Source organism: Halorientalis persicus, assembly GCF_900110215.1.
GTDB classification, from domain to species: Archaea; Halobacteriota; Halobacteria; order Halobacteriales; family Haloarculaceae; genus Halorientalis; species Halorientalis persica.
Window position 1 is genome coordinate 1 of sequence record NZ_FOCX01000012.1, and the last position, 109,968, is coordinate 109,968.

The window sequence follows — 109,968 nt, forward strand, 5'->3', positions numbered from 1 at the left end:
CACTCCCAAATTCTCACTGAGCAGGTCTTTGAGTGTCATAGGCACCACTCACTACGACCTGCTCACTTCTCAAACTCCCTCAACTAGACAGTGCCGTCGTAACGCGTTCCTTCCTCTGCTGATACCACTCGGAGATCGTCGCGGCACCCCGCGACGAGTGTCAGTTCATCTCTCTGCTCTCCAGTCCATCGTGTTCTCCCTCCGTCTGGTGAACCGCCACGATCTAGCCCTTCCCGCAGTGGATCTTACCCCTTGTACCCAGAACACACCTGCTGGGTTTCATCGACTTGTGTCGGGCCACCGACCGTCTGGGAGATACGGTCCCAGACGGTCGGAAAGCCACGAACGAACGCCGATTCGGTCTCTTTGATACAGCCGTGGAGAGTCTTGTAGGTCGGTGAGAGGAGGAAAGCGATCTGGTTGATGCTGAGGTGGGTATCAGCGTAAGAATGAACGCGATGAGGAACTCCCCGGGAGCGAGTTCCGAATCGTAGAACGGTGTCCCGCGTGTGTACGTCGTTTTCCAGTCACATCGTCCGCACCAGATCCGCTCGGAGTCCTCGAGTGCTTGGAGGCGTTCTCACCGCAGTTCGGGCACGATCGCGCCGCCTATATGGCCTTGAGTCGCCGCTCGACGATGCCGTCGAGCGCCTTGGGCCGAAACTCTATTGTCCCAGTTCCACAAGATCCATAAGCATCTCGCCGAGAGCGGCGCGATTGTTAGTCACAACCGTCCCTCTTTCGGCGAGATATCATAATCTTACGAACCGTGGCTCAGTTCCGCTACGCTACAGAAGAGCGAGCAGAAATGACACCTGCCTGGCTACGATTCTGGCAGGTTTTCGGGGCCGGTGATGATTTTCGGGTCGTCGTTTGCGTGAAGCTCTCGACGGTGTTCTTCGACCGCCCGCATCTCTTCGGGGGGTCGTGTTAGTACGCCATTGCGTGGTAGACTTCCGAGACGGTGAGGTCAAAACAAGATAACCAGAATCCTACCCCTCACTCGGCCCACTGAGCGTCCGAACCCCGACCTCAGTCAGACAGGGCCGATGGGTCCGCCCCGTCGGGATCAGCATCGACCCCAGCCGCGCGGTCACGACCGCCTCCCACACGCCAAGCGTCGGCTCGACCCCGGCGAAACAACTGCGACAGTACACCCGAGGCAGTTCCCAGACGCCACCATCCACACACCGCTGTGCATACACCACGAGATCCGCGCCATCCTGAAACTGCCTCTCACAGACGGTACACTGCACCGGCGCTGTCGTGCTACCGGGCAAGAGCCCCGTCAATACCTGTTCGACTGACCGTTCACAACAGTTCGCTGCTGGACGTTCTGACATAGTCCACTCTCCTCGCAGTACCCCAACTCCAGCACAGCCCACCGACTATCCCACCAAGCATGCCCACACCAGCACTCCATCCGTTGGACCGCCTTTGATGCGATCCACCGACCCCCACAAGATTATAGCGTCCACACACAGACACCACGTACATGCCCACCGACCCGGATCCGCTCGAAACAGCGGTGCTGACGCCGGGCACGACGACATCGGCGATCATTGCGTTGCTGTATCGCCATCCTGAACACCAGTACAGCCGCCAGGAGATCCGAACCGAACTCGAAATCTCAGCCACGACAGCGCTGGCCGCGATAGACCGACTCCACACTACCGACCACATCCAGACGACGCCTGACGGGACCTACCGGGCTCATCCCGACCGTACGGCGCTGTTCCGATACACTGCCGCACTTGACGGTCTTGACCGTCTGTTCAGAACCGACGAACACCCCGAGACCACCGACGCCACAGACGCCGATCTAGAGTCTGCAGACCTGTCGACCCAAGCGATCGAGAATGCAGTCGATTTGGTCGAGACGACCGAGACGCAAGGTCAGTGACCGAATCAGAGTTTAATCGCTTTTCAGGGACCGAATTGCAACCTGGCTACCCCTCCTGCTGGCACTGATAGTGGTGGTATTCTCGGACATAGGCCTCCCAGTTTGCCAGAAGGTGGGCCACGGCATCATCGAACGTATCGAGACTCGGGAGATAGATCTTTTTCGGCACGCTCGGCGGTGTGTACTCCCGGTCCAGATGTGGACCGTCGTGGTACTCGACATCGTCGATGTGGACGATATCGGTATTTGTCGGGTCGTCGATGGCTCCCGGTTCGTAGATGCCCGTAGCCCAGCCTTCGGGGTCCTTGAACAGGTAGTAGGACTTCCCCTCGATGGTGCCGAGAAAGAGACCTGGCGCTGTGTTGGACTCGTCGGGGTCGTGAACCGCGGCGAGTGCCGCCAGGTGGTCATCGAACTCGCCGGCAGTCACGCGGTCTCACCTGCTGAGTGTGTGTTTCGTGTCATCGTTGTAGTTGTCCGTCGGTTCCTCTGCTGGGGCTCGGTGTGGCCTGCGAGCAACGGAGCGACTCGGAGGAAAGAGACGAGCCAGATCGCCAGCAGATACTTCCTGTCTGTGTTTTGTGTCTGATAGAACTTAAAGTTTTTGGTGCTGACAACTCGTCTCGCAGAGACAGGCTTCTGTGGCTATAACTACTTTATTGTTTGATCATACAACGCTCTATAGCGCTGCTGATACCAAGACTTATACCTTTGTATGGCCATACAACTATACACGGAATGGGTCCACACCGGGCCCGGGAGATCTATGCACAACGAATCACACCACACTGACGACGAGTCCGAAACGCCACCTGCAGTCGGCACACCGGATGATCTGCCCTCAGGTGTTACCCTCGACCCAGAAGCTGCTGATATTGCGCCACAGCTGCGCTTGCGAAACGAGCTTTCGGAGAGTCTGACCGACAGCGAGTTCGGCGATGCGGTGATCTTGCCACTCGAGGCCGCCCAGGAGCTGACGAAAGACCACCTTCACGAGATCATCACGCATCTTCGGACACATGAGGTCCAATCCGTGTCCCAGCTGGCCGACGATCTCGATGTCAACCGCGGAAACATGAGCCGGTACCTGGAGACGCTGCTCGAGTACGATGTGATCGATCTCACACAGTCGGGGAAGGCCAAACGGCCCCAGCTCAAGTACGACCACATCCTCTTCGAACCGCTCTATTGAGCGGGCGCGTCGGCTGTGGGAGCCCCTGCTGTGATACAACCTCTGAAGCGCTCTACCAAACGTATCACCACTCTTCAGGACTGGACTGTTTCAGATAGGCGATGAGCAGCGTCTGGCTGATGGTCCACTCGCGTCTAGAATACAACTGAAACTGGCGAGCGGCAGCCTGCAGGAAGGTGAGATCGAACTCTTCCTCGTCAGTGACATCACGAAGGATTGCCCGAATCACCATCGGTGGCCCTGAATTGCCACCCTGGTCACCCCACGACAGCCGTCCCGAGGACGTATCTGGTGGCGACCACTCCTCGCCGTTTTTATACAGTAGATATTCGTTCGTCCCTGATCCATACGCGCCAGCATACGTATTGCCGGTCTCGGTTTCGTTGACGATTCGCTTACCACGCAGATACTGCCTCCCCAAATCGGTAATTCGGTAATAGCCATCCTCGACACGGGTTACAAGACCATGGTCCAATAGGACGCCAAGCCGTTGTGATACCCGGCCTGCAGTGACAAAATCACCGTTTAGCTCAATCACACGCGGGGTTATTGAAAGCCCCCTTCCAAGCATTTCCAGAATTTCATCGTCTGTCTCGTGGACCATCCAGTCTGGCCCCCGACGCTCGGCCCGCGAGACTAGGCTGTCGCTATCGATCATTGTTGTGTCTGATCATGGTAATTTTGGTTGCAGGGGCATACGACAGTATATTAATCCAATTCTAATCATATCCCTATGCCTTTAAGTGGCATGGGGTTATAATACACAGTGTAGCTAATCGAGTCAGTCAAACCAAACATCCGGAGCGACCCTCGTTGCATCGGTACGCTGCGTTCTAGCGAGCACCCGCAAAGAGATTTCGACAAATGAAGAGCGACGATCCACGATGGCCACATCGCAACAAGGTGTCGTCCAACTGGTCCCGCTCTCAAGGGTCCTGATAGCCCCCAAATCGACGGAGTTGGTCAGCAGTGCCAACTCTCATGGGCGCAGAGATAGCGCTGTCGAGACTCTGCTAGCGTGGGGACCGGCGACGAGACGGAGCCAACAACAGCCGTGTTTGCTGGCACAGACGATCTCGTCTGATCGGTCCTCCTGCCGCTCCAAGCAGAACGCAGTCCCAACGCCAACCGTCGTCTCAGACCCCTCAATCTCAACGTATGGCAACAAATAAGTCAAATACAGACGAACCAACCGACTCCACAACGTCTGGTACCGATACCGATCGAACCCTCCAGCCCAGAACCAATCCCTATATCCGGAAAGTAGGACTTTGGATCGTCCCACCGGATGACGATATAGCCACCAACCGGGCCCTCCGACAGGGCCTGGTCGCGGCGATCGTGGCACTCTACAACTCGAGGGTCGATTTCGATGTCGTCGAGTTTCTCTCCTTCCCGGATATCCACGGCGAGCAGACCTACGTTCTGTCTTTCGAGCTGCCAACCCTGCCCAAACAGCCCAGCCACGTCACCGATTCATCACAACTCAATCTGACCGATTCGATCAGCAACGGTGCCACACCTGATAAGGGGACGCTGGGGTATGCCCTCACGATCGCACAACGGAAACTCAAGACACAACTCCCGGAGGGGACTACACTGAACCCGGTCCGCGTTTCGTTTGCACCACTGGGTGCCTCTGCCGTCACAACTGCACGACTGGTGAACCGCCGCAACCGGCGTGTCACCGCGGCCTCGAATATCCACCAGGCGGCAAATGGCTTCGAACAGATCCTCACAGAACTCCGTGACGAACCCCATCTCTACCAGGTGCTAATCCAGAATCAGGATGCGACCAGCTTCACTGTCAGCAGCCGCATCGCCCTGTTTGGCCCCAGACACCAGGCCACAACTGACACCGAAATCTCTCGGCTGGTCAATGAAGGACACTCTCGGACACCCAGTTCCGGTGTTGCAAACTTGGATCTAAGCTCGAATCTCGTCGCCCTTCGAGAATATCTGTATGCAGCTGATGGCTCGAAACCGGCGGTTCCTGGCTATCACGATATCAAGGTCGACGAGCAACAGACACTGCTAGAGTTGTTCATTGGCCACCTGGAGTATCAGGACCTGTTGCGCGGACGTATCGGGGCCAGTCCGATCTACTCGAAACTCGATTATTTCCCGAAATTCATCGTCTCAGAACGCGATCTCACGCAACTGATCGGGCTGCCGTCCCTGGCCCATGACAGCCCGTGGGATGTGGTGCCCGGTCGGGACCCACCGGAACTGGAGCTAATCTCACCTGATGAATTCTCGAAACCCATGGCAGCCACGGCACGCTCACAACGAGCAAACATCGCCGAGGCTGTCGATACCCGTACCGTCCAGGATGGGAGTGACGAGCATCTTCAGGCAATCCTCGATATCATCCAGATTCTTCGCGAACGTGGCTGGATGGCCGTCAAAGTCGAGCAGGAGAATGACTCAGTTCCCGATATCTGGGCGCTCACGCCGGATGGTGAACTGGTAATCGTCGAAGTCGAGTGTCAGAACGGGCCCGCAGGGCTCCTCACGAATATCGCTCGAGCTGTCCACTGGAACATCGATGTCCTCATCGTCTGGGCACCCACTGCCGATGATACAGCCTATGCGAACGCGGATCGCTCGATCGATACCGTTGACAAGCCGTTCCGGGCGATCGACGACGACCGGACTCGCCTCTACAATCTCAATGACGAACTGACACGGACTGACGAACCGACACCACTGTTGCCCCCGAACATTCCGGAGTGTGAGTGGTGGCTGACACCCGAGGGCGAGCTTGAACTCGTCGCCGACGGCACAGTTGTCGCCTCGGGGCCGGCGACCGACTCGATCGCCACCTTCGAGTATGACCTGCCGGCCTACCGGACAGACGGTGACGGCTACATCATTGAAAACGCCGACGGCAACGCCGTCAAAGAGTGTGCGGAACTGCCGGAGGGATGGAGCAAGATTTACCCGCCCTTCGTGCCGACGCGATTGACGTATCTCCCGTATCCGACCTTCCGCTATCTCGAAGACATGGAACTCAAACCATACGTCCCACAGGGCGACTGGGACCGAGAAGGCCACATGAATCGGTACAAAGGTGCTCTGAGGGAATACTTCGGCGCCTTCACCGTCAAACAGGAGGATGAACACATTTTGTTCGATGTCATCCGGCCCCATGCCCGGCAGTGGTATCGACAGCTCACCGACCGCAAAGAACCGGCGGACGGCCCCTTTGGCACAGTGACCGAACACTTCGAAAAGGCTGGCAATCCGGACCCGGACGAGTCGGGTCGGAATCGCCGGTATCAAAACCGCACCTGGCGGTACCCGCGCAAGCTTACGTCGCCGGATCTCCCCGAATTTGGCGAGTGTCCCGCTCTTCCTGAGGAGTTAGCCGAGGAGATGACGCATGATCTCCCGCGGGATGAACACGATATCATAGCGAGTACGGATCCACTGGCTGCCACGGGCAGCGCCGACGAATCGACGCCAGACGACGAGCAGGCTGCTGACCCGGACAGCGAGACGAGTACGGATGAAACCGACACGACCACCGACGAGAGTGATGCTGACGAGGATGCGACCGACGAGACTGCCACGACCGCCGAGGACGAAACGACAGCCAACGAGACCGCCGACACAACGGAAACCGACGCAACTGCCGAGTCAACCGATGACGACCGAGACTGACTAGCGGGTGTCATAGAATAGTTCATACCGGCGCTTCGCTCCATTGGTTCGATCAGTACAGACGATGCATCGACCGAATCTGATGGGCACACAAATTGAGACTTGGAGTTACAGCGGTAGCGAGGCGAAAGCCATCGGCTTTACAGTAGTTGCTGATTCGGCAGCTATCGCTTTTGACGAGCGACCTCTGAGAACCCGAGATTTCCGTGCACTCGGTGCACGGCACTCAGAACCAGTAAGAGCCGGAGCAGAAAATATCAATAACCCTACTTCAGCAACTACTGTTTAGCCGTGTGGAGGATGTCACTCACCGGCCGCGTTCAGCGCACTGTTCAGCTCGAACAGCTCCTGCACAACATCGCTCTTGGCGACTCGATACCGGCGCGGTGATGAGTTCGCTACTTCCTCAACGATCTCGGTTTCTACCAGGAGATCGATGTATTTGCTCACTGTCTGCCGGGTCACACCAGCGTGATCCGCCAGTTCTGTCTTGGTGAACTCCCGCCCCGGCGGAAGGGTGAGGATGGCATCGATGAGGATCGGGACGCTCTCGTGCTGCAAAAGATGGAGGACGCCGCTCGGGTTCTCTAAGCGGGCCGCCTTAGTATCCGTCTCCGCTGCCGGGTGTGTCTGCGATGACTCGCTCATACTTTTGGTTTACCGGTGGAAGCATATAACTATTCTCACGGACGTAACTGCGCGTTAACGTACTCTTATCAGGAAGGGGTAGGAACCGAGGGATATGCGTAAGCCGTCGGTGAAATGTGCTCTCCTCGCCGCGATGATAGCTGAGCATCGGTGGGGGTCACCCATCGTTGAAGAGAATCTTCTCTCGATTGCTGCTATCGAGCCAAGTGACTACCCCACTGCTAGCGACATCTTCGACGATCTGCGGTCCAAACCCTACATCACGAACCGAGGGACCCGAGGGATTGAACTCGACAACAGCGAGTTCAGTCAGATGGCCGATGTCCTCTACCACGAGTGCGACTGGGACCCGTTTGAGATCAAGAGCCGACTGAAGCACTACGAGGGCTGGGAAAACCACGACTGGGCTTGACTTCTTCCCCGCGCTGAAGCGCGAGGATTCCTCCGTGGGTAATCCAGTCAGTTGGTTACTAGCCCCTCGTTCTGGAGACTGGGGCTTGTCGGTGGACACCCACTCAGTCTCGGCACACTCGCCGGATGGTGAGCGTGTCCCCGATACCACGGTGTCACCAGGGACTGTGGGGTGACTTGTCTCGGTGGCAGTCAGACCATTACACGCAACCTGCGACCGCTCACTTGCAGGGGCCGTCGGTGGGACGATGGAGTACGTTCGTGATGTTGGCCAGACATGGCTGTATCGGCCCGGACACGCCCCAGTCACGGCCCCGACAGCCGGGTGAGGGGGGCGGTGAGGGGGACAGTAATACGGCCACGTTGTCCCCGTATTCCGGTGAGGCGGGCACGCGCAAAAACCGCTAGCCGGCAGGCGGTGAGGGGGACACACACCGACTAATTAGAAGAACAAGTGGGGAAAACTGTGCGGTGTGGTGGCACGGTCGCAGTGACACGATGTGGGGCGGAGGCCAGTCTAGGTCGTGGCCAGTAGGCCGGGGTGGCTGGGCGTGGGTGCCAGGGAACCCACAGCCCGCCGGGTGTGCCGGTGGCCGAAAAATAGAGGCAGGAAGCAACTCTAGGCCGCGGTGACCACTGCCTGGTGCTGTCGACGGTGACGGTGGAGAGCCACGGCGGCCCAAATATATAATTCAACTGTTGGTTATGGGGGTGTCATAGACCCGGTCGCAGACCTGTCGCTGGGACTAGCCGATAGCAGCCAGAGCAGGGGGAGAACAACGTACCCTTACCACCCCAGCTGTCGAATGAAACACGGGCGTTTCGGGACGGTAGAGACGCTCTCCCCGTATCCAGAAACACACTCGACGCGTGGTTCCTTGAATGGCAGCCACAGTTACCTATCAGTCAGGTCACCGCATACAGGTAACTAATACCGTCGGAGGTGGTCTACGACACCCTCGTCCATTAAGTGAACAGCTGTCAGCCCCTTGAGCGACCGTGTCGGTATCCCGGGAGTCGGTGTGCTTCAGCCATTTCTTGGCTTGGTGGATCTGCGTATGCTCTGCGTGGCACGGGTCAATCATGATCGTAGTCAGGTAGCACTCACCGGGTGTGGCCCTTCGAGGGCAGCGACGGCCGGTCGGACAGGTCAGTTGGTCGGCTCCGACCGGACTGCTGTCGCGCCCGTCGCCTCGGGACACGGTGGATCGGTGTGTGCTGGCCGACAGTCGCCACACTGTGGGTCACGGGGCCGCGCACGCGATTCGGGTTCAGTCGTCGGTTGCTGGCGTCTGCAGCAGCTACCGGGAGCGTGCCGCTCACAGGCTGTTCCTGGCCGGCGTGCTGCTTTGAATGTGGTACTGCCTGTTCAGTGTGAAATCGCCTGTAGCGCCGTCTGCTGGTGCTCAGTCGACAGCCCACATGGACGGTCGATCGGTGCCGGTTGGGTGTCTGCAGCGATCGCTGGTCCAGTAGATTAGTTACGTGTGTGACTATCCTGTGTTCGTGGCGTGGTGTCTGGTGGCTCCCGCAGGTGTCTTACGTATTGTCTCCATCCCTGGTAGGTACGTGCGGTGGCCAAGCCCTGTCGGCGTTTGCTGGTCACCCACAGTGGCTTTCCTGTGGCTTCTTCCTGCTGTCTATGTACGATTGTTTACTGGTGTGTCGTGGTTTCCGCATTATTTCTGCTCTCGGTTCTGCTTCTTCTTATTATTAGTCGCTAACTATCCCCCTCACCGGCTGCCGGCTAGCGGTTTTCAGATATACGCCCATCATTAGTATACCAGCATAAATTCATCCCCCTCACCGTCCCCGTAACCATTGCAAGCGCGATCTCACGGGAGATACAACCGTATTATGACATCAGTTTGGATCTCAACTATCTTCTTACTATCGAGATTGTGACATTCGACACGGTGGCAACCCCATCTACGAGACTCCTCTGTTGAAAAAACTAAACAGTACAAAACATCATATTTGTTTGAGGTCCATCAAAACGGCCCACACCTGCCGGACGACAATCTTTAGATCCATCCAGAACGACTGTCGGCGGATGTACTCGATGTCGTACCGGAGTTTCTCTTGTGGTTCGTGCCCGGTCATATCGTTAATCTGTGCGAGTCCGGTCAACCCGGGTTTCACAAACCAGCGCCGTCGCCAGTCTTCGACCCCAGACTCCATGTCCGTATCCAACTCTGGCCGCTCGGGCCGCGGACCCACGACACTCATATCGCCCACAAGAATCGACCACAGTTGTGGAATCTCATCCAGATGCGTCTTCCGAAGGACACGCCCGACCGGTGTCACACGCGGATCGACATCGCCTCTGTCTTCCTCCGATAGCTTCGCACCAGTTCCGGCCTCGGCATCAGTAACCATACTCCGAAACTTGTACACTGTAAACGTATCACCGAACTCGGCGGTCCGCTCTTGACTGTACAACACGGGACCGGAACTATCCAGTTTGATCGCCACGGCGATGACCAGAATCACCGGCGACAATACGACCAACCCACAGGCAGCGAAACACACGTCGAACACCCGCTTGACCACGTAATCCTGCCAGTCCCAGGGATCGAGATCTACCTCGACCAACTCACCACCGGCCACACCAGCTGTCAACACGTCCTCGGCGTGGTCGCGGTGAACCATCGCTGTCACGCCGTGGTCGAAACAGGTGTCCAGCGTGCCGAAGAACTCCGCACGATCGGTATCCGCAAACGCCAGCAGCGCCGTATCGATCTCGTATTTCACCAACACCTCATCCAGCCGCGACAACCCACCGAGATTCGAGAGTTCGTCCAGCCGCGTCGTGACAGCACCACCATCTGAGACCTCCGGCTTTCCGACCACGGCTTCTTCCGTGGCCTCGTAGGACGATGGCGGCGAGACGTACCCGATCACGGGAAGATCGGTTTCCTCCAAGATAGCTTCCATCGCAGTCGGATCGTCACCGACGATGATCGCTCTGGACTGCTCGCTCGGCCGCCGTCGGATCGCGACCATCCAGGCGGGCAACCAGAGCAACAGGAAAGCCGTCCCGAGCATCAGCGTCGCGCGCGGCATCCGATAGTTATAGTCGAAATACCCCAGCGCAGCCAGGCCGACCATTGCGAGAAACACCCGTTTCTGCGTGAGCAAGATCGTATCAAGCACACGCCGCGGCCGAGGCTTGAACAGCGGCCACATCGCACCGAGAACCACGACGAGCGCCGTCAAGATTACGAAGACAAGCGCGCCGTTCGACAGCACGGCAGGCGCTGGCCGGCCGACGAACGGCACCTGACTGAACGTGTCCTGAATCAACGGGTAGTTGACGAACCAGACGGCAAACGCGGTGAGACTGGCAGTCCCGAGAACGCTCGCGACCCGATACCGCCAGCCCGTTGCCATTGAAACTTTTCACTCGACCGCCGGACATAAGACCTACGACAGCCGTCACGCGAGCGTCTGACCACCGTCGAACGCCCGTTTCGACGTGTCGACTCGGGGACAACCTCTTATTGTCGCCCCGCAGAGACAGGTACGTGACACGGCTGTCGGAAATCGTGCAGATCGGCTCACAGGAATTCACCGAGATTGCCGACCGATGGCGGCGACGACTCGGACGCGCCCTCTTCGGCGACCGCTACGGCGCCGTCCTCTTTCTCGGTACGCTCGCCGTCCTCGCGACCTACTGGCGGGTCGGCGTGTTCCTCACCGACAGCTACGCCATCGCCAACGGACTCGTCAACGTCGCCGACGGCCACCTCGCGATCACGAAAATAACCTACTCGCTCACGGTGGGCTCCCAACCCGGCCTCTGGTACGCCGACGGAGCGGTCTACGCCCGCAACTACGCCCATATCTTCCTCTCGCTCCCAGCCCTCTGGCTCCTCGACGCTCTCGCGGTCCTCTTCGACCTCCGACTCGTCCTCGCCGCGGCGTGGTCTGGCCTCCTCATGCTCCTGTTCGACCGTCTCGGACGCCTCCTCGGTCGATACCGCCCGGTCGCTACCACGGGCGCGGCTCTCGGACTGCTGACGTTCCTCGGGAGCGCACTCATCGCCGCGCCCCTCCCCGACCGCTGGACCGCCTTCCTCGCACTCCAGATAACGGGCATGCTTGCCGTCGCGTTCGCTGGGGTCGTCCTCTACCGCGTCCTCGCCCACGCCCACAGCCGACGGGTCGGCCTGCTCTTCGGAGCAGCGGCCGCGATCGCCTCGCCCGTCGGCTTCTGGGCGTCGATCCCGAAACGCCACGCGCTCTCGACGCTGGCCGTCGTCGCCGTCCTCGGCGCGTTCTACTTCAGCCGCACCGCAGACTCCCGACGACGAGCCCTCGGTCTCCGCGCACTCGCGTACGCTGTCATCGCCCTCTGGGCGTGGCTGCACGCACTCGAAGCCCTCGTGGTCTTTGCCGTCTTCGTCCCGCTGGACCTCGCGACCGGGCGCTCGAACCACCCGAAACACCTCGCCGTCGTCGGCGTCGTCTTCCTGGTCGCGCTCACCCCGTTCCTCGCGACCAACGCGGCGATCAACGGCGACCCCTTCCAGCCGCCCCGGTCGCTGGACTCGTTCTCCGGTCAGGTCGACCCGCTCGCGACCGGCGGTCAGGACGGTGGCGACAGTCAAAACGGTGGCGGGGGATCGACGCCCACGCCGACACCCACCGAATCACAACCGACGACAGATACGTCGAGGACAACCGACGGAACCGGGCCACCGACGACGGCCGAAAGCGAACCGACGACCAACGACACGACGACAGAGGGCGGGGCAAGCGGCCCGAGAGAACCGGAATCACCGGATTCCGAGTCGCCGGCCGACCCCAGCTCAGGCCCGATCGCGACGCTCCTGTCCGCACTCATGGCCATACTCGGCGTTGCCATCGAGGGAAGTACCTGGGCATTCGGAAAGGGCTGGTCCTACGTCGACACCGGAATCACGCTCGCACAGGACGAACCGGAGCGACTCTACCACACCTTCCTCAGGAGCGGCCGGATCCCCGAGTACGTGAACTACCGGATGACCGATCAGGAAGCGATCGACCTCGCGTTGCTCGAAGTCGCGCCATTGCTGGCTGGCCTCCTCGGCGTTCTCGGTGCCGGCCTCCGACGCCTTCGGACCACTTCGCTCCACGCATTCCGAACTGCACTCGGCCGGCCGACGCGCCAGACCGACCTGCTGGCGGTCGCAATGACGGTCGCACTCGTGCTGATGAACGTCGAACGGCTGCCCCTGCACACCCAGATCACCGTCCGGTATCTCGTCCCCATCGTTCCCCTCGGACTGTACGGTGTCGCTCGCCTGGGCTGTGTCCAGCGCGCCGTCAGCGCCGACCTGCGCTGGCTCACCGGGGCGTACGTCGGGACGTTCCTGCTCGGTGCCATTGCTTTCCTACTCGCCCACTTGTGGCTCGACCTCGCGCTGGGGGAGGCAATGCAACTGCACGCGCTGGTGAATCTGGCAGGTGCCGGCTTGCTCGCGATCTGGGCTGTCGTCGCCGGCCTCGGATTCGACTTCGACGAGCGCGTTGGTGTCGTTGCGCTCGCGATCCCCGCGGCCCTGTCGACGCTGTTCCTGCTGTTTACCGGCCTCGTCTACTTCCAGTACGCCGATTACGCGCTGCCGCTCGTGGAGACGCTCGTCGAGCTGTTGCCGATCGCTATTTGAGCGAAGCGTATCGGCGTAACACCTACACTCTGTGAATACGTTGTATTCGACATGAGCAGTTCCATTCGGATCTCGGACGAGACGAAGCAAAAGCTCGAGGCGAGAAAACGGGAGGGGGAGTCGTTTGATGACTTGCTGGACCGGTTGGCACGGACCGAGAAGGATGTCGAGAAGATGGGTGGGTGGCTAGACGAGGACGAGGCTGAAGGCCTTGAAGACCACGTTGCGGAGAAACGTGAGGAGTTGAACGAGTCGTTCGAGGATCGAAAGGCACGCGTCGATGATCGTTCTTGACACGGACGTTCTCGTAGAGTACGCGCGGCCGAACAGCGACCCCCAAGTGACTTCGTATCTCACCCAGCGAACAGACGAGCAGTGGATCGTGCCATCCGTGGGGCTGTACGAGTATCTCTCGTTCTACGGGTCGCAGTCACGGCGGCGGACGGAGCGGAAACAGGTAGAAAGTAGGGTCGACGCAGTCCTCCCGTTGGACGCCGACGCCGCCCTGGAAGCCTCGGACATAGAGAATCTGCTCAGTTCGTCGGGAACTTCACTCGATCCTGGTGACCTGCTGATCGCGGCGATCGCTCGATCCCGGAACGCGACGCTCGCGACCAGGAACAAGAACGACTTCGACAAGCAACCGATCCAGCAGCTGATGGACGTCGACATCGTTCGGTAACGGGGATCCGCAACTACTGTTCAGCCGTGGGAGGAGATCAACGCTGTGAGAGTGAGGACGATGTAGGACAAAGAAATCGCCGGCAGCTACTCCGTAGCTGTCTCCGCACTCTCTTCGGACGCAGCATCGGCGCTCGCCTCACCCGTCTCCTGTAGTCGCCGCTCGGCTTCCTCTCTGTCCTCGGGATACCCCACGTCGATCCGCCAGCCGTCCATCCGGATGGCGTCGATGGTCCGTCCTGACTGGAGCAACAGGTCGATGGCCTCACTGATCTCGTACTCGCCCCGATCCGACGGCTGGACGAGATGACAGGCGTGGAAGATGGCCGGCGTGAAGGTGTAGAAACCGGTCATCACCAGATTCGACGGCGGCTCGTCGGGCTTCTCGACGACTTCGACGATCTCGCCGTAATCGTTGGTGTCACAGACGCCGTACCGGCTGGCCTCCTCCCAGGGCACTTCCTCGACGAGGAACGCCGCATCGGCACGACTCTCGCGCTGGCGGTTGACCACGTCCGCGAGGTTTGCCTGGAAGACATTGTCGCCCAGCATCAGCATGAAGTCGTCGTCGATATGCTCTTCTACCGTCAGCAGGGCGTGGGCCAGCCCCTGCTGTTCGCGCTGGTGGGTGTACGTGATCGGGACGCCATCGAACTCGTCGCCGTAGTGGTCGATGATCACCTCTTTCATGTAGCCGACGACGACGACCAGTTCGTCTGCGCCGAGATCGACCAGTTGCTCGAAACAGTGGGTGAGGATCGGTTTGTCGTCGACCTCGACCATTCCCTTGGGCTTGTCCTCGGTGAGGGGCCGTAGCCGCGTTCCCTCGCCGGCGGCCAACACGACGGCTTTCATGTCCGCTTACTCGACGGGTCAACTGCAAAACTCTTGTCCTCGCCTTCGCCTCGATACGGTCTCGTCTCAGGAAGTTCGCTGAGATGGGTTTGCCCGAGATCTGGTATCGGTAGCAAGATAATTTTCCATAGTAATTGCGGGACAAGACTAATACTCTTAGATGCTATAGCGATAACCAGCGATGATGGAGTACGTCGACGGGACTGCGGCAAAGATCATGTTGGCGATCCGTCCTGGTGATTCGATTCGGCGGATCGCCCAGAAGATCGACGGCTCCTACTCGTGGGTCTACGACTGGGTCGACCGGTTGGAAGAGGTGGGCTTCATCCGGCGGGATGACGGCCTTTACGTCGAGAGTTACGATGTCAGAGACAGCTACTACGATATCGTCGCAGCAATATCCAGATCAGCTCCACTCTCGATCGACGAGGGATACGTCATTCCGCATTTCGCAGGTATGCCGTTCGCGTACACGAAAATCGACGGAGTCTACGTCTGGACGCACGGGGGCTATCAGATCGCTCGCGGTCACGACGACTATCCGATCTTTATTCAGGTCGCTGACCGGGATATCGACCGATGGGCCGCCTTCTTCGACGAGTTCGGGATTCCGAACACGATCGAGGAGCGCCTGGATGCAACCGAGTATGAGGGGACAGTCTCGTACGTGTTATTCCCGACGAGTGAGGATATCACTCGCGAGTGGGTCGACGGCAACCCGGTCGTTCCGTTAGACGAAACGGTCGACCACATGCTGGACTACCGCGTGAACTACGAACCGGCGTTGGAGATGATCGCTGACGAGTACGACCGTGACATCGACGCGTCCCATGCAGATCCACACCTGAACGCATGAGTCTTGGCGAACGCGAAGACGAGTTGCTAGATACGCTGGAGACGGTGATCGACGCCGATCTTCCGTACGTGCTTGTCGGTGGCTGGGCGATTGCGGCCTTCAACCAGCGATTTACGACAGATGTTGACGTCGTGATTCCGGGACAGGCTCTTGACGACTACACTGCGCTCCTCACTGGTCGTGGCTACGAGAAAACCGCTGATGTCGAGCGAAACGAATTGTACGAGGGTCGTACTGTCAGGTTCGAGAAAGACGTCGGAAACCCAGTTCAGTTCGATGTGATGGTCGATGCATTGGGGTGTCGACAAACAGAAGCCGAGTGGTCGTATCGCTACCTCTCCGAACACTCCGTCACCGAAGAATTAGGCACTTCCCGTCCAATTTCGGCCCGGATTCCGGAACCGGAGTTGCTGTTTGCGATAAAACTCCACAGTGGCCGAAAAGCCGATACCCGCGACCTCGTGGTACTTGGAAGCGACGCCGATCTCGAACGAATCACGGTGCATCTCAACCGTGGAGACGCAGAGAAACTTGCACGTCGTATCGGAGTCGTCTTGGATCGACTAACGTCACCCGGTTTTGCGGATTCGTTCAAAGGTGTCTTCGAACAGCAGACAGTACCCGAGCAAGATATCGACGCTGTCGAGGAATTCCTTCTCAACCAGCGTGATCGTCTCGATACCGAACAGTGATGTAAAAGAACGATTAGCTGTCAGATACGCAACCCCTCCTCCGCGATACGATCTATCACGTCTCGATGGTGGCGGCGGATGTCATCTCGCTCGTCTTCGAAAGCCTCCGTGATTTCCCTCTTGAACTCCCCGAATGCTCGCTTATCACCATAGAGGAATTCTCCGTTGACGGCGTCTTGAGCGACTTCGATAGGGAGCATCTCGATGTCCGAAACGTCGACGAACGGAGCGTTTTCACGCTGGAGTGCCCCGGACAGGAAACACCGCTTCTGGAACCGTTCGTGCGATGAGAGGTCGTCGGTGAACTTAACGGCAAGGTCCAGGCCGGACGCAGCATGAGTCCCGTCCGTGATATGGGGACCGAAGGCCACTGCAAACACGATGTCGGCGTCTGCGCGGAGTGACTCTGCGAGGTCGGTCAGCACTGCCGAATGATCGTTACCCCCTGTCATATGGAGCACAACACCGTATCTCTCCAAAAGAATTGTCCTCCGTTGAGTATGACTCACGGGAGACTCGCTCTTCAAAACTATCTTTCCCGGCATTCTCGAACCTTTGTCAGTGAGCCGTCGGTACGCGTCGGTCGTCCTCGCGCTGTGTACGCTGGCGTTTTTCGCCACGATGGTTGCGCGGCTGGTGATCAGCCCGGTCGTCCCGAACCTCACGCTCGCGTTCGGGGTCAGCAACGGCACTATCGGATTGGCGCTGTCGGGAATGTGGGTCGCCTACGCGACGACGCAGTTCCCCAGCGGCGTCCTCGGTGATCGCTTCGGCGAGCGCAAGATCATTCTGACGGCCGTCGGCGGAACGGCCGTCACGAGCCTCCTGTTGACGACCGCCCCGAACTTCCCGCTCTTCTTTCTCGGAACGGTGCTTCTGGGCGCGGTCGCCGGCCTCCACTACAGCGTCGCGACGACGTTGCTGGCCCGCTACTTCGACGACATCGGGTGGGCGATCGGCGTCCACGTCGCCGGGGGACCGCTCGCGGGTTTGCTCGCGCCCATCGCAGCGGCCGTCGTCGCGACGCAGTACGGCTGGCGACCGGCCATCGGGATCGGTGCGGCCGTCGCGGTTCCGGTGTTCGTCGCGTTTGCGCTCGCCGTCGAGTCCACCGAACCGCGCCGGCCGGACCAGCCGATGCGGGAACGGTTCGAAATCGGCGCGGTGCGGGAACTGCTCTCCCGGCCCCAAATCCGATACACCACCGCACTCTCCGTCCTCGGAGCCTTCTCCTGGCAGGCGACGGCCTCGTTTCTGCCGACCTTTCTGTCGGCCCACCACGACCTCTCGACGACGACGGCGGGGGCGCTGTTCTCGGTGTACTTCGTGATCCACGGCCTGACACAGCCGCTGCTCGGGTCGCTCTCGGACCGACTCTCTCGGGACGGTGTCGTCGCGGGCGCGCTCGCGATGGCCGCCGTCGGGTACGCGGTGCTCGTCCTGACCGAACAGTTCGCCGTCGTGATCGCCGGGTGCGTCCTCGTCGGCGTCGGGATGAGCTGGGGCGCGCCGCTGCAGTCGCGGTTCATGGACATCCTGAGCGACGCCGAGCGCGGGGCCGGGTTCGGGCTCGTCCGAAGTGTCTACATGACGATCGGCGCATCGGGCAGTGTCGTCGTCGGCGTCCTCTCGGACACTGTCGGCTGGACTGTCGCGTTCGGGTTGCTGGCCGTGCTGGTGAGCGCGGCCGTCGTCGCGATTGTCGTGAATCGAATGCTGGGGCTTGGGCTCTGAGAACAACTTTATTTGAAATATATCGAAAATCTGATCATCGTGGATCAACCCAGATTTTAAATATTGCTATTGTATAGTAGCAACCGACGAGGTGCAAGGTATGTCTGCTATTCAGGATCTTCCGACATACGATATTACCGACCGCAATGACTATCCACCGATTATTCATCCACGGGATGGTCGTGATCTGGCGGACTCCGAAGAACCGGAGCCAACATTCATCTACATCGGTGAGTATGCCGGTAAAGCCGCGTACTTCAACCCGCTTCGTCAGTCAATCATGCTCGGCGAAGTTCACGGAGCTGCGTTCACTGAAGATGCATACCTTGAGGCACCCAAAGCGGAGTCTCTCGAAGACCACATTCGAAACCTTATCGATACAGCACAGGAGGAGAACGTCGAATTTGCGCTCTCAAAGCAGGCGCTTGGGCTCCTGTACGGAGATCTGCTAGCGAGAGGTGAGTGGCTTCCAGAGAAACAAGCAAAGGTCTATCTACTTCGGAGAGTGTTCGATATCGAGCGGCAACGAACGGCTACTGTGTTAGGAATCTCGCCTAGCACTGTCGATTCACACCTTCGATCTGTAACGCCGAAAGTGGAAGCCGCGAGAAACCTGACTGAAGCGCTTCACGATTTAGAAGATTTAGTGAAGGATTGACAACTTCCTGAATCACTCCAATCTCTAAACACGATGCCATCTAGAAGCGATCAATTATACTCTACTGATAGATTTGAGCCAAAGCCGATCGAGACACTTGATAGTGGGTTTGAAAGGGTAGGTGCAAGGAATACACCGTTCACGATACGAGACCCACCGACTGGTCCTGTACCGGAGATAAAACGGCAAGCTCTCGAACTTCACAACGAAAGACCCTGCGAAAGCCGTCGCCGTGATGAACTCAGACACGAGCAGATAACACTGGATATCGATACCTGGCGGGAAGACATGAGTACTTTCGATTTTCCTGGCGTCGATACGATTCCAGAAGTGGTCCGACTGCAACGAGCAGGCGCTGCGGCTGAAATCGCACAGGAATTATTCGGTATCGGGACTGTCAACCGAGGTATTCAATTCGAAGATCCTGCAGTCCGAGGACGATATTTCAGAGGTGGCGGCCCAATCGAAGTAAGCGATTCAAACAGTGATTTCCCGGGATGGCAAAAAGGAGTGACCCTGGCACACGAAGTTGGACATGGTATTGACGATCATATCGATGTGAAAACTGGATATGCATCGTCACGAGGTGAGGTCTTCGAGGACGAGGAACAGCTTACAGAGGCAACGGCCCTCTCTGAGCGACTTCGAGGACCGATGGTTCAGAGCGATATCCCTGGCGCAACTGACTACCGGAGACACCCAACTGAGAAAGCAGCCGATACATTTGCGGCGATGATCATCGAACCAGAGCGATCTCGTGAACTTGCGCCAGGTGTTACGGCGCGTTTTGAGGCGTTTTTCGGTGAATTCTTCGGCCGATACGATGATCGAGTACAGGAACTCAACGAAAGCTGGGTAGAACGAGATAACGACACGGTCTAGTTCACTTCTGCTTCAAACTAGGTAGCAAGGCGGATTCCCCACCCCACCGTGGGCGGGGAGGAAGCCGACACCCGCTGCCACAAACCACGAGCTATTAAGTACCTCTCCCACCTATTGAATCTCGTGGCAGACGACTACCTGAGGCGCACCGCAATCACCCGGCCTACCCTCACCGACGAGCAGAAGCAACTGCTCGATACCACCATCAACGAGTGGCAAACTGCCTGCAACATCAGCAGCCAGATCGGATGGGAACACGGTGAAACGCGGAAAACGTACCTCCAAGACCTCGCCTATGACGAGATACAGGAGGAGACGCGTCTCAGGAGTCAGCACGCGGTCCTCGCCACCCACCAAGCCGCAGCCGCCCTCTCTGGCGTCGAAGAACTGGACGAGGAGTACAAGACTTCACGGCCGGAGTTCACCGCCGAGACGGTGAAATACGACACCCGGACGCTGACCCTATTCGACGACGGCACGGTCTCACTCGCAACAGTCGATGACCGTATTCGGTGTGACCTCGCGTTACCGGACGACAAAGACGGCTATCAATACCAGTACCTCAACGATGAGGACTGGGAACTCACTGAATCCACGCTCACCCGACGCGATGGAGAGTACTACCTGCACCTTGGGTTCCGCAAACCGAAGCCCGAGAAACAGGTCGAACAACAGGGCGACGACGAGGACAGGACAGTTCTCGGCGTCGATCTCGGCATCGTCAACATCGCCACCACCTCAACGGCGTACTTCGCGTCCGGCAGAGAACTCAGACATCGACACCGGGAGTTCGAGCGGATTCGCAGCAGTCTCCAACAGACCGGTACGCAGTCCGCCCACCGTACCATCCAGCAGATGAGTGGCAGGGAATCCCGATACGTTCGAGATGTCCTACATCGGGTGGCCAACGACATCATCGAGGAAGCGGTGGCACACGACTGCGAGTACATCGCGTTCGAGAACCTGAAACACATCAGGGAACGTGCGCCCCCAGTGAAGGAGTTCCACCAGTGGGCGCACCGCCAGCTCGTTGACCTCGTGGAGTACAAGGCGGAAGAGGAGGGCATTTGTACGGAGTACGTCGATCCGGAGAACACGAGTCGGCGGTGTCCCGAGTGTGGGCACACGAGCGAAGGGAACCGCGTCAGGCAGGCGAAGTTTGAGTGCGGGAAGTGTGGTGCGGCGGCGAACGCGGACTACGTTGGAGCGAAGAACGTTGGGTGGCGGTACGTCCGTCGCGGCCTCCAGTCGTCGCGGCGGACGGGCGACAGTCAACTCGCCCTGAAGTCAGGAACGGTGACGCCGAACCGGGGGTTTGTCCCGTCCGACTAACCACGGTCGGCAGAGGCCGAGTTCACTGACAAGCCCCGCGCCACCGTGCGCGGGGCAGTTGACGAAAGGACACATATTCGCCTAACATCTCCCGAATCACTATTAACCCGAGAGTCGATTCCCGGATCACAGCTCAACCTCGTAGGTCGCCGCAGCGACAGTTCGACCATTCGTCTTACCGGTGGTTCTCTACAGAATCTTCGCCCGAGTGCTCGTCGTCGGTCGGTTCGATGACGATGCGAGTCGTCTCGTCGTATTGCACTTCGACGGGTCCGTCATCAGGTGTATGTGGCTCGTCCTCGCTCGCGTCTCGAATCGACTCGAAGTACGGATCGACCGTTTGCATCTCCTCGATTACCCCTTCGAGTGCGACCATGACCGTCATTCCGACGACCGCTGGCAGACCGAGTTCTCGGGCGGCGAGACGCTCGGACATCCGGCCGTCAACGTACGGTTTGACGTACTCCACCACCCGCAGTAGTTTGTCGATACCGTAATCCTCGACGAACGCCTCGACGTCTTCGTCGACGAGCTGTTGGCCAACCGCTGCGAGTGTCGTGGGTGTCATCGTCGTAATCTCTCCTTGCGAGAGGACGCCCAGCTGGAAGGAGTTCGCCCGATAGAGACGTTTTCGCCCCTCCTGCTCAGTGCTGACGAGTGAGGTTTCTCGGAGTTCACCGAGCGCATCGTAGACCGTCGATTCTGGAAGTCCAGACGTTTCGACGAGGTCCTGTGTCGTCATCCAGTCGTCGTGCTTCAGTAACTCTGTGTATAGATATGCCAACCGCTCCTCGTCAAGCAACCGAAGGACTGTCGCCATGAGTTCTGTCGTATCACCCATCGCAGGGTGTGTCGTGCGGCCGGCCATTACACTATTCTATAATCTCTGGAACGTAGAAAGACTTGTGGTTGCCTGTAAAACTGTATTCAGTCGGACCTGACTGTCGATATCGTCTTTGAGAGGCGCGAAAGGCCTATCTGGCGACATTGTTCTTGTAGTAGTATGCCGGTGAACTGGGAGGCCCAACGAAAGATGGACCGCGATGTCGAAGAAAACGCGGACTTGTACGAGGTACTGGCCGACGAATCCGACGACGATTGATTCAATTCAGTTGCGGGCCCCTTCCGATCTTTCGGCGTACTCAGATCAGCGAGGCACTGTCTAGATAAGCTCCGCTGGCGTTCGCCCATTCAACGCCTGATGCCGCCGGTGTTGGTTGTAATAGCGGCGAAATTGCCGGCACCATTCTCTGACGGCCTGCCGACTGCCCACCCAGCTCGTATGGAAGCGGTCAGTCTGGCTTTGATGGTCTGACCCATCGTTCGGTGTGGTTTCGGTCCGTGTAGTCACGCCGACCGCTCAAACCTAATCGAGTGAGGGCAGTCGAGTAGCCGTAGCCATCGACGAGAAACGTTGTTTCCTCGAGATCATGTTTCTCGGTGAGTCGATGCAGAAACGCAGCTGCCGGATCGGTGCCACAGCAGCTGAAAACCTCGATATCTAGTACCAGCATATTGTTGAGGTCGATCGTCGCGTACGCCTAGCACCACTCGCCGTCGATCTGGACAAGGGTTTCGTTGACCGCGACTCGCGACGGCTGTGCAGTCGTCGGGTCATTCCTGCTGTCGGCCAGCCGATGCGTCCACTGCCAGATCGCCTGGTGCGAACGATCTACGCCCAGCAGGTCTAAAATCGCCGCTGTCTCTCGAAGCGACAACCCCGCCGAATGCAGGCGGACAGCGAACGCCCTGACGGGCGTCGCCGTCCGCTCGCGTGCCCAAACATCAATTAGATTCAGCGTCTAAGCTTTCGCTGAGGAGTTCTTGGAGTGACATGGACACTCGCACCGAGAACTCCTCGCTTTCTCAAACTCACTAACTAGACAGCGTCATCAGCGAGAAGTTGTAATTATCTCTAGCTGCCATGTTGTCTCATAATACCCAGATCTGTATTTATACCTCTGGGTCGATTTGAGACAAAATGAAATATATCATACTAGTTCGAGGGGGCCAACGGTCTGGCGATGTCCAAGAACGCCGCTCTTTTCCCCATTACCGTCAGCAGAACTGAAAGTTAAATCAGAAGATCAGAGGTCGGACGCCCGGAACCGACGATACCCGACCGCCAGCGGAACGACCGCCCACGCCACCAACAGCACCAGCGCGGCCGGCGCGCTCACGTAGAGGGGCGCGCCCTCGGCCACGTACAGCCCGGCCAGGTCCACGTCGAAGCCGGCGCGGACGAGTCGGGCGTAGGCCTCGCCGGGTTCGAGCAGCCGGAAGAGCAGCGCCCAGTTGGGCATATTCTGCAGTACCGCGAAGTCGAAGCGGTGGAGGACGACCAGCACCGCCGACTGGAGACCGCCCCAGAACGTGACCAGCAACAGGTAGCCGCCCAGACCCCCGAGGGTGATCCAGCGGTCGGCGGTCGTCGACATCGAGAGCCCGACGGCGAACCCGACGAACGCGGTCCCGAAGAGCGCACTCGCGAGGAGGAACCACGGGTACCACAGCACGCCCTCGGTGCCGAAGCGGACGGCACCGACCACGCCGGCGACGACGAGCGCGAGCAGGGCCGGAACGAGGACCACGACCGTGCGGCCGAGGAACGTGCCGAGTGCCAGATCGCGTCGGGAGTGGGGCAGCGAGAGCGTGAGGGTGAGTCGCCCACTCGTGCGGTCGTCGGCGATGGACTTGTAGCCGAGCAGAATGGCGACCGCCGGGAGGAGAACGCCCACGACGCCGGCCAGCCCCGCGACGAACGCCGGGAAGTTTGGCTCGCCGATGTAGTCGTGAGCGACGACGTAGCCGAGGACGGCAACGGCGGTGAGCACGGCCGTGAGCCAGGTCGTCTTCGACCGGGCGGCGTCGCGCATATCTGCCCGGGCGATCACGCGCCAGCTCACGCCAGCTCACCCCGCGCGAACCGCCGATAGGCCAGTCCCAGCGGCACCACGAGCCACAGCGCGAACAGGACGAGTGCGACCCACTCGCCGAGATACCAGGCTCCCTCGACGGTGGCGCTCGGATCCACGAAGCCGTCGGTGAGTCGGCCGAAGACCCGGCCGGGTTCGAGACCGAAGTAGAACTGCAACGGGCCGGGCAACTCGCCGTCGATCAGGCCGGCGAAGTCCAGCAGCAGCGTGACGCCGCTATCGACGGTATCCCACAGCATCACGAACACGAAGAAGACGAACAGCGCGAGGACGAGCGCGCGTCGCTTCGTGGCCGCGGCGATGGAGGCAGCGATCCCGATGCCCGTCCAGATCCCGGCGAACCACACGGCGAAAACGACGAAGGCGAGGTAGCGGAGCGGTTCGAGTTCGCCGAACGGGTAGACGACGAGAAAGCCGGCGACGGCCAGCGACGCGACCAGCGCGACCGCGACCACGGCGGTCCGGCCGAGGAACTTCCCGAACACGACATCGGCCCGGCTGTGGGGCAGCGACAGCGAGAGCCGGAGCGCTCCGGACTCGCGCTCGCTCACGACTGCGTTGTACCCTAGCAGGACGCCGACGATGGGGACCAGCGTCGTCAGACTCCCGTGGACGACGCCGCCGAACCGCCCCGTGGTGTGTGGTCCCGGGCCGCCGATCGGGTAGACGTAGGCCGTGACGACGACGACGAACCCGAGCAGGCCCAGCAGGTACTTCGTGGAACGCTCGCCGACCGTCAGCGTCCAGTCCTGGCGCGCGATCACTGCCCAGCTCATCGGTCCGTCCCGGTGTACTCGATGAACATATCTTCCAGCGAGGCCTCCTCGGTCCGGAAGTTCACCACGTCGACGCCCGCGTCGTGCAACTCGACGAGGATGTCCATCTTCGCGTCGTTCGTACAGGTCACCTCCAGTGTCGACTCCTCGCGCTCGACGGCGGTCTCGACGCCCCGGATCCCGCGGACCGCCTCCAGCGTGCCGTTCTCCATGTTGTCGACCGTGATGACGAGCTTGGTCCCCCCGCCAAGCGACTCACGGAGCCCCTCGATCGTGTCGACGGCGACGAGTTCGCCGTCCTGGAGGATCCCCACGCGGTCACAGACCGCCTCGACCTGTTCGAGGATGTGCGAGGAAAAGAAGACCGTCGCGCCGCGCTCGTTCTCCTCGCGGATGATGTCCCGCATCTCGGCGGCCCCGTTGGGGTCGAGTCCCGTGGTCGGCTCGTCGAGCAAGAGGAGGTCCGGCTCGCCGACCAGTGCCATCCCCAGCACCAGCCGCTGGGCCATCCCCTTCGAGTAGTCGCTGGCCTCCCGCTCTGCGTCCGCGGGGTCGAGCCCGACCCGATCCAAGATCTTGGCAGGGTCGTCGTCGGCGTCTTTCGATTCGATAGCGTACTCGATGTGCTGACGGCCGGTGCGGCGCTCGAACACGGAGTAGCCCTCCGGGAGGACGCCGATGCGCTCGCGGGCCGTGACCCCCTCCGCGTGACAGTCGTGGCCGAAGATCTCGACCGACCCGTCGCTGGGCGACACGAAGTCCAGCAGGACGTTGATGAACGTGGATTTCCCCGCGCCGTTGGGCCCGAGAAAGCCGAAGATCTCCCCCTCGGGGACGGTGAGATCGACCCTGTCCAGGGCGACCACCGTCCCGTACCGTTTCGATACCTCCGTCGCTTCGATGGCGGTCATATGTCAATCGGCGAACCGAGCCGAAATAAAAGCGCGCGGTGGTTTTCCGACTCGGAAACAGTGGCCACGGGTCGCAGAACACTACCTCGTCGAGCGGATCACGGATGCATCGGCTGACCCGGTTCTTTAAATATCTGCGTAAGGAACTCTTACACAAGAACGATGAGTACTGACGAACCAGAACTGACGACGGTCACCTCGAAAGGGCAAATCACGATTCCGAGCCGGCTCCGCGAACAGTTCGGCCTCGAGAAGGGAACGAAGTTGATGGTCGTTCCGACCGACTACGGCCTCGTTCTGAAGAAACTGGAGCTACCGTCGGTTGCGGAGTTCCAGCAGCGCGTCGAGGACCGCGCCGACGAGGTGGACCTCACCATGGATGACGTCGATCAGCTGGTACACGACGCACGCGACGACGAGAAATGAAGGCAGTTCTCGACACGAACGTACTCATTTCCAGCGTCATCTCGACTGGCGTTCCTCACGCAGTCGTCGTCAAGGGGTTCGAAGGCGAATTCGATATCGTCGTCTCCGTCGAAACGCTCACTGAATTCCGGCGGACCCTGCTCAAATATCCCGAGCGGTTTCACATGAACGAGGAGGAAGTCCAGCAGGAAGTCGAGATGATACGATACTTCGCCGAGTTCGTCGATCCGGACGAATCTATTCAGACGGTCGAGGACGATCCGGACGATGACAAGTTCCTCGAAGCCGCCGTCGCCGGAAACGTCGACTACGTCGTCTCCGGTGACAGTCATCTCCTCGACCTCGACTCCTTCCGTGGGATCGATATCGTCGACCCGCGGACCTTCTACGAACAACTTACAAACTGATATCGCATTGCCAACCGAACCCTCAAGGCCGGTGACGTGGACGAACCCTGTATGCACGTAAGCGTCGTCGGCAGCGGCTACGTCGGGACGACCATCGCGGCCTGTTTCGCCGACCTCGGTCACGAGGTCACGAGCGTCGACATCGACGAGGAGATCGTCGCGGCCGTCAACGACGGCGAGGCCCCGATCCACGAACCCGGGCTGGACCCGCTGGTCTCGATCTACGGCGGTGACCAACTCCGGGCGACGACCGACTACGACGCCATCCGCGAGACCGACGTGACCTTCCTGGCGCTCCCGACGCCGAAACACGACGACGGGAGTATCGACACCTCGATCATGGAGGCTGGAGCCGAATCGATCGGCGAGGCCATCGCCGACAAGGACGGCTATCACCTCGTCGTCGTCAAGAGTACGGTCGTCCCCGGCACGACCGAAGACACCCTGACGCCGCTCATCGAGGACGCGTCGGGCAAGACCGCCGGCGAGGACTTCGGCGTCGCGGTCAATCCGGAGTTCCTCCGGGAGGGGACCGCAGTGGACGACTTCATGGAACCGGACAAGATCGTCGTGGGGACCGACGGCGACGCGCGCGCCCTCGACCGTCTGGCCGAGGTCTACGAACCGCTGGTCCTCCAGTGGGACGTGCCCGTCTTCGAGACCGGCCCCCGCGAGGCCGAGATGATCAAGTACGCCAACAACGGCTTTCTCGCCGCCAAGGTCAGCCTCATCAACGACATCGGGAACATCTGCAAGGAGTACGGCGTCGACGCCTACGAGGTTACCGAAGCCATCGGTCTCGACGACCGCATCGGCGAGCGATTCCTCCGGAGCGGGGTTGGGTGGGGCGGTTCGTGTCTCACTGGCGATCAGCGCGTTTTGGCGAAAGACGAGACGGGAACGAAGCTTCTGACACTCGCTGAGTTCTTCGACCACTTCGCAGCTGATGGGGAAATCGACGACGTTTCGGTGCTGAGTTACGACGAAGGCGAGTTCCAATTCAAATCGGTACTCGCAGCGACGCGGCGCTCGTACGACGGCGAACTTCACACGATCCGGACGAAGATGAACAAGGAGGTGACGGTGACCCACGACCACCCGATGGTGACCACCGAAGATGGGGAGTCCGTCGTTCGTGAAGCCCAGTCGCTCTCGGAGGGTGATACGGTACCGGTTCAGACGACACTCCCCTCGGATCCCGTGGGTTCGTTCGACGTTCTCGAACTCGTTGCGGAGTCTCCTCGCTTCGAGAACGAGAACGTATATCTGAAACCTTCGTTCGAGCTTGCGGAAGTCAAAGATCAGCTACGGGATCGACTCTCGGAGTACAACGAGCAGTTCAGCTACGACAAAGTCCACGAATTCACACGGAACAACTACCTCATTCTCGACGCGTTCCTCGAGTACGAAGGCGAACTGCCGTTCGACAGAACCGACCTCAGCCTTTACACGACCGTCGGCGGTGGACAGACGTATATCCCCGCGGTTCTCAATGCCAACGAGGACTTCTGGCGTTTCATCGGCTACTATCTCAGTGAGGGGCACGTCAACGACGACGACTCCGCACATGGCTCGAACACGCGGAAACGCATCTTCCTGAGCTTCCATCCGACTGACGAGGAAGAATACGTCACAGACGTGGAATCGTATCTGGATAGCCTCGGTATCAGATACCGCACAGAAACGCAGGAAACGGCGACACAAATCGAGGTATCGAGCCGGATCCTCGCGTATTTCCTCCGGTGGCTCGGTTGCGGGACTGGATCGTATTCTGCGGCCATCCCGGATCTGGCCTATCAGGAGAATCGTGAAAACAGGAAAGCCCTCCTCGCGGGGCTGTTCCGCGGTGATGGCCACATCGACTATAAGAACCACTCCAATGCAGTGGTCTACGATTACGGGTCAGTCAGCGAGGACCTCATCCAGGGGATGCAGTTCCTGTTACATAGTCTCGGTATCGTCCCTAGTTACAAAACGTCGGAATCGGCTAAGTCGACACAGCCCGCACACTTCCTCCGTATCAGTTCCAAGCATCAGATTGCGGCCCTGAAGGATATGTTCCTCTCTGCTGACCAGAAACGGATCCAGGAGCGGTTAGATCAGTACGTCGTTGACGTGGAACCGTCAAGCCACACGGTTGGTGATCGTGATACAACCGTCGACGTGCGAGAGATCACCGTCACAGAAGACGAAGTCGACGTGTACTCACTGGAAGTCGCGGACACCCATACGTTCGTGACGACCGATGGACTCGTCGTCCACAACTGCTTCCCGAAGGACACCGCAGCGATCATCCAACACGCCCGCGACGCCGGTTACGAGCCACGGATGCTGGAAGCCGCGGTCGAGGTCAACGACCGCCAGCCCGAGCGGCTCCTCGACCTGCTCGACGAGCACGTCGATGCCGACGGGAAACGGATCGCGGTGCTGGGGCTGGCGTTCAAGCCCGGCACAGACGACATCCGCAACTCGCGGGCGATTCCGGTGATCGAGGGGCTCCGCGAGCGCGGGGCGGAGGTCGTCGCGTACGACCCCGTCGCGGCGGGGGAGATGGCCGAGCGGTTCCCCGAGATCGAGTACGCCGAATCCGCGGCAGCGGCGCTCGACGGCGCGAGCGGGGCCGTCGCCGTCACCGACTGGGACGAGTTCGGGACCTTGGACGAGGAGTTCGACGCGATGACCGACCCGGTGGTCGTCGACGGGCGGCGGATCGTCGAGCGCCGCGAGGGGATCACCTACGAAGGACTGACCTGGTGACGGTCGGTCACGGTGCCGCGACGCCAGTCGCATCATCAGAATCAACAAACGGGATGTCGATTTCGAGGCCGTCGTAAGCGAGGAGCGGCTTTTTTGGCCGCCCGTTGCTGTCGTCATCGAACTCGATCACACCGATATCTTCGAGTTCGGAGAGATTTCGATGTACTTGTTTGTAATCACGTTCGACCAGATCGGCTGTCTCGCTGATACTCTCGGGTTCGCGCCGGGCGATCAGTTCCAGTAACTCCAGATTCTTTGGGCTGAGGAGACGACTGAGTTCCGCGTACGACCCAAAGTTTAGAACCGGTTGTGCGTCGTCGAGATCCTCGCCTTCCTGTGCGGCCTCGATACGACGACGTGCCCGCTGATCGAGTCGGTCGCGTTCCCCGACAGTGACTTTGAGCGTTGGCATTGTGTGGACCTCCTGATGGCGTCTTACTCCGCCCACTCCCACGTAACCGGGGAGCGTTCTTCGGCTTCCCGCTTGAACCGATCGTACAGGGCCAGCATCCCCGGGAAGTCGATGGTCTCGACAGTTCCCCGGGTGTGACGTTCGTGCCCCTTGGTTCGTTCGTGGGCGTTGTCGTAGCGGAGGATGGTGTCACCACCGACCTCCCCGAGATGGAGCGCGTAACTCCAGCCACTCGGGTACGTATCGTCCTCCGTTCGACGGATAGTGATATCGACGACGTAGTCATCTTCGACATCCGTCCACTCGACGACCGTCGTGTAGGACGCCATCCGATGTTCTCTACTACTCCGCCTACCGTGATAAGCCTATGGACCGAACAACATAGGTCGGCACGAGTTTGGCCGAGGACACCGCTCACGATTTCGGTTGTTCCTCCGGGATAGATTCGTCGTATCCTGGCACCACAACCCCCAACCCAGGCATCCCGTGGCGGTACCAGAGGCCGACGGCGACGACGGTGAGTCCCAACTCGAAGACCGCGAGCGGGCCGAGATCGAGCGCGAACAGGTGGTCGAGGAAGCCACCGGTCGCCAGGTTGTACTCGATGGCGGGGATCAGTGGCCACCCCAGGAAGCCGACGTAGTAGAAATCGCCGGCCAGTGCGGGGTAGAGTGCGTCACCGAACAGGTGACCGACGTAGCCGATGCCGAACGCGACCGCGCTCTCGTGGGCGTCGAGCCGTTCCGCGACGGCCCACAGCACCACCAGGAGCGCGGCGGCGACCAGAAGCGAGTGTCCGAACGACCGGCCGTTCGGCAGGACGGCGAACTGCCAGGCCAGCGGCTTGTCGATCAGGTCCGGAAGCTGTGTGCCGGCTGCGAGCGCGACGACGGGGACACCGTGCGGTCGCAGGTCGAACCGGGACCGGCGGTAAGCGGTGTACAGGAGGTAGCCGACGGCGGCGTGTCCCCAGGGCCACATTACTGGGACGGACGGCGGCGACGGTGATACGGGCTTCGGATCGAAGCCCCCGAACTGGCGTACTTTTTTTTAGTATTACACGGAGTATTACTCGATATGAGCGAATCGACTCGGATCACGGAGAAGGGGCAGGCGACGATCCCGAAGGGGTTACGCGAGAAGTACGACCTCGAACCGGGAGACGAAGTGGTCTGGCTGGATACCGACGAGGGAATCGTGGTAAAAAAGCGGACCCGGACCGAAGGCCGGGGGCTCCTCGTACCCGACGAGACAGCCGAGGAGAAGCGAGCCGAAGTAGCTGAGGAGTTGGAACAGCGAGTGCGTAACCGCCGCGACCGAAACTACGAGGAATCGTAGATGTACACGGCCGATGCGGTCGCACTCCTCTGTTATTTGGTCGATTCACTCCCGCCCGAAGCCGACCGACTCTTCGCGGAAGCCGAAGCCGGGGAGACGGTGATTCACGCGCCCGGGACTGCACTCGCGGAGGTGCTGTACTCCGTTTCGCGGGACAAGAACGTTCGTGGCATTACACTGTCCGGGACGCCGGAACAGGCCCGGAGTGCGCTCGTCCGGGACGGACCAGTCGCACTCGCATCTATCGACGACGCTGAACTCGTGGAGTATGCGGGATTGACGGAGACGTTCAGCATCCACGCCGGTCTCGTCGTCGCGAGCCACAGCGCCAGGGACACCGACGCCATCATCACGTCCGACGGCGTCATTGCCGATTCGGACTACGAGACTGTCTGGTAACGTTCTCACCCGACCCGATTCCCGACCGTGACGTTGCGTTCGCTCACCGACACCGTCTCGGTCCAGAGGTCGTACTCGCCGGGGTAGGGGACGGTGACGGCGTACTCGCCCGCGGCGTTCGTCCGGACCTGGCGCTCGTAGGTGAACGACGCGCCCGGTACGTTGACCGATTTGGAGATGGTCGTCGTCGTGTTCGCCGGCCCGGTGCCGGTGATCGTCGCGCCGGGGACGAGCCAGAAGGCCTTGAAGTCGCCCCCGTCGGATGCGAAGACGGCGCGGAAGTGCGCCAGGCCGGAGACGGGTGACTGGCGGGAGCCAAATCCGTCGTGAAGGCGGGCGAACAGCGACCGCGCGGTCGCGTTCGAGTTCGGGGCTGATTCGGTGACGACGTAGCCCACCCGGTTGCGGTGGCTCCGGTACCACTGGGACTCGTTGCCCGACGTGTACAGCGTCCGGTACTGCTCCCGTGCGTACCCGTACGACCGGGATTCCCCGTTGACGAAGTAGTTGTACATCCGGTTGCGGCCCCACTCGCTGAGGACGTAGTTCTCGGGGTAGCTCAGGTTCGCGGCGGTCGCGTGGTCGTCGACGGCCGCCGCCGACTGGTACGCGCCGTCTTCGATGGTGATCTGACTCGTCTTGATCGGCGTCTGGAGGACACCGATGCCCCCGACCAGCAGGAACAGGGCGACGAGCAACCCCGCTTCCCGGACGGTCGGGAGTCGAAGCGTCGTCGAGCCGTCAGTCGGTCCGTCGTCGTCGGGTGGGGCTGTCCTCGACGCCCCGGTGTCGTCGGCGAACGGGCGCGGGACGGCCGCGAGGTCGACCCAGTGGGCCAGCCAGACGAAGCCAAGGCCACCGAACAGGGCGGTGAAGGCGGCGAGTTCGCCGACGAACCGGACCTGTACCGCCGCGAGCGCGAGGAAGTACCACGTGTAGACGCCCGCGACGAGCCAGGGTTTCGACCCCTCGGCGGCGCGCCGGCTCGCCCAGATCAGTGGCGGGAGCGCGAGGACGAGCACGAACCCGAGCAACAGGAACCAGGTGAAATCGCCACTGATCAGCGGCTGGGTTTCGACGATGTTTCGGGTCGCGAAGAACCGGTCCGCGCGCTCCCCCGCCCGCGCCCAGAAGTCGGTGACCAGCATCGGGACCAGAAAGACTGCCGCGACTGCTCCGACGACCTCCGCGCCGACCATCGTGAGGGGTGGCAACTCCAGTCGGTGGACGACTTCGCCGGCCACCAGTACGCTCACCGCTCCGACGGCGAGCAACAGTGGGACGGCGACGATAAAGTCCGTGTGCCAGCCCACTTCGCCGTGGACGAACTGGACGGCCAGCGTCGCGACCGCGAGCCCACCGAACAGCGGCGCGTTCGTCAGGAGTGGTGAGCGGTCCGCGGTCACGTCGAGCAGGACTGCCAGCGCCACCACCAGTGCCACCGGAACCACCAGCGCGGTCCCGTAGTCCCAGGCCAGGATCTGGCCGGCGACACCGACGCCGAGTCCCAGTCCCGCGAGCCACGCACGGGGGTCGCGGTAAGCGTCTTCGTCCCGGTCGGCGAGGACGACCAGCGCCAGGGCAGTCAGGACGAGCCACGGGTAGTCGAAGGCGTGGTGGTCGGCGAAGCCGAGACTCGTCCGGATCGCGTGGGCCGGCGTCGTCGCGAGGAGGACGACCGCGGCTAGCCCGACCCGGCGGTCGTCCGTGAGCCGAACGGCCAGGAGGTACAGCAGGAGTCCCGTGAGCAGCGCGGACGCGACCGGGTACCACGCCATCACGGTCCCGGCCGCGGCCGCTGTTCCACCGAACAGCCCCGCGAGCCAGTACAGCGCCGCGACCATGAGGGGCTCGCCGTGTGGTATCGGGATCTCGCTCAGCAGTGCGGCGTCGAACCCACCGCCCTGTGCCAGTAGCTGTTCGACGTGATACCGATAGAAGTACGGATCGTTCCCGGACAGGACGACCGCGCCGTCGCGGAACACCGAACCGTAGGAGAACACTGTCCGGAAGAGGACGACCACCGCGAGCGCGCCGGCGAGTGCACCGACCGCCCGCCGGTCCACGTCGACGGCGGGTAGCGACAGGTCAAGTTCCGTCCCGTCCTGCTCGTCGGTCGCGTCATCCGTGTTGCCGTCGAGTGCGCGCCGGGTCGCGTCGGGGAGGCGATACTCCCCGTCGACTTTCTCCACGAGATCCGCAGAAACGAGTTCGCCGAAGGTTCCCGAGTCGATCGGCACGTCCTCGAAAGTCCAGGTTTCGGTGTCGTCGTCGATCGGGCGAATGGATTCGAGTGCGGACGCCAGCTCGGGGCGCTCTGTGAGCGTCTCGGCGGCGTCGCGCTCGTCGGCCATACCGGGGCATCCGCCGTGGAGCGAATAAACCCATCGACAGGCGCTCCGTCGGGCCCGTACAGAAGCAGCGACCGACCGTCAGCCGATCAGTAGACGGCCGATTCGATGTCGTCGTCGAGGTCGGCGAACTGCGCCAGATACGCCCGGCGCTCCTCGCGGAGGTCCGCGACCTTCGCGTCAGCCTCGTCCAGATTCGTCGCCACGTCGAACGCCGACACGTCCATCCCGGGCACTTCGCTCGGGACGGTCAGCCCGGTCGTCTCGTCGTCGCGCCACGCGACAGTATCCCGGGAGATCCCTTCGAGCAGGGTAACCGTGTCGTCGACGCCCACGTCGCGACCGCCGACGGAGCCGGTGTTCAGGACGAAACAGTCCACGTCGAGGTCCTCGATCAGGTCGCGGAACCGGTTGCCCTCCTCGCCTTCCGAGCCCATGATGAAGGGGTTGGTTCCGACGACACGGATCGACTCGCCGGCCTTCGAGGGATCGCCGGCGCTGGTCTGGACGGACTCGCCGAGCATGAACGCCGCGGCGGCCTCGTCCGGATCCAGTTTGGCGACCGGCGGCATCACGGGGTTGCGCGTGATGAAGAAGATCTGGTCCAGGTCCGGAAGGTCGATCTCCTCGCCCGCCGAATCGAGTTCCGAGCGCTGGATCACCGCGCGGCCGTTGGTGGTGTGGTGGTCGCTGTCGAAGTCGACGGTGCCGTCCTCGGCCACGTCGACGTTCTCCAGCACGGCGGACTCGTCGGTCGCCGCGTCGTAGAGTTCGGGCTGTTCCTCGCGTTCGAGGCCGATGGTCTTGATGTAGAGGCCCTGGCCCTCACTGCCGGCGACGGAGCCGTCCGCGAGGAGTGCACACACGTCGTCCTGGAGCATCGTCGCGTCTTCCGGATCCTCCAGCCCCAGTCCGTGTGCGGTCAGGGTGGACTTGCCGGTCCCCGAGAGGCCGAGGAACAGCTGGCCGACGGTTTCGAGGTCGTCGCCGTCTTCGGACTCCAGACAGACGCGCTTGCTCCCCGCGTGGAGGCCCAGGCCGCCCGCTTCCTTCGCGCGCAGCATGAACAGCCGGAGGAAAGACTTCTTGGCCTCACCAGTATAGTCGCTGCCCAGGACGGCGGTGAACCCTTCCTCGGGGAGGATGCGGATGGCGGTCTCGTCCCAGTCGGGGACCTGGACCGTGACGAAGTCGGGCTCGGCGTCCGGATCCTCGACCGGTTCGAAGAGTTTGGCCACCGAGAGCGCGATGCGGCCGTACGCCTTCGGGACGTAGTATCGACAGACGTAGGTGTTGTCGGGGTGGCGACCGACCTGGCGGTCGAGGCAGAGCATCTCGTTGCCCTCGGCGAACTCGATGGCGTCCTCGAGGTGTTCGAAGTCGTCGGCGTCGAACTCGTGGTCGATCGCGTTTCTCGTCTTGTCTGCGTTACGCGACTGCTGGTCGCTGACGTAGGCGGGCGAGCCGAACTCCGTGGTCGTCTCCATCTCGCGGGAGAACTCCCGGAGCTGGTCGAGCGACGGATCGTAGACGACGTGTTCGGCCTCGACCGGGTCGGGTAACGCTGTGACGGGCTCTCGCACCGTGAATCCGGACTCGGACATCAGGCGTGCATACCACGGGCTCGGTAATAAGGTCGGGCCATTCGGTCGCGCTTTGGTTCGGTATACCGTCCCGTTACCTCTCGACGGACAGGTCGAGACGGACACGTTCTTTTCCGCGCGGGCCGACACCGCTCCTATGCGCCACTTTTGTCTGCTGGGCCACCGCGTGCCGACGACGCCCGACTTCTCGCTCGACGCGCTCCCGAGCGAGGCTGGCCGCCTCGACATCCTCTGTCGCGCGATCAGCGCTGCGTTCGTCCTCTCCCACGACATCCGTGAGGACGTGCGCGTCTCGCTGGTCCTGCAAGATGAGTTCACGATCCAGTTCGAGGGCTCCGAGCTACGCAACCTCAACCCCGACGAGCGCAGTACGGCCGCACTCGTCCGCACCGCGCTCGAACACCGCGAGGACGCCATCGGCCACATGGCCGCCGAGAGTTCCCCCGGCGTCTCGATCTCCCGGACGGGTTTCGAGACTACACTCTCTTCGGCCGCCGCCGACAGCACGGTCGTGCACCTCCACGAGGACGGCGATCCCATCGTCGACGTGGACCCGCCCGAGGACCCACTCTTCGTCCTCTCGGACCACGAGTCCTTCACCGACGCCGAGTCCGACCTGCTCGCGGAATACGCGGACCATCGGGTCAGCCTCTCGCCGCGGGCGCTCCACGCAGATCACGCCATCACGGTCGCGCACAACTACCTCGACACCGGCGGCTTCAAGCGATACTGAGAACCTGTTCGCCATCCGGAAGTTTAAGTACCAGACCGAGGCAAAGCCCGGATACGGGACATGGATCGGGGTGTACGAGGTGGGTGCGCGCTCCTGGTAGTGGTGGCACTCCTCGCGCTGTCGGGTGTCGCCGCCGGTGGGGACAACGAGCCACCGCTGGCGGATGCGGGGCTTGACCAGCAGGCGACGGCGGGCGAGACCGTCCGGTTGGACGCCACCGGCTCGCGGGACCCCGACGGTAACGTTACCGGGTACGACTGGTCGATCGAGATGCCCGGTGGCGGGACGACGACGCCCGATTGTGGGGCCTGTGGCACCACCTCCTTCCGCCCGGAGACGCCCGGGCAGTACAACGTGACGATTACCGTGACCGACGACGACGGTGCGACGCGCACGGACACGCTGTACGTCGAGGTCGATCCCGCACCGGGACCGTCGGTGTCGCTGTCCGGCCCGACCGAACCGACCGTGGAGGATGCGGGCTACGGTGATCCGTCGGGAGAGGCGACCTACGTCGCGAACTTCTCTCGCGGTGGGAACCCGGTCGATTACGTCGAGTGGCAGGTCGACGGCGAACAGACCGTGCAACGGTCGATCAACGACTCCGGTGTGAACTCGATCAACTACGTCCACAGCATGGAATCGACCGCGAATCACACGCTGACCGTTCGAGTCGTCGACATAGCCGGTCGCGAAGCGACCGATTCGGTGAACGTGTCGCCGCAGGTTCGGACTGTTGATCGTGGTTCTGACGGTGGGGACGACGGATACGATGGTGTGATGCAGACTGAATGGGGTGGTAGAACGATTACGTTCGAGGCGCCGACGATCGATACGAGTACCGGTGAGGTCGTCCAGCAGTCGGGTCCGAACCTTGAGCAGTTGAATGCTGTTGCAACAGCCGATCCGGGAGAAGAGGTACAGACTAAATTTGATGACGAAGATGGGAATAGTGGAAACCAGAATCAAGACAGTGTTAATGACAAATCAGATAATACAATTAATAATATTGTCAATGACGTGTTCCCTGGAATAGGCATACCAAATACATCTTCTGACAGTGGTGGTAGTAGTTCACAAAAAAGTTCATCAGACAATAGTGGGTTCGGGGGTATATGTCCAATATGTTAAAAAACCTGACAGTCGTGTTGATGGTGTCTGTAATGCTGATCACTGCAGGGTGCAGCGGTATAATCCCTGATAAAAAAGAAAACACAAACAATACAACTCAACATATAAACGAAACAACCATACCTTCACCTGTAAATTATACTGATAATAACAATACAGAGACTGAAAAACCGGTAGAAAAACCAGAAAATGAACACCGGTTCCGAGATCTGCTGAGGTCTGGGCTGAACAAAACAAATATAAAAGGTCTTAATTATAAGAAAAATAATACTACTTTAGATATCTCCTATTATGGGGACTTTAGTAATGAGTCACGAACCACTAGGGAACTGTCATTTATAGCGGCATCCTTCGCAGAAGTAGTCAATAAAAGCTACAATTCTAAGCCGGGTTGGGGGATATCACGCCTACACATTACTGGAAAGAGTGCTAACGATTCTGTGGTCTGGGACTCAATAATTGAAGATTGGTGGGCGATGAAATATATAAATGATGATTGGAGTTTCAATAATTATCTTGATGCTATAGTGGCCTCCGGAGAATTGTGGAATATTTCAACTGCACAACCGCCACACGATGGTGATGTGTATATTGACAATCTGGGTAGTGATCTTCAAAATCGTACTGATATTAGGGTACTTTCACTCGATAAACACGGAGGGGAGGCCTTCCTCACCTATGAAACCGATCATGAATTGAATTCGAGCCAGTATTTCGACGAGGTAGCCAACGTCGTCGATGTTTACAAGAACCTGACACTCCCACGTAGCCTCAATCGCACGGACGGCTGGTACGCGGGAGTCCTCAACATCGAGATCCGAAACGGCAACGACACGCTGGAGTGGTATCGGTATCAGATCCGGTGGGCTGAGGAACGAGTCCGGGGGGAGATGACCCGTGAAGAAGAAGCAGGTCGGCTCCGACTCTCCCGGTTCCTCGAAAAAGACAGACTCCGTGACGAACCTGATTCCGACGAGTAAACGCCCTATTCCAGAACTCCGGCGTCGTCCAGATACGCCTCGACGTACGGGTGCAGATCGAACTCGAACGGGGGCTGGAACGTCCGCAGGGAGCTGTGCTGGTCGTCCGGCTTGAATTCCGCGCCATCTTCGGGCTTAACGTGGTAGCCGATGGGGACGTAGTGCTTGCCGTCGGTGTCGTCGAACTCCGACGTATCGTAGAAGTGTTCGTAGACGCCCAGCTGGCGCTCGATCGCCACGCCACAACCGAGTTCGGATTCCGCGACGCGGGCGACGGCGTTCTGTAACCGCTCGTGCTTGCGGACGCGACCGCCGGGGACGAACCACTCCCCTTTCGCGGGTTCGTTCTCGCGTTTCCCGAGGACGACGCCGTCGTCGGTCTCGACGACGAGATCGACCGAGACCAGCGGGACGTTGCTGACCACTGTCTTCCACTCCGTCGCCGGAACCGGGCTGTCATCGCTCATATGCCCACTGACGACCCCCGTCTCTTGTCGATTGCCATCCGCCGGCCGTGGAGTCCGAACGGATACACGAACGACCGTGATAATTATAGACCGTTATAGTTATGTAGGTCCCCCTCGCAGGATGTGATGAGGACAAAATGACCGAACGGCCTCAGATCGAAACGACGGCTCCGCTCGTTCCCGAGATGCCCACGAACCGCGTCCGCACCGACGGTGGTCGCGCGGCACCGAAAACGTCCGGTAACGAGCTTGTAGACGAGGCCGACGCGCCGCTCGTTCCCGATCTCTCCTGATCGGCGCGATTCGTTTTTCCAGTACTCCAGTCGCGTAGCGACGGCGCTGTTAGGCGTCGATCCCGACGAACTCGATCTCGTCGGCGTCGGTGTCGAGAATCGCGACGCTACGGTGGTCTGCGGGCACGGTCGGAAAGTGTGCGCCGGGGTTGACGACGGTCGTGTCGCCCTCGGTTCGTTTCTCGGCGACGTGGAAGTGACCGTAGAGTACGTAGTCGTAGTCGCCGGAGTCGGCGCGTTCGTTGACGGTCTCGATGCCCTGGTCGCCGTGGAGAACGTGGACCGACGTGCCGTCGACGGTGAGGTCGGCCTCGCGACCGTGGAGCTGGCTCCCGTCGCTGAAGCCGTCGATGGTGGCCTGCAGGCCCTCCCGTTCGCCGTCGTTGTTCCCGAGGACGCCGTGGATGTCGAAGCCGTGGCCCTCGAAAGCGGCGAGGAGCGGCGGGGCGATGAAATCACCGCAGTGGACGAGGGTGCCGATTCCGCGGTCGGCGAAGACGGTGGCGATGGTCTCGGCGGCGCTGTAATTGTCGTGCGTGTCGGAGACGATTCCCACCTGCATATCCGTGGCGACGACCGGCCGGATTATGAAGGTTTTCTGGGTCGGAAAACGCGACCCCACCTTCATGGGTTCGCCACCGGGAGTTCTGGACGACTGGTCCCCATGACAGCGATCGAGACGACAGGGTTGACGAAACGGTACGGATCGACCACGGCGGTCGCGGACCTCGACCTCGCGGTTCCCGAAGGCGTCGTGTACGGCTTTCTCGGCCCGAACGGTGCGGGGAAGACGACGACGATGCGGATGCTCACGTCGCTGACCCGCCCCACTAGCGGCAGTGCACGCGTCGCCGGCGTCCCCGTCGAGGAGCGCGAACGACTCATCGAGCGGGTCGGCTACCTGCCCGAGGAGCCACCGCTGTACACTGAACTCACCGCCCGCGAACAGCTGACCTACGTCGCGGGGTTGCGCGACCTCCCGGAGGACGAGACGAGTCGGCGCATCGACGACTTACTCGACCGACTCGACCTGGCCGACGACGCGGATCGACGTATCGACGCCTACTCGAAGGGGATGCGCCAGAAGACGGCGTTCGTCCAGTCGCTGCTGCACGACCCGGACGTGCTCTTTCTGGACGAGCCGACCAGCGGGCTGGACCCACGGGCCGCGCGGACGATCCGGGAGATGATCGACGACCTCGCAAACGAGGGAACGACCGTCTTTCTCTCGACGCACATCCTGCCGGTCGTGGACGAACACGCGGATACGGTAGGTGTCCTCTACGACGGGCGACTGGTCGCGGAGGGGCCGCCCGGTGATCTGAAACAGCAGGCCGACGCCGGTGCAGGGGGCGACGCGGGCGGCGCGGGCGAGCGGACGCTCGAAGACGTGTTCCTCGAAGTGACCAGCGAGGACCCGGCGGCCGACGAGCCGACGCTAGAGGGTGCCACGGATGTCCAGTAGTGGCTGGGTCCGGCAGGGACTCTCGATCGGCCGGACCGAGTTTCGCCGGACGACGCGGTCACTTCGGGGTGATTCGGCACGGCTGGCCCTGCTCGGCGTCGTCGCCGTGCTGTTCGGCCTCATGGTCCTCGCGGGCACGTGGTTCATTCTACAGTTCGGCGACCAGATACCGGCGGGCGACGTGTCCAACGTGATCCGAGGAAGCGTCGCGATCCAGTGGCTGTTTGCGGTGTTCATCACCGCACAGCGTGCGGGGTCGCGCCACCACAGCATCGACCAGGAGTCGCTGATGCTGTTGACGGTGCCGGTCCGGGCTGTCGCCCTGGGACTTCTCAGTGCCGAGTGTTTCCGGGCGCTCGCCTACTTTGCCGTGCCCGTCCTGTTGCTGGGTGGGGCGTTCGTCGTGGCCTCGGGATCGCCGGTGATGGCACCGTTTCTGGCGCTTGCCGTTCTGTTGTTCCTCGCGACGGCGCTCGTGCTCGGGTTCGCGCTGGGACTGCTCGCCAAACTGCTCGTGGCGCGCTACCGCGTCGTCGCCGAGCACAAGTCCGCGTTCAGCTTCCTGGCCGTGATCGTGTTCGTCGGCGGGTACGTCGGCCTCCAGAACCTCGGGGGCCAGGGCCTGACTGCACTGCTGGGCTGGCTCCCGTTCTCGTGGATCGTCGATCTGGCGGTGATCGGATCGCCATTCTCCGGGTCGCTCCCCCGAGCGGCCGCGATCCTCGTCGGTGGGCTGGTCTGGGTCCTCGGCGGCGTGCTGATCGTCGAACGGCTCGGTGTGGCGCTGTGGTTCGGCGACACCGTCGAAGATGCGGTGGCCGCCGAGCAGGCACGGGTCGACACCGGGACCGCTGCCGACCCGCTCGCCGCCGCAGTCCGCCCTATCCCCTTGCCGACGATCGGCCAGCCGGCTCGCCGGGTCGCCCAGCGCTCCGTCGTCGTCGCCCGTCGCAACCCACAGCGACTCTCCTTCCTCGTGCTTCCCGTCGTCCTCGGCGGCGTCACCCTCGTCAACATCGCACAGACCGGCGTCGGATCGCTCCTGGCGTTGCTGCCGCCGCTGGTGGTCGTCGCCCTTCCCTGGCTCGCCGGGGCGGTGTTCGGCCTCAACCCCCTGGGTGACGAGGGCGCGGCGTTGCCGGCCACGCTCACGTCGCTCGCCTCGGGCCGGGACTACGCCGTCGGGCTCGCGTTACCGGGGCTGACGCTTGGCCTGCCCGTGGTCGTCCTCGCGACCGTCGCGACCGGGCTCGCCGGACCGTACGCACCCCTCGAAACCGTGGCGCTCGCGGTGATCGCGTTCGTGCTGACGCTGGCCGCGGTCGTGATCGCGCCGGCGGTCGGGATGGCGTTCCCCCGGTACGATCCGGTTCAGGTGGGGAGCGACCGCGAAATCGTGCCGCCGAGTCTGAGCGCCGTCGTGCTGTACTCGCTGACGCTCGGTGTCCCCGGGGCTCTCGCTGCGGCCGCGATCCTGGCACCGGCGGGAACGCGCCGGTTCCTGTCACTGCTCGTCGGCGGTCTCCTGTCGGTTCCGTTCGCCCTGCTCGCCGGGCAGGGCTTCGATCCCGCCCGTGGCGTCGTGAGGTGGCTCGGGCAGGTCGGGGCCGAGATCGCGACCGTTCCCGTGTCGGCTGTCCGCTGGGGTGGCTACGTCCTTCCGCTCGCAGCCCTGTGTCTGTTCGGAATCTGGGCGTTCCGGTCCGTCACCCGCCGATTTCGGCTGCACACACTCGACTAGGCCGGGCGGTGACGACTTTCGCAACCGTTAAAACTGGCGCGTGCCATCTCCGTATTGCTACTGCACGGGCCGGTGGGGTAGCTTGGTATCCTTCGGCCTTCGGGTGGCCGTAACCGCGATTCGAATTCGCGCCGGCCCACTTTTGCGCCGCGAACAAACTCGTGAGCGGCGCGTACGTGACTGGCGCGAATTCGAGCAGGGAAGTCGCAGCGCGAACGAAGTGAGCGACCGTCTTCCCGTGTTCGACATTCGCGCCGGCCCACTTTTCCACCGAACAAACTCGTGAGCCGCGCATATCTGACTGTCGTGAGCGGTGCGTAGATGTGGCCAGAACGTGTCCCTGTATCGCGGTCAGGATGACGATTGCCGGCGGACACTATCGGGATGGATCCGGGGTGTCTGACGCTCGTCTGCTTTCTCCGAGACAAATCATCAATTATTTCTTAATGACCGACCGAAAGGGCTCTATGAAAGTAGAGACTGCGGAGAGTCAATCGTTCTCCTACAAGGGAGCTCTCCGCTATATCGCCGTCGCCGCTGGCGTAATGGGGGCACTGTACCTCCCGGCGATCATCTTCCCCGATACGTGGTTTCGGGCACTCACGACCGTCATGCTGGTCGCCCTGCTCGGACTGACCGGTCGGGCACTCGTGTCGGCGCTGTTTTCGTTCAAGCGACCGGAGACGCCCGAGCTGACGCTGTCGGATTCCGAGTTGCCAGAGGTCAGCGTGGTCATTCCGGCGTACAACGAGGCCGCGGTGCTGCCCGATACGATCGAGGCGTGTCGGAATCTCGACTACCCGGCCGAGAAGCTGGAGGTCGTCCTCTGTTACGAGCGCGATTCCGTCGACGACACGGCGGCGATCTGTGAGGAAGCGGCCGCCGACGACGAGCGGTTCAAAGCGGTCGAGCGGGACGAACCCGGCGGCGGAAAGGCCAAAGCGACGAACTACGCACTCCAGTACGCGACCGGCGAGATAATCGCCAGCATCGACGCCGACCATCGGTTCAAGTCCGACGCCATCCGTCGCGCGGTGGCGTGGTTCGAGTCCGACACGGACATCTGGTGTGTCAAGGGTCGCTGCTACGGCGACAATCCCCGGGACTCGCTGTTGGCCCTGCACGCCACCGTCGAGCGCCACATCGCCGAGAAAGGCGACCTGTTCGCACGGGAAGTCTTCGGCGGGTTCACCATCTTCGGCGGCGGACAGGCCTTCTTCCGCGCGGAGATGTTCGACGAACTCGGCGACTTCGACGAGAGCGTCCTCGTCGAGGACATCGATATGTCCTCGAAGATCCACGACTTCGGCAAACAGCTCCGTGTCGATCCCTCGATCGTCACGTTCGAGGAGAACCCGGCCACGCTCCAGTCGTGGTGGAGCCAGCGCAAACGCTGGGCCCGTGGCTGGATGCAGGTCGCGTTCCGCTATCTGTTCCGACTCCCGCGCAGCCAGAACATGTCGATGCGCGAGCGGTTCGACGCCGCGTTCACGTTCGCCTACGCGCTCATGCCGGTCTTCGTCGCGTTCACGTTCCCGATCCTGCTGTTCGACATGGTGCGTGACTTCGCAGTCTCCAATCCCTACACCGCCTCGATCCTGACTGACATGGGTCTGCAGACGACCCTCCAGTACGGTGTCCCGACGGCGACGTTTTTCTCCCCGTTCGTCAGAAACGCGCTCTGGACCCTGCTCGCGGTCTCACCGGCTGTCGCGGCGTGTATGGTGTTCGTCCAGGACTATCGTGACGGCTTCAGTCACGACAGTCTGGAAGTGTTCGCCTCGTTCACGCTGTGGGTCTACCTGGCCCTCCAGAGTATCGTCTACGTCGTATCCTTCCTCGACGAGGTCATCTTCGAGCGGCCGAGCATCTACGTGACGACCGCCCGGGTCAACTCCCAGGCCAAGTCCGGCTCGAAGACGGGCGGCACCGAGACCAAGTCCGACTGAGCCGCTCGATTCTTTACCGCGCCGACCCTCGTCCCGTTCGATGGGCTATCATCACATCGATCCCGACGAGCTCGCGCCGTCGCCGGACCACCCCTGTGACCGTCGGTCGCTGGCCGAGGCGGCGGAACTCGCCCAGCTCGCGGCGGCGATGTACGACCTCGCGCCCGGCGAGGACCTCGCAACGACCTACCACTACCACGACCAGCGCGAGGAACTGTTCTACGTGCTCGCTGGCGACCTCCACGTCGAGACACCCGACGAGGAGTTCGTGATCGGGGCCGACGAGACGTTCCTCGTCGAGCCCGAGAGCCCGATCCGGCCGTACAATCCGGCCGACGCCGACGAGCCGGTCCGGGTGCTCGGTGTCGGCGCGCCGAAATTCGACATCGGGCGGCCGTACGAGCCCGACGCCGACGGCGAGTGAGTGGGCGGGACCGCCGAGCCGAAAACTCTCCCGGTGTACAAACCGAACGCCGATTGTCCGGTGTTTTACGGGGGCTTTTGCTCCCCGAGACGCTGGGGTCGGTATGACCGACGACGCCACCCACGAGTTGGCCTGGGAGACGCTGTACGGCGAGACGGCCTACATCTGCCCGGGGTTCGACATCCAGCGCGAACAGGTCCGCCTCCCCGACGGGACCGAAACCGACTTCGACTATCTCTCCGAGAGCGAGAGCGTCGTCGTCCTGCCCTTTAGGCCCGACGACGAGGTCGTCGTCATCGAGGAGTGGCGACAGGCCGTCAAGCGGGTCACTCGCGGCCTCCCCGCCGGCGGCGTCGAGGGCGAGGACGCCGACCTCGAAGCGACGGCTCACCGGGAACTCGAAGAGGAGACCGGCTACGAGGCCGACGCGGTCGAGCATCTGACGACGGTGGAACCGGCCAACGGGTTCTCCGACGCCGTGTTTCACTACTTCGTCGCCACGGGCTGTACACCGACGGGCGAGCAGGCGCTGGACCACGACGAGTCGATCGACGTCGAGACGGCCGCGTTCGACGACCTGCTGGCCGCGGTCGAGTCCGGGGACTGCCGGGACGGCCGGACCGCGTTCGGCGTCTGTTACTACGAACTGTTCGGCTGAGGGACGAGCCGGCCAGAACACAACCCTTAGGCCCGCGCCCGCGAAAGCCCGCGCCAATGGGCGACTGGTTCGAGGTACGCGACTACGACGCCGCCGGCCGGATCGGGGAGCTAACGGTTCCCCGGGCGGACGTGACCGTCGAGACGCCGGCGCTCCTGCCCGTAGTGAATCCCCACGTCAGGACGGTCGAGCCGGCCCGCATGGAATCGGAGTTCGGCGCGGAGATCCTCATCACGAACGGCTACATCCTCTATGGCTCCGAGGACGCCCGCGAGAGTGCCCTCTCCGATGGTCTCCACGATCTCTATGACTTCTCGGGCGCGATCATGACCGATTCGGGCTCCTTTCAGCTCTCCGAGTACGGCGAGATCGACGTGGATACCCGCGAGATCCTCGACTTTCAGCGCGATATCGGCTCGGACATCGGCACGCCGGTCGACATCCCGACGCCGCCGGACGTGAGCCGCGAGCAGGCGGCGGACGAACTCGCGACCACGCAGGAACGACTGGAACTCGCCGCCGAGGTCGAGACCGGCGAGATGCTCGTCAACGCGCCGGTGCAGGGCTCGACCTACCCCGACCTTCGGGAGCGGGCCGCACGCGATGCCTACGGGACGGATCTCGACGTGTTTCCGGTCGGTGCGATGGTGCCCCTGCTGAACGACTACCGCTTTGCCGACGTGGTGGACATGGTGGCGGCGGCCAAGCGCGGGCTGGGTGCGGACGCCCCGGTCCACCTGTTCGGCGCGGGCCACCCGATGATGTTCGCGCTGGCGGTCGCGATGGGCTGTGACCTCTTCGACTCGGCGGCCTACGCGCTGTACGCCCGCGACGACCGCTACCTCACCGTCCGGGGCACCGAACACCTCGAAGATCTGGAGTACTTCCCCTGTGAGTGCCCGATCTGTGCGAGCCACACGCCAGACGAACTGGAGTCCTGCGGCGACGCCGACCGCGAGCGCCTCCTCGCAGAGCACAACCTCCACGTTACGTTTGGGGAGATCCGGCGGATCAAACAGGCGATCCGCCAGGGGAACCTGCTGGAACTCGTCGAAGCCCGCGCCCGCGGCCACCCCACGATGCTCGACGGCTATCGGGCGCTGGGCGATCACGCCGAACAACTGGAGGCGACCGATCCGGCCACGAAAGACGCCTTCTTCTACCTCTCGGGGGAGAGCGCGGCCCGCCCCGAGGTCCTGCGTCACCACCAGCGACTCGAACGGCTGGACGCCGACGGCGAGATCCTGCTCACCGAGGGCGACACGAACGAGGCATACGACGAGAGCTGGCGGGTCGTCCCGCCCTTCGGCCCGTTCCCGCGGGACCTCTCGGAGGTGTACCCGCTCAACGCCGAGGTGCCCGAGCGACTGGACGAACGCGCCTACGCCCGGGCGGCCGACGGGGTGGCGCGGCTGGCCGAAGCCAATCCCGACGTGGACTTCACGCTGGGCCACACCGGCTGGCCCGCGCGTGCGCTCGACCGAGTGCCCGCGGACGTGGACACCTACGAACTCGGCGTCGACGACGCGTTCGGCGACCCCGAGGACGACGCCGACGAGACCGCCTGACCCGCGGCGCTACTGATCGACTCCTTACTCGAGTTCCCAGCCGGAACTCACCGCCTGTCCCCAGTGTTTCTCGGGTCGCCAGATCAGGTGGCCGTTCCCCCGGCGCTCGAAGACGGCCGAGTCGCCCGGTCCGACTTCGGTCTCGGGGTCGGCGTCGGCAAACTCCGTCCAGGGGACGATCTCGAGGTCGGACTCCGGATCGAGCCGGACCTCAAGGTGCTTGGCCTTGACCGCGTCCGACCCGTCGTGTGTGAGCGTCACGCCGGTGGTCGGCTCGTCGAACCCGCCGTCCTGGTACTCGAGTTCGAAGAAGGCGTCGGGCTCTTCGGGTGGTCCGGACGGCGGGTCGCTCGTCTGGCCGGTGGAGTCGATGTCTTCGCCCTCGTCGATCTCGAGCATGAGGTATCCCATGTCGCGACTGTAATCGGCTGAGACCGTGCCGGACACCTCGACGCAGTCGCCGGTCCCGAACCAGTCGGTGTTGAACTCCTTCCGGAGCGGCGTACTCACCTCGGCGTAGCCGGTCCCGTCGGCCACGATCATCTCCGAGTCCGACATCCGGGTGACCGTCCCGCGGATCGACACCTGGTCCGGGTGCTCCATGTCGAGCACGCTCTCGTACAGCGCCCCCAGTTCCCGGTCCCCGGGCGTACACTCCGGTTCCAGCACGCCGAAACAGCCTGCCGTGAGTCCTGCAGCCCCGACGGTCGCCAGTACGTCTCGTCGCTGCATACGCCGTCATGATTGGGAGACATACATATACGTTTTCCAATCACTTCTGCCGTAGACGTCACCGGACGGGCCGTCGGCGTGCCGGAAGGAAAGATACTCGGCCGCGCTCGCCCGAGACGGTGCCATGACCGATTACTTCGAGGTCCACGAGCGGGACGGGGCGGCCCGTATCGGGGAACTCCGGCTCGCGGACTCTCTCACCACGCCCGCGCTGGCCGACGAGGTCGTCACCGACGCGGGCAGTCTCTGGCCCGAGGACCGCGAGGTCCCCGACGGCGACGAATCGACGCTCACCGTGCTCCCCCATCGGGGCCTGCCGGCCGGGACACCCGACGAGGTCGCGGACGCATTCGCCGTCGACTACCCGGACGTGGACTACCCCAGCGCCGCGGTCGTCTCGCCCGAGACCGCGACCGATCACGGCACCGACGCCTACGTCCTCTCGAACGCCAGCGGTTACGCCGGCCACGCCGCCGCGTTCGTGGACGCCATACTCTCGGTGCGGGAGGCCACACCTGCCGACACCGCGCTGTATCTCCCGGGCGTCGCCACGCCCGCCAACGTCGCGACGCTGATCTATGCCGGCGTCGACCTCGTGGACACGGATCGCGCCGTCCTGCGGGGTACCCAGGGCTTCTACCAGGCGACCGACGGCGAGTACTTTCTCGAAGATCTGGACGAACTCCCCTGTGCCTGTCCGGCCTGCCAGCAGTCCCGCGAGGCGTTCGACCGCGAGGACTGTGCCGAGCACAACCAGCGCGCCCTGGCCGCGGAACTCGCGCGGGTCCGCCGCCGGATCCGCGACGGGTCGCTCCGGGACTACATCGAGGGGCAGGCTCGCCACGACCAGTGGCTCACCGCTACGTTCCGCCGACTGGACCAGCAGTACGGCTACCTCGAACAGCGCACGCCGGTCGTCCGCCGCGGGGAGATCACGGCCGCGACCGACGACACTCTCGGGCGAGTGGAGATCCAGCGCTTCGCCGAACGCGTGACGACGCGGTACCGCAACCGCTTCTCCAGCCCCCTCGTCCTGGTGCCCTGCTCGGCGAAGAAACCCTACAGCGAGTCACAGAGCCACGGCCAGTACCACGACGTGATCCAGTGGCGCGCCCACGTCGCCTCGATGACCTCGCCCATCGGCGTCGTCCCACAGGAACTGGAATGCACCTACCCCGCCCAGCACTACGACTCCGTCGTGACGGGGGAGTGGACCGCCACCGAGATCGAGTTCGTCAGCGACGTGCTGGAGGCCTACCTCCGGCGCAACGACTACCCCGAAGTGATCGCCCACGTCCCGCCCGAGGGCTACCGCGAGATCGTCGAGCGCGCCACGGCCGACCTCGATGTGGACCCCGTCTTCACCGTCGACGATCACCCGACGACCAGCGACTCCCTGTCGAACCTCGCGGCCGAACTGGAGGGGGAACTGACGTACCCGAAACGCGAGCGCGAACACAACACGATCCGGGCGATCGCAGACTACCAGTTCGGGGCTGGAGCCGGGGACGACCTGTTCGACGACCTCCGCACCGAGTCACGGTACCCGAAACTGCGGGTGACCGACGGCGACGGCGAGCAACTGGCGGCGATGGTCCCCGAGTACGGCGTCCTCTCGCTGACGCTCGCCGGCGCACGCCAGTGGGTCGACAGCGACGCGCCGGTCAAACGCGTCGAGATCGACGCCTTCGTGCCCCACGGGAGCGTCCTCGCGCCGGGGGTGGTCGACGCCACCGAGTCGATCCGGCCGGGTGACGAGGTGGTGATCGAAGGGCCGGCCGCCTTCGGCGTCGGCCGCGCGGCCATGAGCGGGCCGGAGATGGTCGAGTCGACGCGGGGCATCGCCAGCCAGGTCCGACACGTCGAGGAGCGGTAATTCCAGCACCCTGAAGCGGAAGTTTATTGCTGTCTTCTCCGGGAGAACCCCCTAGATGAAGCGCATATTGCTGACTGTGGCGGTCGCCGCGATGCTCGTACTGGCGGGCTGTAACGGCGGCGGCCAGGGGACGGCGTCCCCCAACGCGAACGAGACCGCGACGAACGGAACAGGGACCGGAACGCAGGCCGAGACCGAGTTGCGCAGTCCGAACGTGTCGGATTCGCTCGGCATCGACGTGTCGCCGGTCGGGCCGGGTAGTGGCGGCATGGACGCACTGTCGTCGGACCTGTACCCGCCGGGGGTCGATAGCTCCGGCGTCACCAACGCGACGGCACTGGTAAACAGCCACTTCGAGGCTGCTGGGGCCAACGCCGAGACGCGGATGGCTTTCACCTCCAGCGGCGGGACGCTCGGACTCGTCCACCGGAACGGCTCCGCCGGCGAACGGCTCCGGTACGTCAACGAGACGACCGGCAGAGCGGGGACCTGGTGGCGCTCCGGGTCGACCGTCGTTCGGCGAAACACGTCACAGTCGCCACCGGTCACCTACTCCAACGGTGAGACGAACCTCTACACGGGTTATCAGGTCCTCGGTCTCTTCCGGGTAATCCCGTTCGCCACGCTCAACTCGATGTCCCTGTCGGTCGACGGGACGACGACCGTCGACGGCCAGCAGGTCGTTCGCCTCGCCGTGGACGGCTTCAACCGGTCGGCCTCGAACTGGAACCTCAGGTCGGGACTCCAGGACCCCAGCGGCTACCTCCTCGCCACGCCCGAGGGTGTCATCCGCGAACTGCACTGGGAAGCGACGAACACGAACACGAGCCAGACCGAGAGCATGACCGTGACCGTCTCGGGCGTCGGTTCGACGAGCGTCACCAGGCCCGACTGGGCCGGCGACTACCCCGACGCCACGGTCTCGACGACCAGCGAGGGACAGGTGCTGGCGCTGACTCACGAAGGCGGCGACGCGATCCCGGCCGACACGCGGATCCAGGTCGGCCCAGCCCAGTTTGGCTACGGGAACGTGACGCTCAGCGAGTCCCTGGAGTCCGGTGAGACGCTCTACATCGTCGCCACCGGCCGGTTCGGTGACTCGGAGGTCACCGCGAGCGTTGGAAGCCAGCCCGACGTGCCCGAGAACGCCGCCTCGTTCTCCCGCCGGGTCCCGTCCGTGTCGGCGTTCCTCGACGGCGTCCAGCTCCAGTACGGCCCCGAAGTCGAGACCGAAACCGGCACGAGTACCGGCCTCGGCGCTGGCGCGTAACCACCCCGCCGGGACGTTTTAGTTCGCGCCACCCCTCGCGAGGGTATGGACGAGATCGCACTCGCCGTCCCCGAACCCATTCTCGACTCGCTCCCCGACGACGACGGTGCGGCCGAACAGGACATGAAACGGGCCGTCGAAGGCTGGGAGCGACGGATCAACCGCGCGATTCGCGACGAGTCCAAGGAGGACGCCGCCGGCTACGTCCTCGACGCCATCGAACTGTTCGAGGAGCGGATGGACACCTACGACGCCTTCGTCCCGGAGTTGCGGGCCTGGGGCCAGTCGCCGATCTACGCCATCTGCTGGCGCAACCTCATGGCCGACCTGATCGGGCAACTCTACGAACACGAGGAACTGGCCGACCGGCTGGATCGGGAGCGCAACCAGCGCGTCGTCGAGGACGGCATCCGCCTGCGGGATCTCTGAAGCGACGGGGATTTATGCCGGCTCCGCCCCTGTAGGGCGGTATGCACCTCGAATGCCGGTTCTTCGCCACCTACCGGGCTATCGTCGGGCAGAAGTCCCTCGACCGGGAGTTCCCCGACGGGGCGACGGTCGCCGAGGTCCTCTCGACGCTGGAGGCGGAGTACCCCGACCTCGAAGCGCAGTTGCTCGACGAGGACGGGACGATCCGGCCCCAGCTGTCGATCCTCAAGAACGGCCGGGACGTGACCCACATGGACGGCGGTGAGACGCTCCTCGAAGACGGCGACTCCCTGTCGGTGTTCCCGCCGGTCGCGGGCGGGGCGAGTGGGGTGAGCTGATGCGCCGCGAGGAGGCCTTCAGGGGGATCTCCAAGCGGCTCGCGGTCCACTACCTCGAGAATCTCGGCGGCGAACTCGTCGCGGGCGAGCGTGAGGACAATGCGGAAGCCGAGGTCGCCGGCGAGGACTGGACGGCCACGCTGTCGGTCGAGAAGGTCTCGGTCGCCGGCTCGATGAAGCTGACGGAGGTGTCGGTCGTCTTCGAGGGCGAGGACGACCTCGACGAACTCGTCGAGCAGTTCACGCAGAAAGCGATGCGAGCGGGTGGCTGATGGCTGGCGACCCCATCGAGGGGGAAGTGCTCGTCCTCGTGGCGGCGAAAGCGAGCGTCGGCCCCCAGCGGCTCCCGGACCTGGTCGACCGCGTGGCCGCGGATCTGCGCCCCAAACGCGAAACTTACACCCGCGAGTACGAACGCGCCTACGAGACCGACGACAGGACGGCCTTCTTCGTGGAGGACGGCCACTGGCAGGCGATTCGAGACCGACTCGATCTCGGCGAGCGCGAGGGAGACGCCGTGCGACGGGCCCACCACGAACAGTTGACTCGTGACGGCCGGCGACTGGGCCGGATCGAGGAGTTCGAGACAGCCCTGGAGATCAGAGAGTGTGTGGTGCTCGGGACCGAGGCGTAGCGGTGTCGGTCTCTCCCGCAACCAGATCGAACGCAACCGCGAGCGCCGGGTCCGCACCCCAGTAGACGAATCGGTACCGGCCAGCAGGGAGCCCGGGGCAGACGGTGAAGCGGTCGTCGGTCCCGCCGGTAAATTCCGTGGCGTCGAGTGGGAGCGTCCACTCGAATCCCTTACCGGGTTCGTGGAGAATCCCGATGTCGGTGTACGCGACTGGATCCTCGGCAGAGTGGACACGCACGTCTTGCCATCCCGGGTCGGTGCGAACCTCGAAGCCGAATTTTCGTCTATTCCCGGTCATCTCTTTCTCGTTCCCGGTGTTCGTCAGCGTGACCGTCGCTTCGTCGCCCCGCCGATATTCGTGTCTCTCGATCCGGAGCGCGAACGGGTCGCCGTTCTCGGCGGGACCACCCCACACGACCGAATCGTACCAGCTATCGAACCGCTCGGCACCCTCTCGCTCGCAGTGAAGTGGGTCCGGGATGCTCGCTGGTTCGCCGCTCGGGCGGACGTTTCCGGAGAGGGCGTCGGGTTCGGTGCCATCGCCGCCCCGCCCCGAACAGCCGGCGACGCCGACCGCGACCCCGACACCACAGCCTCGGAGCAGTCGCCGGCGCGTGATCGGCTCCATGTCGGCCATTCCGCAGGTCCGGGTAAGTGTCTTCTGTCAGTCCAGAAAGGCCAACAGTTCTTCGCTGACAGCCTCGGGCACGTCACACTGCACCCAGTGGCTGGCTTCGGGGAAGCGCTCGACCCGGAGGTCCGGAATCCACTCGTCCAGCCCCTCCGAGATGCCGACGCCGAGGGCGGCGTCCTGTTCGCCCCACAGCACCAGCGTGGGGACCGTAATCTCGGTGTCGCCCGGCGGATCGAAAACGCGGCGGAGGCCGGGCAGGGTGGCCTTGGCCATCGGGACGCCGATGCCGTCGACGTACGCGCGGTAGTAGTTGACGGCGGCGCGGGCGGCACCCGGGCGGGCGAAGGCCTCCCGGTAGCGCCGGATGTCCTCCTCGTCGAAGGCGTCGGGGTTCGCGGGCTGGTCGCGGAACACCTCGCCGACGGCGCGGGCCCCGCCCGCCGAGAGCAACCGTTCGGGGAGCCACGGCACCTGGAAGAACAGGACGTACCACGACCGTTTCAACTGCGCGAGGTCGAACTCGCGGGCGAACGCCGCCGGGTGGGGTGCGTTCATGACGGTCAGGCTGTCGAGTGCGTCGGGGCGGCCCATTCCGACGGCCCAGGCGATGGCGCCGCCCCAGTCGTGGCCGACGAGGTGGGCGGTCTCGCGGCCCTGGACACGAATCAGGCCGATCACGTCGCCGACGAGGTTCTCGATGGCGTAGCTGTCGACGCCGTGGGGTTTCTCCGAGCGGTTGTAGCCCCGGAGGTCGGGCGCGACGACGCGGTAGCCCGCCTCGGCGAGCGCTGGGAGCTGGTAGCGCCAGGAGTACCAGAACTCCGGAAAGCCGTGCAACAGGACCACGAGGTCGCCGTCCTCTGGGCCGGCGGCGACGTAGTGGAGGCGCACGTCGTCGACGACTGTATTGTGGTGTTCGAGGTCGATGTCGGCGAGTGAGTCCACCATCACACGCCCGCTCGCGGCCGAGTCACTAAGCCGCTCCGACACGACTGCTGGTTCTTTTCTATTTGCCGAGAATTAGCCACCATTTATATAATAATCGTTAACACACGTACGGTCGGAGCGACACAGAACTATGTCCACACGAACCCTCGAAGCGGAACTGTTCGGCCGTGAAACGCGATTCGAGTACTCCGATCACTGGATCGGTTACGCCCTGCTGGGGCTCCGGGTCGTGATGGCCTGGGTGTTCCTGCAGGCAGGCATCGCCAAGCTACTCGAACCCGACTGGACCGCGGCGGGCTTTCTCGCCAATGCCGTCCCGGCCGGAAATCCCTTCGGCGGGCTGTGGGTATCGCTGGCCGGATCGCCCATGGTCGATATGCTCGTGGTATGGGGCCAGCTCCTGATCGGGCTGACCCTGCTCGTCGGTGCGTTCGTCAGGCTCGCCGCCTTCTTCGGGGCGCTCCAGATGATCATGTTCTGGGCGGCCCACCTTGAAGGCGGGCTGATGGCCGGGTTCCCCATCGAACACGGCTTCTTCGTCAGTAGCCACATCGTCTACGCCATCCTGCTGTTCGGCCTCGGTGCCATCGGCGCGGGCCGGATCCTCGGCGTCGACGCGTGGCTCGAGGAGCAGTCGTTCGTGCGGTCGAACCCGTGGCTTCGGGTGTTCCTCGGATAGGCCGCATAGTGGGGGTTCGCGGTCGGTGCCGTCGCGGTGGCGGTACTGACGGTCGGTTTTTTCGCGGTCAGTCGTCGACGTGTCCTACCGGTCGCGAGCGGTAGCGAGCGACCGGCTTTTTCGCCCACGTTTTTCAAGGAGCGGTGGCGCGCCATGGGCGCGCCACCCGACGCAAAAAAAGGTGGTTAGTCGTCGCCGGGCGCGGCCGCGCCGGAGTCGCCCATGGAGACGCCGGTGCCGGGGCCCACGTCGATGTCGAGTTCGTCGAGTTTCTCGTCGGGGACGACGCCGTCGACCCAGTCACGGACCTCGTAGTACTCTTCTTTGAGCTGGTCGAGTTCCGCGAGCTCGCCCTCGCTGGCTCCCTGTGCGGGGATGGCGTTCTCGTGGCCCTCCACGAAGCGGTCGGGCAGATCGTCGTCGTCGCCGTCGAAGCCGGCGAGGTTGTTGTAGTACCGTTCCAGGTTGTAGATGCGTTCGCCGGCGGTCATCAGGTCCTCCTCGCTCACGTCGAGACCGGTCATCCCGCTGTACTGCAGGACGTACTCCTCGATGCCCTCCGCGAAGGCGTTGAACTTGCAGATGTCGAAGGAGTCGCTGATGGCGTGCATATCCTGGAAGGTGGCACAGAGCTCACCCTTGCCCTCGGGGTCGTAGGGGTCGACCTTCTGGGGGACGCCCAGGATCTCGGCGGCGGGGGTGTACCCGCGCAGGTGGCAGGCGCCGCGGTTCGAGGTGGCGTAGCCGATGGCCATGCCCTTCATACACCGGGGGTCGTAGGCGGCCATGGTCTGGCCCTTGACGGCCAGGGAGTTCTCGTGGGCGTCGAACGCCTCGGCGAGGTGGTTCGGGCCCTCGGCCATGTGGTCGGCCAGCTCGGTCTCGCGGTGGCCGATCCGCTCGATGAGGTCGATCATCTCGTCCGCGTCGCCCCAGTCGATGGAGTCCTCGAAGTCGAGTTTCCCCTCCTCGATCATCTCCATCGCCATCGCGATGGTGTTGCCGGTGTCGATGGTGTCCATCCCGAGGTCGTTACAGAGATCGAGCATCACCGCGATTCGGTCGCGGTCGTGGTGGCCCGAGTTCGGCCCGAGCGCCCAGGCGGACTCGTACTCGTAGGACTCCATCCGGACGTTCATCTCCTCGCCTTTGTGCATCGCCTGGACCTCGACTTCCTTCTTGCAGGCGACCGGACAGGAGTGACAGGTGGGCTCGTCCACGAGGATATTCTCCCGGACGTTCTCCCCGGAGACTTTCTCGGAGTCGATGATGCGCTCGCCGTCGCCTTCGGCGTCGGACATGGACTTCGTCGAGGAGTACCGGCCGTTCTTGGTCGGGAGGCCGTCCATCTCCTCGGTGACGTTCATCAGGACGTTCGTGCCGTACAGCGAGAGCCCGCCCTCGTTGGGTGCGGTCACGTCCGACTCCTGGATGACCTGCATGGCCTGTTTGTGGCCTTTCTTGAACGTCTCCGGGTCCTCGGGCTGGGGCATCTTCGTCGAGGACTTGACCACGACGGCTTTCAGGTTCTTCGACCCCATCACACAGCCGGTGCCGCCACGGCCCGAGGCGCGGTCGTCCTCGTTGATGATGCAGGCGTACTTGATCTCGTTCTCCCCGGCCTGTCCGATCGCCATCATCGAGAGGTTCTTGCCGTAGGACCCCTCGACTTCCTCCTCCAACTGGTCGCGTGTCTCGTGGACGCCCGTGCCCCAGAGATGGGAGGCGTCCCGGAGTTCGACCTCGCCGTCCTCGACGACGGCGTAGACGGGCTCGTCGGCCTTGCCCTCGAACAGCAGGCCGTCGAAGCCGGCCCACTTGAGCCGTGCACCCGACCAGCCACCGTGGTGGGAGTCGGTCACCTGCCCGGCGATGGGCGACTTCGTGCAGATAGCGATCCGACCGCTCATCGTCGTCTGTGTGCCCGTGAGCGGCCCGTTCATGAACGCGAGCAGGTTGTCCTCGCCCAGGGGATCCACGTCGGGGCCCTGGTCGAAGACGTACTTGACGCCGAGCCCGCGCGCGCCGATGTACTTCTCCGCGTCCTCGTCGTCGATGCCCTCGTACTGTACGTCCCCCGCGCTCAAATCGACGCGAGCGACGGTGTCGTGGAATCCTCCGAGGTCTGTCATAAGTTAACGTACCGTGATAACATAAGGGCTGAAGCCTGTTAGTCGTTCCCAGGCGGCAGTAACTGGTTCTGGTTATGTCCTGGCTGATAAACGGCCATTCATATCCGGCAGAACGGTATGGCGGCGCTACGTGGGTCCTCGGACGAGTCGTCGACGGCAGGTGGGCCGCCGACAGTCGGTACCGTCGAATCGGCTCGACACGGGCGCGCCGCGGTGAGGGATCCGAGGGGATTTGGCTGTCCGGCGATCAGCCATCCGTATGCAGTGGCCGCCCGGCCGCAACACGGCCAGCTCAGTCCGCGCAGTGCCTGCCGTCTGCTACGCCGTGATCGTGCTGGGTGCCTCGGTCGTGGAGCCGCCGGCTGGTGGGCTAACACCGACCGGTCCGCTCGGGCTGGTCGGCGTCGACAAGTGGGTCCACGCCGTCGGGTACGCGACCCTCGCTGTGCTTCTGGCGTACGCGCTGCGGGCGACGACGACGCGACGGCTGGTGGTCGTGGCCGCTCTCGCGATCGCGTACGGGGCCGGAATCGAGGTCGTACAGTCGTTCCTCCCGTTCCGGGCGTTCAGTCTCGCCGACGCGTTGGCCAACGCCGTCGGTGTGTCGCTGGTCGTGATCGTCGGCCTCGTGTCGCGGTGTGTGACACGAGTGAGAAGCGGTCGGTCGGGATCGGACTAGAGTCCGAGATAGACTTCCATCAGTTCCTCTTCGTCGGAGAGTTCCGCCGGCGACCCGTCGAAGGCGAGTTCGCCCGCGACGAGGATGTTGACGTGATCGGCCAGGCGGAGCGCGGCCGTCACGTTCTGTTCGATGAGGATGACGCGCGCGCCGCGGTCGACCAGCCGTTCGACGAGTTCGAAGGCGTCCTCGACCAGCGCCGGTGAGAGCCCCGCACTCGGTTCGTCGAGCAGGAACGTGTCCGCACCGGTCATCATCGCTCGTCCGAGACTCACCATCATCTGCTGGCCGCCCGACAGCGAGGACGCCCTGTCGCCCAGTTTGTCTTCGAGTGCCGGGAACGCGTCGAGGACCTCCTCGCGGCGACGCCGATAGGCATCCTGTTCGGAGACGGTGAAGCCGCCGACCCGAAGGTTCTCTTCGACGGTGAGCGTTCCGAAGACACCCCCGCCCTGCGGGACCGTCGCGATTCCCTCGCGGACGATCTCGTCCGGTGTGGCGTTCGAGAGGTCCACGTCACCGTACGTGATCGTCCCCTCCCAGATCGGGACGATCCCGTTGAGGGTCTTCAGCAGCGTCGACTTCCCGCTGCCGTTTGGCCCGAACAGGCAGGTGATCCCCTCGTGTGACTGGATGTCCACGTCGTGGATGACCTCGTGATCGCCGTAGCCCGTGACGATTCCCTCCGCGCGGAGGACCGGCGGGCTCGCCTCGCTCCGACTCGTCTGCTGTGGTGTGTCGGCGCTCATACTGGCACCTCGTCGTCGTCGGCCGATCCGAGGTAGGCCTCGCGGACGCGGTCGTCCGTGCTGACTTCCTCGAAGGTGCCCTGGACGATGTGTCGGCCCTGATCGAGCACCGAGACGGTGTCGACGATCTGTTTGAGGACGTCCATGTCGTGTTCGATAATCATGAACGTCGTCCCTCGATCGTTGAGTTCTCGCAGGTGTTCGAGGATACGATCGGCCAGTGCGGGATTGACACCCGCGGTCGGTTCGTCCAGCAGGATACACTCCGGATCGAGCATCAGTACCCGACCCAGTCCGAGGAGTTTCTTCTGGCCCCCGCTCATCCCGCTCGCGTCGTCGTCGGCGATGTGATCGATGTCGAGAAACTCGAGGATTTCCTGGGCCCGCTCGTGCTCGTCGACGGACTTCGGCGTCTGGACGGCCAGCATATTCTGCCGGACGGTCATGTTGCCAAACGGCGCGGCGATCTGGAACGTCCGCCCGACTCCCTCGCGGGCGATGCGGTGGGACTCCCAGCCGGTGATGTCGGTGCCGTCGAAGGTGACTGTCCCCTCGTCGGGCGTATAAAAGCCCGTCAGGGAGTTGAAGAAGGTCGTCTTCCCGCTCCCGTTCGGGCCGATGAGGCCGCGGATCTCGCCGCGGTCGACGCCCAGTGTGATCTCGTCGTTCGCAGTCAGTGCGCCGAACCGTTTCGTGAGGCCGTCGGTCTGGAGTAGTGTCTCGGACATGGTTACAGGATGTCGAATTTCTCGGCGAGTTCGCGCAGGTTCTGCTTGACGTCCTCGCGGCCGACCTCACCGCGGAGGATCCCGATGACGCCACTGGGCGCGAACAGCACGGTCACCATGATGAGCAGTCCGATCAGTGGCAGGTAGATCGTCGTGTTCCCGAGGAACAGCGAGGACAGGCGGTTGAGCAGGAAGATCAGCACCCCGCCGATGATGGGGCCACCGATGGTGCCCAGTCCGCCAAGAAGCGCCATGATGATCATCTGGTCGGTGATGATCGGCGCGAGCACGTCGTTCGGGTGGATGAACGTGATGTAGTACGCGTTCGCACCGCCGAACAGCGCGGCGATGACACACGAGATGACGTACACCCGCCGCTTGATCTTCGTGGCGTCGATGCCAAGCGACTGGGCGGCGTCCTCGTGGTCCCGGATGGCCTTCACCCGGAAGCCGAACTCGCTGTGCTCGAAGAGGAAGTAGGCCAGCGCGATGGTCCCCAGCGTGAGTACCATCATCAGGTAGTAGAAGAACATCTCGTCGGGCCAGCCGACCAGCGGGATGCCGGACGTGCCGGGGCCCGTCGGGAACGTCATCCCGTAGGTGCCGCCGGTGATCTCCAGGATGAGCGCGAGTTCCTTGATCGCTTCCGCGAACGCCCAGGTCGCGATGGCGAAGTAGGCCCCGGAGAGTCGGAGTGTCGGGACGCCGACGACGTAGGCCAGCACGGCACAGAACACACCCGCGATCAGGAGACCGGCGACGAACGGCAGTTCGAGTTCGACCATGACGATCCCGGTGACGAACGCGCCGACGCCGAAGTACGCACCGTGGCCGAAGTCGAGGTACCCGGCGTAGCCGCCGATCATGTTCCAGGACTGGGCCAGGCCGATCCACATCAGCGCGCCGAGCGCGATGCGCGTCCAGAACGTGCTAAGCGCGAACGGCAACACCGCCAGGACGACCGCGCCGATACCGAACAGCCAGAGGTGCGCGTCGTCCCGTCCGAGCAGCGCCTGGAACCGGTCACGAACCGTCAGGTCGTTTTCGGTTCCCACGTCAAGCCACCTCCCCCTTGCCGAGCAGTCCTTCGGGCCGGACCAGCAGGAGCACGTAGATCATCCCGAACAGGACGAAAAACACCAGCTCGCCGCCGAGGTAGACCGCCGTCAGCGACTGGGCCAGTCCGAGGACGATCCCGCTGATGATGATGCCGGGCAGGTAGCCAAGCCCCGCGAGCACGATCATGAAGAACGCGAACGCGGTGTACTGCAGGCCCATCCCGGGACCGGCCGAGTAGATGAGACCGATGAACACGCCACCCGTCGCCGTCAGGCCGGCGTAGACCCCGTAGGCGATGGACTGGTAGCGGTTGATGTTGACGCCCATCAGGCGGGCGATGTCGCGGTCCTCGGCGATGGCCCGGATGGCCGTCCCGCCGGTCGTCCGGTAGAGGTAGTACATGAACGCGACGAGCGAGAGCACGCCCACGACGGCGGTGACGACGCGCACTTCCGGGAACGTCCCGAGCCCGCCGATCTCGATGCCGCCACTCAGGGCGTTGGTCGGCACGTTGCGCGTGTTCGGGCCGAAGATCGTCAGGATCGACCCGCGCATGAAGGTCGCGAGTCCGAACGTGAACACGAGTCCCATCAGCAACGGCATCGGTCTGTCGCCCGTCGTCACGTGGTGGATGAACGGCTGGATGACGACGCCCACCAGGAAGAAGGCGACGAACGCCAGCGGCACCACCAACAGCCCCTCGCCGCCGACCATCGGGGCGACGATGGCACCGGTAAAGGCCCCGAGCATCACGTACTCACCGACGGCGAAGTCGATGATCTCCAGGACACCGAACACGAGCGCGAAGCCCACGCCGACGGTAACGTAAATGCCCCCAAGTAGCAGGCCGTTTATAATCGACTGACTGAGGAGTTCTGTGGAGACCATCGTCTCACTCACTGACGGGGTAGTTGGCCTCGGACGCGGACGCGGACGAACCGACGACCACGGCCTCGTCGTCGTCACCCTGCAACTGGACTGGGAGCGGACTCGTCGTCGTGTTGTTGTGGTAGAAGTCCCCCTCCTTGTCGAAGGTCACGTCGCCGTAGAAGGTCTGGACCTCGATGTCCTCGAGGATACTCACGAGCTTGCTCTGTTCGGTGTCCGACAGCGGCGGGGCTGCGCCCAGTTCTTCGAGTGCCTGCTGGTAGACGATGCCCGCAGCGCTCGAGGCGGCCTGGGTGTAGTCCGGCGACTGGTCGAACTCGTCCCGGGCGGCCTTGGCGTAGTCCGCGGCGGAGCCGAACAGCTTGCCGCCGGTCCGCTCGATGCTCGGGAGCCACACCGTCGCCCCGAACGTCCCCGAGGCGTCGCCGCCGAGCCCGTCTTTGAAGTCCGACGTGTTCACGCCGTAGTGACAGAAAAAGCCGTTCGGATCGTAGTTCAACTGGTCCGCTGCCTTCAGGAGGCTCACGTGGCTCCCGATGTGTCCGCCGTGGAAGTGGAGGTCGGGATCCTCGCTTTTCGCGCTACTGACGACGCTCGTCCAGTCGGTGTCGGACGGGTTCAGGTCGTAGGCCAGCACCTCGACGCCCTTGTTTTCGGCCGCGTCACGCATCGCGCTCGCCGTTGCCTTCGAGAACGGTCCGTTGACACCGCTGACGTACACGGACTCCGCAGTTGGATCCAGCGAGAGGATCTCCTCGGCCGCCTGCCGTGCGATCAGCGTCACCGTCGGGACGGTCCCGAACGTGTGCTTGTACTGTTCCTCCCAGATGCGCGGTGACTCGGCACTGCCGGAGATGTGTGGCGTCTGGTTTTTCTCCATGATGGGCGCCACGGCCAGCGTGACGTTACTGGAGTACGGTCCCAGAACCGCGTCGACCTTCTCGCTGGTGATCATCTGTGAGGCCGCGTCCGCACCCGTACTCGGGTCGGACTTGGCGTCCGCGTAGGTGAGTTCGACCTCGTAGCTGCTGCCGTCGACCTCGATACCGCCGTTCTCGTTGATCGTCTTCTTCCAGAGGTCGTACCCACGCCGGGTAACCTCGCCACCGAAGCGGAGGTCCCCAGACAGGGACGTCACCACGCCGAACTTGAACTTGTCCCCGCCTCTGTCCGAGCCGCCACCGAGACAGCCGGCCACGCCCGTGACACCGAGTGCTCCCGTCAGTCCCGCCGCCTTCGTGAATTGCCGCCTGTTCACCGTATTCTTGAGGTTATCTCGCATACTGATTCCTCATTTTGCACCATACTATATAATAGTTTTGCAGTTTCGAACTCTATTCAGCATTGCACGGCAATATAGAACTGAAACCAATAGACCGTATCCTCTCGCGACGGCGGATTCGTGTCACTTCGCGTCGCGACGACGCGACGGTCCCGCTATCGTCAGAAACAGAACTCCATTTCGGGAGAGAAGAATAATTCGAACCAAATACGAGTTTAGCGCTAAAAAGCGAACTGAATCCGAAAAATTATTGGTTTGAGCGTGTGACGGTCGTCCTATGCTCGATTACTACGGTGTGGAAGCGGACCTGTCGGAAGAAGAGCGGATGATCCAGGAGTCGGCGCGGGAGTTCGTCGACGAGAAGGTGCGACCGGACATCGGCGAACACTGGATCGAGGGCACCTTCCCCAAAGACCTGATCCCGGAGATGGGCGAGATGGGCTTTTACGCGCCCAATCTCGAAGGGTACGGCTCACCAAACGTCAGCGAGAAAGCCTACGGCATCCTGATGCAGGAACTGGAGGCGTGTGACTCGGGGCTGCGCTCGATGGCCTCCGTGCAGGGCGCGCTGGTCATGTACCCGATCCACGCCTACGGCAGCGAGGAACAGAAGGAACACTGGCTGCCCAAACTCGGTTCGGGCGAAGCGGTCGGCTGTTTCGGCCTCACGGAGCCGGAACACGGCTCGAACCCCACCGCGATGGAGACCCGCGCCGAGGAAGCCGACGAGGGCTACGTCCTGAACGGCTCGAAGACCTGGATCACGAACTCCCCCATCGCGGACGTGGCCGTCGTCTGGGCGCGGGACCAGACCGACCCCGACACGCCCGTCCGCGGGTTCCTCGTCGAGACGGATCGGGACGGCGTCAGTACGAACAAGATCGACGAGAAGCTCTCCCTGCGGGCGTCCATCACCGGCGAGATCGGCCTCAACGACGTGTACGTCCCCGAGGAGAACATCCTGCCAGGCGTCGAGGGCATGGGCGGCCCGCTCGGTTGTCTCACGCAGGCGCGCTACGGCATCGCCTGGGGCGCCATCGGGGCGGCGCGTGACGGCTTCGAGACGGCGCGGGACTACGCCACCGACCGCGAGCAGTTCGGCGGCCCGATCGCCCGGTTCCAGCTCCAGCAGGACAAACTCGCGGAGATGGCCACCCAGATCACCCTCGCCCAACTGCTCGCCCACCGACTCGCCGACCTCAAGGAACGCGGCGACATGCGCCCCCAGCACGTCTCGATGGCCAAGCGCAACAACGTCCGGATGGCCCGTGACCAGTCCCGCATCGCCCGCGAGATGCTCGGCGGCAACGGCATCACCGCCGACTACTCGCCGATGCGCCACATGGCCAACCTCGAAACCGTCTACACCTACGAGGGCACCCACGACATCCACACCCTGATCCTCGGGGAGGATCTGACCGGGTTCGCAGCCTACGAGTGAGTCATGACTGGCGAAGCACGCACTCCCGACGGTGACGACCAGCCCCTCGACGGACTGACCGTCCTCGACGCCTCGCGGGTCCTCGTGGGCCCGTTCTGCACGATGCAACTGGGTGACCTCGGCGCGGAGGTCATCAAAATCGAACGCCCGGACGGCGGCGACCAGACCCGCGGCTGGCACCCGCCGACCTACGGCGAGGAGAGCGCCTACTACGTCAGCATCAACCGCAACAAGCGCTCGCTGACGCTGAACCTCGCCAGCGAGGAGGGGCGCGAGGTGTTCCGTGACCTGGCGACGGAGGCGGACGTCCTCGTCGAGAACTTCCGGGTCGGAAAGATGGAGGAGTGGGGGCTGGACTACGGGACGCTCAGCGAGGCCAATCCCGAACTCGTCTACTGTTCGCTCTCGGGCTACGGCGAGTGGGGCCCACAGAAAGACCGGCCGGCCTACGACATCATGATGCAGGCCGAGGGCGGCCTGATGAGTATCACCGGCGAGGAGGACGGGCCGCCGGTACGCGTCGGCGTCGCCATCGCCGATATCGGGGCCGGGATGTACGCCACACAGGCGATCCTCGCGGCCTTGCTCTACCGTGAACTCGGCGACGGCACCGGGCAGAAAGTCGACGTGAGCCTCCTCGACGGCCAGGTCGCCTGGATGAGTTACATGGCGTCGTACTACTTCGCGACCGACGACCCGCCGGGTCGCATGGGGAGTAAACACCCGACGATCGCGCCCTACCAGGCGTTCGAGACCAGTGACGGCTACGTCGTCGTCGCGACCGCCTCGGAGAACCTCTGGCCGAAGTTCTGTCGGGCACTCGACCGCGAGGACCTGATCGACGACGAACGCTTCGCGGTCAACGCCGACCGCGTCGCGAACCGGTCGGAACTCGATCGAATTCTCGACGAAGAGTTCGAACAGTATTCGACCGCCGAGGCCGTCGCGCGGATGGAGGAGGCCGGGGTCCCGGCCAGTCGCGTCCGCGACATGGAAGACGTGTTCGAGAACCCGCAGGTCCAGGCCCGGAATATGCACCGGACCGTCGACCATCCCACGATCGGGTCCATGGAGATGGCCGGCAGTCCGATGCACTTCTCGCAGACGCCGACCGAGATCGACCGACACCCGCCGCTTTTGGGGGAACACACCGAAGAAGTCCTCCGGGAGTTCGGGTACGACGACGAGACGATCGCTGACCTCGCCGATCGAGACATCGTCTGAGCGGGGTCTCCGGCGTCGTTCGACCGGACGCGGCTCTAGTCGGCGAGGGCTTCGATCAGCGTCTCGATCTCGAAGTCGTTGAGTGGGTTCTGTTCGTCTTTGACCGTCGTGATGACGAACTTCGAGGAGGTTCGTTCGATCTCCTCGATCGCCTCGTAGTCCTCGACGAGCGATTCGACCATCTCGCGGTTGGCGACGTGCGCGATGGCGACGAAGTCGGTGTCGCCCATCGTGAAGTACACCTGATTGACACCCTCGACGGCGGCGAGTTTTTCGCCGACGCTCTCGTGGTAGCCCTCCTCGAACTCCGCCCAGATCTCCGAGATGAGCGTGATGGAGAGCCCGACCTTCTTCAGGTCGATGTTGTAGAGGTCGTTGGTGATGACGCCGGACTCGCGAAGCTGGTTCAGCCGGTAGTGGACCGTCGATTTCGGGATCCCGGTCGCGTCTTCGATCTCGTCCGGGCTCGCTGTTCCGTCTTTGGCGATCGTCGTCAGAATCTGAATGTCCTTCTCATCCATGGGCGACTTCTGAATACCATCCAATGATTGGGCGAACATACAAATGTATACTGATTGGGCTGCTGTCCGAGGGGGTCGGGCCGGGGTCGTCGGCGGCGGTCAGGGCGCGCGTCGCTCGATGGACTCGCAGATGATGTCCATGCCCGCGGTGGCCTGTTCCTGTGTGAGTACGAGCGGCGGGATCAGCCGCAGGACGTTCCCGTGCCGGCCGGCCGACCACACCAGCACGCCGCGCTCGTAGCAGTCCTGTTGAATCGCCTTGACGAGCTCCTTGCCCGTCTGTTCGTCGGCGTCTGCGAACTCGGCACCGACGAACAGGCCGCGACCGCGCACGTCGACGAGTCGCTCGTTCTCGCCGGCGGACTCGCGCAGGCGGTCGCGGATGTAGCTCCCGACGTCGCGTGCGTGGGCGAGCAGGTCGTTGTCCCGGATGTACTCGATCGCGCGGACGCCACCGACCATCGCGGGCGCGTTGCCACGGTAGGTGCCGACGTGGCCGCCGGCCTCCCAGGTGTCCAGATCCTCGTGATACATCGTCCCCGATAGCGGCAGGCCGATTCCGCCGATGGCCTTGGCCATGGGCATCGCGTCGGGCGTCACGTCGTAGTGATCGCTGGCGAACCACTCGCCGGTGCGGCCAAAGCCGGTCTGGATCTCGTCGACGATGAGCGGGATGTCGTTGTTCTCGGCGATCTCTTTGAGTCCCGGGAGGAATCCTTCCGGCGGGGTGACGATCCCGCCCTCGCCCTGGATCGGCTCGACCCAGATCCCTGCCGGGTTCGCCAGCCCGCTGTATGGGTCTTCCAGCAGTTCGCGGACGTTCTCCAGTGCCCGAGCGCTGGCCTCCTGTGGGTCCAGTCCCTGCTGGTGTGCGTAGGGATAGGGCACGTGGTGGACGTTCGGCAGCATCGGCGCGTAGTCTTCCTTGTACTTCTTGCCGGCAGTCAGACTGAGTGCGCCGGCGCTCCCACCGTGATACGCGCCGCGGAACGCGATGAGGCCGTCGCCGCCCGTGTTGTACTTGGCGAGTTTGATCGTCGCCTCGATGGCGTCACTGCCCGTCGGCCCGCCGAAGACGACGCGGTTGTTGTCCGGCAGCGCGCCCGGCGCGATGTCGTTCAGCGCCTCGATCAGGTCCAGCCGAGCCTCCGTCGGGAAGTCGATGGTGTGGGCGACCTTCTCGGTCTGTTCCTGTACCGCTTCCAGCACATATGGGTTCGAGTGCCCGACGTTCAACACGCCGATGCCGGCGAAGAAGTCGAGGAACGTGTTCCCGTCCGCGTCACGGATCGTCGCGCCTTTGGCCTCGTCGATGGCGATCGGAACGACCTTGGGATATGCGACCGCGCTGCTGTCGATCTCCCGCTGCCGTTCGATGAGCCGCTTCGACTTCGGCCCGGGAATTTCCGTCTCGACCGTCGGCTCCTGTGCGAAGTGAAGCTCGTCGAACGCCTGTTCTACAGCCATAGTGGCACAACATCCTACTAGATACTAAAACTTTGTATTCTGTCCAAGATAGCTCTATATTACTGGACAGAATCTATTACAGGGTCGTGGTGACCGCTCCGGTGTGGGACCGTTCCACCGGCCCTATCTGATTGAACGAAGTTCTACTATCTATAGAAATATTGGATCGAATTCTACCAACCGCGTAGATTTAATATCGAGTATCCACATCGGACGAGTGATGCTGCACACAGAGGGTGACCTCCTGTCGATCGACCTGACGGCCCAGCGCACGGAAACCGCGTCGATCGACGGTGTTCTCGAATCGTTCATCGGCGGGCGTGGCGTGGCGACGCGACTGGCACACGATCGGATTCCGTTCGACGCGGATCCGTTCGGCCCGGACAACCGCGTGTATTTCACCACGGGACCGATGCAGGCCTCGAACATGAGCTTCACCGGCCGGACCAACTGTACCGCGGTCTCACCGTTGACCGATGGGCTGCTCTCCTCGAACGCCGGCGGGTTCCTCTCGCGCAATCTCGCGGCCACGGGCTACGGCGCGGTCGAGTTCCACGGCGCGAGCGACGAACTCGTGGCCGTCCACGTCTCGGACGACGGCGTCGAGTTCGAACCCGTGCCGGAACTGGCTGGTGCGGAAGTCCCCGAGACCGTCGCCGCGCTGACCCAGCGGCCGGATCTGGACGTCGACAACACGGCTGTCATCGGGCCGGCGGGCGAGAACGAGGTCCGCTTTGCCTCAATCATGACCTCCGAGACGCGTGCGTTCGGCCGGGGCGGCCTCGGGGCGGTACTCGGGGCCAAAAACGTCAAGGCGATCACCTTCAGCGGCGACGCCGCGCCCGACATCGAGGTGCCCGAGATGCAGATGGACGTCCACCGCGAGGCGGCGACGAGCGACCACATCATGAAACGACAGGGGACCACGAGCGTCACCGAGTACGCCAACGAGGTCGAGGCGCTGCCGACCCGGTACTTCTCGGAGCTGTCCTTCGAGGGTGCGGGAGACATCGGCGGCGACGCCGTCGAGCGCAAGAAATTCGAGAAAGGGACCTGTTCGGCCTGTGCGTTCGCGTGCAAACTGCCCACGAAAGACGAGGAGTCGGGTATCGAGACGGAAGGCCCGGAGTACGAGACCGTGATGGCCTTCGGGTCGAACGCGGGTGTCGACGACGTGGTGGACGTGATGCGCTCGAACGAGCAGTGTGACCGCTACGGCCTCGACACGATCAGTACCGGCGACGTGGTGTCGGCCTATCTGGCGGCCGAAGACGAGTTCGGCAACGTCGATCTCATCGAGGAGCTGGTCGAGAAGATCGCCCACCGCGAGGGCGAGGGCGACCTGCTCGCGGAGGGGATCGACCGCATCCACGACGAACTGGGTGTCGAGAACTGGTCGGTCAAGGGCATGGAGTTCCCCGCCCACGACGGCCGCACGCTCAACGGGCAGGGCCTCGGCTACGCCACGGCCAATCGCGGGGCCGACCATATGTTCGCGGTGTTTTACTCCTACGAGTATCCGCTGGTCGACGAGGACGACGCCGTCGACCGCGAGGGACTCGACGGCAAACCCGAACTGCTCGTCCGTCAGGAGAACCAGCGCGCACTCGAAGACTGCGGGATCATCTGCCGATTCTCGCGTGACTTCCTGACCCACGACCGGCTCGAAGCGCTGTTCGGCCGGGACATCAACGCCCTGCTGGCAGTGGGTGCCGAGGTCATCGCGCTCGAACGCCACTTCAACAACCAGCGCGGCTTCGACCGCGCCGACGACCGCTTGCCCTACGACCTGCCCGGATTCGAGGACGCCCTCGACGAGTACTACGAGATCCGTGGCTGGCGTGCCGACGGCACGGTTCCCGACGAACCCATCGTCGCCGGTGAGTAGCGCCGTGTCTCAGGACTCCCCCGACGTGGTCGTGTTGCGGGAAGGCACCGAGGGGCTCTCGATGCGTGACTACGCCGCGGAACTCACCGACCGCCTCCCCGAGTACACCGTCGCACACGCCCGAACGCCCGACGCCGAGCGCGACCTGGTTCGGCACGCGCCGGTCGTCACCGGGAACGACATCGACCGGGACCTGCTGGACCGCGCCGAGGCGCTGGAACTGTTCGCCTGTACCTTCGCCGGGACGGACCACCTCCCCCTCGACGCGCTCGCGGACCACGGCGTCACGGTGACGAACGCGAGCGGCATCCACGCCCCGGGCATCGCCGAGCAGGTGCTCGGCTCCCTGCTCACCTTCGCCCGGCGGCTCCACGTGAGCTGGGAGCGAAACCGGCGCAGTGTCTGGCGACACGTCCAGTCGACGGAGCTGAAGGGGTCGACGGTGACGGTCGTCGGGCTCGGTGCCGTCGGGACGGCCGTCGTCGACCGACTCGCCGGCTTCGACGTCGACACCATCGGCGTCCGTCACTCCCCGGAGAAAGGGGGACCCACGGACGAGGTGTTCGGGTACGACGCGGTCCACGAGGCGCTCGCACGAACGGACTATCTGGTGCTCGCCTGTCCGCTGACGGACTTGACGCGTCACCTGCTCGACGCCGAGGCCCTCGCCACGCTGGAGCCGTCGAGCGTCGTCGTCAACGTCGCCCGCGGTGCAGTCGTCGACACCGACGCGCTGGTCGCCGCCCTCCGGACCAGCGGTATCCGCGGCGCGGCACTCGACGTGACCGACCCCGAACCGCTCCCGGCCGAGCATCCACTCTGGAGCCTGGACAACGCGCTCCTCACGCCACACACCGGCGGCCACACGCCGGAACACTGGCCCCGGCTGGCGGAGATTCTCGCCGGCAACGTCCAGGCCCTGTTCGACGACGGGGACGAGACGACCCTGGAAAACGTCGTGCACGGCGACTGACCGCCGTCGGTCGTCACCGCGACCGCCGTCGGGACCATCCGCCCACTCGAACTGCCGTTCGATGCAACTCCTGGCCTGTGTGTGCCAAATGTGTTGGACGAAATCCGAAGTTTCGGCTAATACTCGAACTCAGTAAAATATATATGGGTGACTCCAAACAAGTGCGTATGGATGACACACAAACGGATGGTGAGTTTTCACGCGTTCTCTCGAAGCGGGACGTGTTCGTACTGGCGTTCGGTGCGATGGTCGGCTGGGGGTGGATCATCCAGTCGGGCTACTGGATCGACGAGGGGGGCGTCATGGGATCGGTCGTGGCGTTCGTCCTCGGCGCGTTCATGGTGGCCGTCGTGGGGCTGATCTACGGCGAACTCGCGTCGGCGATGCCGTTCGTCGGCGGTGAACACGTCTACAGTATGCGTGCGCTGGGACCGATCGGCTCGTTCGTCTGTACCTGGTCGTTGATCCTGGGGTACGTGGGTGTGGTCGTCTTCGAGGTGGTCGCCTTTCCCTCGGCGCTCGCGTACGTCGTGCCGGGGTTCAACGCCCTCCCGCTCTGGTCGATCGCGGGCCAGACCGTCTACGGCACGTGGGTCCTCGTCGGCAGCGTCGGTGCGGTCGTCATGACGTACCTGAACTACCGGGGCGTCCAACCGGCGGCGCAGTTCCAGACCATCCTGACGCTGGTCATCGGGCTGGCGGGTATCACGCTGGCTATCGGCGCAGTGGCCAACGGTCACACCACGTCGACGCCCCCCTTCGCCGACTCCGGGCTGGCCGGCGTCCTCACCGTCGCGATCATGACGCCGTTCATGTTCGTCGGGTTCGACGTGATCCCACAGGCCGCCGGGGAGGCCGACGTGTCCGAGCGGGTTCTCGGTCTGCTCATCGTGGTCTCGGTCTCGGTCGCGGCGCTGTTTTACATCCTCGTCATCTGGGCTTCGGGTCGAGCGCTGCCGGGGGCCGTCCTCGTCGAGAGTTCGCTGCCCGCGGCCGCCGCCATGGAGGCGCTGTTCAGTAGCGCGCTGATCGGGAAGATCATGGCACTGGCCGGTATCGCCGGCATCCTCACCAGCTGGAACTCCTTCCTGCTCGGCGGGAGCCGTGCGATCTACGCGCTGGCCGAGTCCGGGATGCTGCCCGAGACGCTGGCGACGGTCAACGAGACGACCGACACGCCCTCGCGAGCGCTCGCACTCATCGGCGGCCTGTCGGTGTTCGCACCGCTGTTCGGGGAACAGATGCTCGTCTGGATCGTCAACGCCGGCGGCTTCGGCATCGTCGTCGCGTGGGTGATGGTCGTCGTCTCGTTCCTCGTCTTGCGCGTCCGCGAACCCGAGATGGATCGGCCGCTGAAGCTCCCGGCCGGAAAAGCCGTCGGCGTCCTCGGACTCGCACTCACGCTCGTGTTCACCGGCATGTACCTGCCGGGCGCGCCCTCCGCGCTCCAGTGGCCCTTCGAGTGGGGCATCGTCGTCCTGTGGGTCCTGCTGGGGGCCGGGCTGGCCGTTCTGTCGCGCCGCTCCGGCAACCAGACACACGTCGACGCGCACGGCTTCGACGGCGATTGAACGGCCGACCCGTTTCCGTTTCTCCGACGGCCGACCCTCTCGTTCAGTCGCGACGAGGAGTCACCGGACCGGCCACAATCAAAAAGCGGTCTCGTGGCAGACTGCGTGGAACCGCGCGACGGATCGGTAGCGGGTGACTCGGTGACCGCGGCCCGTCAGGGCCAGAGACCGCGCGTACTCTTCGCCTCGGCGACCCGTGAGAGGCCGACGATGTACGCGGCGTCACGCCAGGTCACGTCGCGGGCCTCGAACTCGCGACGAACGTCGTCCCACGCCGAGAGCATCTCCGATTCCAGTTCTTCGCGGACGCGCTCGACCGTCCACTGGCGACGGTTGATGTCCTGGAGCCACTCGAAGTAGCTCACCGTGACGCCACCGGCGTTCGCGATGATGTCCGGGATCACGGCGACCTCACGCTCGGCGAAGATACGGTCGGCTGCCGTCGTCGTCGGCCCGTTCGCACCTTCGACGACGATGTCGGCCTGGACGGCGGCCGCGTTGTCTTCGGTGAGGACGTTCCCGACGGCCGCCGGAACGAGGATGTCCACGTCGAGTTCCAGCAACTCGGCGTTCGTGAGCGTCGACCCCGCGTCCGTGCCCATCACGGCTTCCGGTTGCTCGTCGTGGGCACTGATCTCCCGCGTGGCCAGCCCGTCGGGGTCGTAGACGCCGCCGTTTATGTCGCTGACCGCGACGACGGTTGCGCCCCACTCGTCGAGCAGTCGCGCGGCGTTCGCGCCGACGCTGCCAAAGCCCTGGACGGCGACCGTCGCGTCGTCGAGGGACAGGTCGTAGTAGTTGGCCGCCTCGCGTGTCACGATCGCGACGCTGCGCCCCGGTGCCTCTTCGCGACCGTAGCTCCCGCCGATCAGCGGCGGTTTGCCGGTGACGACGCCCGGGACCGTCTCTCCCTCCTGCATACTGTAGGCGTCCATGAACCAGGCCATCGTCTGGGCGTCCGTCCCCATATCCGGCGCTGGAATGTCCCGTGTCGGGCCGACGAAGTCGCGCATCTCCTCGGCGAACCGGCGGGTCAGCCGCTCGCGCTCGTCCTCGCTCAGTTCCTTGGGATCGGCGACGATACCGCCTTTCGCACCGCCGAAGGGGAGGTCCATCACCGCACACTTCCAGGTCATCCACATCGCCAGCCCCACGCACTCGTCTTCGGTCACGTCCGGGTGGTACCGGAGCCCACCCTTGTACGGTCCCCGAACGTCGTCGTGCTGTGCACGATAGCCGGTGAATACCTCGACGGTGCCGTCGTCGCGCTCCAGCGGGATCGACCCACTGAGTACCTTCGTGGGGTGTTTCAGTCGCTCGACGACTCCCTCGTCGACGTCGACGTGTGCCGCCGCCCGTTCGAGCTGGTGTCGAGCCGTCTCCAGCGCCGTTTCCGGATCTCTGTCCGTCGTCGTCTCCTCGTGTGCTGACTTCGCCATCGTATCACCTGTCCGGAGTGGTCGCCCACTCCTCAGACACAACCTAGTTCAATAATATATCATTTAGTTCTTTTGTGTACGATAAAACCATTCAAAGTTGAATTGAATTCGAGAAGAAGCCGTATCGGGCGACTGTAACTAGTCCGGCGGTACGGCTATGGTGTGGCGGCTCTCACCTGGTTCGTCTCGACAGCGGGACGGACCCGACGTTCGGCGGCGACTCGGGCAGTTACGGGTCGGACACCCAGACGGACTTCCGGTTCACGAATTCGCGGATGCCTTCCCCGGCGAGTTCCCGCCCGTAGCCGGAGTTTTTGATCCCGCCGAAGGGAAGTTCGAGGTGTGAGGTGACGAACTCGTTGACGAAGACACAGCCGGCCTCGATCTCCCGTGCCACGGCCTCGCCGCGCCCCCGGTCGTTCGTCCAGACTGTCGCTCCGAGCCCGTACTCCGTGTCGTTGGCGAGGGCGACCGCGGCCGCTTCGGACTCGACCTCGAAGACGGCCGCGACCGGGCCGAACAGTTCCTCCGTCGCCGCGGGCGCGTCGGTCGGAACGTCGGTCAGGATCGTCGGCTGGTAGAAGTATCCGTCCCTGTCGAGGGGCTCCCCGCCGAGTTCGACCGTTGCTCCGGCCGCGACGCTGCGCTCGACCTGGTCGTGGAGGTCGTCGCGGAGGTCCGCGCGAGCCATCGGTCCGACATCGGTCTCCTCGTCGGTGGGGTCGCCCACGGTCAGGGCGGCCATCTCCGTCCGGAGTCGGTCGACGAACTCGTCGTACACGTCGGTGTGGACCACGAAGCGTTTCGCGGCGATGCAGGACTGGCCGGTGTTGTACGTACGGGACTGACACCCGACCGTCGCTGCGCGTTCGAGGTCGGCGTCGTCGAGGACGACGAACGGATCGGACCCGCCCAGTTCCAGCACGGTCTTTTTCAACTGTGCGCCGGCCTCACTCGCGACGGCGCGGCCGGCGGCCACGCTTCCCGTGAGTGTGACGGCGCGAACGCGGTCGTCGGCGATCACATCGGCGACGGTCTCGTCGGCCACACGGAGCGTCTGGAGCGCGTACTCCGGGAAGCCCGCGGCCTCGAACACGTCGGCGATGGCTTCGGCACAGCCCTGGACGTTCGGCGCGTGTTTGAGCAGGCAGACGTTTCCGGCGGCGAGTGCCGGCGCTGCGAACCGGAACACCTGCCAGAACGGGTAGTTCCATGGCATCACGGCCAGTACTGGGCCGAGGGGTTCGTAGGCGACGAATGTCTTCGCGCCCGGTTCGACGGCCACCCGGTCGTCCTGCAGAAAGGTCCCGGCCTGCTCCGCGTAGTACTCACAGACCCGCGCACACTTCTGTACCTCGGCCCGTGCCTGCTCGATCGGTTTGCCCATCTCCGCGGTCATCGTCCGTGCGTACTCCGACTCGTTGGCTTCGAGTACGTCGCTCACACCCGCGAGCAACGCCTGTCGGTCCGTGATGGACCGTTCCCGCCAGGTCTCGAATCCGCGCTGGGCCCGGTCGAGTCGCTTTTCGACCGCCGCCGCGTCGTGCCGGTCGAAACTGTCGATCCGTGTCTCGGTCGCTGGGTCGACGCTCTGCATCGTGTCTACTAATGCGGTAGTTTATTGTATAAAATTTCGCTGGTTGGGATATATTTGAACTGAATCTAGTATCGGGTGGCGTCGGTGGTAGCTCTACCGTCGCTCACGCCGCCGGTCGTGATCGACCGGCAGGACGGTGGGCATTTACCCGTCGACCGGTTACTCGGCGGCAATGAGCAAGCCGAGCCCCGAGGTCTACGAGCAGGGCAAGGGGATGGACGCCCACAACAAGGCGATGCGGGAGATTCGCTCCCGGAAGGACGAGACCTACGATCCCCGCGAGCCCACGCGGGTCTGGATCGACGAGGACAACACGCCCGACGGCGTCTACCAGTCGCTGACGATCATCCTCAACACCGGCGGCTGTCGGTGGGCCCGTGCCGGCGGCTGTACGATGTGTGGCTACGTCGCCGAATCCGTCGAAGGCGGCTCGGTCGCTCACGAGGACCTGATGGCCCAGATCGACGTGTGTCTGGAACACGAGGCCGAGAACGCCGAGGACGAATCCGGCCTCATCAAGATTTACACCTCCGGCTCGTTCCTCGACGAGCGTGAGGTCCCCGCCGAGACCCGCCAGGCCATCGCCGAGACCTTCGCCGACCGCGACCGCATCGTCGTCGAGTCCTTGCCCGATTTCGTCGACCGGGGGAAGATCGAGGATTTCACCGCCCACGACTTGGAGACCGACATCGCCGTCGGCCTCGAAACGGCGACCGACCGCGTCCGTCGGGACTGTGTGAACAAGTACTTCGAGTTCTCGGAGTTCGAGCGGGCCGCGGCCGACGCTCGCGAGGCCGGCGCGGGCGTCAAGGCGTACCTCCTGATGAAGCCGCCCTTCCTCTCGGAACCGGATGCCCTCGAAGACATGAAGCGGTCCGTCCGGAAGTGCGCCGCCGTCGAGGGCTGTCACACTGTCTCGATGAACCCAACGAACGTCCAGCGCCACACGATGGTCGAGGACCTCTATCACGACGGGGGCTATCGGCCGCCGTGGCTCTGGTCGGTCGCCGAGGTGCTGGAATCGACGGCCGAGGAAGACGTGATCGTCGTCTCCGATCCGGTCGGCCACGGCAGCGACCGCGGTGCCCACAACTGCGGGGAGTGTGACGACCGTGTCCAGAAAGCGATCAAGGACTTCGACCTCCGGCAGGACCCGTCGGTGTTCGAACAGGTCTCCTGTACGTGCGAGCGAACCTGGGAACTCGTGCTGGAACGGGAGGCGGGCTACAACCAGCCACTCGTTCGGTGAGTGACACAAGACATTTGCCACGACCGTCGGGACGGTCGATATGCGCCGCCCCGCACTCGTCCTCGCTGCTCTCCTGCTGCTGAGTGGGTGTTCCGGAATCGGTCCTTCGGAGTCGTCGCCCACGGATTCGGTTTCACCGGCACCGACACAGTCTGATACGTCGACCGCCCACCGGTCGCCGCCCGACGTGACTGGCTCGAATGGAACTGTCCTGCCGCGCGTGCCGTTCCCGTCCCGTGCACCTGACGGAACACACGATGTGTTCCGCTCGCTGACAGTCGGTGATCCACCGATCAGGCGGTTCGATGGGGTGACTGGTGTGTTCGTCCTGAACGCCGGCCCGAACCGGACGCTGAACGTCACGATGGCCTACGGCCGGGACAACACCACGATCTACGAGCGCCGACTCGAGTTCCCGGCCGACGGGGTGCTCGCGTTCGAGATGTCCCAGTCGGGCCAGTACGCGGTTACCATCGAACGCGCGAACGACTCGGGAACGATGGTGTTGACCGGCGACGATTTCGACTGCAACGATCGGGCCTACGCGATCTGGATCGACGAAACGGGTGGTGTTCGGGACAGTTATACCTCGACCCTGCTGGGGTGTGGGACATCGACCGGGTAGCAGTACTCCAGTCGACCCTCGCAGTTACGATTCTGGCGGCACCACCACGCCGGGCTGGTCGACGATCTCGGTGCCGTTCTCGGCGTAGGTGACCATGGCGTTGAAACTGGAGTTCGCGCGCACGTCGCTGAAGTTCAGCGTCCCGCCGAAGGTCCCCTCCGCGTCGACGGTCGCCTCGAAGTCTTTCAGGAACGGGCTGGACCCGGTCGAACGGAGGTCGACTTCCAGCACCGTGCCCGGCGGCAGGTCGGTCTTGCCGAGTATCGTCCGATTCGGGGCCGCGTCGACGCGCATGACGCTCCCGCTCGACCGCCAGAGGGCGACGGCCGGATTCTTCGACGCGTACTCGTTCGCGACGGCGACGCCGGTCGCGTTCGCCAGTCGCGTCCCGTTCTCGGCGTCGACCACCGCGACCTGGAACGTCTCGGTCGCCGCCGCTGGCGACAGGTTCAGACGTGCACCGAACGTACCGCTCCCGTTCACTTCGACCGTCTCGGTGCGGGCCCAGGGCTCGGATCCAGTCGACGTGACGCGGACCTCGACTTCGGTCCCTGGCGGGAGGTCGCTCTCGCCCCGGATCCACTGCTTCGTGGTCCCGACGACCTGGAGCCGGTCGTCGTTGCCGGTGACGAACGAGACCGTCGGGTCGTCGCTGGCCGTCGATCCGTTCGGTCCGGGTCCGTCTGTAGCGTCGTCCGACGGGCCGCCGTCGAACACGCCGAGGACCAGGCCAGTGGCGACGGCCGCGACGGCGACGATCACGACGGCGGCGGCGACGAGACGGCGGTCCGTCACCGTTGCCCCTCTGGGATCGCGGTGGTCGACTGTCGGTACTCGATGCGGGCGCGGGCCCGCCGAACGCGTCGTTCAGGGCGACGAGTCATCCCGACGGACGTTCTCCGAGAGTGATAAAAGCCCTTCCGTAAGCTTCGAAACGGATTGAACCGTCCCGCAGTCAGATGCCGCCGTCGGGCTGGCTGTTGCCGCCGGAACCACGGCCGAGCAAGCCCTTGATCTTCGCTTTGAGTTCGTCGTCGTCGTAGTGCCGGAGCAGTGCCCAGGTGGCGATCTGGACGACGACGCCGACGGCGATCAGCGCGGCGGTCCAGGTCGGTGGCGTCGGCACCGAGAGGTTCGCCAGCGGATCGACGATCGCACTGGCGTCGAGGCCGGCCCAGATCAGCACCGCGCCCCAGGCCGCGCTCACGAACACGACGACGACCTTCTGGAGGATCACTGCGAGGACCGCGCCGATGACCGGCCCGGCGAGGATCACGGGGTCCAGCAGGTTCGTCAGCGGGTTCATCGAGGTGCCCGTCAACGCGAGCGCCGCGCCGAACCCCGTCACTGCGCCGGGGACGACGAGCATCACGAGGTACACCTTGTTGGCGATGGCCAGGCCGACGAAGCCCAACAGGAGGATCACGGCGATGGTTGGGATCGGTCCCAGGCTGGCGGTACTGGCCGCGAAAAAGCCCCCGCCGCCACCGACCAGGAATCCGAACAGTTTCAACCCTGTTCGGTAGAAGAAGACGCCGCCGACGGTCAGGGCGATGCCGACGAGCAACAGGACGGCCGTGAGTACGATGTTCGACACGAGTGGTCACCTACCGGCGTGTCGGCTAGCCGACGGATAAGTGTGCTGGGCGGAGGGTGAGCGGGGAGGGACGATCCGCGAGGCGGAGGCAGAACGAGTGAACCGCGAGGCGACCCTACAGCGTGTCGTCCGGGTCGTGGCGCTCGCGCATCCGCTCGACCTCGCCGGCGTAGCGCTCCCGGGTGTCGGGGTCGCCGACGGTCCCGAGGTTACCCGGCTCGACCTCGAGCGACACCTGCGTCGACCGTCCGGGGCCGGTGAAACTGGGGAGCGCCCGCTCTTTCCGGTAGTCCCGCCGGCCGTCCGGCGTGGCGTAGGTCAGGATGATCATGTTCTGCTCGTCGTCCCCGTAGGTACGTTCGACCAGCCAGACGCGCTCGGTCTCGACAGCCTCGTCTGTCGTCGCCATACTCGAACTAGGGGCCGACGAAATTTCAGTCCTCCGCGGATTCCCGGGAAAAGAAAACGAACGACGGACTCTCGGACGCCGGGAGCACCTATCTTGATACAGCGAGAGAATCCCGCCCTTCCCGTGAGTGACGAGTGTGGACTGGTCGCCAATGCCGACGTAAACGGGGCCGAAAACATTCGACAGAAGGTACTCCCGACTCTCGCCTGTGATGGGGGAGATAGGGATAACGGCTGGATGGCACAGCCAGCGGTGCGCCTGTTCGACAAATCCACGGGGCGAGTTGCCCCACAAGAACAGGTGCGCCGCAAATCATAATATCCCAACGCTTGGGAAACCGCGCCGTCGTCGGGCGTAGCCCGACTGCCTGAGGGAGCTTCGCTCCCTCTCCGTTTACGGCGCGGAGGATGTCATTCGGCAAATCCCTCCAGCACGCCCTGGCCGTCGGTCGGGCCGATGTCGGGCAGTGCGGCCCGTTCGGGGTGGGGCATCAGCACGGCGACGGAATCGCGGTCGCCCAGCACGCCCGCGACGTTGTGTTTCGACCCGTTGGGGTTGGCGTCCTCGGTGACTTCGCCGTCCGCGTCGCAGTACCGGAAGAGGATTCGATCCTCGCGTTCGAGTTCCTCGAGGCGGTCGTCCGCGATCTCGAAGCGACCCTCGCCGTGGGCGATGGGCAGTTCGATGACCTCGCCCTCGTCGTAGGCAGCGGTCCAGGGCGTGTCGGCGTTCTCGACGCGGAGGTGGACGTGTTCACACTGGAAGCGGGCGCTCCGGTTGGTGGTGAACGCGCCTGGTGTGAGTCCGGACTCCGAGCCGATCTGTGCGCCGTTACAGACGCCCAGCACCGGCGTTCCGTCCGCGGCGGCGTCCCGGACTTCCTCGACGATGGGCGAGCGGGCGGCCATCGCGCCGGCCCGGAGGTAGTCGCCGTAGGAGAAACCGCCGGGGAAGACGACGCCGCTGGTGGCCGCCGGGAGACCGTCCTCGTGCCAGACGAGCTCGGCGTCGACGCCGATTTCATCGAGCGCGCGGACGGCGTCCCGGTCGCAGTTCGATCCGCCGAACTGGATCACCGAGACCGTCACGCGAGCCACCTCCTGGTGGCGAGTGTGACCAGGGAACGGGAGACGAGCGTCCACCGGACGCGAGTGGGAGTGAGTGAGGTCATGCGTCCCGTTCGGCGACCTCCACGGTGTAATCGTGGATGGTCGGGTTGGCCAGCAGGCGCTCGGCCATCTCGTCGGCGCGCTCGGCGGCCGCGTCGGCGTCGGTCGCGTCCACGTCGATCTCGAACTGGTCGGCCGACCGGAGATCCGCCAGATCGAACCCGAGCCGTTCGAGCTGGCGCTGTGTCGTCTCGGCCTCCGGATCGAGCACCCCGCGTTTCAGCCGGACCGTCACGGTCGCGGTGTACGCAGTCATTGTCTGCAGTGCCGTGACCACCGACGTTAACGCTTGTTATCTCTGGCCGCCGACGCCGTTCGTTTCTCCGCACGAACGTCTATAAAAACTCTCCGAGCGTCGGTCTGTTTAAAACATCCTCGCCATTGGGGCACCAGGGTTAACCCCGAGTGTCGTGTGGGCAAGTACCATCCCATGACACAGATCAGGGACACCAGTCGCGATATGCGCATCGATCCGGAGTCGTTCGCTGGGGGGTACTTCCGCAACGCCGTCTACCGACACTGGGACCCCCACGAGGACATCCCGCAGGAACTGCTCGAACAGGACCGCGAGCGACTGCTCGCGTTCGACGGCGACGAGGAGGGCTTCGAGGCACTGCGGACGACGCTGGCACTGTTCGGCGCAGGCGAGGAAGCAGTCACGGAGGACCTGATGCCGCTGGGGATGGTGCTCGAAGATATCGACGACCAGATGTTTCTCTCCACGCAGATCTACGAGGAGGCCAAACACACGCAGTTTTTCGATCGGTACTGGCGCGAGGTGATCAATCCCGTCGCCGAGCAGGAAGACGACGCCGAGGTCACCCAGCCGACCGACCAGCGGTACTTCCCCGAGGGCTACGTCGAACTGTTCGACCGGACCGAAGAAGCGATGGAGCGGCTCCTGACCGACGACACGCCCGAGAACCGGGCGAAAGCGTACTGTCACTACCACCTCACCGTCGAGAGCGTGCTGGCCCAGACCGGCTACTACGGGATCTCGGCGCGGTTCAGCCAGGACGGCCCGGACGTGTACGACGACGGCGTCGACACGCCGGAACTGGAGGGGCTGGTCGAGGGGATCAACTACATCCGCAGTGACGAGGGCCGCCACGTCGGCTTCGGGATGCACAAGGTCCGGAACCTCATCCACGAGGAGGGCGTCGACGAGGCCGTCGTCCAGGACACGCTGATGGACCTCTTGCCGTTCGTCTCCGAAGCCGTCGAGGCGACCCGCACCGAGGAGGTGGACCCGACGCCGCTGGTCGAGTACGCGACCGACAAGGTGCGCCGGCGCATCGACGTGCTGACCGAGGAGGACGCCGAACTCCCGCCGGTCGAACAGCTGGTGACGCTCGAAGAGGACCGCGACGGGACGAGCGCCGACTAGAACGGCTGCCAGCCGTCGGGCTGGTCGGGGAGGCCCCGGACGCGAAGCTGGTCGCCGCCGTCGTCGGTCTGGCGAACGTCGACGCGACCGTCGAACGTCTGCTCGACCGAACTGATCGTCTGCTCGTCCTGTGCGGTCGGGTCGATCACGCAGGTCGAGAGCCCCTCGGCCGACCGAACGCGGCCGGTGATCGTGTGGAGAAAGCGATAGACGGGCTGGAGTTCCTCGGCGTACATCAAGAGCGTCGAGATCGAGAACAGCCCGATCCGCACCCGCTCGACGCCCTCCGTGTACAGCCCCTCGTACAGCGAGGAGAACTCGATACCGATGCCGGTCAGATCGCTGGGCGACCGTACGGTCCGGACGTTCTCGTCGTCGTTGTTGGCGCTCGGCGCGGCGCACTCGATGACGGCCATCCGCCCCCGGTTGAACGTACCGCCGACGCCGGTGTAGTCTTCCAGAATCGCCTCGGCCGTGTCGTCGGCGGCGACCAGAACGAGTCCCTCGTCGGCCAGCTCACCGGCCGCCAGCATCCGCAACGCGACCGCTTTCGTCCCGGCGAACGGCGGGCCCGCAACCAGCAGGTTCGTCCCCGGCTGGACCGGCTCGATCGGCACCCCCTCGAACTGATAGCGTCGTTGTGCGTCCTGGCTCATCCGTCCTCGCCCTCCGTCTGGGCCGCTCGAAGCTGTCGTCTGAGATCGAGCTGTTCGGCCGCCTCGTCGGCCAGCAGTCGCAGGTACGCGATCTCCGCCTCGGAGAACGAACGCGGTTCGTCGTCGGTGAGACAGAAACTGCCGATGGCCGCCCCGTCGGACCCGCGAAGCGGCGCACCCGCGTAGGCCCGGATGTCCAGCCGCTCCAGCGCGTCGTTGTGCTCGAACCGGGCGTCCTGGCGGGTATCCTCGACCACCAGCACGTCGGGTTCGAGGATGGCGTGTGTACACATCGTCTTCTCCCGCGCCAGCGGGTCGAGATCCGGTCCCTGGCAGGAGAGGAACCGCTCTTCGTGTACCCCGACGACACCGACGAAGGCCCGGTGGACATCGAAGTGCCGGGACGCCAACTCGGTCAGCCGGTCGAGGGTGTCCTGTGCAGACTGGCCCGCGACCTCGTACTGTTCGAGCGCAGCCAGTCGGGCGTCCTCGTCGTCTGGGAGCGGGTAGCCGACCTGACTCCGCCGCGTGACGAGTTCGTCGATCAACTCCTGCAACCGTTCGTCCGCGTTCGCGGTCCCACTGGGCAGGTACTCCGCGACCAGTCCCTCGAAGGCCGTCGTGTCGATCTCGCTCGCGGCCACGTCGGTAAAGAGGATACAGGGCGTGTCGGGCGTCGTCTCCCGGAGCGTCGAACACAGCTCCAGCCCGTTCCCGTCGGGGAGGTCGTACGCCGTGGCGACGCAGTCGACCGGGGTCGCCGCGAGCGTCTCGACCGCCTCGTCGAGGGTCACGGCTTCACGAACGTCGAGCCCGGCATCGGACAGCGCCTTCGCTGTGGCCGTCCGGCCCGGGTCGTCGCCGTGGGCGTACAACACTGTGACCGGCATACCCTACTGCGCACAAGTAACCACCCCACGTACAAATTTCTATGGCAGTGCTTACGCTCGCGAGACGAGAGTTCTGTTCCCGCGACGACAGTACCGCGAAAAACAACTTTTTTCGCCGGCCGTTGCCGAGAGAGACCATGACTGTAGTCGCCAGCGCCAGCAGGTGGTCACCGTGAAGAAACACAAACTCACCGAGATTACCGTCGTCGGCGACGACGACACCGGCCTCATCGCGAACGTCACCTCGCTCCTGTTCGAGCGGGGCATCAACATCGAGGATCTCGACCAGGCCGTCCGGGAGGGGGTCTTCCGGATGACCATGCACGTCGACACCTCCGAGATGGTCTGCACCGAGGAGAAACTCCGAGAGGACGTCGACGAACTGAGCGACGACCTCGGTGTCGACATCCAGGTCCGGTTCCCCGCCGAGCGCGAGACCCAGACCATGGCCGTCCTCGTGACCAAGGAGTCTCACTGTCTGGAAGCCATCTTCGAGTCCTGGGCCAACGGTGATCTGGGCGCTGACGTGAGCGTCGTCATCGGCAACCACCCCGACCTGCGGCCGCTGGCCGAGAAGTACGACGTGCCCTTCCACGACATCGGCGACGAGAAGGGCACGCCGGACGAGGATCATATGCTGGACCTCCTTCAGGAGTACGAGGTCGACCTCGTCGTGTTGGCCCGCTATATGCGCATCCTCAGCCCGGACGTGGTCTTTCGCTACGAGAACAGGATCATCAACGTCCACCCCTCCCTGCTGCCGGCCTTCCCCGGCGCGTCGGCGTATATGCAGGCCATCGAGGAGGGCGTTCGCATCGCGGGTGTCACCGCGCACTACGTCACGACCGATCTCGATCAGGGGCCGATCATCACCCAGCGGGCGTTCAACGTACCCGACGACGCCAGCGAGGAGGAACTCCAGCGCATCGGCCAGCCGCTGGAAGCCGAGGCGCTGATCGAGGCGATCAAGCTCCACCTCAACGACGCCGTCTCTGTCCACCGCGGTCGGACGAAACTCCGGGACGATCTGGATACCGGGGACGTGCAACTGGGGTCGCCGGAGGTACTCGACGACGCCAATCCCGACCGACCCATCGACGGGCTCGGCGAGATCGTGGCGAACCAGGGTGGAGAGGAAAGCGAGGCCGACGACTGACGGTCGGCCGACCGCAGGGAGGCCGACGAATGTGTGAGCGGGGAACGGAGTGACTCGCGAGCAAGCGTAGCGCGGGAGTCGGCGTCGAAATACCGAACGGAGAGGCACGACCCGCGAGGAAAGCGAGGCCGACGATTGAGCGGTAGCGAAAGCGGAGGCCTCGGAATTGCGAACGGGGAGTGCGGGACTCGACTGAAAGGAGCCTCGTAATTAAATACCGTAGTTCTTCGGGTGCATTTATTATGTGTGGTGCGTAAAGTACACCAACGATGGTGTCGAACAAACTGACCGAACTGGGGGGAGTCGTCCTCATCGTCGCCGGGATGGTGACCGTGGGCTATCTCACACAGGACGACAGGTTCGGGTTCATCGTTCCGCTCCTGCTGGTGATGAACATCGCGGTCGGCATTTCCGGGATGGGACTGCTCGCGCTCTCGAAGCCGAAACTCGCGCCGATCGGGGGCGTCGTCGCCATGGCGCTGTCGGTCACGACGTTCTACGTGATCTGGGACGCACCGCTGTGGATCCTCCCGACGGTGATCGGTGGGATCCTCTGTATCGTCGGACCGCTCTCCGCGCGATTCTTCCGGCCCCGGCCATCGGGTTCGGGCTCCTAGAGGTTCTGGACGGTCTCGACCGCCTCGGACAGCGGCGGTGCGTCGAACAGTTCTCGCCCGATGTAGGCGTTGGTCCCGGCCGTGTAGAGGTCTCTGGCGGCGTCGACGACGTGGTCCGGGAGCGGCTCGGGGTCGCGCTCACAGAGTGCCTTCCAGTCGGCCACGCCCTCGGCTTTGGCCTGGTCTTTGGCTTCGGCGACGGCCTCGACCCACTCGGGCTGGGTCCGCTTGTGGTACTGCCGGATGACCTCCTTTGAGACTTCCTGGCCGTCGAACGAGAAGCGGTTCTCGTCGAAGGTGCCGACTACGTCGGCGACCCGGATCTCGCCGTCGTAGTGGAAACACTCGATCTTGCCGTCCTCGTGGACCAGGCCCACCTCGTCGGCACGCTCGGTGACGACGTCGTTGACCGAGCGCGCGAGCGCCTCCAGCTCGTCGATGTCGACGGGGCCGGCGATCCGGTCGGCCTCGCTCCGGTCGAGGTAGCGGTCCGACTCTTCGAGTTTCGTCGAGAACTCCACGACCGGTTCGGGGAGGTCGACGAGTTCGTCGGGCCACTCGTCGTGGTCGAGGCCGAAGTCGCCGGGGTCGGCGCGGGACCGCAGGCTCGACCCGACGGGGACGGTGTTGCGGAAGACGATCTCTAAGGGGATCAGGTGGTTCTCCCCCGCCTCGGCGTAGTAGGCGTCGTAATCGTACTCGCGGCCGTCGTGGGGCAGGGCCGGGACCTGCGTGAGTTCGATGGCCATCTCGCGGGGCGGCTCGGCGACCTCGGCGAGCCCGACTGCCTCGCCGCCGCTGACGACGCCCTCGTAGTGGGTCGGAATGCCCGTGTCTTCGAGCAACTCGAAGTTGTACGCGCCCATCGCACAGAGGCTGGCTCCCTTGTTCGGGATGGCGTCGGGCATCTTCCCCCAGTCGAACACCGAGTAGTCGTCGGTGAACACGAACGCGCCCCGGCCCAGGTCGGTGGCCGTGGCCGCCCGGTCGACGCGAAAGTCCTTGACGCTCGTCATCGGTCCCACCCCGTCGGTCCGCGGCCGACCGCGGGCGTAGCTGGTACAGCAGTCATTGTCCGATGGTCCCGGCGGCGTCACTAAGGGATTACTATCGTCCGCGTCGGGGTTCCCGCCGACGGCGTCCCACCCGGTGGCCGACGTGTTTGCACGCGGATCGCGAGTGGAATCAAATCTGAAAATGTGGGGCGAACCTACAAGGTGGTTTGTGGCCGATGGTCGATAGCACGGATGCTGGCGAACGCGCTGTGGGCGGGTTGGTACCTGTTCAGTACGGTGGTGATGGCGGCTTTCGCGTACGTCTACTGGACGAACCGGAACGTCAGGGGGCTGGAGTACCTGCTCGCCGCCGCGGTGCTTGGGAGTCTGCAGTCGCTTTTGTACCTGCTCTCTTTGGTCGCGCCGACCGTGACGACGAAGGTGATCTTCTGGAAGCTGTTCGGCGTCCTCGCGGCGGTGGTCGTCTTCCTCTGGTACCTGTTCGTGGTCGCCTGGACCGAGCGGGCCGTGCTGGCCCGTCGCTCGACGCTCGCGCTGGCCGGTGGTCCGCTTGCGGTCTGCGTCGCCCTGCTCGTGACCAACACCGCGCCGGCGGTCCCGGGACTGCACTCGCTGTACTGGTCGTCGGCGTCGGTCACGGCCCCGGACGCGTTCGTCTCGCCTATCGCCTTTAGTATAGGGCCGGCCGCACTCGCCCAGCAGCTCTACTCGCTGGGCCTGCTGATCGCAAGCGTCGGCCTGCTCGTCGCCTTCACACTCCGGTCGGACCAGCGACTCTACCGCTGGCGCAACACGATGCTGGTACTGGGCGGCGCGGCCGGTCTCTGCTTCGCCGTCGGCTTCGCCTTCCTCGGGTTACCATACGAGCCACATCCCCTGGTGTACGTCCTGGCCAACAGTTTCGTCGTCCTCGGCGTCGTCCGCTTCGGGGATTACGATGTGGTGTCCCTGCCCGAGAACAGTCTCATCGAGGCCATCGACGGGGCGATACTCGTCTACAGCGTCGACGGCACCGTCATCGAGTTGAACGAGGCGGCGAAACTCGTCCTCGGCCTGACCGACGAGGCTGTGGGCCGCGGTATCGTCGGCGTGGTCGAACTCGCAGAGTCGCTGCCCGCCGTCCGTGGTGGGAGCGCCGGCACCGCCGCGTCCCCCGCTGGGGTCGCCGACCTGCTCGACGGCCACGAGTTCACGACCGCCATCAACGGCGTCTCCCGCACCTTCGTGGTCCGGGTGTCCCGCCTCGACGACGACGGCGAGCACCTGGGCTGGACGGTGCTGTGTTACGACGTGACCGACCTCCGGCAGAAACAGCAGGAACTCGACCTGCTCAAGCAGGTCCTCTCCCGCGTCCTCCGGCACAACGTCCGCAACGACCTCTCGGTGGTCAAGGCCAACGCCCAGATGCTCGCCGAGGAGACCTCGGGCCTGCAGGCCGAACGGCTCCAGACCATCATGGACAAGAGCGACAACCTGCTCGACGCCAGCGAGAAGGCCCGTACCGTCGAGAAACTCCTCTCGGGCGAGCGCACCCGGAGCGAGTTCGACGTGGCCGAGCTAGCCACCGAGGCCATCGAGACCACCCGCCGGGAGTTCCCCGGTGTCTTCTTCGAGACCGACCTCCCCGACACCTGCCCGGTCCACGCCCACTGGGCAGTCTCCCACGCCGTTGAGAACGTGATCGAGAACGCCGCGATGCACAACGATTCCGACGACCCGCAGGTCGTCGTCACCGCCGACTGCGGCGACGACCACGCGACCCTCCGGGTGGCCGACAACGGCCCTGGTATCCCCTACAAGGAGATCGAAGTCCTCGAACGGCGCGAGGAGACCGCCCTCGAACACGGGTCGAGTGTGGGCCTCTGGCTGATCGACTGGATCGTCGACCTCTCGCAGGGCGACATCGAGTTCGAGAACACCGACCGGGGCTGTACCGTCACGATCGAACTGGAGGCTGCGATCCCCGACGCCGACGTGGAAGACGAGGAGGCGACCGACCTGAACCTGGGGATCGGGGCCGATGACGACTAACGGCACCCACTTTTTACTGCGGGGGGTTCGCGTCGCGAACCCCCCGTTGCAAAAACTTGGGGAAAAACTACGGAACTCGCGCCGCTGGCGCGAGTTCCGGGATTCCCGCGAGTGACCGCAGGGAACGAGTGGGGGCTCGTCAGAGCGTAGCTCTGACGGTGATCGCCGCGCCTCCGGCGCGGCGGATGCTAGTTCCGGGTAAATTCGAGTGAAATAGCCGATACAGTGAGCGTGCGAATGCAGCAGCGAGTCTGCTCGTGCGATCACGACTGAACCAGCGCGATACAGGACACCAGTTTGCGGGCTCACTGCAGGCTACCCGTGGTCCGCGTTTCGACGCCATATTTCCAGCAAGCAGACACTTCGGACAAGAAGCTTTGAGATGCTTATGCCGAACTGAACTGCCACTCTGGATCGATTTTGTCACACAAAAACTAATCACAATCATCGGTAGCTGTTCCCGTCGAGATGGTCTCACATACCAGTGCTGGCAAACTTATAAATGGGTTTACTGATAAACAAAAACCGTTCATGCACGTTCATCGTACGAAGTAGTGATGTCACAGGAAGCATCGACTGAGTCGGAATATGCACTTCAAGCTCGTATTGAGGCGAAACCAGACAAGGTTCCTGAACTCCGTGAGTTTCTGGAGGCTGCACTCTCGATGGCCGAAGAAGAAGAAGGCACCACGACGTGGTTTTCCTACCAGATAGACGAGACAACTTTCGGCATTTTCGACACGTTCCCAGATGAAGACAGCCGCCAAGCTCATTTGGAGGGAGAGATCGCAGCTGAGTTGATGACAAACGCAGACGAACTGCTCGCAGCAGAGCCAGAAATCGAGGAAATCGACGTTATCGCGGCAAAACACTAGAGCAATGGCAAACGCTTGGACGACTGAGGATCTGCCAGACCGCTCCGAACAGGTAGTGCTCGTAACAGGAGCGAACAGCGGTCTTGGGTACGAGGCAACGGAGGTATTTGCCCGCAGAGGTGCGACGGTCGTGATGGCTTGCCGAAGTATTGACAGGGGTGAGCAGGCAGCACAGGAGATACGCGAGACCATCGATTCGACGGGGGCGACACTCGACGTCCGTCATTGTGATCTTGCCTCCCTCTCGTCAGTTGCCGAGTTCGCCGCAGGGGTTCGTGAAGACTACCACGAACTTCATCTCCTGTGTAACAACGCTGGTGTGATGGCCATTCCACGAGCCGAAACCGAGGACGGCTTCGAGATGCAACTCGGCGTGAATCATCTTGGTCATTTCGCGCTGACCGGGCATCTGCTGGATCTGCTCGTGGAGACGCCGGGAGAAACACGGATTGTTACCCATTCCAGTACCGCCCACACATCTGGTTCAGTCGACTTTGAGGACCTGCACAGAGAAGACTCGTACAGCAAGTGGGAAGCCTACGGCCAGAGCAAACTGGCGAACCTGCTGTTTGCCTACGAACTCCAGCGTCGTCTTGAGGAGGCCGGACACACGGACACGCTGAGTGTCGCCTGTCATCCAGGCTACGCCAATACCAACCTGCAGTTCCGTGGCCCCGAGGAAATGGGCTTGACACTCCGCTATGGATTGGCGCGAGTCGCAAACGCTGTCATCGCACAGTCCGCTGAGCAGGGAGCGCTCCCCCTGTTGTACGCCGCGACAGCCACCGACGTCGAAGGTGGCGCGTACTACGGCCCCAGTGGCTTCATGAACATACGAGGGTCGCCCGAACGACAGGAATCGAACGAGGCGTCCCACGACGAAGCCGACGCAGCGCGACTCTGGGAAGTGAGCGAGCAGCTAACTGCTGTCGAGTACGACTTCGAAACAACTCAGACGGTGAAAGCACCACAGTGAGTCTCCCCCAGCGTGGAAACTCGAAATTAAATACACCCAGACCAACGATACAGCATGGTACTCGTCGCAGAGATTCTTCTGGCTGACCGCACGCTCCCGCTCGTTGGACTTGCAGAAGCGGTACCAAGTGGTGAGCTGTCAATCTCGAACCCGTTTATTCTCAACGATAATAAAATAATGATGACGGTAACTGTCGATACCGATTCACGCGACGTGTTCGATCAAGAGCTGGATTCGGCCACGGAAATTATCGATGCAATGAAAATTGGACAGACTGCAGACGGCTGGTTCTATCAACTCATCGTGAAAGACGACTCGAATCTCGCCCGGTCTCACGACCCAGAAGAGATTGAGGGAGTTGTCATGGATGCAACGGTGACCAGCGAAGGGATTCGCGAGCAGAAGGTATTCTCGGATTACGAGTCGTTGGTCACACTCCGAGATCGGTGCAAAGTCCACGACATTCCATTCGAGTTGTTGCGCATTGCGTCAGACCCCGAAAACGACGGCGAACGCGACCAGTTTGGGTTGACCGACAAGCAGTACCGGGCCATCTCGATTGCCTTCGCCGAGGGGTACTACGACTCGCCACGCAAATTCTCGACGGACGATCTTGCGGCCGAACTTGACACCTCGGCCGCCGCAGCGTCTGATCTTCTCCGCAGAGCTGAAAAGCAACTGATAAGCGAAACCGTTGGCACACAGCAATTGATGAGTGTCTTGCCAGAGTAGCTACGGACTCTTTCGGGATTGCATCAACTGTCTCAGCCTGATATCGTCTGTGAAACAGACACCTGTACGGTTACGTCGCCGGATATCTCTCTGATATGTTTATAAATGGGTTTATTGGTAAGCACAACACGCTCCTTCTGGTATCACATACAGTCTGTTGATGTCTGATAACCCATCGACCGACAGCGAGTTTCTGTCTGACAGTGTTGCGATTGTAACCGGCGCATCGTCAGGAATCGGCGAGGCGACTGCCGAAGCACTAGCCAAAGAAGGCGCAAGCGTCGTGCTCGCAGCACGGCGTGTCGAGGAACTCAAGACGCTCGCGGACCGAATCACCACGGAAGGTGGAGACGCATTCGTCGTCGAGACTGATGTCACAGAGGAAGATGATATCGACAATCTGGTCGAGACGACGATGGACGAGTACGGCAGAATCGATGTCCTCGTGAACAACGCCGGCGTGATGCTTCTCGAGCCACTGGAACGAGCAGACCGATCGAATCTCCGGCAGATGGTCGAAGTGAATCTGATGGGACTGATGAATCTCACGCACGCTGTCCTCCCAATCATGCAACAGCAAGACAGTGGCCACGTCGTCAACGTCTCGTCAGTCGCAGGACGTGAAACGATGGCCAACGGAAGTGGCTACAACGCCACGAAGTTCGGTGTCACTGCCTTCACTGATGCTATTCGACAGGAACTCTCACCACAGGACATCCGAACCACGGTCATCGAACCGGGTGCAGTCGATACTGAACTCCCGACTCACATCCCTGACGAGCAACTCCTCGAACAACTCGCCGATATGGATGTCCCAACGCTGGCCCCCGAAGACATCGCCCGAGGAATCGTGTACGCAACGAACCAACCCAAACACGTCGACGTCAACGAACTCATGATTCGACCAACTGGACAGACGATGAACTAGAAACAGGGAAAAACGTGTTGCAGGTAGTTATACAACCTACTAGGTAGAAAGCGGATGGCACGAGTGTATGTAACAGAAGCAAAACCGGCGGATACGTCCCACTGCACTTGGTTCAACGTCTCCGACAAGAAAGAAAAGAAGCCGCCGTGCTGCATGGATCCTCTATATCTATCGTGCCCGACTGATCAGTACACCTATCTGTACCGAACACTAACATCCGCGCGACCGAAGGGAGCGCGGTTCACCGAACCCGAGCGAAGCGAGGGTTCGGCCTTTTTCGCCCACGTTTTTGCCGCGAGTGGTTCGCGCGAAGCGCGAACCCGAGCGGGAAAAAGGTGGAAGGATGGCGCCACGTATATGGCAGTCCCGCCCATGCCATGTAGCAATGTCTGATGCGGTCACGCCGTCGGTTCCGCGGGGCGAGTTCGACTTCCGGCACCGCCCCGAGACCGACCAGTCCTTCGAGAACGCGCTCGAAAAGGCCCGGGCCGGGGACCGACTCACCGTCGCGGACGGGATCGAACTCCTCACCACCGGCACCGACCGGCCGGGCATCGACCGGGCACGCAAAGAGCGCGTCCTCGAAGCCGCCGACCGCCGCCGAGCCGAGGTCGTCGGCGAGGAAGTCACCTTCGTCGCCAACCTGAACAACAACGTCACTACCGCCTGCAACACCGGCTGTCTGTTCTGTAACTTCAAGGACCGCTCCGAGCAGTTCCGGACGGATTACGAGGAGGATCACGGCGGGTTCACCAAGACGCCCACCGAATCCCGCGAGATCGTCGCCGACGCCGTCGAACGGGGCATCTACGAGGTGACCTCTGTCTCCGGACTCCACCCTGCCTTCGCGCTGGACGAGGAACACCGCGAGATTCTCGAATCCAGCGACCGGGGCGACCTGAACTACCGCCCGCCCGCCGAGTACGAGACAGACCCCGGGAACTACGTCGACCAGATCGAGGCGATGAACGTGGGCGGCGTCCACGTCCACTCGATGACGCCCGAAGAGGCCTACCACGCCCGGCGGGGGACCGACTGGTCCTACGAGGAGGTGTTCCGCCGGCTGAAAGCGGCCGGACTGGACTCGGTCCCGGGGACCGCCGCGGAGATCCTCGTCGACGAGGTGCGGGAGGTCATCTGTCCGGGCAAGATCGGCACCGACGAGTGGCTCGAAGCGATGGAGGCGGCCGCCACGGTCGGCCTCGACACGACGGCGACCATCATGTACGGCCACGTCGAGAACGAGGCCCACCGCGCCCTGCATCTGGACCGCATCCGGGATCTGCAGGATCGAACCGGGGCGATCACGGAGTTCGTCCCCCTATCCTTCGTCCACGAGGAGACGCCGCTGGCCGAGCGTGGAATGGTGTCCGGCGGCGCGACCAGACACGAGGACGAGCTGATGATCGCCGTCTCGCGGCTCTACCTGGACAATATCGAGCACGTCCAGTCCTCGTGGGTGAAGTACGGCGACGCTCAGGGACTGAAGATGCTCACCTGCGGGGCCGACGACTTCATGGGGACGATCCTCTCCGAGGAGATCACCAAACGCGCCGGCGGCGGCTTCGGCGAGTGTCGCTCGGTCCGGGAGTACGCCGACATGATCGCGGCCATCGGCCGCATCCCGGTCGAACGCTCGACGGACTACGAACACCGCCGCCGCGTCGATCCCGGTGCCGACACCCTCGGCCCCGAACTCGGCCCGCAGGCCGACGGCACGCCACTCATATCGGAAAAATGACTGGTTATCACGTTCCGGTCGCGAATCGGGGGTCGCTCGGTCACTCGGGCTCCATTTATAAATACATTCCTTCAGGAACGAATGCATATAAATCCACTTTGAATAGGCGGGTCAAAATCCAATACCGGCCCCTGTCTAGCGGGCAGGTGCGGACGGGCCAATTGGAGTGAACGGCCCAGGAATCCCTGATTCGGTGGTCTGTCGCCGCCGATCGATTCCCCATCCCCCCTTCTCCACTTCGCACCGGCAAAAGACATATCTCACAGTTGGTATAACGATCCGATCATGCGACACGTGACGGTTCGGCTCTCGCTGGACGCGCCGCAGTTCCATCCGTTCGTGGGTGACCTGCTCGCCGACCCTGAGGTGTCCGTCCAGCGGATCCATCGGGCCGACCTCCTCGACGACGGGACTCTCGTCGTCCTCGCGGAGGGGCGCGGTGATCGGGACCGGTTCGAGTCCATCGTCGAGGCTGCGGATCCGGTTCGGGAGTGCAGTCTCTCGGGGGAGCGCACGTGGTACGCATATCTCTCCATCGAGCCGACGGAGTTCGCGCGGACGCTGTTACAGACTCGCCGCTCCTCCGACGTGTTCGTCAAGTGGCCGATCAGCGTCGTCGATCAAAAGACCGTGGAGGTGACCTACGTCGGACACGACAGCGGTTTCCGCGAGAAACTCGCCGAACTTCCCGAGGCCATCGACGTGGAGATCGTCCGGACCGGGACCTCCTATCCCGACGCCGCGCAACTGCTGGAGAAGTTGACCGAGCGGCAACGGGAGATCTTCACCGTCGCCGTCGAACAGGGCTACTACGCGGATCCGCGCCGGGTAACGCACCAGGAACTGGCCGACGAACTGGGCTGTTCGGCCGCCAACGTCGGCGAACACCTCCGGAAGATCGAGGCGACGGTGTTCCGCGAACTCCGCGCGCTGGACGGGGCCGCGGACCCAGACGAGGACGGTGCGACGAACGCTGTGGAGTGACTTCTGGACGAGCCGAACTACGACACGTCGGTCGTCGTTTCCGCCTGTGGACGGAACTCGAACCGCGTGCCCGCGCTGGCACCGTGTCTCTCGGTGCCCCCGGTCGACGTGGCTGTGCCGTCGGTTACCGCGGTCGTGCTCCCGACCTCGCTGTCGACCAGTGACACCGCCCAGCCGTGGGCCTCGGCGATCTCTCTGACGATGGTGAGACCGAACCCCGTTCCGTCCGTCTCCGTCGTGAACCCGGACTCGAACACGGCCTCGCGATCGGACTCGGGGATGCCCGGCCCGTCGTCTTCGACGTAGAAGCCGGTACCGCCGTCCGCTCGCTGGGTCCCGCCCGCGTCGCTCCCGGAGCTTCCCGCCGAGAGCGGGCCGACGGTGACGGACACGTCTGGGCCGCCGTGCTCGACGGCGTCCTCCTGAGCCTGTGAAGGAGGGCTCGTAGAGCCATGCTCTACGGCGTCACCAGAACGCTCCGAGTTCTGGTTGCCTGTCGAGCCGTGCTCGACAGCGTTGCGAAAGAGGTTCTCCAACAGTCGGCGCAGGCGGTCGGGGTCGGCCTCGACGGCGGCGTCGTCGGCGACCGTGAGCGTCGCCGGGCCGGTCCGGACCGTCGCCCAGGCCTCGTCGGCGACGGTCGCCAGCGAGACGGGTTCGGTCTCCCCGACGGTCCGACCCTGTCGGGCGAGCTCCAGCACGTCGTCGATGATCGTTTCCATGCGATCGTGGGCGGTCTCGACCCGGTCGAAGGCGTCCTCGTCGCCGGTCCGGCGGGCCTCGTCCAGGTAGCCCTCGGCGATCTGGAGGGGGTTCCGGAGGTCGTGGGAGACGACGTTCGCGAAGTCGTCGAGTCGCTCGTTCTGCCGTTCGAGCTCCCGTTCGCGGCGCTTCCGGTCCGTGATGTCCCGGGAGTTGATGACGACGCCCCTGACGACGGCGTTCTCGAGCAGATTCCGCGCGATCCCCTCGAGGACGCGCCACTCGCCGTCGGCGTCGGCGATCCGGAACTCGAAGCGGACGGTCGCCCCGGGCTCGTCGACCAGCGACGAGAACCGCTCGCGAATCTGTTGTCGGTCGTCGGGGTGGATGTACTCGGCGACACGACGGCCGGCGATGGCATCCGGGTCGATCCCCAGTACCGTCTCGTGGGACGGGCTGGCGTAGGTGACCGTCCAGTCCTCGTCGAGGACGGCGATCACGTCCGTCGAGTGCTCGATGAGTTCCTGATAGCGTTTCTCGACCTGCCGGCGCTCGGTCACGTCCCGCAGGAGGACCAGACTGCCCAGTCCCTCGCCGGTCTTCGACAGCGCCGAGCGGTTGGCCGCCAGGTAGCGGCGCTCGCCGGCCACCTCGACCGACAGTTCCAGCCCGGTCGGGTCGTCGCCGTCGAGTAACGGTTCGATCTCGGGGAGGACGGTCCGCACGTCGGCCCCGATCACGGTCTCGTCGGCTTCCAGCAGCCACTGGGCAGATGGGTTCAGGTCCACGATCCGCTCGTCGTCGCCGAGGACGACGTACCCCTCGCGCATACTCTCGACGACGCGCGTCCGGGCGATGGGCTCCAGGTCGAGCAACTGGTAGCGTTTGATCGCGTAGATGAACGCGGCGACGGAGAACGTAAAGCCGATGGGCGAGAGCTCGACCGAGGCGTGGGGCCCCAGCCCGAGGACGACCCACAGGCTCACGACGATGGGTGCGGCGGCCGCGACGATCAACGCCGCCATCTGGCTCCGGTAGAGCGTCGGCGACGTGCGCATAAAACGGCCGAGCAAGGCGACGCCGAGCAGTGCGACGCCGAACGCGACGCTCACGAACAGGTAGTACGCGACCGTCTTCTCGTAGGTCAGCGAACTGAACGAGCCGTGATCGACGACGGTCGGTGTCGCCCACATGAGTTGGTGGATGTCGTTGGTGAGCGCGAGGATCGTCCCGACGCCGAGGACGAGGGTGATGGACCCGACCACGGGCACCGACAGCAGGTCGTCGTGGTCGGTGTAACTGGCGGTGAACACGAACCAGCCGATCACGACGATGGGGGTCCCGACGTAGGTCCACTGCTCGGCGACGACCATCACCGAAAACGAGGTGGCCGACACCTGCACCAGGGCGGCACCCGCCCACACGAGCGTCCCGAGACTGACGACGGCGAGCGAGCCCACGCCCGTGTCCCAGCCCCGGCGGCGCGCGTCGAACAGCAGGTACCCGCCGAACACGAGACTGCACAGTACCGTCACTGCGAACGGGATCGTGTACGGCGTGAATTCCCAGACCATCTTCGGTGCCAGCGACCGCCGCTGAATACCCTCACTTTCGCCTGCGCAAGCATCAACTTCGTGTTCCGTTTCCGAACCTGATAATCAGGGATGTCGGTGACGGGGGCCGGAAAACTCGAACCAGTATCAATCGGACGAGACACTCGTCGGGTTCGTGCCGTGGTCGCGGACGGCCCGGAACCGGTCGCCGGCCGCGTCGGCGGCGTCGATGGCGTCGGCGATCCGATCCGAGAGCCACTCGTCGGTCGCGTAGCGGTCGTACACGGGTAGGCGCTCCCGCAGGGGGACGCCTGCGTGGTCGGCGACCGCTTCGAGTTCGTCCAGCCCGGGCCACTCGTAGTCGGGGTTGACGTGATCGACCGTGACCGGTGACACCCCGCCGAGGTCGTCGATCCCGCAGTCGACCACCTCGCGGGCGGGCGCGAGGTTCGGCGGCACCTGGACGCTCACGGACTCGGGCAGGCAGTGCCGGGCCATGGCGACCGCACGGCGGAGCGTGTCGACGGTCGGTGAGCCGCCGCGCCACCGCTCGTTGTCGACGACTGGCTGGACGATCACCTCCTGAATATGGCCGTGGCGCTCGTCGAGTTCGCGGATCGCCAGCAGTGACTCGGCCCGGTCCGCCCAGTCCTCGCCGATCCCGACGAGGATGCCCGTCGTGAAGGGCACGTCGAGTTCGCCCGCCGTCTCGATGGTGTGGAGCCGCTGGCCCGGGTTCTTCGCGCGCGGTCCGCCGTGGGCCTGTACCTCCGCGGTGGTCTCCAGCATGACTCCCATCGAGGCGTTCAGGTCTGCGACCTCGGCCATCTGCTCGCGGGTCTGGTCGCCGGGATTGGCGTGGGGGAGCAAGCCTTCCTCGAGGGCGATCTCGCAGGCCTCCCGCAGGTACGTGTGGATCGAGTCGTGGCCCCACTCCGCCAGCTGGTCGTGAATCTCGTCGTACCGGTCGTCGGGGTCGTCACCGAAGGTAAAGAGCGCCTCCGTACAGCCGGCGTCGGCCCCGCGCCGGACCGTCTCCCGGATCTCGCTGGGGCTCATGAGAGTGGCCTGCCCCGGCGGATCGTAGTAGGTGCAGTACGTGCAGGTGTACCGGCAGGCCGTCGTCAGCGGGACGAACACGTTCCGACAGAAGGAGAGTTCCGCGGCCGGGTTCACGTCTGCGGGCCTCACGTCGAGCAGTCGCTCGATGTCCTCGTCGGCGACGGTCATGTCGATGCCGTACTCGTCGGTCCCCGGAATCACAGGCTTCGGTCCGAGCGCGCCGCCCTTCACTCTTGTGCGCGCGTCACGGTCGCGCGCCCGTCCGCGGTCGTGACCTCGAAGCCGGCCTCGACCAGCCACTCGCGGGCCCGTCCCTCGCCGTGGAGCAGTACCTCCACCAGATCGGCCGGTTCGTCCACGTCGGTCGCGAGACGGAAGCTGTCGATTTCGGTCACGTCCGCGCCGACGGCGCGGGCCGCCTCGCGGTGGTCGCGGATCGACGCGCCGTGGTAGTCCGTCCGGAACTGCGGGTGGCCGGCCACGACGGCGTTGGTCCCGCCGCCACGGCCGGGGGCCAGCACCACGTCGCCGTCGGCGTCGAACAGTCGCCCGAGCGCGGCCGGCGTCGCCAGCGCGAGATCGGCCATGACGATCCCCACGCGCTCGGCGTCGCTGTCGAACGCCGCTTCCAGCGCGGCGTTCACGGCCTCGGTCAGCGGTCGGTCGTCGACCCGGACGGGCGCGTCCACCTCGACGGCGCCCGTCGCGAGGACCGTGGGATCGTGGCCACTCTCGCGAATCGAGTCGAGTACGTCCGCACACGCCGTGCGAGCAAACGCCGCCCGTTCGGCAGAAGTGAGTGTCCCCGCGAGCCGGGTTTTCGGCTCGTCGATAGCCAGGGGGACGAGAACGTCCATCAGCGCAGCTTGTCGTAGTCGTCCTGCTGGTTACGCCAGTACCAGACGCCGCCGCCGATCAGCGCGATGGCGACGATGGCGACCGCACCGAAGAGCATGAGCTGACTCGTCTGCTGGGACGAGGTGGCTTTCTGTTCGGCCTCGTTGGCCAGATCGATCGCGTTCTCGAAGTTCCCGCTGTTGTACGAGGAGATCGCGTTGTCGATGGTGCTCTCCACGCCGTCCGGGTTGCCGGCGGAGTCACTGGCCGCGACGGCGGCGTCGATGGCCTCCCGGGCGCTCTTGCTCTGGTTGGTGTAGACGTGGACGGAGTAGGTCTCCAGGGTCTGGGTGTTGTCGCCGGACGTGCTCGTGACCTCGACGAAGGTCACGTTCTCGGCCGACGGGTTGCTGTAGTTGTACTCGGGGACCGCGGGAACTTCACCGCGGATCTGAATCCGAAGTTCGTCGCCCGAGGGGTCGCTGGAGACGTCCTGACTGATCGACTGGCCGCCGAGGTCGCTCCACTGCTCGACGCGCGAGCCCTGATCGTACTCCTCGAGCTGCCAGCTGACGTTTCGCAACTCAGTCTCCGCACCGACGGTCCACTGGCTGTTCTCCGTAAACGCATCGTCAACCGTGATCGTGGTGTTGATCTCGGTCCCTGCCTGTGCCTCACGGGCCGGGTCGTCGGCGGTCACGGTCAGCGCTGTGGCTGTCCCGATGGCCCCGAGGAGGACCACGAACAGTGCGACTGCGATCGTACCCCTAGAAGAGCGGATCCAGTTCATCATCGTCATCCTCGACCAACTCGTCTAAATTCGCTTTGCTTTCCTGCCGGATCTCGTCGATGTTGTCCTGTGCTTCGATGGCCACCTGCTGGAGCTCCTTGATCCGGGGCACGTTGTGGACGCCCGACAGCAGGATGACGCTCGCGACGTAGCCCGAGTCGGGGACCGGGTAGTCGCCACCGCGGACCTCCATGCTCCCGGTCTGCTCTTCGAGCCACTTCCGGCCGCGCTCGATGCCTTTCCGGTTGAGGTGTTTCGGCGGGCCGCTCAACACGAGCAGTGCCCGCTCGGCCCCGTCGATCTCACAGGGGAGGGTCAACCGTCCCAGCGCCGCCTTGCGGACGAGGCTGGTGATGCGGTTGGTGGTGTTTGCGGTGTCCATGCCGTCGTCGGAGTCGTCGCCCTTGAACCGCGAGAGCAACCCGCCGCCGCCCTTCTCGGGTTCGACTTCCTCGGCGGCGTAGCCGACCGTCGAGACACCACCGCCCGCGAGTGTGTTGATGATCTCGCTGGAGTCGACGACGCTCTCTGCGACCGCACCGCCCTGTTCGACCTCGCCGGCACCGAAGAGGATGCCGAAGCGCTTGACGATCTCGTCGTTGATCTCGTCGTAGCCACCCTGGACGGACTCCCCGGATTTCCGCCAGGCGTCGTTGTCGAACACCAGCAGGTTGTCGACCTCCCGGACGAACGTCTGGAAGGATCGGGCGGCGTTGAGCGTGTAGATCCCACCCTCGTCGCCGCCGGGCAGGACGCCCATGCCGTACACCGGCTCGGTGTAGATGCGTTTGAGATGTTTCGCCAGGACGGGGGAGCCCCCCGACCCGGTCCCGCCGCCGAGCCCGGCGACGATGAGGAAGGCGTCGACTTCGTGAACCGGGATGTTGTCGATGGCACCCTGGACCTCGTCGATGTCTTCCTCCGCGATCTCGGCGCCGAGTTCGTTGTCGGCGCCGACACCGTGTCCTTTCACCCGGGCCTGCCCGATCAACACCCGGTTGTCTTCCGGTACGCGCTCCAGTCCAAGTAGGTCGGCTTTAGCGGTATTGACGGCGACCGCGGAGCGGACGATCCCGCTCCCGGTTCGCTCGTCGTACTCCAGGAACTTGTCGACGATTTTCCCGCCCGCCTGGCCGAAACCGATCATCGCGAGTTTCATGACTCGTCTCCGTGTGGAAGGAAACAGTCACATTATGGCTATAAGTTTTACCCCCAAATATCAGCAAATAGAATGCCGAGTTCAACAGACAACCGCCTGAAAGCAGTCCGGTTAATCGGGGCTTAGCGCCCCGAAAAATGGGTGCTTACGCCCTCGTGCCGAGGTATTCCGAGAGGGTCGTCATCTCTGCGGGGTCGACACCGAAGGCCCCGACGTCGTTGTCGCTGGTCGTGTTGTCGAACTTCAGCGACCGGTACTGATCGCCCCCCATCGGGAACCCGGGGATCGACCCCGCGACCTTGAGGCCGACGCCGGCCAGCCCCATCGGGACAGGGAGGATCACGCTGCCCCGGACCATCTTCGCGATCTCCCGGAGCGAGAGAACTTCGGGGCCGCCGACCTCGTAGGTCTCGCCCACGTGATCGTCCGCTTCGACCGCATCGGCGAGCATCGGCACGAGATCTCCAACCCAGATCGGCTGGAAGTTGGTCTTCTTGCCGCCCCCGGGGAGCGGCGCGAGGCCGGGCGGCGTGAGCTTCTTGGTGAACGAGACGAACTCCCCGCCCTCGCCGAACACCACGGAGGGACGGAAGATCACCCAGTCGAGTGCCGAGGCGGTGACGATATCCTCGGCCTGTCCTTTCGCCTGGATATAGGCCGTCGGCCCGTCCGGATCGGCACCCAGCGCGCTCATGTGAACGAGCCGGTCCACGCCGTGTTCCTCGGCCGCCTGGACGACGTGGCGTGTGCCCTCCGTGTGAATCTCGAAGTGTTTCTCGTTGCCACCCTTGGGCTTGAACAGCGGGGAGAGCGCGACCAGGTACACCACCGCGTCCATGCCCTCGAAAGCCCCTTCGATGGAGTCGTAGGCCGTCACGTCGCCCGAGACCGTATCGACGCCGGCCGGGAGCGGTTCACTCTCCGGGGCGCGCGACAGGACCGTCACGTCGTGGCCGCGGTCGTTTAACTCCCCGCTCAGGTTCGTCCCGATGAAACCACTGCCGCCGACGACGAGAACGTTCATACGAGTTACTCTTCGTTTTATAAATGGTTAAAACTACCGTGCGACTAGTCAGGTATCGGCCGTCGGTCGGTCGCCTCGGCGTTTTCAGGGGACGAGAACCGTCCGCAGGTATATGCGGTTTGCCGACAGATTTCGGGTATGACACTGGTCGTTCCGTTCGACGGGTCGCCGCTGGCCGAGGCCGCGCTGGTCCGGGCGACGGAGTTCGGAATCGTCTTCGAGGAGGACGTGCTGGCGGTCAGCGTAATCCCGAAGGGGAACGCCGAGTACGCGCGCGAACACGACTGGATCGAGGCCAACGAGGATCCGGAGCTAAAGGCCATCGTCTCGCGACTCCATCGACAGGTGACCGACCTGTGCCCGACGGCCAACTTCCGCCACCGCGTCGTCGACAAACGCGCCCCGTCGGGCGAGATCGCCAAACGTCTTCGAAAGGTGGCCGAACACGAGGACGCCTCGATGGTGTTCATCGGCAGCGAGAACGCGGGCCATCTGGTCACCTCGCTCTCCAGCGTCGGCAGTAGCGTCGCCGCCGAGGAGTCCTACGACGTGGTGATCGTCAGGGATCGCAGTCCCGCCAAGATCGCGAAGCTGAAAGACGCCTCTCCACACCGCAAGGGCAAGTCCGATTTCTATCTGCCCGATTGACCGGGAACGGCCGATTTACAAGGCCCGCCCGTCCAGGGCTGGTATGCTCGTCACGCTGGAGGGGATCGACGGCAGCGGCAAGACCACCGTCTGGGAAGGCCTGCACGAGGAACTCGACGGGCCGGTCACCTTCACGCGCGAGCCGACCGATTCCTGGTACGGCGAGGCCGTCGCCCGATCCATCGGGGACGACGATGCCGACCCGCTCGCGGAACTGTTCCTCTACACCGCCGACCACGCCGACCACCTCTCGCGGGTCGTCCGGCCCGCGCTGGCGGGCGGCGATCTGGTAATCTCCGACCGCTACTCGGATTCGCGGTACGCCTATCAGGGTGCGACCCTCGACGGGACCATCGACGACCCGATGGCCTACGTCCAGCGCGTTCACGACCCCTTCACGCGCGCGCCCGATCTGACGCTCTACTTCAACGTGGACCCCGAGACGGGTGCCGAGCGCAGCGGCGCGACCAACAAGTTCGAGGCCGCCGACTATCTGGCCCGCGTGCAGGACAACTACGAACGGTTGATCGAGGCCGACCCCGACCGGTTCGTCCGGATCGATGCCACCCGGGCACCCGAGGCCGTCCTCGCGACCGCCGTCGAGGAGATCGAGCGCCGGCGCTAGGTCCGCTGGCGGCGGTTGTCCGGGACGGTCACGTCGTCGGGGGCCGGCATCCAGAAGAAGTCGAAGGCGATGCCGACGGCGAGGGGGACCAACACCGTGAGCGCCAGCACGGTGGTCGCGCTCCCGAGGTTCGGCCCCAGCACCGTCCCGAGCAGGATCGTCGTCCCCACCAGCGGGACCGGCGTGAGGACGACAGCGTAGAGGGCACTCCCCCATTGCGTGTTCAGCCGGACGCGGAAAAAGCGGGTCGCCAGCGCCGCGATGGCGGTGTTGAGTCCCACGATGACCAGCAACCCGGCGATGTCGACGGCCGAGACCATACCCCACGTACGGACCGGGACGCCTTGGGGGTGTCGGAACCGACGTGTTCGATTCCGCCTAGGGGGCGCTCCCGCCGTGGCTGGCGACCCAGCGCGAGGCAGTCCGCGGCCGACACGGCGGCGCATGACGGGCCGCCCGGCGTTCACTGCAGGCCGACTACTCCAGGCAAATATAGGTTCGCGTGTCCGCGACCCCGTCGAGGTCGCGTACGTCCGTCGCGACCGAGTGCATCACGTCGTAGACCTCCTCGCCCTGGGCCTCGATGATGATGTCGTACTTTCCGGCGACGATGTGTGCCTCGGTGACTCCCGAGAGCGACCGCGCCGCGTCCAGGAGTGCCTCCGATTTGCCCGCCGCCGTCTTCACCATGATGTAGGCCCGGACCATGGTCCTTGCTACTTTACCACACATGAAAAGTGTTTATCCGGACGCGTCGCCGCCCCGTCCTCGGATCGACGGGTCGCCGGGATAGCTTTAAGCCGTCCCGTGGCAGAATGTAGCACATGAGATTCGTTATCGTGGGTGCCGGTCGCGTCGGGCTCCGGACCGCTCGCGTCTTGCAGGAGAGCGGCCACGAGGTCGTCGTCGTCGAGCGCGACCCGGCCTCGGTCGACCGCGCCCGCAAGGAAGGGTTCGACGTGATCGAGGGGGACGGTTCGACCGAGGAAGTCCTCGCGAAGGCCGACCTCGCGACTGCGGACGCGCTGGGTGCGCTCTCGGGCGATCTGAACGACAACTTCATCGCCTGCATGATCGCCAAACACCACGGCTGTCGCACCGTCTTGCGCATCGACGAGGACTACCGCGAGGATATCTACCGGAAGTACGCCTCCGAGGTCGACGAAGTGATCTACCCCGAACGGCTGGGTGCCATCGCCGCCAAGAACGCCCTGCTGGGTGGATCGATCCGGGCCGTCGCCGACATCGCCCGCAACCTCCAGATGGTGGAGTTGACCGTCACCGCCGACTCGCCGATGCACGGCTACACCCTCAGCGAACTCGAACTGCCCGCCAAATCCCGCCTCCTGGCCTTCGGCAAGCAGGACGAAGTCTACGGCCTCCCCGACGCCGACGCCTCGCTGGAGGCCGGTGACCACCTGGTCGTCCTCGCCGACTTTGGCGTCCTCGACGACGTGCGTCGCATCGTCGTCGGCGACAACCAGGGCCGCGCCGCGGCCGCCGGAGGTGTCTGACCATGGTGGTCGCCTACGTCATGGCCAAGGCCCACACAGGTGACGCCGACCGCATCAAAAGCGACATCGACGCCGTCGACGGCGTCGTCGAGTCCTCCATCGTCGCCGGCGACGTAGACTTCATCGCCAAAGTCGAGGTCGATTCCCCTGCCGCCGTCAAGGACGTGGCCGCCTCCGGCATCCAGGAGATCGACGGCGTCGAGTCCACGCAGACCTATATCGCGATGGACTAACTCCCACTTTTTACGTCGGGGGGTTCGCCAGCGGCGAACCCCCCATCGCAAAAACGTGGGGAAAAACTGCCGCGAGTCGCGCCTCCGAGAGACCGTCGGTCTCTCGTGCTCCCACTCGCTACGCTCGTGGGAACTGCGGCCCGCTCGCGGTTGCCATGCTTGTGCAACCGCGGCCGCACAGCCACCGCCACCGCTACCGCGACCGCACCGCAACCGCTCCGGTACGCACTTGTTCCTCCCAGCCGACACCTCTCCCATGGCCCGGTCCCTGACCCGTCTCGATTCGATCAGCGGTGGACTGGCCCTGCTCACTGCGCTGGTCGGTCTCGCCGTCTACCCCCACCTCCCCGCCGAGATGGCGATCCACTTCTCGGCGTCGGGACAGCCCGACAACTTCGCCCCGAAACCCGTCGCGGTGGCGGCCGTGCCGGTCGTGATGGTCCTCACCCACTTCGTGATAAGAGGGGCAGCCCGGATCGATCCGCCGGAGGACCCCCGAACGATGACGGGAATCACGGTCGCGACGATGCTCCTGCTTGCCGCGGTTCAGGGACTCGTCCTCGCGTGGAATCTCGGCCACGCTGTCCCGTTCGACCTCGTGCTGGTCGGTATCCTGGTGTGGAGTGTGCTGGTGGTCGGTTACGCCATCGTCCGCGAATACGGACGCGGCGTCTGACTCCCGCTCACAGTGGTGTGCCGCCGCGGGTCCCGTCACCGCCCTGACTCGCCGCCTTGCCCAGCAGGTCCGCGACGACACCCTCGTACTCGTAGCCCGGGACGACGCCCTCGACGTAGGTCCCTTCGACGTATTCGGCGAAGGCCTTCGCCACGTCCGGCGCGCGGTCGGCGTTCCCGAACTCGAACGCGAACGTCGCGACCGCCTCGTCGCCGTCTTCGGCGAGCGTTACATCGTCGAGAGCCACGTCAGCCCGCGTCACCGATGGCGCGTCTTCCAGCCGACGCTCGAAGGTGTCGAACCAGCCGTCCTCCACGGCCTCGCCCACGTCGCCGTCGACGGCCGAAGACAGCATCGGCGTCCGGACCACGAGCCAGTAGGACAGCGCCCAGCCGTCGGTCTCCTCGGCCGTTACGTGCCCATCGAACCGCGTCGTCGTCACGCGGAAGCCGTCGCCGTCACGCTCGAAAGCGTCGTGCCCCTCGAACGCCCGCTCGGCCCGCTCCGGAATCGCGTCGGTCATTGCAGGCTCGTAGGTGAGCGGACGGGAAAAGTTCGGTGTGTCCGCCGCGCCACACCCCGTGGCGCGGCCTCATGCGAGGGAGGGGACTTGAACAACGTCCAGACGGTCGCTCCCCTCGGTCGAGAGTGCGACTGGCCTCGTTCAAATCCACTCGACGATTCCGTCGCGGCGCGAATTGCGCCGCGGCTCCATGCGAGGGAGGGGATTTGAACCCCTGGACCCCTACGGGAGCGGATCTTAAGTCCGCCGCCGTTTCCAGGCTTGGCTACCCTCGCACACTCGCCCCTCCATCCGTGAGGGGTTTGTCGGTTTCGGTCCGTGACAGCCCTGCTCGCACGCAGCGGGACGCCGGGACACGACCGACTTCTCGGAACCGCTCGGGGGCGAAAACCCAGACCGCTGACTACCAGTCGACGCTGAGCGTCCCGTCGCCCTCGGGATCGGGCGCGATCTCCTCGTTCGTCCGGCGGTCGACGACGTGGATGATTCCCTCGTCCTTTTTCGCCGGACAGGCCTCCGCGGCCGCGATGTTGTGCTCGAGATCCGCCTCGCCGAAGAAGTAGGTCTCGGGGTTCGCGATGCCCGTCGAGATGTCCAGATTCCAGTTGTCCGAGTACTCGGCGCACTTGCCCGCGCCGAAGCACTTGTTCGCCTCGAAGATGATCTTGTACGGCTTTTCCTCGACCGGCGGCGCGTCCTGCTCGCCGATCTCGCTGGGGTCCACCGGTCCGTCCGCGTCGCTCATATCACCGGCTTGGTCCCGGCCGGTCTTTCCGTTGTCGCTTTCGGTCCGGCAGAAACACTCGGCAGACGTGAACGGACGGCGGGGTTACCGGTGGATCGTGACGTCCTCGATCTCGACGGGGTCGTGGGGCTTGTCCTGGCCGTCGGTCGGCACGTTGCCGATCTCCTCGACCACGTCCATCCCGTCGGTGACCTCGCCGAAGACGGCGTGTTTGCCGTCCAGGTGGGGCTGGGCGTCCAGTGTGATGAAGAACTGCGAGCCGTTCGTGTCGGGGCCGCTGTTGGCCATCGAGAGCTTACCGGGGCCGTCGTGTGTCAGTTCGTCGTGGAACTCGTCGTCGAACTGGTAGCCGGGACCGCCGCGGCCGGTCCCCGTCGGGTCCCCGCCCTGGATCATGAAGTCCTCGATGATCCGGTGGAAGGTGACGCCCTCGTACAGCGAGTCGCCGCGGATCTCGCCGGTCTCGGGGTCCTCCCACGTCGTCGTCTCGACGGCGGGCTCGTCGTCGGCCGCTGGGTCGTGTTCCGCGAGGGTGACGAAGTTCTCGACGGTCTTGGGCGCGCGCTCGTCGAACAGATCGATCTCGATGTCGCCGTGGTTCGTGGACAGCGTCACTGCAAGGTCACTCATGACTCTCACTCCGCGCGGTCGGGAGAAAAGTCTGGTGTTAGTCCCGACCGACGGTCGCGGTCACGCCCGCCTCGTCGAAGGTGAGTTCGACCAGCCCGAACGGCGTCCCACCTCGGACCTTCGTGACCGCCAGACAGGTCTTGACCGACCGGTCGACCACGTCCATCCGCACGTCCCACACCTGATCGGCCCGCGCGAGCGTCATGTCCCGCCGCAGGACCGAGGGCGTGTTCTCGTGGCAGTGAAAGAGGCCGACGCTGTCGGTCATCCGCAGCGCCCGCTTTGCGGTGTCCAGAAACTCCCGATACCGGGTCCGGTCGCCCTGTTCGAGTTCCGTCGTCGGATCGAGGACGACCAGCGACCCCGCGTCCAGCCCACCGAGAAACTCCTCGGGCGCGCCCAGCACGTCGTCGCCGTCGACACTGCGAACGTCCACGTCCAGCGCGGCCTTCCCGACGGGGGCCGCCGTCGTCAGCGCGTCGGCGACCTCCTCGGCCGGCCGGAGCGTCGAGAGATAGCGCGTCGCGTTCGCGGCCGCCATCGCGTACAGGAGCGGCTCGCTCTGTGCCCGCGGCAGCGCCGATACCGCGACGAGACTTCCCGCCGGCACGCCCCCGCCGAGCCCGCTGTCGAGCAGATCCACGCCCGTCGAGAGCCGCCCGCTCGGCGTCCTATCGTCACTCATGGCCCGACCCATGCGATTGGGACCGATAAGCCTGCCGCCCCACCTTTTTTCTGCGTCGGGTTGCGCGCCGACGGCGCGCAACCACTCCTTGAAAAACGTGGTCTCCGTGAGCCGAATGCGAACGGAGGCTCGAAAGACGCTCCGCGTCTTTCGGTGGCGAAAAAGGCGCGAGCGCGACGATGCCGCGCTCGCGAAGAACCGCGGCGCAACGCGCCGCGGATGCTCGTCGGACCGCCGCCACCGCCACCGCACCCGCACCGCTACCGCACCCGCACTGCATTCCCTCCGAACCCGTTCGACTCAGACAGTGCCTGTTTTACGTGCCTGCCCGCAACGCTCCCGATATGAGCAACCGAGAGGCCGACGCGTCCGGACCGACGGGCTGGCTGACGCCGGAGAAGGCCATCATCACCGTCTGTGCCGCCATCGCACTCCCAGTCGTCTATTTCCTGACCGAGCGACTGGGAACGGTGACCTATCCCGCGATCTTCCCGACGCTGGCCATCGTCTTCATGCCCCCCTTCGTCTACCGGGCCTACTGGCCGAGAACCTACGACCTCGCTCGCGCCGCCGGCTGGGGCCTCGCCGCCGGCATCGCCGTCGCCGCACAGTTTCTCGCCATCATCCTCCTCGCCGCACCGTCTCTGGGCGGCGACGGTGCCGTCCTGCTGGCCTTCGGGGTCGTCGTCCCCATCGACTACGCCGTCGCCCGGTTCGTGATCGGGGGCTGACGACGCGGGTCAGAACGCCCGGAGGTCGTCCAGTACGTCGGCGGCGTCGCCGCTCTCGATGGTCTCACGGGCGATTTCGAGTCCCTCTTCGAGGTCGTCCACGTCCTCGCGGGCGTACATCCGCAGGGCGGCGTTGACCGCCACCGCGTCGGCGAACTGGTCGTCGCGGTCGCCCGCGAGCACCGCCTCGGTGATCGCGGCCGACTCGCTCGCGATGTCATCGACCTCCAGATCCTCGCCGCTGAAGTCCATGCCGTAGTTCGCGGTCTCGATCTCGAAGTCCTCGAGTTCCTCCCCATCGGACCATTCGGCGACGACGGTCGAGCCGGGTCGGATGTCGTCGTACCCCTCCTGGCCCTGGAACATGAGCACGCGGGACACGTCCTGGGCCTGGACTTCCTGGAACGTGCCGACGATCTTCTCGGCGAAGGCGAGGTGGTAGAAACTGCCAAGATGCACGTCGGCGTCGGCGGGGTTGGCCAGCGTCTCGATGGTGTTGACGAAGCTCCGCACGCCCATCATGTCCCGACGTTCCCAGAGGTCGTCGACCCCCGGATTGAACGCGGGCTGGTAGTAGTAGCCGAAGCCGACCTCGTCGACCATCTCGGCGCTCTCCTCGGGATCGAGTTCGGTGCGGACGCCCAGTTCGTCGAGGACGTGCTTGTACGCGTCGAGTTTCTGGGTCGGCACCCGGTCGCCGGAGTGGACGACGACGGGGGTCCCGGCCGCGGCGGCGACGGCACCCGCGGCGACGCCGAGGATGGCCGTGGAGTGTTTGCCGTCGTAGTTGGCCCCGCAGTCGACGGGGTCGGCGTCGGGGGCGGCCACTTCGACGGACTCCTCGCGCATCACGTCGGTGTAGGCGGCCAGTTCCTCGGGGCTGTTGCGCTTCCAGCGGTTGGCCAGCCAGAACGCACCCAGCGTCGTGGGGTCGGGCTCGCCGGCGAGGATCCGCTGGAACGCCTCCCGGGCCTGGTCGCGGTCCATGTCCTCGGCGGACTTGTGGCCGGACCCGACGACCTCGGTCATCAACCGTTTGAGCGGCCATTCGCCGAACTGCTGGCTCGCTTGTGCCATAGCCGACACTCGGCACGCCAGGGCGAAATAGTTCACGAAGCCGTCGCTGCCGATCCGTTCGAGAATCCCGTCCCGAACTGTGCGATCAGGGTGCCGATCCCGCTTACTCGCCGGCCGCGCGCTTCTCGATCATCCCGAGGCCGATCCACGTGATGACGGGCTCGTCGTCCTGATTGTAGCCGGTCAGGCGGCTGTCGACCTCGCCGACGCCAGGCCGGTCGCCCTCGCGTTTCTCGACGACCTCGTACTCGATGGAGAGTTCGTCGCCTGGCCGGACCGGCTTGATCCAGCGGAGTTCGTCCACGCCGCGGGCCCCCTGTGAGGCCCAACCGGCCTGCTCCATGGTCTCGACCAGCAGGCGCATACAGATGGCGGCGGTGTGCCAGCCGCTGGCCGCGAGACCGCCGAACATCGTGTCTTCGGCGGCCTCGGGATCGGTGTGGAACTCCTGGGGGTCGTACTGCTCGGCGAATTCGAGGATCTCGTCCTCGGTGACCTCGTAGCTGCCGTGTGCCTCCGTGTCGCCGACGTCGATATCCTCGTAGTATGTGGGCATTGTCGAGGCCAGTAGTGCCGGTGACTTAGCGGTTTCGCGCCGGGAAGCGACACCGTTACACCGTACAGGTCCTAACACGAGCCAATGAGTCTCCAGTCGAGTGACTGGCGGACGGAACTGGACGACGTGGACGCGGCCCTCGTCGACGGATACCAGAGCGGCTTTCCGGTGGCGGAACGCCCCTTCGAGATCGTCGGCGACGACCTCGGTGTCGATGCCGCCGACGCGCTGGCCCGCGTCCGGGACCTCCGCGAGGCCGGCGTCTTCCGCCGGTTCGGGGCCGTCCTCAACCCGCCGGTGATCGGCTCGTCGACGCTGGCGGCCGTCTCGGCCCCCGCCGACCGCTTCGACGAGGTGGCCGAGGTGATCAACGACCATCGGCAGGTCAACCACAACTACCGCCGGGAACACGAGTGGAATATGTGGTTCGTGGTCACCGCCGGGTCCCGGGACAAACGCGACGCCATCATCGACGACATCGAGGCCCGGACCGGGCTGGAGGTCCTCGTCCTCCCGATGCTGACCGACTACTACATCGATCTGGAGTTTCCCGTGGTGAACGGCGATCGGTTCGCTCGTGAGTCGATCAGCGAGACCGACGCCTCGGCGACCCGGATCAGTGAGGACGCCGCGGCGAACCTCTCGGCGCTGGACCGGCGACTCCTGCTGGAAATTCAGGACGGGTTCCCGCTCTCGGAGACGCCCTACCGGGACGTGGCGGCGGCCGTCGACGCGGACGTCGCCGACGTGACGGCCAGCATCGAGGGACTGCGCGAGGACGGCTGTATCAAACGCATCGGCTGTGTCGTCAACCACGTCACGACGGGGTTCGACAACAACTGCATGGTCGTCTGGGACGTACCGGACGAGAACCTCGATTCCTGGGGGGAGACCGTCGGCGCGCTCCCGTACGTCACGCTCTGTTATCACCGCCCGCGCCGGCCGGAGCAGGACTGGCCCTACAACCTCTTCACGATGATCCACGGCCGCGAGGCCGAGGCCGTCGACGCCAAGATCGACGAACTCGCCGACGAGTACCTCCCCGTCGAGCACGAACGGCTCTACTCCACCGAGACCCTGAAACAGACGGGC

Annotated in this window: 113 protein-coding genes, 2 tRNA genes and 3 pseudogenes (1 of these 118 only partly in view); 62 read left to right on the forward strand and 56 right to left on the reverse strand. The window is 63.8% G+C overall.

The window, feature by feature from the left end:
• Positions 1 to 95 precede the first annotated feature (95 nt).
• Together BMX17_RS13415 and BMX17_RS25185 are read right to left on the reverse strand one after the other, a co-directional pair.
• Positions 96 to 728 (reverse strand): annotated as a pseudogene (locus BMX17_RS13415) (IS1595 family transposase); the annotation flags it as partial.
• Positions 729 to 992: 264 nt separating this feature from the next.
• Positions 993 to 1,343, reverse strand: a complete 351-nt coding sequence (locus tag BMX17_RS25185; protein WP_139203514.1) for a DUF8112 family protein — start codon at positions 1,341 to 1,343, stop codon at positions 993 to 995.
• 152 nt (positions 1,344 to 1,495) lie between these two features.
• Between BMX17_RS25185 and BMX17_RS13420 the strand changes: the two genes are divergently transcribed.
• Positions 1,496 to 1,903, forward strand: coding sequence for a hypothetical protein (locus tag BMX17_RS13420; RefSeq protein ID WP_092660890.1), 408 nt, complete (start codon positions 1,496 to 1,498; stop codon positions 1,901 to 1,903).
• A gap of 46 nt (positions 1,904 to 1,949) precedes the next feature.
• Here BMX17_RS13420 and BMX17_RS13425 read toward each other — a convergent pair whose 3' ends face one another.
• Positions 1,950 to 2,333 carry a hypothetical protein gene (locus BMX17_RS13425; RefSeq protein ID WP_092660892.1) on the reverse strand — a complete coding sequence of 128 codons (384 nt, stop codon included), beginning with the start codon at positions 2,331 to 2,333 and terminating at the stop codon, positions 1,950 to 1,952.
• 336 nt (positions 2,334 to 2,669) lie between these two features.
• Here BMX17_RS13425 and BMX17_RS13430 point away from each other — a divergent pair, with 336 nt between their 5' ends.
• A complete protein-coding gene (locus BMX17_RS13430; RefSeq protein ID WP_139203515.1) occupies positions 2,670 to 3,095 on the forward strand; it encodes an HVO_A0114 family putative DNA-binding protein in 426 nt (141 codons plus the stop codon).
• Between the two features lie 64 nt (positions 3,096 to 3,159).
• On the opposite strand, the gene BMX17_RS26680 is transcribed toward BMX17_RS13430, so the two are convergent.
• The gene (locus tag BMX17_RS26680) at positions 3,160 to 3,699 is read right to left on the reverse strand and encodes an ArsR/SmtB family transcription factor (protein WP_211611337.1); all 540 of its coding nucleotides are present in this window, start codon (positions 3,697 to 3,699) and stop codon (positions 3,160 to 3,162) included.
• A 737-nt stretch (positions 3,700 to 4,436) separates the two neighbouring features.
• Here BMX17_RS26680 and BMX17_RS13440 point away from each other — a divergent pair.
• Positions 4,437 to 6,761 carry a hypothetical protein gene (locus tag BMX17_RS13440; protein ID WP_092660896.1) on the forward strand — a complete coding sequence of 775 codons (2,325 nt, stop codon included), beginning with the start codon at positions 4,437 to 4,439 and terminating at the stop codon, positions 6,759 to 6,761.
• A 303-nt stretch (positions 6,762 to 7,064) separates the two neighbouring features.
• Here BMX17_RS13440 and BMX17_RS13445 read toward each other — a convergent pair whose 3' ends face one another.
• Positions 7,065 to 7,409, reverse strand: a complete 345-nt coding sequence (locus BMX17_RS13445; RefSeq protein ID WP_092660898.1) for a helix-turn-helix domain-containing protein — start codon at positions 7,407 to 7,409, stop codon at positions 7,065 to 7,067.
• 94 nt (positions 7,410 to 7,503) lie between these two features.
• Between BMX17_RS13445 and BMX17_RS13450 the strand changes: the two genes are divergently transcribed.
• Entirely contained in the window at positions 7,504 to 7,821 is a 318-nt protein-coding gene (locus BMX17_RS13450) for a hypothetical protein (RefSeq protein WP_092660900.1), read from the forward strand.
• Positions 7,822 to 9,791: 1,970 nt separating this feature from the next.
• On the opposite strand, the gene BMX17_RS13455 is transcribed toward BMX17_RS13450, so the two are convergent.
• Positions 9,792 to 11,213, reverse strand: coding sequence for an exopolysaccharide biosynthesis polyprenyl glycosylphosphotransferase (locus BMX17_RS13455; protein ID WP_092660902.1), 1,422 nt, complete (start codon positions 11,211 to 11,213; stop codon positions 9,792 to 9,794).
• A gap of 134 nt (positions 11,214 to 11,347) precedes the next feature.
• Between BMX17_RS13455 and BMX17_RS13460 the strand changes: the two genes are divergently transcribed.
• Genes BMX17_RS13460 through BMX17_RS13470 form a run of 3 tightly spaced genes read left to right on the forward strand, consistent with a single transcriptional unit; the run spans position 11,348 to position 14,156 of the window.
• Positions 11,348 to 13,474: a hypothetical protein gene (locus BMX17_RS13460; RefSeq protein WP_092660904.1), complete on the forward strand. Its 2,127-nt coding sequence runs from the start codon at positions 11,348 to 11,350 to the stop codon at positions 13,472 to 13,474.
• Between the two features lie 51 nt (positions 13,475 to 13,525).
• Complete coding sequence (locus BMX17_RS13465) at positions 13,526 to 13,768, forward strand: DUF7557 family protein (protein ID WP_092660906.1); 243 nt, start codon at positions 13,526 to 13,528, stop codon at positions 13,766 to 13,768.
• A complete protein-coding gene (locus BMX17_RS13470) occupies positions 13,755 to 14,156 on the forward strand; it encodes a type II toxin-antitoxin system VapC family toxin (RefSeq protein WP_092660908.1) in 402 nt (133 codons plus the stop codon). The genes BMX17_RS13465 and BMX17_RS13470 overlap by 14 nt, the downstream gene beginning before the upstream one ends.
• Before the next feature lie 86 nt (positions 14,157 to 14,242).
• On the opposite strand, the gene aglF is transcribed toward BMX17_RS13470, so the two are convergent.
• Positions 14,243 to 15,010 carry a UTP--glucose-1-phosphate uridylyltransferase AglF gene (gene aglF, locus BMX17_RS13475; protein ID WP_092660910.1) on the reverse strand — a complete coding sequence of 256 codons (768 nt, stop codon included), beginning with the start codon at positions 15,008 to 15,010 and terminating at the stop codon, positions 14,243 to 14,245.
• 184 nt (positions 15,011 to 15,194) lie between these two features.
• On the opposite strand from aglF, the gene BMX17_RS13480 reads away from it, so the two are divergent.
• The gene (locus BMX17_RS13480; RefSeq protein ID WP_092661140.1) at positions 15,195 to 15,866 is read left to right on the forward strand and encodes a helix-turn-helix domain-containing protein; all 672 of its coding nucleotides are present in this window, start codon (positions 15,195 to 15,197) and stop codon (positions 15,864 to 15,866) included.
• On the forward strand, positions 15,863 to 16,558 hold the full coding sequence (locus tag BMX17_RS13485) for a hypothetical protein (RefSeq protein ID WP_092660912.1): 696 nt from the start codon (positions 15,863 to 15,865) through the stop codon (positions 16,556 to 16,558). Before BMX17_RS13480 ends, BMX17_RS13485 begins: the two co-directional genes overlap by 4 nt.
• A 20-nt stretch (positions 16,559 to 16,578) precedes the next feature.
• Here the strand turns inward: BMX17_RS13485 and BMX17_RS13490 are convergent, their stop codons facing one another.
• On the reverse strand, positions 16,579 to 17,010 hold the full coding sequence (locus BMX17_RS13490) for a nucleotidyltransferase domain-containing protein (protein WP_170845414.1): 432 nt from the start codon (positions 17,008 to 17,010) through the stop codon (positions 16,579 to 16,581).
• 109 nt (positions 17,011 to 17,119) lie between these two features.
• Here BMX17_RS13490 and BMX17_RS13495 point away from each other — a divergent pair, with 109 nt between their 5' ends.
• The 4 genes from BMX17_RS13495 to BMX17_RS13505 all read left to right on the forward strand — a co-directional run bounded on the left by BMX17_RS13495 (position 17,120) and on the right by BMX17_RS13505 (position 21,164).
• Complete coding sequence (locus BMX17_RS13495) at positions 17,120 to 18,292, forward strand: MFS transporter (protein WP_092660914.1); 1,173 nt, start codon at positions 17,120 to 17,122, stop codon at positions 18,290 to 18,292.
• A gap of 100 nt (positions 18,293 to 18,392) precedes the next feature.
• Positions 18,393 to 18,950 (forward strand): sigma factor-like helix-turn-helix DNA-binding protein, encoded by a 558-nt coding sequence (locus BMX17_RS13500; RefSeq protein WP_092660916.1) that lies wholly within the window; start codon positions 18,393 to 18,395, stop codon positions 18,948 to 18,950.
• A gap of 288 nt (positions 18,951 to 19,238) precedes the next feature.
• On the forward strand, positions 19,239 to 19,832 hold the full coding sequence (locus BMX17_RS25190; RefSeq protein WP_139203516.1) for a hypothetical protein: 594 nt from the start codon (positions 19,239 to 19,241) through the stop codon (positions 19,830 to 19,832).
• A gap of 123 nt (positions 19,833 to 19,955) precedes the next feature.
• Complete coding sequence (locus BMX17_RS13505) at positions 19,956 to 21,164, forward strand: RNA-guided endonuclease InsQ/TnpB family protein (RefSeq protein ID WP_092660918.1); 1,209 nt, start codon at positions 19,956 to 19,958, stop codon at positions 21,162 to 21,164.
• A gap of 175 nt (positions 21,165 to 21,339) precedes the next feature.
• Here the strand turns inward: BMX17_RS13505 and BMX17_RS13510 are convergent, their stop codons facing one another.
• From BMX17_RS13510 to BMX17_RS13530, 5 genes and pseudogenes are all read right to left on the reverse strand, one after another.
• Entirely contained in the window at positions 21,340 to 22,005 is a 666-nt protein-coding gene (locus BMX17_RS13510) for an ArsR/SmtB family transcription factor (RefSeq protein WP_170845415.1), read from the reverse strand.
• A gap of 321 nt (positions 22,006 to 22,326) precedes the next feature.
• Positions 22,327 to 23,000: pseudogene (locus BMX17_RS13515) on the reverse strand (IS6 family transposase).
• Between the two features lie 251 nt (positions 23,001 to 23,251).
• Positions 23,252 to 24,070 carry an ABC transporter permease subunit gene (locus tag BMX17_RS13520; RefSeq protein ID WP_092660923.1) on the reverse strand — a complete coding sequence of 273 codons (819 nt, stop codon included), beginning with the start codon at positions 24,068 to 24,070 and terminating at the stop codon, positions 23,252 to 23,254.
• The gene (locus BMX17_RS13525; RefSeq protein WP_092660925.1) at positions 24,067 to 24,876 is read right to left on the reverse strand and encodes an ABC transporter permease subunit; all 810 of its coding nucleotides are present in this window, start codon (positions 24,874 to 24,876) and stop codon (positions 24,067 to 24,069) included. Before BMX17_RS13525 ends, BMX17_RS13520 begins: the two co-directional genes overlap by 4 nt.
• Positions 24,873 to 25,787, reverse strand: coding sequence for an ABC transporter ATP-binding protein (locus BMX17_RS13530; RefSeq protein ID WP_092660927.1), 915 nt, complete (start codon positions 25,785 to 25,787; stop codon positions 24,873 to 24,875). The genes BMX17_RS13525 and BMX17_RS13530 overlap by 4 nt, the downstream gene beginning before the upstream one ends.
• A 162-nt stretch (positions 25,788 to 25,949) precedes the next feature.
• On the opposite strand from BMX17_RS13530, the gene BMX17_RS13535 reads away from it, so the two are divergent.
• Genes BMX17_RS13535 through BMX17_RS13545 form a run of 3 tightly spaced genes read left to right on the forward strand, consistent with a single transcriptional unit; the run spans position 25,950 to position 29,377 of the window.
• Positions 25,950 to 26,213 carry an AbrB/MazE/SpoVT family DNA-binding domain-containing protein gene (locus BMX17_RS13535; protein WP_092660929.1) on the forward strand — a complete coding sequence of 88 codons (264 nt, stop codon included), beginning with the start codon at positions 25,950 to 25,952 and terminating at the stop codon, positions 26,211 to 26,213.
• On the forward strand, positions 26,210 to 26,620 hold the full coding sequence (locus BMX17_RS13540) for a putative toxin-antitoxin system toxin component, PIN family (protein ID WP_092660931.1): 411 nt from the start codon (positions 26,210 to 26,212) through the stop codon (positions 26,618 to 26,620). Before BMX17_RS13535 ends, BMX17_RS13540 begins: the two co-directional genes overlap by 4 nt.
• Positions 26,621 to 26,671: 51 nt before the next feature.
• Positions 26,672 to 29,377 carry a nucleotide sugar dehydrogenase gene (locus BMX17_RS13545; protein WP_092660933.1) on the forward strand — a complete coding sequence of 902 codons (2,706 nt, stop codon included), beginning with the start codon at positions 26,672 to 26,674 and terminating at the stop codon, positions 29,375 to 29,377.
• 7 nt (positions 29,378 to 29,384) lie between these two features.
• Here BMX17_RS13545 and BMX17_RS13550 read toward each other — a convergent pair whose 3' ends face one another.
• The 3 genes from BMX17_RS13550 to BMX17_RS13560 all read right to left on the reverse strand — a co-directional run bounded on the left by BMX17_RS13550 (position 29,385) and on the right by BMX17_RS13560 (position 30,770).
• A complete protein-coding gene (locus tag BMX17_RS13550; RefSeq protein WP_092660935.1) occupies positions 29,385 to 29,789 on the reverse strand; it encodes an HVO_A0114 family putative DNA-binding protein in 405 nt (134 codons plus the stop codon).
• Positions 29,790 to 29,812: 23 nt separating this feature from the next.
• The gene (locus BMX17_RS13555; RefSeq protein WP_092660937.1) at positions 29,813 to 30,118 is read right to left on the reverse strand and encodes a toxin-antitoxin system TumE family protein; all 306 of its coding nucleotides are present in this window, start codon (positions 30,116 to 30,118) and stop codon (positions 29,813 to 29,815) included.
• Between the two features lie 85 nt (positions 30,119 to 30,203).
• On the reverse strand, positions 30,204 to 30,770 hold the full coding sequence (locus BMX17_RS13560; RefSeq protein ID WP_092660939.1) for a metal-dependent hydrolase: 567 nt from the start codon (positions 30,768 to 30,770) through the stop codon (positions 30,204 to 30,206).
• A 96-nt stretch (positions 30,771 to 30,866) separates the two neighbouring features.
• On the opposite strand from BMX17_RS13560, the gene BMX17_RS13565 reads away from it, so the two are divergent.
• Both BMX17_RS13565 and BMX17_RS13570 read left to right on the forward strand, forming a co-directional pair.
• Complete coding sequence (locus BMX17_RS13565; RefSeq protein ID WP_092660941.1) at positions 30,867 to 31,127, forward strand: AbrB/MazE/SpoVT family DNA-binding domain-containing protein; 261 nt, start codon at positions 30,867 to 30,869, stop codon at positions 31,125 to 31,127.
• On the forward strand, positions 31,128 to 31,526 hold the full coding sequence (locus BMX17_RS13570) for a PIN domain-containing protein (protein WP_092660943.1): 399 nt from the start codon (positions 31,128 to 31,130) through the stop codon (positions 31,524 to 31,526).
• Positions 31,527 to 31,531: 5 nt separating this feature from the next.
• On the opposite strand, the gene BMX17_RS13575 is transcribed toward BMX17_RS13570, so the two are convergent.
• Together BMX17_RS13575 and BMX17_RS13580 are read right to left on the reverse strand one after the other, a co-directional pair.
• A complete protein-coding gene (locus BMX17_RS13575) occupies positions 31,532 to 33,880 on the reverse strand; it encodes an STT3 domain-containing protein (protein ID WP_092660945.1) in 2,349 nt (782 codons plus the stop codon).
• 86 nt (positions 33,881 to 33,966) lie between these two features.
• Positions 33,967 to 35,481 (reverse strand): phosphoenolpyruvate carboxykinase (ATP), encoded by a 1,515-nt coding sequence (locus BMX17_RS13580; RefSeq protein WP_092660947.1) that lies wholly within the window; start codon positions 35,479 to 35,481, stop codon positions 33,967 to 33,969.
• Between the two features lie 136 nt (positions 35,482 to 35,617).
• On the opposite strand from BMX17_RS13580, the gene trmY reads away from it, so the two are divergent.
• The 3 genes from trmY (at position 35,618) to BMX17_RS25195 (ending at position 38,325) form a co-directional block, all read left to right on the forward strand.
• Positions 35,618 to 36,214, forward strand: a complete 597-nt coding sequence (trmY, locus tag BMX17_RS13585; protein WP_092660950.1) for a tRNA (pseudouridine(54)-N(1))-methyltransferase TrmY — start codon at positions 35,618 to 35,620, stop codon at positions 36,212 to 36,214.
• A gap of 102 nt (positions 36,215 to 36,316) precedes the next feature.
• Positions 36,317 to 37,345 carry a PKD domain-containing protein gene (locus BMX17_RS13590; RefSeq protein WP_170845416.1) on the forward strand — a complete coding sequence of 343 codons (1,029 nt, stop codon included), beginning with the start codon at positions 36,317 to 36,319 and terminating at the stop codon, positions 37,343 to 37,345.
• A complete protein-coding gene (locus tag BMX17_RS25195) occupies positions 37,330 to 38,325 on the forward strand; it encodes a hypothetical protein (protein ID WP_139203517.1) in 996 nt (331 codons plus the stop codon). The genes BMX17_RS13590 and BMX17_RS25195 overlap by 16 nt, the downstream gene beginning before the upstream one ends.
• A 5-nt stretch (positions 38,326 to 38,330) precedes the next feature.
• On the opposite strand, the gene BMX17_RS13600 is transcribed toward BMX17_RS25195, so the two are convergent.
• A complete protein-coding gene (locus tag BMX17_RS13600) occupies positions 38,331 to 38,792 on the reverse strand; it encodes a GDP-mannose mannosyl hydrolase (RefSeq protein ID WP_092660956.1) in 462 nt (153 codons plus the stop codon).
• A 137-nt stretch (positions 38,793 to 38,929) separates the two neighbouring features.
• Between BMX17_RS13600 and BMX17_RS26155 the strand changes: the two genes are divergently transcribed.
• Complete coding sequence (locus BMX17_RS26155) at positions 38,930 to 39,085, forward strand: hypothetical protein (protein WP_170845417.1); 156 nt, start codon at positions 38,930 to 38,932, stop codon at positions 39,083 to 39,085.
• 49 nt (positions 39,086 to 39,134) lie between these two features.
• Here BMX17_RS26155 and BMX17_RS13605 read toward each other — a convergent pair whose 3' ends face one another.
• The gene (locus BMX17_RS13605) at positions 39,135 to 39,647 is read right to left on the reverse strand and encodes a YfcE family phosphodiesterase (RefSeq protein WP_092660958.1); all 513 of its coding nucleotides are present in this window, start codon (positions 39,645 to 39,647) and stop codon (positions 39,135 to 39,137) included.
• Positions 39,648 to 39,749: 102 nt separating this feature from the next.
• Here BMX17_RS13605 and BMX17_RS13610 point away from each other — a divergent pair, with 102 nt between their 5' ends.
• The 7 genes from BMX17_RS13610 to tgtA all read left to right on the forward strand — a co-directional run bounded on the left by BMX17_RS13610 (position 39,750) and on the right by tgtA (position 46,890).
• On the forward strand, positions 39,750 to 40,550 hold the full coding sequence (locus BMX17_RS13610) for an ABC transporter ATP-binding protein (protein WP_092660960.1): 801 nt from the start codon (positions 39,750 to 39,752) through the stop codon (positions 40,548 to 40,550).
• Positions 40,540 to 42,291 carry a hypothetical protein gene (locus BMX17_RS13615; protein ID WP_092660962.1) on the forward strand — a complete coding sequence of 584 codons (1,752 nt, stop codon included), beginning with the start codon at positions 40,540 to 40,542 and terminating at the stop codon, positions 42,289 to 42,291. The genes BMX17_RS13610 and BMX17_RS13615 overlap by 11 nt, the downstream gene beginning before the upstream one ends.
• Positions 42,292 to 42,357: 66 nt before the next feature.
• Positions 42,358 to 42,430: transfer RNA gene (locus tag BMX17_RS13620), tRNA-Pro, on the forward strand.
• Positions 42,431 to 42,758: 328 nt separating this feature from the next.
• The gene (locus tag BMX17_RS13625) at positions 42,759 to 44,240 is read left to right on the forward strand and encodes a glycosyltransferase family 2 protein (RefSeq protein ID WP_170845418.1); all 1,482 of its coding nucleotides are present in this window, start codon (positions 42,759 to 42,761) and stop codon (positions 44,238 to 44,240) included.
• Between the two features lie 40 nt (positions 44,241 to 44,280).
• Complete coding sequence (locus BMX17_RS13630; protein ID WP_092660966.1) at positions 44,281 to 44,664, forward strand: cupin domain-containing protein; 384 nt, start codon at positions 44,281 to 44,283, stop codon at positions 44,662 to 44,664.
• A 103-nt stretch (positions 44,665 to 44,767) separates the two neighbouring features.
• Positions 44,768 to 45,322, forward strand: a complete 555-nt coding sequence (locus BMX17_RS13635; RefSeq protein WP_092660968.1) for an NUDIX hydrolase — start codon at positions 44,768 to 44,770, stop codon at positions 45,320 to 45,322.
• 56 nt (positions 45,323 to 45,378) lie between these two features.
• On the forward strand, positions 45,379 to 46,890 hold the full coding sequence (tgtA, locus tag BMX17_RS13640; RefSeq protein WP_092660970.1) for a tRNA guanosine(15) transglycosylase TgtA: 1,512 nt from the start codon (positions 45,379 to 45,381) through the stop codon (positions 46,888 to 46,890).
• A gap of 24 nt (positions 46,891 to 46,914) precedes the next feature.
• Here tgtA and BMX17_RS13645 read toward each other — a convergent pair whose 3' ends face one another.
• Positions 46,915 to 47,622 carry an OB-fold nucleic acid binding domain-containing protein gene (locus BMX17_RS13645; RefSeq protein ID WP_092660972.1) on the reverse strand — a complete coding sequence of 236 codons (708 nt, stop codon included), beginning with the start codon at positions 47,620 to 47,622 and terminating at the stop codon, positions 46,915 to 46,917.
• Positions 47,623 to 47,746: 124 nt separating this feature from the next.
• On the opposite strand from BMX17_RS13645, the gene arcS reads away from it, so the two are divergent.
• From arcS to BMX17_RS13675, 6 genes are read left to right on the forward strand one after another with little or no spacing between them, the layout of a single operon-like run.
• Positions 47,747 to 49,498, forward strand: coding sequence for an archaeosine synthase subunit alpha (gene arcS / locus BMX17_RS13650; RefSeq protein WP_092660975.1), 1,752 nt, complete (start codon positions 47,747 to 47,749; stop codon positions 49,496 to 49,498).
• A gap of 55 nt (positions 49,499 to 49,553) precedes the next feature.
• Positions 49,554 to 50,768, forward strand: a complete 1,215-nt coding sequence (locus BMX17_RS13655) for a hypothetical protein (protein WP_092660977.1) — start codon at positions 49,554 to 49,556, stop codon at positions 50,766 to 50,768.
• Positions 50,769 to 50,813: 45 nt separating this feature from the next.
• Entirely contained in the window at positions 50,814 to 51,197 is a 384-nt protein-coding gene (locus BMX17_RS13660; protein ID WP_092660979.1) for a DUF7971 family protein, read from the forward strand.
• 41 nt (positions 51,198 to 51,238) lie between these two features.
• A complete protein-coding gene (locus BMX17_RS13665; RefSeq protein WP_092660981.1) occupies positions 51,239 to 51,535 on the forward strand; it encodes a ubiquitin-like small modifier protein 1 in 297 nt (98 codons plus the stop codon).
• Positions 51,535 to 51,807, forward strand: coding sequence for a MoaD-like domain-containing protein (locus BMX17_RS13670; protein WP_092660983.1), 273 nt, complete (start codon positions 51,535 to 51,537; stop codon positions 51,805 to 51,807). Before BMX17_RS13665 ends, BMX17_RS13670 begins: the two co-directional genes overlap by 1 nt.
• Positions 51,807 to 52,169, forward strand: a complete 363-nt coding sequence (locus BMX17_RS13675; RefSeq protein WP_092660985.1) for a DUF8048 family protein — start codon at positions 51,807 to 51,809, stop codon at positions 52,167 to 52,169. Before BMX17_RS13670 ends, BMX17_RS13675 begins: the two co-directional genes overlap by 1 nt.
• Here the strand turns inward: BMX17_RS13675 and BMX17_RS13680 are convergent.
• On the reverse strand, positions 52,135 to 52,797 hold the full coding sequence (locus BMX17_RS13680) for a hypothetical protein (RefSeq protein WP_139203519.1): 663 nt from the start codon (positions 52,795 to 52,797) through the stop codon (positions 52,135 to 52,137). The genes BMX17_RS13675 and BMX17_RS13680 overlap by 35 nt on opposite strands.
• 36 nt (positions 52,798 to 52,833) lie before the next feature.
• Positions 52,834 to 53,751, reverse strand: a complete 918-nt coding sequence (locus BMX17_RS13685) for an alpha/beta fold hydrolase (protein WP_092660989.1) — start codon at positions 53,749 to 53,751, stop codon at positions 52,834 to 52,836.
• Between the two features lie 130 nt (positions 53,752 to 53,881).
• On the opposite strand from BMX17_RS13685, the gene BMX17_RS13690 reads away from it, so the two are divergent.
• Positions 53,882 to 54,430 carry a DoxX family protein gene (locus tag BMX17_RS13690; RefSeq protein ID WP_092660991.1) on the forward strand — a complete coding sequence of 183 codons (549 nt, stop codon included), beginning with the start codon at positions 53,882 to 53,884 and terminating at the stop codon, positions 54,428 to 54,430.
• Between the two features lie 185 nt (positions 54,431 to 54,615).
• Here BMX17_RS13690 and BMX17_RS13695 read toward each other — a convergent pair whose 3' ends face one another.
• Positions 54,616 to 56,562, reverse strand: coding sequence for an aldehyde ferredoxin oxidoreductase family protein (locus BMX17_RS13695; RefSeq protein ID WP_092660993.1), 1,947 nt, complete (start codon positions 56,560 to 56,562; stop codon positions 54,616 to 54,618).
• 259 nt (positions 56,563 to 56,821) lie between these two features.
• Between BMX17_RS13695 and BMX17_RS13700 the strand changes: the two genes are divergently transcribed.
• On the forward strand, positions 56,822 to 57,241 hold the full coding sequence (locus tag BMX17_RS13700; protein ID WP_092660995.1) for a VanZ family protein: 420 nt from the start codon (positions 56,822 to 56,824) through the stop codon (positions 57,239 to 57,241).
• Here the strand turns inward: BMX17_RS13700 and BMX17_RS26685 are convergent.
• The 5 genes from BMX17_RS26685 to BMX17_RS13720 are packed head-to-tail and all read right to left on the reverse strand — an operon-like array spanning position 57,238 to position 61,947.
• A complete protein-coding gene (locus tag BMX17_RS26685) occupies positions 57,238 to 57,990 on the reverse strand; it encodes an ABC transporter ATP-binding protein (protein WP_211611339.1) in 753 nt (250 codons plus the stop codon). The two genes, BMX17_RS13700 and BMX17_RS26685, sit on opposite strands and share 4 nt — an antisense overlap.
• Complete coding sequence (locus BMX17_RS26690) at positions 57,987 to 58,718, reverse strand: ABC transporter ATP-binding protein (protein WP_211611340.1); 732 nt, start codon at positions 58,716 to 58,718, stop codon at positions 57,987 to 57,989. The genes BMX17_RS26685 and BMX17_RS26690 overlap by 4 nt, the downstream gene beginning before the upstream one ends.
• 2 nt (positions 58,719 to 58,720) lie before the next feature.
• Positions 58,721 to 59,773: a branched-chain amino acid ABC transporter permease gene (locus BMX17_RS13710; protein ID WP_244515008.1), complete on the reverse strand. Its 1,053-nt coding sequence runs from the start codon at positions 59,771 to 59,773 to the stop codon at positions 58,721 to 58,723.
• 1 nt (position 59,774) lies between these two features.
• Positions 59,775 to 60,677 (reverse strand): branched-chain amino acid ABC transporter permease, encoded by a 903-nt coding sequence (locus tag BMX17_RS13715; protein ID WP_244515009.1) that lies wholly within the window; start codon positions 60,675 to 60,677, stop codon positions 59,775 to 59,777.
• Positions 60,670 to 61,947, reverse strand: coding sequence for an amino acid ABC transporter substrate-binding protein (locus BMX17_RS13720; protein WP_092660997.1), 1,278 nt, complete (start codon positions 61,945 to 61,947; stop codon positions 60,670 to 60,672). The genes BMX17_RS13715 and BMX17_RS13720 overlap by 8 nt, the downstream gene beginning before the upstream one ends.
• A gap of 277 nt (positions 61,948 to 62,224) precedes the next feature.
• Here BMX17_RS13720 and BMX17_RS13725 point away from each other — a divergent pair, with 277 nt between their 5' ends.
• Together BMX17_RS13725 and BMX17_RS13730 are read left to right on the forward strand one after the other, a co-directional pair.
• Positions 62,225 to 63,388: an acyl-CoA dehydrogenase family protein gene (locus tag BMX17_RS13725; protein WP_092660999.1), complete on the forward strand. Its 1,164-nt coding sequence runs from the start codon at positions 62,225 to 62,227 to the stop codon at positions 63,386 to 63,388.
• 3 nt (positions 63,389 to 63,391) lie between these two features.
• On the forward strand, positions 63,392 to 64,612 hold the full coding sequence (locus BMX17_RS13730; protein WP_092661001.1) for a CaiB/BaiF CoA transferase family protein: 1,221 nt from the start codon (positions 63,392 to 63,394) through the stop codon (positions 64,610 to 64,612).
• Between the two features lie 35 nt (positions 64,613 to 64,647).
• Here BMX17_RS13730 and BMX17_RS13735 read toward each other — a convergent pair whose 3' ends face one another.
• The gene (locus BMX17_RS13735; RefSeq protein WP_092661003.1) at positions 64,648 to 65,133 is read right to left on the reverse strand and encodes an Lrp/AsnC family transcriptional regulator; all 486 of its coding nucleotides are present in this window, start codon (positions 65,131 to 65,133) and stop codon (positions 64,648 to 64,650) included.
• A gap of 99 nt (positions 65,134 to 65,232) precedes the next feature.
• A complete protein-coding gene (locus tag BMX17_RS13740; RefSeq protein WP_092661005.1) occupies positions 65,233 to 66,600 on the reverse strand; it encodes an aspartate aminotransferase family protein in 1,368 nt (455 codons plus the stop codon).
• A 220-nt stretch (positions 66,601 to 66,820) separates the two neighbouring features.
• Between BMX17_RS13740 and BMX17_RS13745 the strand changes: the two genes are divergently transcribed.
• The 3 genes from BMX17_RS13745 (at position 66,821) to BMX17_RS13755 (ending at position 71,032) form a co-directional block, all read left to right on the forward strand.
• Positions 66,821 to 68,488, forward strand: a complete 1,668-nt coding sequence (locus BMX17_RS13745) for an aldehyde ferredoxin oxidoreductase family protein (protein ID WP_092661007.1) — start codon at positions 66,821 to 66,823, stop codon at positions 68,486 to 68,488.
• Between the two features lie 61 nt (positions 68,489 to 68,549).
• Complete coding sequence (locus tag BMX17_RS13750; protein WP_092661148.1) at positions 68,550 to 69,461, forward strand: D-2-hydroxyacid dehydrogenase; 912 nt, start codon at positions 68,550 to 68,552, stop codon at positions 69,459 to 69,461.
• Positions 69,462 to 69,628: 167 nt separating this feature from the next.
• The gene (locus tag BMX17_RS13755; RefSeq protein ID WP_092661009.1) at positions 69,629 to 71,032 is read left to right on the forward strand and encodes an APC family permease; all 1,404 of its coding nucleotides are present in this window, start codon (positions 69,629 to 69,631) and stop codon (positions 71,030 to 71,032) included.
• 155 nt (positions 71,033 to 71,187) lie between these two features.
• On the opposite strand, the gene gdhB is transcribed toward BMX17_RS13755, so the two are convergent.
• Together gdhB and BMX17_RS13765 are read right to left on the reverse strand one after the other, a co-directional pair.
• The gene (gdhB, locus tag BMX17_RS13760) at positions 71,188 to 72,471 is read right to left on the reverse strand and encodes a glutamate dehydrogenase GdhB (protein ID WP_092661011.1); all 1,284 of its coding nucleotides are present in this window, start codon (positions 72,469 to 72,471) and stop codon (positions 71,188 to 71,190) included.
• A 229-nt stretch (positions 72,472 to 72,700) separates the two neighbouring features.
• The gene (locus BMX17_RS13765; RefSeq protein ID WP_092661013.1) at positions 72,701 to 74,068 is read right to left on the reverse strand and encodes an NAD-dependent succinate-semialdehyde dehydrogenase; all 1,368 of its coding nucleotides are present in this window, start codon (positions 74,066 to 74,068) and stop codon (positions 72,701 to 72,703) included.
• A gap of 172 nt (positions 74,069 to 74,240) precedes the next feature.
• Here BMX17_RS13765 and BMX17_RS13770 point away from each other — a divergent pair, with 172 nt between their 5' ends.
• A complete protein-coding gene (locus BMX17_RS13770) occupies positions 74,241 to 75,317 on the forward strand; it encodes an archaeosine biosynthesis radical SAM protein RaSEA (protein WP_092661015.1) in 1,077 nt (358 codons plus the stop codon).
• Between the two features lie 40 nt (positions 75,318 to 75,357).
• Positions 75,358 to 75,942, forward strand: a complete 585-nt coding sequence (locus tag BMX17_RS13775; protein ID WP_092661018.1) for an Ig-like domain-containing protein — start codon at positions 75,358 to 75,360, stop codon at positions 75,940 to 75,942.
• 24 nt (positions 75,943 to 75,966) lie between these two features.
• Here the strand turns inward: BMX17_RS13775 and BMX17_RS13780 are convergent, their stop codons facing one another.
• The 3 genes from BMX17_RS13780 to BMX17_RS13790 form a co-directional block, all read right to left on the reverse strand.
• Positions 75,967 to 76,737, reverse strand: coding sequence for a BGTF surface domain-containing protein (locus BMX17_RS13780; protein WP_092661020.1), 771 nt, complete (start codon positions 76,735 to 76,737; stop codon positions 75,967 to 75,969).
• Positions 76,738 to 76,897: 160 nt separating this feature from the next.
• A complete protein-coding gene (locus tag BMX17_RS13785) occupies positions 76,898 to 77,539 on the reverse strand; it encodes a hypothetical protein (protein WP_092661022.1) in 642 nt (213 codons plus the stop codon).
• Positions 77,540 to 77,654: 115 nt separating this feature from the next.
• Complete coding sequence (locus tag BMX17_RS13790; RefSeq protein ID WP_092661024.1) at positions 77,655 to 77,948, reverse strand: DUF7967 family protein; 294 nt, start codon at positions 77,946 to 77,948, stop codon at positions 77,655 to 77,657.
• 135 nt (positions 77,949 to 78,083) lie between these two features.
• On the opposite strand from BMX17_RS13790, the pseudogene BMX17_RS26695 reads away from it, so the two are divergent.
• Positions 78,084 to 78,266: pseudogene (locus tag BMX17_RS26695) on the forward strand (zinc ribbon domain-containing protein); the annotation flags it as partial.
• A gap of 92 nt (positions 78,267 to 78,358) precedes the next feature.
• On the opposite strand, the gene purQ reads toward BMX17_RS26695, so the two are convergent.
• Complete coding sequence (purQ, locus tag BMX17_RS13800; RefSeq protein WP_092661150.1) at positions 78,359 to 79,036, reverse strand: phosphoribosylformylglycinamidine synthase I; 678 nt, start codon at positions 79,034 to 79,036, stop codon at positions 78,359 to 78,361.
• 79 nt (positions 79,037 to 79,115) lie between these two features.
• Positions 79,116 to 79,373: a phosphoribosylformylglycinamidine synthase subunit PurS gene (gene purS / locus BMX17_RS13805; protein WP_092661026.1), complete on the reverse strand. Its 258-nt coding sequence runs from the start codon at positions 79,371 to 79,373 to the stop codon at positions 79,116 to 79,118.
• Positions 79,374 to 79,547: 174 nt separating this feature from the next.
• Between purS and BMX17_RS13810 the strand changes: the two genes are divergently transcribed.
• Positions 79,548 to 80,504, forward strand: a complete 957-nt coding sequence (locus BMX17_RS13810) for a ferritin family protein (protein ID WP_092661028.1) — start codon at positions 79,548 to 79,550, stop codon at positions 80,502 to 80,504.
• Here BMX17_RS13810 and BMX17_RS13815 read toward each other — a convergent pair.
• Together BMX17_RS13815 and BMX17_RS13820 are read right to left on the reverse strand one after the other, a co-directional pair.
• Positions 80,501 to 81,160 carry a DUF7504 family protein gene (locus BMX17_RS13815; protein WP_092661030.1) on the reverse strand — a complete coding sequence of 220 codons (660 nt, stop codon included), beginning with the start codon at positions 81,158 to 81,160 and terminating at the stop codon, positions 80,501 to 80,503. The genes BMX17_RS13810 and BMX17_RS13815 overlap by 4 nt on opposite strands.
• Positions 81,157 to 82,050: a GAF domain-containing protein gene (locus BMX17_RS13820; protein WP_092661033.1), complete on the reverse strand. Its 894-nt coding sequence runs from the start codon at positions 82,048 to 82,050 to the stop codon at positions 81,157 to 81,159. Before BMX17_RS13820 ends, BMX17_RS13815 begins: the two co-directional genes overlap by 4 nt.
• Before the next feature lie 172 nt (positions 82,051 to 82,222).
• Here BMX17_RS13820 and BMX17_RS13825 point away from each other — a divergent pair, with 172 nt between their 5' ends.
• Together BMX17_RS13825 and BMX17_RS13830 are read left to right on the forward strand one after the other, a co-directional pair.
• Positions 82,223 to 83,206 (forward strand): formyltetrahydrofolate deformylase, encoded by a 984-nt coding sequence (locus BMX17_RS13825; RefSeq protein ID WP_092661152.1) that lies wholly within the window; start codon positions 82,223 to 82,225, stop codon positions 83,204 to 83,206.
• 269 nt (positions 83,207 to 83,475) lie between these two features.
• Positions 83,476 to 83,823, forward strand: coding sequence for a hypothetical protein (locus tag BMX17_RS13830; RefSeq protein WP_092661035.1), 348 nt, complete (start codon positions 83,476 to 83,478; stop codon positions 83,821 to 83,823).
• Here the strand turns inward: BMX17_RS13830 and BMX17_RS13835 are convergent.
• Complete coding sequence (locus BMX17_RS13835; protein WP_092661037.1) at positions 83,820 to 84,839, reverse strand: phosphoribosylaminoimidazolesuccinocarboxamide synthase; 1,020 nt, start codon at positions 84,837 to 84,839, stop codon at positions 83,820 to 83,822. The genes BMX17_RS13830 and BMX17_RS13835 overlap by 4 nt on opposite strands.
• Positions 84,840 to 85,070: 231 nt before the next feature.
• Between BMX17_RS13835 and BMX17_RS13840 the strand changes: the two genes are divergently transcribed.
• The 7 genes from BMX17_RS13840 (at position 85,071) to BMX17_RS13870 (ending at position 93,106) form a co-directional block, all read left to right on the forward strand.
• A complete protein-coding gene (locus BMX17_RS13840) occupies positions 85,071 to 86,870 on the forward strand; it encodes a sensor histidine kinase (protein ID WP_092661039.1) in 1,800 nt (599 codons plus the stop codon).
• Between the two features lie 557 nt (positions 86,871 to 87,427).
• Entirely contained in the window at positions 87,428 to 87,745 is a 318-nt protein-coding gene (locus tag BMX17_RS13845) for a putative quinol monooxygenase (protein WP_092661041.1), read from the forward strand.
• Positions 87,746 to 87,749: 4 nt separating this feature from the next.
• The gene (locus BMX17_RS13850) at positions 87,750 to 88,721 is read left to right on the forward strand and encodes an oxidoreductase (RefSeq protein WP_092661044.1); all 972 of its coding nucleotides are present in this window, start codon (positions 87,750 to 87,752) and stop codon (positions 88,719 to 88,721) included.
• A gap of 54 nt (positions 88,722 to 88,775) precedes the next feature.
• Positions 88,776 to 89,453: a helix-turn-helix domain-containing protein gene (locus BMX17_RS13855; protein WP_092661046.1), complete on the forward strand. Its 678-nt coding sequence runs from the start codon at positions 88,776 to 88,778 to the stop codon at positions 89,451 to 89,453.
• A gap of 160 nt (positions 89,454 to 89,613) precedes the next feature.
• On the forward strand, positions 89,614 to 90,381 hold the full coding sequence (locus BMX17_RS13860) for an SDR family oxidoreductase (protein WP_092661048.1): 768 nt from the start codon (positions 89,614 to 89,616) through the stop codon (positions 90,379 to 90,381).
• Positions 90,382 to 90,766: 385 nt separating this feature from the next.
• Entirely contained in the window at positions 90,767 to 92,122 is a 1,356-nt protein-coding gene (gene cofH / locus BMX17_RS13865) for a 7,8-didemethyl-8-hydroxy-5-deazariboflavin synthase subunit CofH (RefSeq protein ID WP_092661050.1), read from the forward strand.
• A gap of 285 nt (positions 92,123 to 92,407) precedes the next feature.
• Positions 92,408 to 93,106 carry a helix-turn-helix domain-containing protein gene (locus BMX17_RS13870; protein WP_092661052.1) on the forward strand — a complete coding sequence of 233 codons (699 nt, stop codon included), beginning with the start codon at positions 92,408 to 92,410 and terminating at the stop codon, positions 93,104 to 93,106.
• 17 nt (positions 93,107 to 93,123) lie between these two features.
• Here BMX17_RS13870 and BMX17_RS13875 read toward each other — a convergent pair whose 3' ends face one another.
• The 6 genes from BMX17_RS13875 to BMX17_RS13900 all read right to left on the reverse strand — a co-directional run bounded on the left by BMX17_RS13875 (position 93,124) and on the right by BMX17_RS13900 (position 100,233).
• The gene (locus BMX17_RS13875; RefSeq protein ID WP_092661054.1) at positions 93,124 to 95,382 is read right to left on the reverse strand and encodes a histidine kinase N-terminal 7TM domain-containing protein; all 2,259 of its coding nucleotides are present in this window, start codon (positions 95,380 to 95,382) and stop codon (positions 93,124 to 93,126) included.
• Positions 95,383 to 95,508: 126 nt separating this feature from the next.
• A complete protein-coding gene (cofG, locus tag BMX17_RS13880; protein ID WP_092661056.1) occupies positions 95,509 to 96,624 on the reverse strand; it encodes a 7,8-didemethyl-8-hydroxy-5-deazariboflavin synthase subunit CofG in 1,116 nt (371 codons plus the stop codon).
• A gap of 26 nt (positions 96,625 to 96,650) precedes the next feature.
• Positions 96,651 to 97,280 carry a 2-phospho-L-lactate guanylyltransferase gene (gene cofC, locus BMX17_RS13885; protein WP_092661058.1) on the reverse strand — a complete coding sequence of 210 codons (630 nt, stop codon included), beginning with the start codon at positions 97,278 to 97,280 and terminating at the stop codon, positions 96,651 to 96,653.
• Entirely contained in the window at positions 97,280 to 98,053 is a 774-nt protein-coding gene (locus tag BMX17_RS13890) for a flagellar basal body-associated FliL family protein (protein ID WP_211611342.1), read from the reverse strand. Before BMX17_RS13890 ends, cofC begins: the two co-directional genes overlap by 1 nt.
• Positions 98,028 to 99,209, reverse strand: coding sequence for a tubulin/FtsZ family protein (locus BMX17_RS13895; RefSeq protein WP_092661062.1), 1,182 nt, complete (start codon positions 99,207 to 99,209; stop codon positions 98,028 to 98,030). The genes BMX17_RS13890 and BMX17_RS13895 overlap by 26 nt, the downstream gene beginning before the upstream one ends.
• Positions 99,210 to 99,354: 145 nt before the next feature.
• On the reverse strand, positions 99,355 to 100,233 hold the full coding sequence (locus tag BMX17_RS13900; RefSeq protein ID WP_092661064.1) for a complex I NDUFA9 subunit family protein: 879 nt from the start codon (positions 100,231 to 100,233) through the stop codon (positions 99,355 to 99,357).
• A gap of 138 nt (positions 100,234 to 100,371) precedes the next feature.
• Between BMX17_RS13900 and BMX17_RS13905 the strand changes: the two genes are divergently transcribed.
• Both BMX17_RS13905 and tmk read left to right on the forward strand, forming a co-directional pair.
• Positions 100,372 to 100,881 (forward strand): universal stress protein, encoded by a 510-nt coding sequence (locus BMX17_RS13905; protein WP_092661066.1) that lies wholly within the window; start codon positions 100,372 to 100,374, stop codon positions 100,879 to 100,881.
• A gap of 43 nt (positions 100,882 to 100,924) precedes the next feature.
• Complete coding sequence (tmk, locus tag BMX17_RS13910; RefSeq protein ID WP_092661068.1) at positions 100,925 to 101,506, forward strand: dTMP kinase; 582 nt, start codon at positions 100,925 to 100,927, stop codon at positions 101,504 to 101,506.
• Here the strand turns inward: tmk and BMX17_RS13915 are convergent.
• On the reverse strand, positions 101,503 to 101,826 hold the full coding sequence (locus tag BMX17_RS13915; RefSeq protein ID WP_092661071.1) for a DUF7991 family protein: 324 nt from the start codon (positions 101,824 to 101,826) through the stop codon (positions 101,503 to 101,505). The two genes, tmk and BMX17_RS13915, sit on opposite strands and share 4 nt — an antisense overlap.
• A gap of 157 nt (positions 101,827 to 101,983) precedes the next feature.
• A complete protein-coding gene (locus tag BMX17_RS13920; protein WP_092661073.1) occupies positions 101,984 to 102,214 on the reverse strand; it encodes an Lrp/AsnC ligand binding domain-containing protein in 231 nt (76 codons plus the stop codon).
• Between the two features lie 116 nt (positions 102,215 to 102,330).
• Between BMX17_RS13920 and BMX17_RS13925 the strand changes: the two genes are divergently transcribed.
• From BMX17_RS13925 to BMX17_RS13935, 3 genes are all read left to right on the forward strand, one after another.
• Positions 102,331 to 103,020, forward strand: a complete 690-nt coding sequence (locus BMX17_RS13925; RefSeq protein ID WP_092661076.1) for a potassium channel family protein — start codon at positions 102,331 to 102,333, stop codon at positions 103,018 to 103,020.
• 2 nt (positions 103,021 to 103,022) lie between these two features.
• On the forward strand, positions 103,023 to 103,253 hold the full coding sequence (locus BMX17_RS13930; protein WP_092661078.1) for an Lrp/AsnC family transcriptional regulator: 231 nt from the start codon (positions 103,023 to 103,025) through the stop codon (positions 103,251 to 103,253).
• 256 nt (positions 103,254 to 103,509) lie between these two features.
• Entirely contained in the window at positions 103,510 to 103,929 is a 420-nt protein-coding gene (locus BMX17_RS13935; RefSeq protein ID WP_092661080.1) for a DUF1648 domain-containing protein, read from the forward strand.
• Between the two features lie 7 nt (positions 103,930 to 103,936).
• On the opposite strand, the gene BMX17_RS13940 is transcribed toward BMX17_RS13935, so the two are convergent.
• The 5 genes from BMX17_RS13940 to BMX17_RS13960 form a co-directional block, all read right to left on the reverse strand.
• A complete protein-coding gene (locus BMX17_RS13940; protein WP_092661082.1) occupies positions 103,937 to 104,452 on the reverse strand; it encodes a DUF5813 family protein in 516 nt (171 codons plus the stop codon).
• 191 nt (positions 104,453 to 104,643) lie between these two features.
• A tRNA-Leu gene (locus tag BMX17_RS13945) sits at positions 104,644 to 104,727 on the reverse strand.
• 128 nt (positions 104,728 to 104,855) lie between these two features.
• A complete protein-coding gene (locus BMX17_RS13950; RefSeq protein ID WP_092661085.1) occupies positions 104,856 to 105,197 on the reverse strand; it encodes a ferredoxin in 342 nt (113 codons plus the stop codon).
• A gap of 84 nt (positions 105,198 to 105,281) precedes the next feature.
• Positions 105,282 to 105,827, reverse strand: coding sequence for a peptidylprolyl isomerase (locus BMX17_RS13955; RefSeq protein ID WP_092661088.1), 546 nt, complete (start codon positions 105,825 to 105,827; stop codon positions 105,282 to 105,284).
• A gap of 37 nt (positions 105,828 to 105,864) precedes the next feature.
• Positions 105,865 to 106,512, reverse strand: a complete 648-nt coding sequence (locus tag BMX17_RS13960; RefSeq protein ID WP_092661089.1) for an RAD55 family ATPase — start codon at positions 106,510 to 106,512, stop codon at positions 105,865 to 105,867.
• A gap of 344 nt (positions 106,513 to 106,856) precedes the next feature.
• Here BMX17_RS13960 and BMX17_RS13965 point away from each other — a divergent pair, with 344 nt between their 5' ends.
• Positions 106,857 to 107,243 carry a hypothetical protein gene (locus BMX17_RS13965; RefSeq protein ID WP_092661091.1) on the forward strand — a complete coding sequence of 129 codons (387 nt, stop codon included), beginning with the start codon at positions 106,857 to 106,859 and terminating at the stop codon, positions 107,241 to 107,243.
• A gap of 9 nt (positions 107,244 to 107,252) precedes the next feature.
• On the opposite strand, the gene BMX17_RS13970 is transcribed toward BMX17_RS13965, so the two are convergent.
• Positions 107,253 to 108,320, reverse strand: coding sequence for an anthranilate phosphoribosyltransferase (locus BMX17_RS13970; protein WP_092661093.1), 1,068 nt, complete (start codon positions 108,318 to 108,320; stop codon positions 107,253 to 107,255).
• 103 nt (positions 108,321 to 108,423) lie between these two features.
• Entirely contained in the window at positions 108,424 to 108,876 is a 453-nt protein-coding gene (locus BMX17_RS13975) for a MaoC family dehydratase (RefSeq protein WP_092661095.1), read from the reverse strand.
• An 84-nt stretch (positions 108,877 to 108,960) separates the two neighbouring features.
• Between BMX17_RS13975 and ahbB the strand changes: the two genes are divergently transcribed.
• A protein-coding gene (gene ahbB / locus BMX17_RS13980) for a siroheme decarboxylase subunit beta (protein ID WP_092661097.1) crosses the window boundary here: on the forward strand, positions 108,961 to 109,968 show its 5' portion. Its footprint extends 30 nt past the window's final position; only the first 1,008 of its 1,038 coding nucleotides appear in the window; its start codon is at positions 108,961 to 108,963; its stop codon lies beyond the right edge, outside the window.

What these genes read in the sequence shown, in the direction of transcription:
- BMX17_RS25185 (WP_139203514.1), bottom strand. Translation starts at nt 1,343, where the DNA reads ATGTCAGAACGTCCAGCAGCGAACTGTTGTGAACGGTCAGTCGAACAG.
- BMX17_RS13420 (WP_092660890.1), top strand. Translation starts at nt 1,496, where the DNA reads ATGCCCACCGACCCGGATCCGCTCGAAACAGCGGTGCTGACGCCGGGC.
- BMX17_RS13430 (WP_139203515.1), top strand. Translation starts at nt 2,670, where the DNA reads ATGCACAACGAATCACACCACACTGACGACGAGTCCGAAACGCCACCT.
- BMX17_RS26680 (WP_211611337.1), bottom strand. Translation starts at nt 3,699, where the DNA reads ATGGTCCACGAGACAGACGATGAAATTCTGGAAATGCTTGGAAGGGGG.
- BMX17_RS13445 (WP_092660898.1), bottom strand. Translation starts at nt 7,409, where the DNA reads ATGAGCGAGTCATCGCAGACACACCCGGCAGCGGAGACGGATACTAAG.
- BMX17_RS13450 (WP_092660900.1), top strand. Translation starts at nt 7,504, where the DNA reads ATGCGTAAGCCGTCGGTGAAATGTGCTCTCCTCGCCGCGATGATAGCT.
- BMX17_RS13455 (WP_092660902.1), bottom strand. Translation starts at nt 11,213, where the DNA reads ATGGCAACGGGCTGGCGGTATCGGGTCGCGAGCGTTCTCGGGACTGCC.
- BMX17_RS13465 (WP_092660906.1), top strand. Translation starts at nt 13,526, where the DNA reads ATGAGCAGTTCCATTCGGATCTCGGACGAGACGAAGCAAAAGCTCGAG.
- BMX17_RS13470 (WP_092660908.1), top strand. Translation starts at nt 13,755, where the DNA reads ATGATCGTTCTTGACACGGACGTTCTCGTAGAGTACGCGCGGCCGAAC.
- aglF (WP_092660910.1), bottom strand. Translation starts at nt 15,010, where the DNA reads ATGAAAGCCGTCGTGTTGGCCGCCGGCGAGGGAACGCGGCTACGGCCC.
- BMX17_RS13480 (WP_092661140.1), top strand. Translation starts at nt 15,195, where the DNA reads ATGGAGTACGTCGACGGGACTGCGGCAAAGATCATGTTGGCGATCCGT.
- BMX17_RS13485 (WP_092660912.1), top strand. Translation starts at nt 15,863, where the DNA reads ATGAGTCTTGGCGAACGCGAAGACGAGTTGCTAGATACGCTGGAGACG.
- BMX17_RS13490 (WP_170845414.1), bottom strand. Translation starts at nt 17,010, where the DNA reads ATGACAGGGGGTAACGATCATTCGGCAGTGCTGACCGACCTCGCAGAG.
- BMX17_RS13500 (WP_092660916.1), top strand. Translation starts at nt 18,393, where the DNA reads ATGTCTGCTATTCAGGATCTTCCGACATACGATATTACCGACCGCAAT.
- BMX17_RS25190 (WP_139203516.1), top strand. Translation starts at nt 19,239, where the DNA reads ATGAGTACTTTCGATTTTCCTGGCGTCGATACGATTCCAGAAGTGGTC.
- BMX17_RS13510 (WP_170845415.1), bottom strand. Translation starts at nt 22,005, where the DNA reads ATGGGTGATACGACAGAACTCATGGCGACAGTCCTTCGGTTGCTTGAC.
- BMX17_RS13525 (WP_092660925.1), bottom strand. Translation starts at nt 24,876, where the DNA reads ATGAGCTGGGCAGTGATCGCGCGCCAGGACTGGACGCTGACGGTCGGC.
- BMX17_RS13530 (WP_092660927.1), bottom strand. Translation starts at nt 25,787, where the DNA reads ATGACCGCCATCGAAGCGACGGAGGTATCGAAACGGTACGGGACGGTG.
- BMX17_RS13535 (WP_092660929.1), top strand. Translation starts at nt 25,950, where the DNA reads ATGAGTACTGACGAACCAGAACTGACGACGGTCACCTCGAAAGGGCAA.
- BMX17_RS13540 (WP_092660931.1), top strand. Translation starts at nt 26,210, where the DNA reads ATGAAGGCAGTTCTCGACACGAACGTACTCATTTCCAGCGTCATCTCG.
- BMX17_RS13545 (WP_092660933.1), top strand. Translation starts at nt 26,672, where the DNA reads ATGCACGTAAGCGTCGTCGGCAGCGGCTACGTCGGGACGACCATCGCG.
- BMX17_RS13550 (WP_092660935.1), bottom strand. Translation starts at nt 29,789, where the DNA reads ATGCCAACGCTCAAAGTCACTGTCGGGGAACGCGACCGACTCGATCAG.
- BMX17_RS13555 (WP_092660937.1), bottom strand. Translation starts at nt 30,118, where the DNA reads ATGGCGTCCTACACGACGGTCGTCGAGTGGACGGATGTCGAAGATGAC.
- BMX17_RS13560 (WP_092660939.1), bottom strand. Translation starts at nt 30,770, where the DNA reads ATGTGGCCCTGGGGACACGCCGCCGTCGGCTACCTCCTGTACACCGCT.
- BMX17_RS13565 (WP_092660941.1), top strand. Translation starts at nt 30,867, where the DNA reads ATGAGCGAATCGACTCGGATCACGGAGAAGGGGCAGGCGACGATCCCG.
- BMX17_RS13570 (WP_092660943.1), top strand. Translation starts at nt 31,128, where the DNA reads ATGTACACGGCCGATGCGGTCGCACTCCTCTGTTATTTGGTCGATTCA.
- BMX17_RS13575 (WP_092660945.1), bottom strand. Translation starts at nt 33,880, where the DNA reads ATGGCCGACGAGCGCGACGCCGCCGAGACGCTCACAGAGCGCCCCGAG.
- BMX17_RS13580 (WP_092660947.1), bottom strand. Translation starts at nt 35,481, where the DNA reads ATGTCCGAGTCCGGATTCACGGTGCGAGAGCCCGTCACAGCGTTACCC.
- trmY (WP_092660950.1), top strand. Translation starts at nt 35,618, where the DNA reads ATGCGCCACTTTTGTCTGCTGGGCCACCGCGTGCCGACGACGCCCGAC.
- BMX17_RS25195 (WP_139203517.1), top strand. Translation starts at nt 37,330, where the DNA reads ATGTCCAATATGTTAAAAAACCTGACAGTCGTGTTGATGGTGTCTGTA.
- BMX17_RS13600 (WP_092660956.1), bottom strand. Translation starts at nt 38,792, where the DNA reads ATGAGCGATGACAGCCCGGTTCCGGCGACGGAGTGGAAGACAGTGGTC.
- BMX17_RS26155 (WP_170845417.1), top strand. Translation starts at nt 38,930, where the DNA reads ATGACCGAACGGCCTCAGATCGAAACGACGGCTCCGCTCGTTCCCGAG.
- BMX17_RS13605 (WP_092660958.1), bottom strand. Translation starts at nt 39,647, where the DNA reads ATGCAGGTGGGAATCGTCTCCGACACGCACGACAATTACAGCGCCGCC.
- BMX17_RS13610 (WP_092660960.1), top strand. Translation starts at nt 39,750, where the DNA reads ATGACAGCGATCGAGACGACAGGGTTGACGAAACGGTACGGATCGACC.
- BMX17_RS13615 (WP_092660962.1), top strand. Translation starts at nt 40,540, where the DNA reads ATGTCCAGTAGTGGCTGGGTCCGGCAGGGACTCTCGATCGGCCGGACC.
- BMX17_RS13625 (WP_170845418.1), top strand. Translation starts at nt 42,759, where the DNA reads ATGAAAGTAGAGACTGCGGAGAGTCAATCGTTCTCCTACAAGGGAGCT.
- BMX17_RS13630 (WP_092660966.1), top strand. Translation starts at nt 44,281, where the DNA reads ATGGGCTATCATCACATCGATCCCGACGAGCTCGCGCCGTCGCCGGAC.
- BMX17_RS13635 (WP_092660968.1), top strand. Translation starts at nt 44,768, where the DNA reads ATGACCGACGACGCCACCCACGAGTTGGCCTGGGAGACGCTGTACGGC.
- tgtA (WP_092660970.1), top strand. Translation starts at nt 45,379, where the DNA reads ATGGGCGACTGGTTCGAGGTACGCGACTACGACGCCGCCGGCCGGATC.
- BMX17_RS13645 (WP_092660972.1), bottom strand. Translation starts at nt 47,622, where the DNA reads ATGCAGCGACGAGACGTACTGGCGACCGTCGGGGCTGCAGGACTCACG.
- arcS (WP_092660975.1), top strand. Translation starts at nt 47,747, where the DNA reads ATGACCGATTACTTCGAGGTCCACGAGCGGGACGGGGCGGCCCGTATC.
- BMX17_RS13655 (WP_092660977.1), top strand. Translation starts at nt 49,554, where the DNA reads ATGAAGCGCATATTGCTGACTGTGGCGGTCGCCGCGATGCTCGTACTG.
- BMX17_RS13660 (WP_092660979.1), top strand. Translation starts at nt 50,814, where the DNA reads ATGGACGAGATCGCACTCGCCGTCCCCGAACCCATTCTCGACTCGCTC.
- BMX17_RS13665 (WP_092660981.1), top strand. Translation starts at nt 51,239, where the DNA reads ATGCACCTCGAATGCCGGTTCTTCGCCACCTACCGGGCTATCGTCGGG.
- BMX17_RS13670 (WP_092660983.1), top strand. Translation starts at nt 51,535, where the DNA reads ATGCGCCGCGAGGAGGCCTTCAGGGGGATCTCCAAGCGGCTCGCGGTC.
- BMX17_RS13675 (WP_092660985.1), top strand. Translation starts at nt 51,807, where the DNA reads ATGGCTGGCGACCCCATCGAGGGGGAAGTGCTCGTCCTCGTGGCGGCG.
- BMX17_RS13680 (WP_139203519.1), bottom strand. Translation starts at nt 52,797, where the DNA reads ATGGAGCCGATCACGCGCCGGCGACTGCTCCGAGGCTGTGGTGTCGGG.
- BMX17_RS13685 (WP_092660989.1), bottom strand. Translation starts at nt 53,751, where the DNA reads ATGGTGGACTCACTCGCCGACATCGACCTCGAACACCACAATACAGTC.
- BMX17_RS13690 (WP_092660991.1), top strand. Translation starts at nt 53,882, where the DNA reads ATGTCCACACGAACCCTCGAAGCGGAACTGTTCGGCCGTGAAACGCGA.
- BMX17_RS13695 (WP_092660993.1), bottom strand. Translation starts at nt 56,562, where the DNA reads ATGACAGACCTCGGAGGATTCCACGACACCGTCGCTCGCGTCGATTTG.
- BMX17_RS13700 (WP_092660995.1), top strand. Translation starts at nt 56,822, where the DNA reads ATGCAGTGGCCGCCCGGCCGCAACACGGCCAGCTCAGTCCGCGCAGTG.
- BMX17_RS26685 (WP_211611339.1), bottom strand. Translation starts at nt 57,990, where the DNA reads ATGAGCGCCGACACACCACAGCAGACGAGTCGGAGCGAGGCGAGCCCG.
- BMX17_RS26690 (WP_211611340.1), bottom strand. Translation starts at nt 58,718, where the DNA reads ATGTCCGAGACACTACTCCAGACCGACGGCCTCACGAAACGGTTCGGC.
- BMX17_RS13720 (WP_092660997.1), bottom strand. Translation starts at nt 61,947, where the DNA reads ATGCGAGATAACCTCAAGAATACGGTGAACAGGCGGCAATTCACGAAG.
- BMX17_RS13725 (WP_092660999.1), top strand. Translation starts at nt 62,225, where the DNA reads ATGCTCGATTACTACGGTGTGGAAGCGGACCTGTCGGAAGAAGAGCGG.
- BMX17_RS13730 (WP_092661001.1), top strand. Translation starts at nt 63,392, where the DNA reads ATGACTGGCGAAGCACGCACTCCCGACGGTGACGACCAGCCCCTCGAC.
- BMX17_RS13735 (WP_092661003.1), bottom strand. Translation starts at nt 65,133, where the DNA reads ATGGATGAGAAGGACATTCAGATTCTGACGACGATCGCCAAAGACGGA.
- BMX17_RS13740 (WP_092661005.1), bottom strand. Translation starts at nt 66,600, where the DNA reads ATGGCTGTAGAACAGGCGTTCGACGAGCTTCACTTCGCACAGGAGCCG.
- BMX17_RS13745 (WP_092661007.1), top strand. Translation starts at nt 66,821, where the DNA reads ATGCTGCACACAGAGGGTGACCTCCTGTCGATCGACCTGACGGCCCAG.
- BMX17_RS13750 (WP_092661148.1), top strand. Translation starts at nt 68,550, where the DNA reads ATGCGTGACTACGCCGCGGAACTCACCGACCGCCTCCCCGAGTACACC.
- BMX17_RS13755 (WP_092661009.1), top strand. Translation starts at nt 69,629, where the DNA reads ATGGATGACACACAAACGGATGGTGAGTTTTCACGCGTTCTCTCGAAG.
- gdhB (WP_092661011.1), bottom strand. Translation starts at nt 72,471, where the DNA reads ATGGCGAAGTCAGCACACGAGGAGACGACGACGGACAGAGATCCGGAA.
- BMX17_RS13765 (WP_092661013.1), bottom strand. Translation starts at nt 74,068, where the DNA reads ATGCAGAGCGTCGACCCAGCGACCGAGACACGGATCGACAGTTTCGAC.
- BMX17_RS13770 (WP_092661015.1), top strand. Translation starts at nt 74,241, where the DNA reads ATGAGCAAGCCGAGCCCCGAGGTCTACGAGCAGGGCAAGGGGATGGAC.
- BMX17_RS13775 (WP_092661018.1), top strand. Translation starts at nt 75,358, where the DNA reads ATGCGCCGCCCCGCACTCGTCCTCGCTGCTCTCCTGCTGCTGAGTGGG.
- BMX17_RS13790 (WP_092661024.1), bottom strand. Translation starts at nt 77,948, where the DNA reads ATGGCGACGACAGACGAGGCTGTCGAGACCGAGCGCGTCTGGCTGGTC.
- purS (WP_092661026.1), bottom strand. Translation starts at nt 79,373, where the DNA reads ATGACTGCGTACACCGCGACCGTGACGGTCCGGCTGAAACGCGGGGTG.
- BMX17_RS13810 (WP_092661028.1), top strand. Translation starts at nt 79,548, where the DNA reads ATGACACAGATCAGGGACACCAGTCGCGATATGCGCATCGATCCGGAG.
- BMX17_RS13815 (WP_092661030.1), bottom strand. Translation starts at nt 81,160, where the DNA reads ATGAGCCAGGACGCACAACGACGCTATCAGTTCGAGGGGGTGCCGATC.
- BMX17_RS13820 (WP_092661033.1), bottom strand. Translation starts at nt 82,050, where the DNA reads ATGCCGGTCACAGTGTTGTACGCCCACGGCGACGACCCGGGCCGGACG.
- BMX17_RS13830 (WP_092661035.1), top strand. Translation starts at nt 83,476, where the DNA reads ATGGTGTCGAACAAACTGACCGAACTGGGGGGAGTCGTCCTCATCGTC.
- BMX17_RS13835 (WP_092661037.1), bottom strand. Translation starts at nt 84,839, where the DNA reads ATGACGAGCGTCAAGGACTTTCGCGTCGACCGGGCGGCCACGGCCACC.
- BMX17_RS13840 (WP_092661039.1), top strand. Translation starts at nt 85,071, where the DNA reads ATGCTGGCGAACGCGCTGTGGGCGGGTTGGTACCTGTTCAGTACGGTG.
- BMX17_RS13845 (WP_092661041.1), top strand. Translation starts at nt 87,428, where the DNA reads ATGTCACAGGAAGCATCGACTGAGTCGGAATATGCACTTCAAGCTCGT.
- BMX17_RS13850 (WP_092661044.1), top strand. Translation starts at nt 87,750, where the DNA reads ATGGCAAACGCTTGGACGACTGAGGATCTGCCAGACCGCTCCGAACAG.
- BMX17_RS13855 (WP_092661046.1), top strand. Translation starts at nt 88,776, where the DNA reads ATGGTACTCGTCGCAGAGATTCTTCTGGCTGACCGCACGCTCCCGCTC.
- BMX17_RS13860 (WP_092661048.1), top strand. Translation starts at nt 89,614, where the DNA reads ATGTCTGATAACCCATCGACCGACAGCGAGTTTCTGTCTGACAGTGTT.
- cofH (WP_092661050.1), top strand. Translation starts at nt 90,767, where the DNA reads ATGTCTGATGCGGTCACGCCGTCGGTTCCGCGGGGCGAGTTCGACTTC.
- BMX17_RS13870 (WP_092661052.1), top strand. Translation starts at nt 92,408, where the DNA reads ATGCGACACGTGACGGTTCGGCTCTCGCTGGACGCGCCGCAGTTCCAT.
- BMX17_RS13875 (WP_092661054.1), bottom strand. Translation starts at nt 95,382, where the DNA reads ATGGTCTGGGAATTCACGCCGTACACGATCCCGTTCGCAGTGACGGTA.
- cofC (WP_092661058.1), bottom strand. Translation starts at nt 97,280, where the DNA reads ATGGACGTTCTCGTCCCCCTGGCTATCGACGAGCCGAAAACCCGGCTC.
- BMX17_RS13890 (WP_211611342.1), bottom strand. Translation starts at nt 98,053, where the DNA reads ATGATGAACTGGATCCGCTCTTCTAGGGGTACGATCGCAGTCGCACTG.
- BMX17_RS13895 (WP_092661062.1), bottom strand. Translation starts at nt 99,209, where the DNA reads ATGAAACTCGCGATGATCGGTTTCGGCCAGGCGGGCGGGAAAATCGTC.
- BMX17_RS13900 (WP_092661064.1), bottom strand. Translation starts at nt 100,233, where the DNA reads ATGAACGTTCTCGTCGTCGGCGGCAGTGGTTTCATCGGGACGAACCTG.
- BMX17_RS13905 (WP_092661066.1), top strand. Translation starts at nt 100,372, where the DNA reads ATGACACTGGTCGTTCCGTTCGACGGGTCGCCGCTGGCCGAGGCCGCG.
- tmk (WP_092661068.1), top strand. Translation starts at nt 100,925, where the DNA reads ATGCTCGTCACGCTGGAGGGGATCGACGGCAGCGGCAAGACCACCGTC.
- BMX17_RS13915 (WP_092661071.1), bottom strand. Translation starts at nt 101,826, where the DNA reads ATGGTCTCGGCCGTCGACATCGCCGGGTTGCTGGTCATCGTGGGACTC.
- BMX17_RS13920 (WP_092661073.1), bottom strand. Translation starts at nt 102,214, where the DNA reads ATGGTCCGGGCCTACATCATGGTGAAGACGGCGGCGGGCAAATCGGAG.
- BMX17_RS13925 (WP_092661076.1), top strand. Translation starts at nt 102,331, where the DNA reads ATGAGATTCGTTATCGTGGGTGCCGGTCGCGTCGGGCTCCGGACCGCT.
- BMX17_RS13930 (WP_092661078.1), top strand. Translation starts at nt 103,023, where the DNA reads ATGGTGGTCGCCTACGTCATGGCCAAGGCCCACACAGGTGACGCCGAC.
- BMX17_RS13935 (WP_092661080.1), top strand. Translation starts at nt 103,510, where the DNA reads ATGGCCCGGTCCCTGACCCGTCTCGATTCGATCAGCGGTGGACTGGCC.
- BMX17_RS13940 (WP_092661082.1), bottom strand. Translation starts at nt 104,452, where the DNA reads ATGACCGACGCGATTCCGGAGCGGGCCGAGCGGGCGTTCGAGGGGCAC.
- BMX17_RS13950 (WP_092661085.1), bottom strand. Translation starts at nt 105,197, where the DNA reads ATGAGCGACGCGGACGGACCGGTGGACCCCAGCGAGATCGGCGAGCAG.
- BMX17_RS13955 (WP_092661088.1), bottom strand. Translation starts at nt 105,827, where the DNA reads ATGAGTGACCTTGCAGTGACGCTGTCCACGAACCACGGCGACATCGAG.
- BMX17_RS13960 (WP_092661089.1), bottom strand. Translation starts at nt 106,512, where the DNA reads ATGAGTGACGATAGGACGCCGAGCGGGCGGCTCTCGACGGGCGTGGAT.
- BMX17_RS13965 (WP_092661091.1), top strand. Translation starts at nt 106,857, where the DNA reads ATGAGCAACCGAGAGGCCGACGCGTCCGGACCGACGGGCTGGCTGACG.
- BMX17_RS13970 (WP_092661093.1), bottom strand. Translation starts at nt 108,320, where the DNA reads ATGGCACAAGCGAGCCAGCAGTTCGGCGAATGGCCGCTCAAACGGTTG.
- BMX17_RS13975 (WP_092661095.1), bottom strand. Translation starts at nt 108,876, where the DNA reads ATGCCCACATACTACGAGGATATCGACGTCGGCGACACGGAGGCACAC.